Source organism: Pseudarthrobacter sp. NPDC092424, from assembly GCF_044754925.1.
Taxonomy (GTDB): domain Bacteria; phylum Actinomycetota; class Actinomycetes; order Actinomycetales; family Micrococcaceae; genus Arthrobacter.
Window position 1 is genome coordinate 1 of record NZ_JBIVQC010000010.1, and the last position, 94,581, is coordinate 94,581.

99 protein-coding genes are annotated in these 94,581 nt (G+C 67.0%); 38 read left to right on the forward strand and 61 right to left on the reverse strand.

Going from position 1 to position 94,581, the window contains the following annotated elements; all coding sequences use genetic code 11:
- The first annotated feature begins 103 nt into the window (after positions 1 to 103).
- Positions 104 to 295, forward strand: coding sequence for a VanZ family protein (locus tag ACIQCN_RS13275; protein WP_400611377.1), 192 nt, complete (start codon positions 104 to 106; stop codon positions 293 to 295).
- Positions 296 to 313: 18 nt separating this feature from the next.
- Here ACIQCN_RS13275 and galU read toward each other — a convergent pair whose 3' ends face one another.
- The 32 genes from galU to ACIQCN_RS13435 form a co-directional block, all read right to left on the reverse strand.
- Positions 314 to 1,207, reverse strand: a complete 894-nt coding sequence (gene galU / locus ACIQCN_RS13280) for a UTP--glucose-1-phosphate uridylyltransferase GalU (protein ID WP_400611313.1) — start codon at positions 1,205 to 1,207, stop codon at positions 314 to 316.
- A 9-nt stretch (positions 1,208 to 1,216) separates the two neighbouring features.
- Entirely contained in the window at positions 1,217 to 1,624 is a 408-nt protein-coding gene (locus ACIQCN_RS13285; protein WP_400611314.1) for an Hpt domain-containing protein, read from the reverse strand.
- A 64-nt stretch (positions 1,625 to 1,688) separates the two neighbouring features.
- Positions 1,689 to 1,928, reverse strand: coding sequence for a carbon storage regulator CsrA (gene csrA / locus ACIQCN_RS13290; RefSeq protein ID WP_400604706.1), 240 nt, complete (start codon positions 1,926 to 1,928; stop codon positions 1,689 to 1,691).
- A gap of 58 nt (positions 1,929 to 1,986) precedes the next feature.
- Positions 1,987 to 2,964 (reverse strand): hypothetical protein, encoded by a 978-nt coding sequence (locus ACIQCN_RS13295; protein WP_400611315.1) that lies wholly within the window; start codon positions 2,962 to 2,964, stop codon positions 1,987 to 1,989.
- Positions 2,965 to 2,972: 8 nt separating this feature from the next.
- A complete protein-coding gene (locus ACIQCN_RS13300; RefSeq protein ID WP_400611316.1) occupies positions 2,973 to 3,797 on the reverse strand; it encodes a sigma-70 family RNA polymerase sigma factor in 825 nt (274 codons plus the stop codon).
- Positions 3,798 to 3,986: 189 nt separating this feature from the next.
- Positions 3,987 to 6,038 (reverse strand): flagellar biosynthesis protein FlhA, encoded by a 2,052-nt coding sequence (locus tag ACIQCN_RS13305; protein WP_400611317.1) that lies wholly within the window; start codon positions 6,036 to 6,038, stop codon positions 3,987 to 3,989.
- Entirely contained in the window at positions 6,035 to 7,159 is a 1,125-nt protein-coding gene (locus tag ACIQCN_RS13310) for a flagellar biosynthesis protein FlhB (protein WP_400611318.1), read from the reverse strand. The genes ACIQCN_RS13305 and ACIQCN_RS13310 overlap by 4 nt, the downstream gene beginning before the upstream one ends.
- Positions 7,160 to 7,918 (reverse strand): flagellar biosynthetic protein FliR, encoded by a 759-nt coding sequence (locus ACIQCN_RS13315; RefSeq protein WP_400611319.1) that lies wholly within the window; start codon positions 7,916 to 7,918, stop codon positions 7,160 to 7,162.
- Positions 7,919 to 7,920: 2 nt separating this feature from the next.
- Positions 7,921 to 8,196, reverse strand: a complete 276-nt coding sequence (gene fliQ / locus ACIQCN_RS13320; protein WP_400604716.1) for a flagellar biosynthesis protein FliQ — start codon at positions 8,194 to 8,196, stop codon at positions 7,921 to 7,923.
- Entirely contained in the window at positions 8,193 to 9,050 is an 858-nt protein-coding gene (gene fliP, locus ACIQCN_RS13325; RefSeq protein WP_400604718.1) for a flagellar type III secretion system pore protein FliP, read from the reverse strand. Before fliP ends, fliQ begins: the two co-directional genes overlap by 4 nt.
- Positions 9,034 to 9,564, reverse strand: coding sequence for a FliO/MopB family protein (locus ACIQCN_RS13330; protein ID WP_400604720.1), 531 nt, complete (start codon positions 9,562 to 9,564; stop codon positions 9,034 to 9,036). Before ACIQCN_RS13330 ends, fliP begins: the two co-directional genes overlap by 17 nt.
- Positions 9,564 to 10,280: a flagellar motor switch protein FliN gene (gene fliN, locus ACIQCN_RS13335; protein ID WP_400611320.1), complete on the reverse strand. Its 717-nt coding sequence runs from the start codon at positions 10,278 to 10,280 to the stop codon at positions 9,564 to 9,566. The genes ACIQCN_RS13330 and fliN overlap by 1 nt, the downstream gene beginning before the upstream one ends.
- Positions 10,277 to 11,185 carry a flagellar motor switch protein FliM gene (locus tag ACIQCN_RS13340; protein WP_400611321.1) on the reverse strand — a complete coding sequence of 303 codons (909 nt, stop codon included), beginning with the start codon at positions 11,183 to 11,185 and terminating at the stop codon, positions 10,277 to 10,279. Before ACIQCN_RS13340 ends, fliN begins: the two co-directional genes overlap by 4 nt.
- Positions 11,186 to 11,225: 40 nt before the next feature.
- Positions 11,226 to 12,020: a flagellar motor protein MotB gene (locus ACIQCN_RS13345; protein ID WP_400604726.1), complete on the reverse strand. Its 795-nt coding sequence runs from the start codon at positions 12,018 to 12,020 to the stop codon at positions 11,226 to 11,228.
- Positions 12,020 to 12,838, reverse strand: a complete 819-nt coding sequence (locus ACIQCN_RS13350; protein WP_400604728.1) for a motility protein A — start codon at positions 12,836 to 12,838, stop codon at positions 12,020 to 12,022. Before ACIQCN_RS13350 ends, ACIQCN_RS13345 begins: the two co-directional genes overlap by 1 nt.
- Before the next feature lie 8 nt (positions 12,839 to 12,846).
- The gene (locus tag ACIQCN_RS13355) at positions 12,847 to 13,125 is read right to left on the reverse strand and encodes a flagellar FlbD family protein (RefSeq protein ID WP_400611322.1); all 279 of its coding nucleotides are present in this window, start codon (positions 13,123 to 13,125) and stop codon (positions 12,847 to 12,849) included.
- Positions 13,126 to 13,271: 146 nt separating this feature from the next.
- The gene (locus ACIQCN_RS13360) at positions 13,272 to 14,444 is read right to left on the reverse strand and encodes a flagellar hook protein FlgE (RefSeq protein ID WP_400604731.1); all 1,173 of its coding nucleotides are present in this window, start codon (positions 14,442 to 14,444) and stop codon (positions 13,272 to 13,274) included.
- A 30-nt stretch (positions 14,445 to 14,474) separates the two neighbouring features.
- Positions 14,475 to 14,897 (reverse strand): flagellar hook assembly protein FlgD, encoded by a 423-nt coding sequence (locus ACIQCN_RS13365; protein WP_400611323.1) that lies wholly within the window; start codon positions 14,895 to 14,897, stop codon positions 14,475 to 14,477.
- Between the two features lie 17 nt (positions 14,898 to 14,914).
- Positions 14,915 to 15,520, reverse strand: a complete 606-nt coding sequence (locus tag ACIQCN_RS13370) for a flagellar hook-length control protein FliK (protein WP_400611324.1) — start codon at positions 15,518 to 15,520, stop codon at positions 14,915 to 14,917.
- Between the two features lie 791 nt (positions 15,521 to 16,311).
- Positions 16,312 to 16,950 (reverse strand): C40 family peptidase, encoded by a 639-nt coding sequence (locus ACIQCN_RS13375; protein ID WP_400604737.1) that lies wholly within the window; start codon positions 16,948 to 16,950, stop codon positions 16,312 to 16,314.
- Positions 16,950 to 17,375, reverse strand: coding sequence for a flagellar FliJ family protein (locus ACIQCN_RS13380; protein ID WP_400604738.1), 426 nt, complete (start codon positions 17,373 to 17,375; stop codon positions 16,950 to 16,952). The genes ACIQCN_RS13375 and ACIQCN_RS13380 overlap by 1 nt, the downstream gene beginning before the upstream one ends.
- Positions 17,375 to 18,703 carry a FliI/YscN family ATPase gene (locus ACIQCN_RS13385; RefSeq protein WP_400611325.1) on the reverse strand — a complete coding sequence of 443 codons (1,329 nt, stop codon included), beginning with the start codon at positions 18,701 to 18,703 and terminating at the stop codon, positions 17,375 to 17,377. Before ACIQCN_RS13385 ends, ACIQCN_RS13380 begins: the two co-directional genes overlap by 1 nt.
- Entirely contained in the window at positions 18,700 to 19,338 is a 639-nt protein-coding gene (locus ACIQCN_RS13390; protein WP_400611326.1) for a FliH/SctL family protein, read from the reverse strand. The genes ACIQCN_RS13385 and ACIQCN_RS13390 overlap by 4 nt, the downstream gene beginning before the upstream one ends.
- Entirely contained in the window at positions 19,322 to 20,338 is a 1,017-nt protein-coding gene (fliG, locus tag ACIQCN_RS13395; RefSeq protein WP_400604744.1) for a flagellar motor switch protein FliG, read from the reverse strand. Before fliG ends, ACIQCN_RS13390 begins: the two co-directional genes overlap by 17 nt.
- Positions 20,335 to 21,930 (reverse strand): flagellar basal-body MS-ring/collar protein FliF, encoded by a 1,596-nt coding sequence (gene fliF, locus ACIQCN_RS13400; RefSeq protein ID WP_400611327.1) that lies wholly within the window; start codon positions 21,928 to 21,930, stop codon positions 20,335 to 20,337. Before fliF ends, fliG begins: the two co-directional genes overlap by 4 nt.
- Positions 21,930 to 22,235, reverse strand: a complete 306-nt coding sequence (gene fliE / locus ACIQCN_RS13405; protein ID WP_400611328.1) for a flagellar hook-basal body complex protein FliE — start codon at positions 22,233 to 22,235, stop codon at positions 21,930 to 21,932. The genes fliF and fliE overlap by 1 nt, the downstream gene beginning before the upstream one ends.
- On the reverse strand, positions 22,235 to 22,627 hold the full coding sequence (locus tag ACIQCN_RS13410; protein WP_400611329.1) for a flagellar basal body rod protein FlgC: 393 nt from the start codon (positions 22,625 to 22,627) through the stop codon (positions 22,235 to 22,237). The genes fliE and ACIQCN_RS13410 overlap by 1 nt, the downstream gene beginning before the upstream one ends.
- A complete protein-coding gene (flgB, locus tag ACIQCN_RS13415) occupies positions 22,627 to 22,968 on the reverse strand; it encodes a flagellar basal body rod protein FlgB (RefSeq protein WP_400611330.1) in 342 nt (113 codons plus the stop codon). Before flgB ends, ACIQCN_RS13410 begins: the two co-directional genes overlap by 1 nt.
- Before the next feature lie 138 nt (positions 22,969 to 23,106).
- Positions 23,107 to 23,436, reverse strand: a complete 330-nt coding sequence (locus ACIQCN_RS13420; RefSeq protein WP_400611331.1) for a hypothetical protein — start codon at positions 23,434 to 23,436, stop codon at positions 23,107 to 23,109.
- Positions 23,429 to 23,860 carry a flagellar export chaperone FliS gene (fliS, locus tag ACIQCN_RS13425; RefSeq protein ID WP_400611332.1) on the reverse strand — a complete coding sequence of 144 codons (432 nt, stop codon included), beginning with the start codon at positions 23,858 to 23,860 and terminating at the stop codon, positions 23,429 to 23,431. The genes ACIQCN_RS13420 and fliS overlap by 8 nt, the downstream gene beginning before the upstream one ends.
- Positions 23,857 to 25,224: a flagellar filament capping protein FliD gene (gene fliD, locus ACIQCN_RS13430; RefSeq protein ID WP_400611333.1), complete on the reverse strand. Its 1,368-nt coding sequence runs from the start codon at positions 25,222 to 25,224 to the stop codon at positions 23,857 to 23,859. Before fliD ends, fliS begins: the two co-directional genes overlap by 4 nt.
- Before the next feature lie 128 nt (positions 25,225 to 25,352).
- Complete coding sequence (locus tag ACIQCN_RS13435; protein WP_400611378.1) at positions 25,353 to 26,252, reverse strand: flagellin; 900 nt, start codon at positions 26,250 to 26,252, stop codon at positions 25,353 to 25,355.
- Between the two features lie 232 nt (positions 26,253 to 26,484).
- Here ACIQCN_RS13435 and ACIQCN_RS13440 point away from each other — a divergent pair, with 232 nt between their 5' ends.
- The 4 genes from ACIQCN_RS13440 to ACIQCN_RS13455 are packed head-to-tail and all read left to right on the forward strand — an operon-like array spanning position 26,485 to position 29,666.
- Positions 26,485 to 26,973, forward strand: a complete 489-nt coding sequence (locus ACIQCN_RS13440; protein WP_400611334.1) for a flagellar protein FlgN — start codon at positions 26,485 to 26,487, stop codon at positions 26,971 to 26,973.
- A gap of 9 nt (positions 26,974 to 26,982) precedes the next feature.
- Entirely contained in the window at positions 26,983 to 28,404 is a 1,422-nt protein-coding gene (gene flgK / locus ACIQCN_RS13445; protein WP_400611335.1) for a flagellar hook-associated protein FlgK, read from the forward strand.
- 3 nt (positions 28,405 to 28,407) lie between these two features.
- Positions 28,408 to 29,295 carry a flagellar hook-associated protein FlgL gene (flgL, locus tag ACIQCN_RS13450; protein WP_400604759.1) on the forward strand — a complete coding sequence of 296 codons (888 nt, stop codon included), beginning with the start codon at positions 28,408 to 28,410 and terminating at the stop codon, positions 29,293 to 29,295.
- Positions 29,292 to 29,666: a flagellar assembly protein FliW gene (locus ACIQCN_RS13455; RefSeq protein ID WP_400604761.1), complete on the forward strand. Its 375-nt coding sequence runs from the start codon at positions 29,292 to 29,294 to the stop codon at positions 29,664 to 29,666. The genes flgL and ACIQCN_RS13455 overlap by 4 nt, the downstream gene beginning before the upstream one ends.
- 52 nt (positions 29,667 to 29,718) lie before the next feature.
- Here ACIQCN_RS13455 and ACIQCN_RS13460 read toward each other — a convergent pair whose 3' ends face one another.
- A complete protein-coding gene (locus tag ACIQCN_RS13460; RefSeq protein ID WP_400604763.1) occupies positions 29,719 to 30,312 on the reverse strand; it encodes a D-alanyl-D-alanine carboxypeptidase family protein in 594 nt (197 codons plus the stop codon).
- Between the two features lie 492 nt (positions 30,313 to 30,804).
- Between ACIQCN_RS13460 and ACIQCN_RS13465 the strand changes: the two genes are divergently transcribed.
- Positions 30,805 to 32,169: an EAL domain-containing protein gene (locus ACIQCN_RS13465; protein ID WP_400611336.1), complete on the forward strand. Its 1,365-nt coding sequence runs from the start codon at positions 30,805 to 30,807 to the stop codon at positions 32,167 to 32,169.
- On the opposite strand, the gene ACIQCN_RS13470 is transcribed toward ACIQCN_RS13465, so the two are convergent.
- From ACIQCN_RS13470 to paaA, 6 genes are read right to left on the reverse strand one after another with little or no spacing between them, the layout of a single operon-like run.
- Positions 32,166 to 32,945, reverse strand: a complete 780-nt coding sequence (locus ACIQCN_RS13470) for an enoyl-CoA hydratase/isomerase family protein (RefSeq protein WP_400611337.1) — start codon at positions 32,943 to 32,945, stop codon at positions 32,166 to 32,168. The two genes, ACIQCN_RS13465 and ACIQCN_RS13470, sit on opposite strands and share 4 nt — an antisense overlap.
- A gap of 27 nt (positions 32,946 to 32,972) precedes the next feature.
- Entirely contained in the window at positions 32,973 to 34,211 is a 1,239-nt protein-coding gene (gene paaE / locus ACIQCN_RS13475) for a 1,2-phenylacetyl-CoA epoxidase subunit PaaE (protein ID WP_400611338.1), read from the reverse strand.
- Positions 34,212 to 34,222: 11 nt separating this feature from the next.
- A complete protein-coding gene (paaD, locus tag ACIQCN_RS13480) occupies positions 34,223 to 34,750 on the reverse strand; it encodes a 1,2-phenylacetyl-CoA epoxidase subunit PaaD (RefSeq protein ID WP_400604770.1) in 528 nt (175 codons plus the stop codon).
- A 5-nt stretch (positions 34,751 to 34,755) separates the two neighbouring features.
- On the reverse strand, positions 34,756 to 35,679 hold the full coding sequence (paaC, locus tag ACIQCN_RS13485; RefSeq protein WP_400611339.1) for a 1,2-phenylacetyl-CoA epoxidase subunit PaaC: 924 nt from the start codon (positions 35,677 to 35,679) through the stop codon (positions 34,756 to 34,758).
- A complete protein-coding gene (gene paaB, locus ACIQCN_RS13490) occupies positions 35,676 to 36,059 on the reverse strand; it encodes a 1,2-phenylacetyl-CoA epoxidase subunit PaaB (protein ID WP_400611340.1) in 384 nt (127 codons plus the stop codon). Before paaB ends, paaC begins: the two co-directional genes overlap by 4 nt.
- Positions 36,056 to 37,066, reverse strand: coding sequence for a 1,2-phenylacetyl-CoA epoxidase subunit PaaA (gene paaA, locus ACIQCN_RS13495; RefSeq protein WP_400611341.1), 1,011 nt, complete (start codon positions 37,064 to 37,066; stop codon positions 36,056 to 36,058). Before paaA ends, paaB begins: the two co-directional genes overlap by 4 nt.
- Before the next feature lie 366 nt (positions 37,067 to 37,432).
- Here paaA and ACIQCN_RS13500 point away from each other — a divergent pair, with 366 nt between their 5' ends.
- Positions 37,433 to 38,407: a type IV toxin-antitoxin system AbiEi family antitoxin domain-containing protein gene (locus tag ACIQCN_RS13500; RefSeq protein WP_400611342.1), complete on the forward strand. Its 975-nt coding sequence runs from the start codon at positions 37,433 to 37,435 to the stop codon at positions 38,405 to 38,407.
- 92 nt (positions 38,408 to 38,499) lie between these two features.
- Here ACIQCN_RS13500 and ACIQCN_RS13505 read toward each other — a convergent pair whose 3' ends face one another.
- Both ACIQCN_RS13505 and ACIQCN_RS13510 read right to left on the reverse strand, forming a co-directional pair.
- A complete protein-coding gene (locus ACIQCN_RS13505; RefSeq protein ID WP_400611343.1) occupies positions 38,500 to 41,343 on the reverse strand; it encodes an FAD-binding and (Fe-S)-binding domain-containing protein in 2,844 nt (947 codons plus the stop codon).
- Positions 41,343 to 43,076 (reverse strand): L-lactate permease, encoded by a 1,734-nt coding sequence (locus ACIQCN_RS13510; RefSeq protein WP_400611344.1) that lies wholly within the window; start codon positions 43,074 to 43,076, stop codon positions 41,343 to 41,345. The genes ACIQCN_RS13505 and ACIQCN_RS13510 overlap by 1 nt, the downstream gene beginning before the upstream one ends.
- A 139-nt stretch (positions 43,077 to 43,215) precedes the next feature.
- On the opposite strand from ACIQCN_RS13510, the gene ACIQCN_RS13515 reads away from it, so the two are divergent.
- From ACIQCN_RS13515 to ACIQCN_RS13525, 3 genes are all read left to right on the forward strand, one after another.
- Positions 43,216 to 43,905, forward strand: coding sequence for a GntR family transcriptional regulator (locus tag ACIQCN_RS13515; RefSeq protein ID WP_400604782.1), 690 nt, complete (start codon positions 43,216 to 43,218; stop codon positions 43,903 to 43,905).
- 329 nt (positions 43,906 to 44,234) lie between these two features.
- Positions 44,235 to 45,584: a TrkH family potassium uptake protein gene (locus ACIQCN_RS13520; protein WP_400611345.1), complete on the forward strand. Its 1,350-nt coding sequence runs from the start codon at positions 44,235 to 44,237 to the stop codon at positions 45,582 to 45,584.
- A complete protein-coding gene (locus tag ACIQCN_RS13525; protein WP_400604790.1) occupies positions 45,577 to 46,269 on the forward strand; it encodes a potassium channel family protein in 693 nt (230 codons plus the stop codon). The genes ACIQCN_RS13520 and ACIQCN_RS13525 overlap by 8 nt, the downstream gene beginning before the upstream one ends.
- Before the next feature lies 1 nt (position 46,270).
- Here ACIQCN_RS13525 and ACIQCN_RS13530 read toward each other — a convergent pair whose 3' ends face one another.
- A complete protein-coding gene (locus tag ACIQCN_RS13530; RefSeq protein WP_400611346.1) occupies positions 46,271 to 46,669 on the reverse strand; it encodes a response regulator transcription factor in 399 nt (132 codons plus the stop codon).
- Between the two features lie 334 nt (positions 46,670 to 47,003).
- Complete coding sequence (locus tag ACIQCN_RS13535; RefSeq protein ID WP_400604793.1) at positions 47,004 to 47,360, reverse strand: SPW repeat protein; 357 nt, start codon at positions 47,358 to 47,360, stop codon at positions 47,004 to 47,006.
- A 221-nt stretch (positions 47,361 to 47,581) separates the two neighbouring features.
- Between ACIQCN_RS13535 and ACIQCN_RS13540 the strand changes: the two genes are divergently transcribed.
- A complete protein-coding gene (locus ACIQCN_RS13540) occupies positions 47,582 to 47,866 on the forward strand; it encodes a DUF1540 domain-containing protein (protein ID WP_400604794.1) in 285 nt (94 codons plus the stop codon).
- A 157-nt stretch (positions 47,867 to 48,023) separates the two neighbouring features.
- Positions 48,024 to 48,284: a GlsB/YeaQ/YmgE family stress response membrane protein gene (locus ACIQCN_RS13545; RefSeq protein WP_400604796.1), complete on the forward strand. Its 261-nt coding sequence runs from the start codon at positions 48,024 to 48,026 to the stop codon at positions 48,282 to 48,284.
- Positions 48,285 to 48,376: 92 nt separating this feature from the next.
- Here ACIQCN_RS13545 and nhaA read toward each other — a convergent pair whose 3' ends face one another.
- Positions 48,377 to 49,714, reverse strand: a complete 1,338-nt coding sequence (gene nhaA / locus ACIQCN_RS13550; protein ID WP_400604797.1) for a Na+/H+ antiporter NhaA — start codon at positions 49,712 to 49,714, stop codon at positions 48,377 to 48,379.
- A 314-nt stretch (positions 49,715 to 50,028) separates the two neighbouring features.
- Between nhaA and ACIQCN_RS13555 the strand changes: the two genes are divergently transcribed.
- The 3 genes from ACIQCN_RS13555 to ACIQCN_RS13565 are packed head-to-tail and all read left to right on the forward strand — an operon-like array spanning position 50,029 to position 52,211.
- Entirely contained in the window at positions 50,029 to 50,799 is a 771-nt protein-coding gene (locus ACIQCN_RS13555; protein ID WP_400604799.1) for a hypothetical protein, read from the forward strand.
- Between the two features lie 27 nt (positions 50,800 to 50,826).
- Positions 50,827 to 51,534, forward strand: a complete 708-nt coding sequence (locus ACIQCN_RS13560) for a sortase domain-bontaining protein (RefSeq protein ID WP_400611347.1) — start codon at positions 50,827 to 50,829, stop codon at positions 51,532 to 51,534.
- 20 nt (positions 51,535 to 51,554) lie between these two features.
- Positions 51,555 to 52,211: a hypothetical protein gene (locus ACIQCN_RS13565; RefSeq protein WP_400611348.1), complete on the forward strand. Its 657-nt coding sequence runs from the start codon at positions 51,555 to 51,557 to the stop codon at positions 52,209 to 52,211.
- 32 nt (positions 52,212 to 52,243) lie between these two features.
- Here ACIQCN_RS13565 and ACIQCN_RS13570 read toward each other — a convergent pair whose 3' ends face one another.
- The 5 genes from ACIQCN_RS13570 to ACIQCN_RS13590 all read right to left on the reverse strand — a co-directional run bounded on the left by ACIQCN_RS13570 (position 52,244) and on the right by ACIQCN_RS13590 (position 59,504).
- The gene (locus tag ACIQCN_RS13570; RefSeq protein WP_400604804.1) at positions 52,244 to 52,660 is read right to left on the reverse strand and encodes a four-helix bundle copper-binding protein; all 417 of its coding nucleotides are present in this window, start codon (positions 52,658 to 52,660) and stop codon (positions 52,244 to 52,246) included.
- Between the two features lie 72 nt (positions 52,661 to 52,732).
- Entirely contained in the window at positions 52,733 to 54,079 is a 1,347-nt protein-coding gene (locus tag ACIQCN_RS13575; RefSeq protein ID WP_400611349.1) for a TrkH family potassium uptake protein, read from the reverse strand.
- Positions 54,076 to 56,034 (reverse strand): amino acid transporter, encoded by a 1,959-nt coding sequence (locus ACIQCN_RS13580; protein ID WP_400611379.1) that lies wholly within the window; start codon positions 56,032 to 56,034, stop codon positions 54,076 to 54,078. The genes ACIQCN_RS13575 and ACIQCN_RS13580 overlap by 4 nt, the downstream gene beginning before the upstream one ends.
- A 186-nt stretch (positions 56,035 to 56,220) precedes the next feature.
- Positions 56,221 to 56,898, reverse strand: coding sequence for a response regulator (locus tag ACIQCN_RS13585; RefSeq protein ID WP_400604807.1), 678 nt, complete (start codon positions 56,896 to 56,898; stop codon positions 56,221 to 56,223).
- Positions 56,895 to 59,504: an ATP-binding protein gene (locus tag ACIQCN_RS13590; protein WP_400611350.1), complete on the reverse strand. Its 2,610-nt coding sequence runs from the start codon at positions 59,502 to 59,504 to the stop codon at positions 56,895 to 56,897. Before ACIQCN_RS13590 ends, ACIQCN_RS13585 begins: the two co-directional genes overlap by 4 nt.
- Before the next feature lie 167 nt (positions 59,505 to 59,671).
- Between ACIQCN_RS13590 and ACIQCN_RS13595 the strand changes: the two genes are divergently transcribed.
- From ACIQCN_RS13595 to ACIQCN_RS13630, 8 genes are all read left to right on the forward strand, one after another.
- Positions 59,672 to 60,016, forward strand: a complete 345-nt coding sequence (locus ACIQCN_RS13595; RefSeq protein WP_400611351.1) for a heavy-metal-associated domain-containing protein — start codon at positions 59,672 to 59,674, stop codon at positions 60,014 to 60,016.
- A gap of 52 nt (positions 60,017 to 60,068) precedes the next feature.
- Positions 60,069 to 62,237 (forward strand): heavy metal translocating P-type ATPase, encoded by a 2,169-nt coding sequence (locus ACIQCN_RS13600; protein ID WP_400611352.1) that lies wholly within the window; start codon positions 60,069 to 60,071, stop codon positions 62,235 to 62,237.
- A 94-nt stretch (positions 62,238 to 62,331) separates the two neighbouring features.
- Positions 62,332 to 62,799 (forward strand): hypothetical protein, encoded by a 468-nt coding sequence (locus ACIQCN_RS13605; protein WP_400611353.1) that lies wholly within the window; start codon positions 62,332 to 62,334, stop codon positions 62,797 to 62,799.
- Positions 62,800 to 62,853: 54 nt separating this feature from the next.
- Positions 62,854 to 63,480, forward strand: coding sequence for a DUF305 domain-containing protein (locus ACIQCN_RS13610; protein ID WP_400611354.1), 627 nt, complete (start codon positions 62,854 to 62,856; stop codon positions 63,478 to 63,480).
- Between the two features lie 189 nt (positions 63,481 to 63,669).
- Positions 63,670 to 64,353: a low molecular weight phosphatase family protein gene (locus ACIQCN_RS13615; RefSeq protein ID WP_400611355.1), complete on the forward strand. Its 684-nt coding sequence runs from the start codon at positions 63,670 to 63,672 to the stop codon at positions 64,351 to 64,353.
- Positions 64,354 to 64,480: 127 nt separating this feature from the next.
- On the forward strand, positions 64,481 to 65,635 hold the full coding sequence (locus ACIQCN_RS13620; RefSeq protein WP_400611356.1) for an LCP family protein: 1,155 nt from the start codon (positions 64,481 to 64,483) through the stop codon (positions 65,633 to 65,635).
- 31 nt (positions 65,636 to 65,666) lie between these two features.
- Positions 65,667 to 66,749, forward strand: coding sequence for an LCP family protein (locus ACIQCN_RS13625; RefSeq protein ID WP_400611357.1), 1,083 nt, complete (start codon positions 65,667 to 65,669; stop codon positions 66,747 to 66,749).
- Between the two features lie 185 nt (positions 66,750 to 66,934).
- A complete protein-coding gene (locus ACIQCN_RS13630) occupies positions 66,935 to 68,623 on the forward strand; it encodes an alkaline phosphatase D family protein (protein ID WP_400611358.1) in 1,689 nt (562 codons plus the stop codon).
- Between the two features lie 63 nt (positions 68,624 to 68,686).
- Here ACIQCN_RS13630 and ACIQCN_RS13635 read toward each other — a convergent pair whose 3' ends face one another.
- Both ACIQCN_RS13635 and ACIQCN_RS13640 read right to left on the reverse strand, forming a co-directional pair.
- Positions 68,687 to 69,088, reverse strand: a complete 402-nt coding sequence (locus ACIQCN_RS13635) for an HAAS signaling domain-containing protein (RefSeq protein ID WP_400611359.1) — start codon at positions 69,086 to 69,088, stop codon at positions 68,687 to 68,689.
- 4 nt (positions 69,089 to 69,092) lie between these two features.
- On the reverse strand, positions 69,093 to 69,437 hold the full coding sequence (locus ACIQCN_RS13640; RefSeq protein ID WP_400611360.1) for a PadR family transcriptional regulator: 345 nt from the start codon (positions 69,435 to 69,437) through the stop codon (positions 69,093 to 69,095).
- Between the two features lie 134 nt (positions 69,438 to 69,571).
- On the opposite strand from ACIQCN_RS13640, the gene ACIQCN_RS13645 reads away from it, so the two are divergent.
- Positions 69,572 to 70,357, forward strand: coding sequence for a histidine phosphatase family protein (locus tag ACIQCN_RS13645; protein ID WP_400604828.1), 786 nt, complete (start codon positions 69,572 to 69,574; stop codon positions 70,355 to 70,357).
- Complete coding sequence (locus tag ACIQCN_RS13650) at positions 70,341 to 71,333, forward strand: NAD(P)H-hydrate dehydratase (RefSeq protein ID WP_400611361.1); 993 nt, start codon at positions 70,341 to 70,343, stop codon at positions 71,331 to 71,333. The genes ACIQCN_RS13645 and ACIQCN_RS13650 overlap by 17 nt, the downstream gene beginning before the upstream one ends.
- A gap of 209 nt (positions 71,334 to 71,542) precedes the next feature.
- Here the strand turns inward: ACIQCN_RS13650 and ACIQCN_RS13655 are convergent, their stop codons facing one another.
- Positions 71,543 to 71,965, reverse strand: a complete 423-nt coding sequence (locus ACIQCN_RS13655; RefSeq protein ID WP_400604830.1) for an Hsp20/alpha crystallin family protein — start codon at positions 71,963 to 71,965, stop codon at positions 71,543 to 71,545.
- 640 nt (positions 71,966 to 72,605) lie between these two features.
- Here ACIQCN_RS13655 and ACIQCN_RS13660 point away from each other — a divergent pair.
- Together ACIQCN_RS13660 and ACIQCN_RS13665 are read left to right on the forward strand one after the other, a co-directional pair.
- The gene (locus ACIQCN_RS13660; protein WP_400611362.1) at positions 72,606 to 74,831 is read left to right on the forward strand and encodes a S9 family peptidase; all 2,226 of its coding nucleotides are present in this window, start codon (positions 72,606 to 72,608) and stop codon (positions 74,829 to 74,831) included.
- Positions 74,832 to 74,997: 166 nt separating this feature from the next.
- Positions 74,998 to 76,191, forward strand: a complete 1,194-nt coding sequence (locus ACIQCN_RS13665) for an NAD(P)/FAD-dependent oxidoreductase (protein ID WP_400611363.1) — start codon at positions 74,998 to 75,000, stop codon at positions 76,189 to 76,191.
- 54 nt (positions 76,192 to 76,245) lie between these two features.
- Here the strand turns inward: ACIQCN_RS13665 and ACIQCN_RS13670 are convergent, their stop codons facing one another.
- Positions 76,246 to 77,412, reverse strand: a complete 1,167-nt coding sequence (locus tag ACIQCN_RS13670; RefSeq protein ID WP_400611364.1) for an acetate kinase — start codon at positions 77,410 to 77,412, stop codon at positions 76,246 to 76,248.
- Between the two features lie 232 nt (positions 77,413 to 77,644).
- Here ACIQCN_RS13670 and ACIQCN_RS13675 point away from each other — a divergent pair, with 232 nt between their 5' ends.
- Positions 77,645 to 77,971, forward strand: coding sequence for a hypothetical protein (locus ACIQCN_RS13675; protein WP_400604836.1), 327 nt, complete (start codon positions 77,645 to 77,647; stop codon positions 77,969 to 77,971).
- A 36-nt stretch (positions 77,972 to 78,007) separates the two neighbouring features.
- Here ACIQCN_RS13675 and pta read toward each other — a convergent pair whose 3' ends face one another.
- Positions 78,008 to 80,071 (reverse strand): phosphate acetyltransferase, encoded by a 2,064-nt coding sequence (gene pta, locus ACIQCN_RS13680; RefSeq protein ID WP_400604837.1) that lies wholly within the window; start codon positions 80,069 to 80,071, stop codon positions 78,008 to 78,010.
- Positions 80,072 to 80,303: 232 nt separating this feature from the next.
- Between pta and ACIQCN_RS13685 the strand changes: the two genes are divergently transcribed.
- The 5 genes from ACIQCN_RS13685 (at position 80,304) to ACIQCN_RS13705 (ending at position 84,331) form a co-directional block, all read left to right on the forward strand.
- On the forward strand, positions 80,304 to 80,786 hold the full coding sequence (locus ACIQCN_RS13685; protein WP_400611365.1) for a hotdog fold thioesterase: 483 nt from the start codon (positions 80,304 to 80,306) through the stop codon (positions 80,784 to 80,786).
- Positions 80,787 to 80,793: 7 nt separating this feature from the next.
- Positions 80,794 to 82,173, forward strand: a complete 1,380-nt coding sequence (locus ACIQCN_RS13690; RefSeq protein WP_400611366.1) for an AMP-binding protein — start codon at positions 80,794 to 80,796, stop codon at positions 82,171 to 82,173.
- A gap of 27 nt (positions 82,174 to 82,200) precedes the next feature.
- Positions 82,201 to 82,830, forward strand: coding sequence for a TetR/AcrR family transcriptional regulator (locus ACIQCN_RS13695; RefSeq protein ID WP_400611367.1), 630 nt, complete (start codon positions 82,201 to 82,203; stop codon positions 82,828 to 82,830).
- A 157-nt stretch (positions 82,831 to 82,987) separates the two neighbouring features.
- Positions 82,988 to 84,013, forward strand: a complete 1,026-nt coding sequence (locus ACIQCN_RS13700) for a S1C family serine protease (protein WP_400605443.1) — start codon at positions 82,988 to 82,990, stop codon at positions 84,011 to 84,013.
- A 12-nt stretch (positions 84,014 to 84,025) separates the two neighbouring features.
- Positions 84,026 to 84,331: a hypothetical protein gene (locus ACIQCN_RS13705; RefSeq protein ID WP_400604844.1), complete on the forward strand. Its 306-nt coding sequence runs from the start codon at positions 84,026 to 84,028 to the stop codon at positions 84,329 to 84,331.
- A 147-nt stretch (positions 84,332 to 84,478) separates the two neighbouring features.
- Here the strand turns inward: ACIQCN_RS13705 and paaZ are convergent, their stop codons facing one another.
- Positions 84,479 to 86,590, reverse strand: a complete 2,112-nt coding sequence (paaZ, locus tag ACIQCN_RS13710; RefSeq protein ID WP_400611368.1) for a phenylacetic acid degradation bifunctional protein PaaZ — start codon at positions 86,588 to 86,590, stop codon at positions 84,479 to 84,481.
- 149 nt (positions 86,591 to 86,739) lie between these two features.
- Between paaZ and ACIQCN_RS13715 the strand changes: the two genes are divergently transcribed.
- The 3 genes from ACIQCN_RS13715 to ACIQCN_RS13725 all read left to right on the forward strand — a co-directional run bounded on the left by ACIQCN_RS13715 (position 86,740) and on the right by ACIQCN_RS13725 (position 88,461).
- A complete protein-coding gene (locus ACIQCN_RS13715; RefSeq protein WP_400604847.1) occupies positions 86,740 to 87,171 on the forward strand; it encodes a PaaI family thioesterase in 432 nt (143 codons plus the stop codon).
- A gap of 101 nt (positions 87,172 to 87,272) precedes the next feature.
- Complete coding sequence (locus tag ACIQCN_RS13720) at positions 87,273 to 88,154, forward strand: SGNH/GDSL hydrolase family protein (protein ID WP_400611369.1); 882 nt, start codon at positions 87,273 to 87,275, stop codon at positions 88,152 to 88,154.
- A gap of 73 nt (positions 88,155 to 88,227) precedes the next feature.
- Positions 88,228 to 88,461, forward strand: a complete 234-nt coding sequence (locus ACIQCN_RS13725) for a DUF6480 family protein (RefSeq protein ID WP_400604851.1) — start codon at positions 88,228 to 88,230, stop codon at positions 88,459 to 88,461.
- Here ACIQCN_RS13725 and ACIQCN_RS13730 read toward each other — a convergent pair.
- The 4 genes from ACIQCN_RS13730 to ACIQCN_RS13745 all read right to left on the reverse strand — a co-directional run bounded on the left by ACIQCN_RS13730 (position 88,458) and on the right by ACIQCN_RS13745 (position 91,930).
- Positions 88,458 to 89,339: a 3-hydroxyacyl-CoA dehydrogenase family protein gene (locus ACIQCN_RS13730; RefSeq protein WP_400611370.1), complete on the reverse strand. Its 882-nt coding sequence runs from the start codon at positions 89,337 to 89,339 to the stop codon at positions 88,458 to 88,460. The two genes, ACIQCN_RS13725 and ACIQCN_RS13730, sit on opposite strands and share 4 nt — an antisense overlap.
- Complete coding sequence (locus ACIQCN_RS13735) at positions 89,336 to 90,118, reverse strand: enoyl-CoA hydratase/isomerase family protein (RefSeq protein WP_400611371.1); 783 nt, start codon at positions 90,116 to 90,118, stop codon at positions 89,336 to 89,338. Before ACIQCN_RS13735 ends, ACIQCN_RS13730 begins: the two co-directional genes overlap by 4 nt.
- On the reverse strand, positions 90,118 to 91,344 hold the full coding sequence (locus tag ACIQCN_RS13740) for a thiolase family protein (protein WP_400611372.1): 1,227 nt from the start codon (positions 91,342 to 91,344) through the stop codon (positions 90,118 to 90,120). Before ACIQCN_RS13740 ends, ACIQCN_RS13735 begins: the two co-directional genes overlap by 1 nt.
- A gap of 127 nt (positions 91,345 to 91,471) precedes the next feature.
- The gene (locus tag ACIQCN_RS13745) at positions 91,472 to 91,930 is read right to left on the reverse strand and encodes an SRPBCC family protein (protein ID WP_400611373.1); all 459 of its coding nucleotides are present in this window, start codon (positions 91,928 to 91,930) and stop codon (positions 91,472 to 91,474) included.
- Positions 91,931 to 92,040: 110 nt separating this feature from the next.
- On the opposite strand from ACIQCN_RS13745, the gene ACIQCN_RS13750 reads away from it, so the two are divergent.
- On the forward strand, positions 92,041 to 92,217 hold the full coding sequence (locus tag ACIQCN_RS13750) for a CsbD family protein (RefSeq protein WP_400604860.1): 177 nt from the start codon (positions 92,041 to 92,043) through the stop codon (positions 92,215 to 92,217).
- 443 nt (positions 92,218 to 92,660) lie between these two features.
- Here ACIQCN_RS13750 and ACIQCN_RS13755 read toward each other — a convergent pair whose 3' ends face one another.
- On the reverse strand, positions 92,661 to 92,972 hold the full coding sequence (locus tag ACIQCN_RS13755; RefSeq protein ID WP_400611374.1) for a hypothetical protein: 312 nt from the start codon (positions 92,970 to 92,972) through the stop codon (positions 92,661 to 92,663).
- Positions 92,969 to 93,307, reverse strand: coding sequence for a hypothetical protein (locus ACIQCN_RS13760; protein ID WP_400611375.1), 339 nt, complete (start codon positions 93,305 to 93,307; stop codon positions 92,969 to 92,971). Before ACIQCN_RS13760 ends, ACIQCN_RS13755 begins: the two co-directional genes overlap by 4 nt.
- Before the next feature lie 400 nt (positions 93,308 to 93,707).
- On the opposite strand from ACIQCN_RS13760, the gene ACIQCN_RS13765 reads away from it, so the two are divergent.
- On the forward strand, positions 93,708 to 94,556 hold the full coding sequence (locus ACIQCN_RS13765; protein WP_400611376.1) for a hypothetical protein: 849 nt from the start codon (positions 93,708 to 93,710) through the stop codon (positions 94,554 to 94,556).
- Positions 94,557 to 94,581 lie beyond the last annotated feature (25 nt).

Here is a 94,581-nt window from a genome sequence, read left to right on the forward strand (position 1 = left end):
ATGGGCAGTGTGAGAACTTCCATCCTGGAAGACCTCGACGTCTATCCACGAACCAGCCGCCGACCCTCGACTACACCCTCAACTGCGAAGAGCCCATCTCGGAATTCTCGGATTCGCTATTTCCGGCTGCATGGAACTGGGCCAGCTCATATTTCTTCACAACCGGTTTGCAACGCCCGTAGACCTGCTGACAAACACGTCTGGTGCGGTCATCGGGGCCCTCCTTGCCGGCGCCTCCGCACGGGCACTGGCCAAAAAAGCACAGGCCCGCCACCTTCCGGCAGCGGGCCTGTGAGCGTTTCAGCAGTACGCCTTAGTGGTTGAGGAACCCCTTCATCCAGGTCTTCAGCTCTTCACCGAACTCCACGCGCTCCGAAGCCAGCGTGATCACGGCCTTCAGGTAGCTGAGCTTGTCGCCCGTATCGAAACGGCGGCCCTTGAACACCACGCCATACACCCCGGAGCCCTCGCCCTCGGCAGCGGCCAGGGTCTGCAGCGCGTCCGTCAGCTGGATCTCCCCGCCTCGGCCCGGTTCCGTCTTCTCCAGGACGCCAAACACTGACGGGTGCAGCACGTACCGGCCGATCACTGCCAGGTTGGACGGGGCCTCCCCGACGGCCGGCTTCTCCACCAGGCTGTTCACGCGGACATAGTCCTCGCCCTCCACTGCGGTGATGTCCGCGCAGCCGTAGGCGCTGATCTGGGACGGGTCCACCTCGATCAGGGCGATCACCGATCCCCCGGTCTTCTGCTGCACTTCCATCATCGTGGTCAGCAGGTCCTCGGCCTCGTCAATGAGGTCATCGCCCAGCAGCACCGCGAACGGCTCGTTGCCCACGTGCTGGCTGGCGCACAGCACCGCGTGGCCCAGGCCCTTGGCTTCGCCCTGGCGGACGTAGTGGATGGGGCCAAGCTCAGAGGCGTGCTCAACAGCGGCCAGGCGGTCCGTGTCGCCCTTGCGTTCGAGGGTCCGCTCCAGGCCCGGCTCACGGTCAAAGTGGTCCTCCAGGGAGCGCTTGTTGCGGCCGGTGATCATCAGCAGGTCGGTGAGGCCGGCGTCAACAGCTTCCTCAACCACGTACTGGATGGCCGGACGGTCCACCACCGGCAGCATTTCCTTCGGCATCGCCTTGGTCGCGGGCAGGAAGCGGGTCCCCAATCCGGCGGCAGGAATGACGGCTTTGGTGATTTTTTTCCCGGTTGTCATAGGTGAACCCTACAAATGGCGGCTGCACAACGCCAATTCGGGGTTGTACGGCTTCGCCAGTTCCTCTACGGTCTGTATGCCGCAAGCACATACCGCAGCCATGAGCTCCCGCCCGGCCGCAAAGTCCGCGCTATTGACGGCGTCCTCGACCTGCTGCGCCAGCCAGGTCAGCCGCCCGGCACCAACCATGACCGACGCCACCCTCAGGCTGATTACGGCGTCCACGGCACCAGGGAAGTCATTGCGTTCCAGCGCAGCCGCCAGCCGGGCCCGGCGCACCTCCCACAGATCCACGTAATCCGCGGCAAAGCGGGACGCGATGTCCGGGCTCTGCAGTTTGTCCGCAAGATCCTTCAGGACCGCCGGATCCACGAGTGGTATCTGCCCATCCAGGCCCTCGCCACTTCCACTATTCATGTTTCCCCCAAACACGGTGCTGCACCTTTCGTGCGGCAGGCATCTTCCGCCTGCTGCTTTTGCTTCAGTCGTTCTTCCGGTGTCCCAAGACCGCTTTAAGCCGCTCTTCGGCGTCATCATCCATATGCGCCGCCGCGAGGTTCGCCTCGCTGATCGCCCGCACCACTTCCTCACGCTGGATGCTGATACCGCGGGGCGCTTCGATCCCGATGCGCACCACGTCTCCCCGGGACTCAAGGACGGTAATGACAATGTCATCACCTATGAGGATTTTTTCATCGACTTTGCGTGTTAGTACCAGCACAGCGCCACTCTATCCCAACGCATAATTGCGGTCTTTGCCCTCCATAAAAGAGTGACGGTCATAGCTTCGGAGCGTGCGAGGGCCTGCCGTCCACCCAGCCCACCGGTACTTCCAGCAGGTTCACCGTTTCCGGAGTGGCCGTGCCATCATTGTGCTCCACTGCAAGGCCATTAACGTGCACAGCCGCTTTGACAGCGGCCACCCACGAGGCCGTATCTGCCTCTTTCATACGCGCGTCCACTGCCAGCCACACCTGGTCTGGCGCCAGCGACGCCAAGCCGGTGAACCCCTTGTCTTCCCCGTGCGTGTAACCAATCCCCCAGGCAATAAATACCGGGTAGCCGCCCTCCACGCCCGCGGCCCGGGCCGCCACGGCAGCGGCCCTGTTGCCGAGCGGCAGATAGCCCTTGGCCCCCTGGCTGCCACCCGTGTACACACCCCGGGCACCGTGCCCGGCCGTTCCCTTACCGGATTCCACCGCAGCATCCTGCGCCATCTCCCGGCACACCTTGAGCGCGTCCGCTTGGAGTCCCACCACAACAGTGAGGTCTCCCGGGTGCCTGGCAGGGCGCGGCACCCGGTGCGCCCTGCGTCCCCGGACACCGGTTGGGGCGGCGGCCCGGGCTTCGTTGCCGGTCCGGGCTTCGTTGCCGGTCCGGGCCCCGTTGTCAGTCCGGGCGATGCTCCCGGTGGAGCGCGTGAGGTCCCGGACGAGCTCGTCGAACCCGCCGGATGCCGTGGAAACCGCCGGCGCCGAGGCCTTCCCTGCCGCGCCGCCAGGACCCGCGCCGGACTCAGCCTGGTCCGCTTCCGCAAGCAAGGCAGCAATCCCGGCGCGCGGCCGCATCCGTCCGCCGCGCTCCTGCCCTGGAGCGGGCACCCGGACCGTTACTTCGTAGTGGCGCCTGGCCAGGTACCCCTTGATGCCGCCAACAGTGACCGCCTCGGCACTGACAATCCGCGCCTCCGTCCCATACCTGGTGCGCACGCGTTCGCGCAGTTCCTCCATGGACCTGCCACTGAGCTGGACTTCCATCCCGGCGCTTACAGGGAAGGCGTGAGCGCGGGCATGCGGCGCCCGGCGTAGGCAATCCCGCCGATCGCCTGGGTGCGGAGGGACTCCAGATACGCAGCCCGCCGGCTGGCCGGCAGGCGTGACTGCGCCTGCCGCGCGCCGTCGGCTGCGGGCTCGTCGGCATAGTGGGTGGCCATGCCGTCCTGCAGGAGCCGAATCGCCTCGGCGCGCTGCTGCGACACCGCAGAGTGGGTCAGGCCCAGTTCCTCCGCCACTTCCTTCACCGTGCGGTCCCCGAAGTACACCTGCTCCACGATGTAGCGCATCTTCTCCGGCAGTGCCTGCACCGCTGTGCGCAGGAAACCCTGCCGCTCCGCAAGGAGGACTTCGGTCTCCGGGGAGGCGCCGCCGTCGGCCACCAGGAACTCCGCGATGGTTCCGTCGATGGTGGACACCGTGCGGGCTGAATCGGCGAGCGCGGCCTCCGCGGTGGCCTGGTCCACTCCGAGCGCGGCAGCGATCTCAGCGGACGACGGCGCCCTGCCGAGCTCAGCGGTCAGGGTTTCCTGGACTGCCAGGGTCTCGCGGATCCGGCGTCGGGCAGACCTGGGCGCCCAGTCACTGGACCGCATGTCATCCGCGAAGGAGCCAACAATCCGGCGGCGCGCGTAGGCGCCAAAAGGCACGCCGCGGGAAGGATCGTAGGAATCGGCCGCCGTTATGAGGGCGATGGTGCCCACTGACGCCGCGTCCTCACGCGAGATATGTGTGGCTTTGGCGCAAAGATCCGAGACGAGATACCCCACCAGCGGAAGGTTGTCGAGCACCAGCCTGTCGCGTTCGTTCCGATCCATTTTTCCCCATTTTGACAAGAGATTTGTCGGGCCAATCTGCGTGTCAAACTGTGTGACCCGCGGCACCGGCAATAAAACTATCAGCCGATTTTGCCGCTGATTCCTGCATAACCGCAGGTTATCCCTTGTTTTTGCGCAGGATCCGCACAGGTGCGTAACCCTCCGCCGCCGGTCCGCCGAAAACGGGCCTCACGCGGTGATCGGTTCGGCCATCCGGACCACCCCGACAGTCTCGATTCCGGTCTTCGCAGCAGTGGCTTCCTGGTAGGAAAGCACCACCAGTCCACCGGGCTGGGCGGACACCAGCCGGTGGACCGCCGGCCGCAGCGCCGGGGCGCACACCAGCACCGGTGCCTGCCCGGCCGCGTCCGCCCGCGCCAGGGCCTCACGCACAGCCGCCAGCAGCCCCTCCAGCCGGCCCGGGGACATCATGATCTGCGTGCCGTGCTCCGAGGGCCGCATTCCCTCCAGGAGACTCTGTTCCAGGAGCGGTTCGATGGTCAGCACGGCAAGGGAGCCGTTGCTGATGTGCTTGGCGGCAACCACCGGGCCCAGGCCCTGCCGGGCAGCCTCGATCAGCCCTTCGGGGTCGGTGGAGATCTTGGCCCGCAGGGTCAGTGCCTCGTAGATCCGGGGCAGGTCGTTGATGGGCACCTGCTCGGCCAGCAGCCCCTGCAGGACCCGCTGCACCTCTGCCAGGCTCAGCAGCCCCGGAACGAGCTCCTCCACGGCGGAGGGGCTCTGCTCCTTGACGCCCTCGTTGAGCACCCGCACGTCCTCGCGGCTGAGCAGGCGCGGCGCGTTCTCGGTGATGATCGCGGACAGGTGGGTCACCAGCACCGACACCCGGTCGATGACCGTGGCCCCGGCCATCTCCGCCGCATGCCGCATTTCCGACGGGACCCACTTGCCGGACAACCCGAAGACCGGCTCCGCCGTAGTGGTGCCCGGGAGGGCCTCCAGCTCCTCCCCCAGCGCCAGCACCCGGCCCGACGGCGCCTGGCCCCGCCCGGCCTCGACGCCGGCAATCCGGATCACGTAGGTAGACGCCGGAAGCTCCACGCTGTCGCGGGTCCTTACCGGCGGGATGACGATCCCCAGTTCCATGGCGATCTTGTGCCGCAGCGAACGGACCCGTGCGAGGAGGTCGTCCGAGGCTCCGGAAACGATGTCCACCAGGTCCGGTGCCAGCTGGATTTCCAGGGCGTGCACGCGCATCTGCTCCATGATCTCCGCGGTGGGGTCCGGCTTCGAGGCGGCCTGATTGTCTGGGGCTGATGCGAGGTCGGCCGCTGCCTTGCTGTCTGCCGCGGCCTTGACCCGCTGGGAGGCGAAGAGCAGGAATGCGCCCACCAGGATGAACGGCAGCTTGGGCATGCCCGGAATCAGTGCCATGACGATCGCCGCCAGGCCCGCGATCATGAGGGCATTGCGGGACTGCGCCAGCTGCGAGGAGGCCGTGGAGCCCATGTCCGATTCCGCATTGGAACGGGTAACGATCATGCCTGTGGCTACGGCCATTAACAACGCGGGAATCTGGCTGACCAGCCCGTCGCCAATGGTCAGCAGGCTGTAGGTATCCAGCGCGTCCATGATGTCCATGCCGCGCTGGACCATGCCGATGGCCACCCCGCCCAGCAGGTTGACGACGATGATGATGATGCCCACGATCGCATCGCCCTTGACGAACTTGGAGGCTCCGTCCATGGCACCGTAGAAATCCGCCTCCGCCGAAACCTCCGAGCGGCGTTCCCGCGCCTGGTCATCCGTGATCAGGCCGGCGTTCAGATCGGCGTCAATGGCCATCTGTTTGCCGGGCATGGCATCCAGGGTGAACCTGGCCCCTACTTCCGCCACGCGCTCGGCTCCCTTTGTGACCACCACGAACTGGATGACCACCAGGATCAGGAACACGACGATGCCGATGATCATGTTCCCGCCCACGGTCACCTGGCCGAAAGCATCGATCACCTGCCCGGCGTGCGCCTCACCCAGGACCAGCCTGGTGGAGGCGACATTGAGTCCCAGCCGGAACAGCGTGGCCACCAGCAGCAGGGACGGGAACACGGAGAAGTCCATGGGCTTCTTGACGAACATCGTGTTCAGCAGGACCACCAAGGCAAACAGGATGTTTGCCACGATCAGGAAGTCCAGGAGCTGGGCGGGGACAGGCACCACCAGGAGCAGGATGATGCCTACGACGCCGACCGGCACCGCCAAACGGCCAAGGTTGCGGTTCATCGTGCGTGCCTTCCGGTTGCAGGGGTTTGGGGTGCCGGGACCTGATGGGAATTGATGGTGTGGGTGCCTGCCGCGGAGCCGCGCGCCTTGAGCTGCATGGTGAACGCCAGAACAGCTGCGACCGCGCTGTACAGTTCCACCGGGATCTCCTGGCCTATCTCGCAGGACGCATGCAGCGCGCGTGCCAGGGGCACGTCGCGGACCAGGGGCACGCCCCTGGCCTCCGCCTCTTCACGGATCCGCAGTGCGATGTGGCCGGCCCCCTTGGCGGTGACGCGCGGGGCCGACTTTCCGGCCTCATAGCGAAGCGCGACGGCGATGTGCGTGGGGTTGACCAGTACGACGTCGGATTCGCCCACCGCGGCGATCATCCGGTTCCGGCTCATCGAGAGCTGCCGGGAGCGGCGCTGGGACTTGACCAGCGGATCGCCGTCGGAATTCTTGTGCTCGTCCTTGACTTCCTTCTTGGTCATCCTGGTGCGCTTGCGGTTCCGGCGCATGACCACCCAGACGTCCGCGAGGGCCAGGACAATGCCCGCTGCGACGGCGTACTGGATGAGCGCACCGATGCCGCCGCCGGCCGAGGCCAGCAGAGAAGCCACCGACAGGCCGCCGGCTGTCATGAGCACCGGCACCAGCCCTTGGATCACCAGGTACAGCACCAGCCCCACGACGGCCGTTTTCAGCAAGGCTTTGACGCCCTGCCAGAGCGCCTGGGTCCCGAAGGTCTGTTTCATGCCCGCCGCCAGGTTGAACTGTTCGAATTTGCCGCGGAACTTGCGGAAATTGATGCCGCCCTGGCCGGCGGCGCCGAGGAACACGGCCAGGAGAACCACGCCGAGCATCGGCAACAGGCTGGCCCCCATGGACGCGAGCCCATCCGCCAGCATTCGCAGGGCCTCGTCCGGATCCGGGTTGCGGACCGCCGCGGGGATGTTGAAGAGCTGGTCATTGGCCGCCTGTGCTGCCCTGTCCAGGGTTGATGGCATCATCAGCGCGGCGGCACCGATGCCCAGCCACGCCGTGAGGTCCTGGGACTTGGATAACTGGCCCTTGGAACGGACCTCCTTCATCCGTTTCTCGGTGGCTTGCTCGGTGCGTTCACCGGAGTCCTGGGACATCTACCTCACCCCCGTCAGCGTGTTGACGGCGTCGCCGCTGATCGCGGCCACAACCCCGGGCAGCGCCACGAAAATCACGGCCGAAAAGATCAGTGTCAGCAGGATCTTCAGTGGGAAGCCCAGGGCGAACGCATTCAACGCCGGCGCCACGCGGGTCAGCAGGCCAAGCCCCACATCGGCCAGGAACAGTACCACCAGCAGCGGCCCGGCAATCTGCACCGCCGCCAGGAACATGCCCGTGGTGCCCGTGACCATGAGTTCACCGGCGCGGGAGAGGTCCACCGAGCCGGCGATCGGCAGCGCCGTGAAGCTCCGGGCAAGCCCGCCCAGGATCAGCTGGTAGCCGTCGCTCACGAACAGCAGGGCCAAAGCTGTCATCTGGAACAGCCTGGTGAACTGGGCACCGTTGACCATGGACTGCGGGTCGAAGGCCTGCGCGAGCTGGAAGCCACCGAACAGGTCGATCAGGTTCCCGGCGGACTGCAGCGCTGAGAACACCAGCATGACCAGGAAACCCAGCACGCCTCCGGTAAGGATTTCCATGGTCAGGGCACCCACGAAGCCGGCCGTGTCCAACGGTTCATAGCCGGGCGCCGCCTGCGGCGAGACGGCCAGGGCCAGTCCGATACCCAGCATGGCCTTGATCCGCAACGGAAAGGCGTTGTAGGAGAACGGCGGGGCGATGGCCAGGAAGGTCACCATCCGCACGGATGCGAGCATGACGGCTTCCAGCCATGCCTGGTTGAGCGGGATTTCCACGGCTAACCGTTTCCCAGCAGTGAGGGAATCTTCTCGAACAGCATCTGGGTGAACGTCACGGCTTCGGCGATCATCCAGTGCCCGGATACCATCAGGACCACCGCAACGGCGATTGCCTTGGGGACGAAGGACAGCGTGACTTCCTGGATCTGCGTGATGGACTGCAGCAGCGAGATGCCGAATCCCACGGCGAGCGCCGTGATCAGCACGGGCGCGGACAGCTTGGCGGCCAGCCAAAGGGCCTGCAGGCCGATGTCCATGACTGCGCTGGTGTTCATCCCGTTCCCGCATAACTGCCCACCAGGGCTTTGATGACCAGGCCCCAGCCGTCCACCAGGATGAACAGCAGGATCTTGAACGGCAGCGAGATCATTACCGGCGGAAGCATCATCATGCCCATGGACATCAGGGCGGAGGCGACCACGAGGTCGATGACCAGGAACGGCACAAAGATGACGAAGCCGATGATGAATGCGGCCCGAAGCTCGGAGACCATGAAGGAAGGGATCAGTGTCAGCAGCGGCACCGCTTCCGGACTGGCCGGGTTTTCCATCTCCGCCGCCCGCGTCATGAGCGCGATGTCCTCTTCCCTGGTATGGGCGAGCATGAACGCCTGCAGCGGTTTGACGCCTGTCTCATAGGCGGTGTCGAATGTCATTTCACCGTTGAGGTAAGGCTGGAGCGCAGTCTCGTTGATCAGGGTCAGGACCGGTCCCATGATGAACAGGGACAGGAAAAGCGCGAGCCCGGCCAGCACCTGGTTGGGCGGGATGGAGGGCAGGCCCAGGGCGTTGCGGGCCATGGCCAGGACCACGAAAATCTTGGTGAACGAGGACATCATCAGCAGCAGCGACGGCGCCACCGCCAGAAGCGTAATGCCGAGCAGCGTGACGATGGCGCCCGCCGGTGCACCATCGGGTCCGTTGATTTCCACGGAGAAGCCGCCGTTGGTGTCCTCCGGGGCGTTTGGATCCGCCGGAGGGGTGGGATCCACCGGGGGCAGCGGCGCGGCATGGCCGGCCGCCGATGCCCAGAGAATCAGGGCCGCGGCCACGAAAATGGCCGCAAGAAGGTGCAGCACCCCGGTGCGGGGGCGCAGGGATGAAACGGGCAAGTTAGTTCCTGGAACCATTCGTCAGGGCATCCGTGCCAGGTGTGTCGACGGCGTCCGTGCCGTTTTTCGGCGCATCTGCGCCGTTTCTCAGCGCCGCGGCGCTGTCCTGCCAGGTCTTGAGCGAAAGGATGGAACCCTCCAGCCCGGTGCGTGATTCGCGCGCGCGGCGACGTTCACGGCGCTTCCGGCTGATCGCCGTCGTGCTTCCACCCGTCTCCGCCGCCAGCGCGGCGCCGAAAGAAACAACCGGGGCTGCCTGCCCGGCCTCGGGTTTGGCCGTGCGGGCCTCGGTGCTGCCAATGACCGTCACGGACTGTTCGGTGACGCCCAGCAGCAGCCGCTGCCCGTCCGCCTCAACGATGACCACCGAGGCCTTCTGGCCGATTCCCTGCCGGGCAATGAGCTGAAGGGGGCGGGTACTTCCGACGGCGGCCCCGGCGTTCCTGCCGAAGCGCCGCTGGATGAGCCACAGCAGCGCCAGCACGGCTCCCAGCGAGAGGATCACCCTCAGCCAGAGAATCAGCTCGTCCATCAGTGGACGCCGTCGGCGATGTCGAGGATACGGGTGATCCGCACGGCGTAGTCCTGGTCAACCACCACTACTTCGCCGTGTGCGATGACCCGGCCGTTGAGCAGGACATCCGCAGGAGCGCCGGCGGAACGGTCCAGCTCAACAACGCCGCCCGGCTCCAGGTTCAGGACGTCACGGACCGACATCCGGGTCCGCCCGATTTCGACAGTCAGCGCCATCTCCACGTTGTTGATCCTGCCGAGCTTTCCGGCCATGCTGCCGTGCTGTTGCGGGTCTGCCGCCGGGACCGCGGAGCCGCCGAGCACTCCATTTTCCCGGACACGGATGCCGAACCACCCGGCCGTGTTTTGCATGTCCCGAAGTTCGAACACCACCGTCCCGGGATCCGTGAACAGTGCCGTGGCGTCCTCGTTCCGGCAGTCTCCCAGGACCCCCGTACCCAGCGCGGCGCTGGCGTTCTCCAGCGCCGGGCGGAGCACGCTGGCGGCGGTGACCAGACCTGCCCCTCCTCCCGCGGGCAGGACGGAGTCGGCGTCCACCAGCGCAATGGCGATGTCCGCGGATACAGAGCCGACGAAGTTGGCGCTGACTGCGGAGCCGGCGGCGCCGGGGGGAAGGGCGGCCGTGACAGGCACGGCCGTGAGCGGAACAGGGGTGGGCAGCAGCTCAACCAGGGCGGCTGCGGCTGAGGTTTGCAGGGTGCGGTTTGCGCTCATCGGCGGGTCTCCTGGGTATTGACGATAACTGCGGCCAGCCGTGCACCGTTTGCTCCTGGCGCAGCCTGCGCCAGCGCCCGTCCTTCCACGGTGATGTCCAGCGGCCGGTGGGTGGGATGAGGCAAGGGCACCAAGTCCCCCACTGCCAGGTTCAGGACTGTGCTGGGGCGGACGCTGGCCGGGGTCAGGCTCAGCGAAACATCCACAGGCACGTAGCCCAGCTGCTCCAGCAGCATTTCCTTCGAGTTTTCCGCCGAAACGGTGGGGTTTGCGGCGCCGAGGCCTGACAGCAGCACCTCGGCGGGCATGGCAATGGTTGCATCTGCTGCGTCTTCGCCCACCCGGATGCTGAAGGCGGCCACAATCATCAGGTCCGTGGTGGCGGCCGCCTGGGCGAACTGGGAGTTGTGCTGGATGCTTTCGAGGCTGATGGCCGGTTCCATCAGGGTGCCCAGAGAGTAGCGGAGGTCCTCGAGGGCGTCCTCCATGAGGCGCCGCACCAGCGAATGCTCGATCTGCGTGAATTTGCGTTCCGGCGCCGTCCGGCTCCCGTTGCCGCCCAGCATTCGGCCCACCCAGGCCAGGCCTGCGGCGGTGGGGAATTGGATAACGGCTTTGGAGTCCAGGCCCTCGAGCCGGCAAAGGACCATGGCCGTGGTGGACGGCAGCGATGCAGCATAGGCGTCGTAGGTCTGCATCAGGACGTTGCCGAAGGTCACCTGGGACTTCACCCGGACCTTGGCGGTCAGCTGGGTGCCCCACTGGCGGGCAAAAGTCTCAAAGGCCAGTTCCAGGATCCGGCTGTGCTCGCGGGCAAGGGTGGTGGGACGCCGGAAGTCATAGACTTCCACCGTCCGCGGCGCCCTTCCCCGCGGGTTCATGTGCTGCATTTCCTCTGGACTCACGGCTGCTACTATCGGCCGCGGCAGTCTTGGCGTAAGGCGGTCAGGTGGCGCGCGATTTGAGGATTCCGGGAATCAGCGCACGGACCGTTTCGCTTTCATCCGAAAGGACCACGACGTCGGTGCGCCGGTTGAGCCTCAGTTCGTCCGCCGTTTTGCCGGGCGTTAGCGGACGCGCGGAGCCGAACCCCACGGCGCGGATGCGTTCCGGCCTCACACCACCCGGCCCGATCAGGTTTCGCACCACGTTGGTGGCGCGTTCGGAGGACAGTTCCCAATAGCGGGGATTCGGCGCGTCCACCCTGGCCGTGTGACCTTCGACCGCCACCTCGCGCCCGGTCGGCGACACAACAGGACGGATGGTATCCAGCACCTGAACGGTCTGGTCCGTCAGTTCCGCGGAATCCGGGCGGAAGAACGCCTCGGCACCGACCAGGCGGATGCTCAGTCCGCGCTCATCGATGGCAAACCTGACCGCATCCAACAGGCCCTCCCGGGCAAGGTCCTTGCTGATACGGGCCTTGATGGCCAGCAGTTCGTCCGTTTCGGCCATGGCCAGCTCGAGGTCTGTCATGCCCTCGAGTTCGGCGTTGACTTTCTCGGGGGTCACCACCACGCCCTCTGCGGTGTCCACCTTGCCCTCATTGACCACCCCGAAACCGCTGGCCAGGGAATTCTTCAACTTCTCGAATTTTTGGGCGTCCACCGAGGACATGGCGAACAGCACGATGAACAGGCACATCAGGACGGTGACCATGTCCGTATAGGAGGCCATCCAGCGTTCGTCAGGATGCTCTTCCGGTGGGACGTAGGCCTGCCGTCCACGCCGGCGGGACATCAGGCGGCATCCTCAAGTGGCGGCGCGCCGTCCTTTGCCAAGGACTTCTTACCGGTTCCTTCCTTGGGCAGGGCGTGGGCCGGAACCATGGCCCGCAGCCGTTCCTGCAGCAGAAGCGGCTGGCTGCCGGCCTGGATCGCCAGGACCCCCTCCATCAGCAGCTGCATCCGGGCCAGTTCCAGCTCGTTGACCTTGGCCAGACGGCTGCCGAGCGGAAGCCAGATGAAGTTGGCCGACAGCAGGCCCCAAAGCGTAGCCACGAAGGCGGCTGCGATCATGTGGCCCAGTTCGTCCGGGTTGGAGAGGTTCTCCAGGACGTGCGTCAGGGATACCACGGTCCCAATGATGCCGATGGTTGGCGCGTAGCCGCCCATGCCCATGAAGAACTTGGAGCAGGCGTGGTCAGACTTCGCCTTGGTGGCGATTTCGTCCTCGAGCATGATGCGCAGGTCTTCGCCATCCGTGCCGTCCGCAACGTTCTGCAGGGCGCCGCGCAGGAACGGGTCCTCCTGCTTGCCGGCTTCCTCCTCGAGTGCCAGCAACCCCTCGCTGCGCGCTTTCTCCGCGAGGACCACAATCTGGTCGATGCTGTCCTGGGGTTTGGTGGTGCGCCCCATGAACGCCTTGGGCAGGGAGTTGAAGGCCCGGAGCGCCTCACGCATGGTGGTTCCCGCCAGGCCCACCGCCAAGGTACCGCCGATGACCATGATCATGGGTGCAGGGAGCAGGATCGAGGTCACGCTGGAGCCTTCGAGCGTGATCATGGCGTAGAGCGAGCCGAACGCCAGCAGCAGGCCGATTATTGTTGCGGGATCCATAACTACTCTCAGTGTGTGGGTGGCTGCTCAGCCGCGGGGGCCGGCGGGACGATGCTCAGTGGCCGCGCCCCTGGCTCCGGGGCGCGCACCGGAAGGTCACGGGCTGCCGCCAGGACCCGCGCACGCCAGCCGGCGATCAGGTCGATGACGGCGTCCAGCGGCTCCGTGACGATGTACTTGGCCCCGTCCACCATCACCAGCGTGGTGTCCGGACTGGCATACATGCGTTCGATCAGGTCCGGGTTGACGGCAAACTGTGCACCGTTCAGACGGGTTACAACTATCACGGGGCCCACTCCTGCATTCCGAGCCCGGCGGGCTGTCCCACTAAACTCTCGGCAGCCAAGGACCAACCGTTAGCATCGGGGTCTTGTCCACTTCGGGGCCTTGCGCGGCCGCCTTAAGGCTTCTACGTGGACACGAACCCCAAGCGTTACCGCTTCAGGTTGGTCAGTTCCTGGAGCACCTCGTCGGAGGTGGTGATGATGCGCGAGTTCGCCTGGAAGCCGCGCTGGGCCACGATGAGGTTGGTGAATTCCTGCGACAGGTCCACGTTGGACATCTCCAGGTATCCACCGGCGAGGGTCCCCACGCCGGGGTCCCCGGCGCTGCCGATGACGGCGCCGCCGGAGTTCGGTGTGGAGCGGTAACCGGAGTCACCGGCCTTTTCCAGCCCGCCCGGGTTGGTGAAGGTGGCCAGCGCCACCTTTCCGACCGCTTCCCGGGCGCCGTTGCTGAACGAGCCTACGATGGTGCCGTCCGGCGACAGGGTGAAGGACTGCAGCGTGCCGGCGGCGCGCCCGTTCTGGCCGGTGCTGACCAGGGTGTTCAGGCCCGCGTAGCCGGTGACGGCCGTCAGGTCCACCGTGATGCCGCCGACCGTCATGGTTCCCCCGCCGGTCTGCTTGCCGTTGGCAAACGCAAGGTTCGTTGCCCCGGTGGCGCCCGCTCCGTCGTCTCCCGTTACTGCCCAGCCGCCGGCCGTGCGGCTGAAGGTGAGCGCCATGGTGCGGACCCTGCCCGTACCGTCAAAAACGTCAATGTCCCGCACCAGCTGTGTGCCGACGGCGCTTTCGGAAGGCAGGTTTCCGCCCATACCCGCCGCTGTGGTTGCCGTGGCAGGCGCCGTCTCCCGCGGGTCAGCGGTCAAATTGCCGAGGGCGCCGCCGGTGGGAACCTTGCCGTTGACGGCTTTCCAGCCCTGCAGCAGGGCGCCGTCCGGGGTGACGAAGCGGCCCTGCGCGTCGAGGTCCAAGGCACCGGCGCGGGTGTAGAACTGCTCGCCGCCCTTGCGGGTCACGAAGAAGCCGTCCCCGGAAATCATCATGTCCGTGGAGCGGCCGGTGGACTGGGCAGAACCCTGGGAGAAGTTGGTGGAGATGCCCGCCACCTGGACGCCCAGTCCCACCTGCGCCGGATTGGTTCCGCCCACCGTGGGGCTGCCGGAACCTGCACCCTGCGTCATCTGGGACAGGGTGTCCTGGAACTGTGTGGCCGAGGCCTTGAAGCCGGTGGTGTTCACGTTGGCGATGTTGTTACCGGTGACGTCGAGCATGGTCTGGTGCGAGCGGAGTCCGGAAATGCCGGAATACAGGGAGCGGAGCATGGTGTGCCTTTCGAAAGGGGATTCGTGAAGTTAGGAAGCGCCGGCGGCGATGCCGGTCACAGCGTCGAGGGCGACGGCCTGGCCGTCAACGGTGACCGTGGGTACCTTGCCTGCGTAGGAGACGGAGGTTGCCACGCCGGTGGCGGGCCGGCCGTCGGCACCGGTGTAGCTGACTTGTTGCCCGATCAGGGCCGCCGCTGCGGAGCGCATCTGCAGGGAGAAGTTCTCTTTGGCGTTGTTTGAGAGCTCGTTCAGCTTTTCCATCATTGCCAGCTGGGTGGTCTGCGCGATCATTTCGTTGGTGTCCATGGGTGAACCGGGGTCCTGGTTCTGCAGCTGCGTGACCAGCAGCTGCATGAAGACCTCTCCGTCCATGGCCTGCTTGGGGGCCCTTGCCGGGGCCCCTGTGTAGAGGCCCGCGTCCCGGGGGGCCGTGACAGCTTCGATTGGCATGCTTGGTTCTCCTTACTTCAGGCCAGTACGTCGAGGCCGCTTGTTCCGGCATACCGGAGGTGGGGATGGGGGTCCTGGTCTGGGCGGGCGGCGGCAGTAACGGCTTGGAATCGCCCCGTACTGTTGCCCGCCCGTTCGCCGGGCCGGTCGCGTGGCCCGCTCTGCCCGCCGTCGTCCGGGCCGCTCCGGGCCGAGAGGTCCAGGGTGGTGCCCAGGCCTGCCGCGGCGAGGTCCCGCTTCAGGTCCTGCAAGATGGACCTGAGGGCTTCGCGGCCGGCGTCGTTCGGGGCGAACAGTTCCACCCGAACGAGTTCCGCGCCAATGTGCGCCCGGACGGTCACCGGGCCCAGGTTCTCCGGCGTGACGCTCAGCGTCATGGTGTACTGACCGGGCTTCCCCGCGGCCAAAGAAAACACCGGGCCGGCCAGTTGTCCCGCCAGCGTCGGGTGGGCCGCCTGCACCGGCCCTGCGCCTGCCGTAGGGGCCGGAGCGGGCGCCGGCGGGAGCGCCGGACCGGGTACAGGTCCGGGTACCTGCGCAGGTGCCCCGGAATCGGGTACGACGGCGGGTTGGGCCGGGCGAGCCTGCAGCTCGCCTCCGGGGGCCGTTGGGTTTGCCGCCACGGCGCCTCCCAGGACAGGCCCGGAAGCAGGTGCGCCGCTGGGAGTGGTTCCAGGCACGGCAGGACCGGCTGCACCCGCCCCACCGCCCGGTGAGGCGGCAGTTTGTGGCGTAACAGGAGGGTTCGAAAGCCCCGGCGGAACTGTGTCCAGGGCCGTTGCGGCCTCGGCCGGCGCTTCGGCGGCCCGCCTCGTGCCGGCGGGAAAAGCGGGACCCGTCGGGCCGACTGGAACGACAGACCCAGCCGGGACATCGGACGCCCTTCCAACGCCGAACGACAGTGCTGCTGCCGCTGTGCCGGCGGCGGCGCCGGCGCCGTTCGCCGCTGGTTGCCTGGCCGCCGTCGTGCCCGATGCCTCCACGGCGTTCGGCACTTCCTGAGCGTGAAGCGCGCCGGCGCAGCCCGCCGGAGGCCCGGGCGCCGACGGTTCCGGGGCTGTGGCCGCCCAAAGCCCGGCAGCTGGTGGATCCGGGAGGTGCGTAACCGCTGCCGGGCCTGCACTGGAGACCGTGCCGGCCTGCGCTGTTGTGGCAGCAGCCTCGGCCGGCACGGCCTCACCTGATTCGGACGCCTGCACGGAGGGTGCGGATGCGCCGGGCTCAAGTCCGGCGCCCTCCATCCCGCGGTTCCGTACGGTGTCCGGGGAGCGGTCCCCGCTCCCCTGGTGCTCAGAAGGCCCTGCTGCTAGAGCCTTCTGCATTTGGACGCCGAAACCGGCGTCCCCCGTGCCCGCTGGTTTGTCCTTGCGGGGCATCGGTCCTGGTGTCCCCGGGCGGGACAGGTCAATGGTCATCATCGGAGTGCACCGGCCATGAGGGGTGACCGGGCTCCGGCGTCACCGGCCGGCAGGATGCGGCGGATGGCCGTGACATTGGCGTCGTTTTCCCAGGCGTCGCGGACCTGGATGGTCTTCCCCGGCTGCGGGGCATCGATGGCTTTGCCGTTCCCCAGGTAAAGGGCAACATGGCCGCCGTTGAAGCTGAAGAGCAGGTCGCCGGGCTTTGCCTGGGCCATGGAAGGAACGGCGGTGCCTTCCTTCATCTGGTCCCAGGTGACACGCGGCAGCTCGTAACCAAGGTCGCGGTAAACGTTCTGCACGAAGGATGAGCAGTCCAGGCCGACGGCGGGGTCGTTGCCTCCCCAGATGTAGGGCAGGCCGGCGTATTTGGCGGCCGTCTCGCCGATTTTGCCCGCTCCGGGTGCCGGGGCCGCCGGCGCTGGGCCCAGGCCGGGCGCGCCCGGTGCCACAATGCCCGGCATGGACGCGGTCAGGGCTTCGAGCGCCTGCCCGAACTTAGCGGGGTCGGCGGGTCGGCCAGGGGCGGTTCCGGCGCTGGCCGGAAGCTGCTGCACCGGAGGAGTCAGCTCCGACATCCGCGTCAGCGCCGTACGGATTTCCTGCATTCGTCCCAGGGCTTCGACCATTGGCATCAGTGCTGCCCGCCGATCTTCCGCCCGCGGAGCGCGAGCTCATCCAGGCCTATTTGTTCAGCGCGCAACGCTTCGCCGCGGGCGGCAGCCTGGTGCCGGGCCTCCAGCTTTTCAATGCCGGCCGCTTCCAGACGCGCCTGCAGGTAATTTTCCTGGGCTTCGGCGGCGGCAGCCTGGTGTTCGACGGCGAGCGCGTCCAGGGTGGCGAGCATGCTGCGGGCCGAGGCCCGGGCCGCCGCAACAGCCAGCAGGGCAGGCGTGCCACTGGCTTCGCTGCTGGTCGAGTCCAGTTCGTGGCGGGCGGCCCGCTGCCGGTCCGCGTGCAGCCCGGCAGCCTGGTTCGCTGCCGCCAGCGTGCCGGCGGCTGCATCTTCCTGGAGCCGGCGCAGCCGCATCAGGCCCGCAAGGGGGAAGGATCGTGCCATCAGGAATCTCCGAGGGTGGTGGTGAGGTTGATCAGCTGCGCCCAGGCTTGGTCTGCCGGGGTGCTTTCGTTCATGGGTTGCTGGAGGAACGCCGCGATGGCTTCCTCATGGTCCAGGGCAGCGTCAACCAGCGGGTTGCTGCCGCGGGCGTAGGCGCCGACGTCGATCAGGTCCTGCGCCGCGGTCCGCGCCGCCATGACCTTCCGCAGTTTCGCCGCAGCGGCCGAATAGTCACGCGGGTTGACCTTGGCCGCCAGCCGCGAGATTGAAGCCAGCGCGTCCACGGACGGGAAGTGCCCTGCTACTGCCAGGCGGCGGTCCAGGACCACGTGCCCGTCCAGGATGGAGCGGGCCGCGTCCGCGATCGGTTCGTTGTGGTCATCGCCGTCCACCAGCACCGTGTAGACGCCGGTGATGGAGCCCTCCCGGTCTGTTCCGGCGCGTTCCAGCAGTTTTGCCAGCACCGAAAAGGTCGACGGCGGGTACCCGCGGGTGGCCGGCGGCTCGCCGACGGACAGGCCGATCTCACGCTGGGCCATCGCCACGCGGGTCAGGGAGTCCATCATCAGGACGACGTCGGAGCCCCCTTCCCGGAACGCCTCGGCGATGCGGGTGGCTGTGAAGGCTGCCCGCAGGCGCATCTGGGCGGGTTCGTCGGAGGTGGAGACCACGACGATGGACCGGGCCAGGCCTTCGGCTCCGAGATCGTCCTCGAGGAATTCGCGCACCTCACGGCCGCGCTCCCCCACCAGGGCGATCACCGACACCTCGGCGTCCGTGCCGCGGGCAATCATGGACAGCAGCGAGGACTTGCCAACGCCGGAGCCGGCGAAGAGGCCAAGCCGCTGGCCCCGGCCCAGGGTGGTGAGCGTGTCGAGGACCCGGACGCCGGTCTGCAGCGGGGTGCTGATCCGGGCGCGGTGCATCGCGGATGGCGTGGGGTGGTCCAGCGGAACAAGCGCGTCGGCGCGCAGCGGGCCCTTGCCGTCAATAGGCCGGCCGAGGCCGTCGATCACCCGGCCCAACAGCCCCCGGCCGGTGGGTACCAGCAGCGCCACGCCCTTGGTCCGGACAGGATCCCCGGCGCTGATGCCGGAGATGTTCCCGAGCGGCATGCACCGCAGGCCAGCTGCCGATACGGCGACCACTTCGGCGTCGACGCCTTCGCCGTCACCCACGGTCACCAGGTCACCGATTGCGGCGTCAAGGCCGGCTGCTTCGAGCCCGAGCCCGAGGACCGAGGAAACGATGCCAACCCGTTGGGGCCGGGCCGCGCCGAGCGCAGCAGTAAAGCTGGCGCCCCGGGGCCGCCAGTCAAGGGCTGTCACGGCGCACCCACCGCCAGCGAAGTCTTGGCCCGGGCCAGGGCGGTGCCGATCTTGGCGTCCAGGAAACCGTGGGGAAGTTCCGCTATGGCATCGCCGGGGCTGAGTGCGGGGTCGGGGATGAGTACGACGGCGGTCCGGCCCGGTTCGTTGCCCAGGTCCACGCCGGTGGCCGCCGCACGCTCCAGGACCGCGAGGTCCTGCGGGTTCATCCGGATGCTGACCGGATCAAGCCCCTTGCTGCCGGAGAGTGCACGGTCCAGCGCTGCCCGGGCCGCCTTGGAGCGGTCGGCCAGCTCATAGCCCAGGACGGCTTCGGCGAGTTCGACAGCGGCAGCCACCAGGGTTTCCTCCGCAGCCGAGACCGTGGGAAGGATACGTGCATCAAGCGCCGCGGCCGCGGACTGCAGGAGCCCGGCCAGCTGCCGGGCCTCCCGCTGCTGCTGGTCGCGTCGGACAGCGAAGTCGGCTTCCAGTTCCTCCAGCCGGCGCAGGCGCTCGGTTTCGGCGGCACGGAGTCCGGCGGCGTAGCCGGCGGCGTGCCCGTGGACATACCCGTCGTCGCGGCTTTCCGGCTCCGGCCGGCGCAGCTGCGGAAAGGCCATCTGGGTGAATCCGTCCTCAGTAGACAAAGGCATCTTCGTCGCCCCTGCGCACGGTGATGGAACCTTCGGCTTCGAGCTCGCGGATGGACCGGACGATCTCGGAGCGGGCTTCCTCGACCTGGGATGCCCGGACCGGGCCCATGGAACTGATCTCGGATTCCAGGATTTCCAGGTTGCGTTCGGATACGTTCGTGTGGATGGCCTCGAGGACGGCCGGGCTGGCGCCCTTCATGGCCAGCGCCAGCACGGAGACATTGACGCCCCGCAGGATGCGCTGGATGTCGCGGCGCTCCAGTTTGACGATGTCGGCGAAGGTCAGCATGCGGGAACGGATCTCCTCGGCAAGCTCCGGATCAAGGTCCTGCAGGCCGTCCAGGACAGACCTTTCGGTGAGGACGTCGGCGCGGTTGATGATTTCCACCAGCGGCTGGATGCCGCCCACGGCGTCGACGTGTTCCGGTGCGACGACGGCCCGGGCGCGTGCCTTGAGTGTCTCAGCTACCGCCGCCACGGCTTCCGGAGTGGCGGTGCCCATGGTGGCGATGCAATGCGCCACTTCAGTCCGGACACCGTCCGCCAGCCCGGACATGACGGCGGACGCGGCGTGGGGCGGGAGGTGGGCGAGGACCAGCGCGATGGTCTGCGGCAGCTCGCCATCGAGCATTGCAATGACCTGGCCCGGCTCCGCGTTGTCCAGGAACTCGAACGACTTGCCCGCCATTGAGGACGTCAATCGGTCCATCACGCCGGCGGCGCGCTCCGCACCGAAGGAGGCTTCCAGGAGGCCGACGGCGAATCCCTTGCCTCCGTGGGCGTGCCGGCGGCCGCTGACGGTCAGTTCATGGAATTCGGTGATGACGCTTTCGGCGATGCCGGCGTCGACCCGCCGCAGCTTGACGATCTCCGCGGCGATCTCCTGCGCCTCGCTCTCAGAGAACTGCTGCATGACCAGCACGGCTTTGTCCTGGTTCATCTGCATCAGCACGACCGCGACCTTTTGGATCCCGGTCAGCTCTTTTTGGGCAGTACTCATACCGGTTGCCTGTCATCGATCAGGCTGCGAAGGTATTCCGCGGTCCGTTCCGGGTCGCTGCCGGCCAGAGCGTCGATCTGGGCGCGTTTGAGTTCAATGTCGGCTGTTTCGGCCGGGGGCACCGGCAGTGCCTGGATATCGATGGCCGCAGTGGGCGGATCGAGGGCAATTGGGGCGGGGACTGTCACGAGTTCCGGCTGGGCGTCGTAGCGTTCGCCCAGGTCCACCGGTTCCCTGAGCTGGTGCCGGGAGCGCCGGGCATAGAGGATGGCGGCCAGGAGCATGAAGAGGAGGACGCCGGCCACGATGATGGCGGTGCGGATGAGTCCGGCAATCCTTTCTGCGTCGGCTGCTGCGTCGGCTGCTGCCAATGCCTCCGCTGCGGCATCTGCCCCCGCGGTATTGAAGGGAACGACCTGCACCGTGACCTCGTCGCCGCGGTCCGCGTTGATGCCGGCGGCCGCCCGGACCAGGTCGGTGATGCGGCCGACATCGATTCCGGCGGCCGCGGCGTCATTGACCGCCACGGAGACGGTTTGGCGGTTCAAGGTACCGGCGGGGATTTTCCGTGATTCGGTGACCTTGTTGACGGCGTTGTTGCGGGTGCTCTCTTCTGAGTTGAATGTCCCGCCGTCACCGTTACCGCCAGGGACGGCAATGTTGTCCGGGCCCAGGACCCCGGCCGCGGGGCCGCCGGTGCCCTCGTAGGTTTCGGTCCTGGTGGACTCGTTCAGGGCCAGGTCTTCCTGCGGCGAGGTGAAGGCCTCTTCAACCCGTTCAGCGGATTCGCGGCTGATGTCAGCGGCCACGGCGACGGTGGCATTGCCGGGGCCCACCACGCGGTCCAGCATGGACTGCACCGAATTCCGGACATTTTCCTCGTAATTGGCCGCCTGCTTATCCGCTGAGCCTGTGGCCCCGGCACCCACGGCCGAAAGGACGGTGCCCTTCGAATCGATCACGGCCACGCTCTCAGGCTTCATGCCCTCGATCGAGGCAGAGGTGAGGTGCACGATCGCCTCGATCTGGTCCGTACTCAGCGTGACTCCGTTGCGGGTTTCCACGAAGACGGACGCGGTGGGGTCGGCCTTTTTGGAGACGAAAACAGTCTCTTCCGGGATGGCGAGCCGCACGGATGCCTTCTTCACGCCGTCCAGGGCAGTCACAGTGGCGGCCAGTTCGCCCTCGAGGGCGCGCTTGTAGGTGACGGACTGCTGGAACTCGGAGGACGTGACGCCCATGTCGTCAAGCAACGCATAGCCGGTGGCTGCCGCGGAGGGCAGGCCGGCGGAGGCGGCCTTGAGGCGCTGGTCGTACACTTTTTCCTCGGGGACCAGGATGGTGCTGCCGCCTGCGCTGAGTTCGTACGGGACGCCGTCGGCCCTCAGCTGCTCGACGATGGTGCTGGCATCGGATGCCTGAAGGCCGGAAAAAAGCGGCGTGTATGAAGGCTTGGTCAGCATCGCGGCCAGGGCAAATCCGCCAAGGGCAAGGAGGGCGACGCCAAGAATCACAAGGGTCCGCTGGGCCACGCTGAAGCCTTGGACTACGCCGCCTGCCCGCTGGAGCAGGCCGTTAATCTTTGGTGGCATCAGGCCTGCATCCTCATGATCTCGTTGAAGGCGTCAACGCCCTTGTTCCGCACGGCGGCGACAAGCTCCAGCGTCACCTGCGCACGGGTGGAAGCGAGGGTGGCGGAGTGGATGTCGTCAAGGTCTCCGGTCACGGCCTTGATGGCGAGGTCTTTGGACGTGGACTGCAGTTGCTGAAGGTTGTCGATGGCGCCCGTCAGCGAGGAAGCGAACCCTTCGTCCCCTCCGGAACCGACCGGGGCGGCAGGCGTGAGATAACCGGTGGGCGCGACAGGCTCGACGGCGCCAGTAGGGCTGATGGGCATCAGGATTTTCCGATCTGGAGTGCGGCCTGGTAGGTCTCTTTGGCCCGGTCAACTACTGCCGCGTTCGCCTGGTAACCGCGCTGGGCCATGATGAGCGAGCCCATCTGTTCGGCCATGTCGATGTCCGGGTAACGAACGTAGCCGTCCTTATCGGCGAGCGGGTGGTCCGGCTGGTGCACCATGCGGCCCTCGGCGTCGCCCCATTCGGCGCCGGTGACATAGACACCGGCATTGCCCTTCCCGGCCTGGGCAAGGACGTACCTGGCCTGGAAGGCTGCTCCGTCGGTGGAAGAAGCGTTGTTGATGTTGGCGAGGTTGTCCGAGACGGCGTCGAGCCATTTGCGGTGAACGGTCATGCCGGTGCCGGCGATGCCGATGGCGTCGAAGGTCATCAGTTGGTCCTCATCGCTGAGCGCAGTGCGGAAAAGGTTCCTTCGGCGGCCTGGGCGGCGAACTGGTAGCGCAGGACGGTGTCGATGTTGGAGAGCGTTTCTGTCTCCAGGTTGACGTTGTTCCCGTCCAGCCGGGTGGGTTCCAGGGAACCCTCAACGCTGGCCTGGACGTGACCGTCACCGGCTTTGACGGAACCTGCCAAGGCTGCCTCGAACGCAACACGCTTGGCCTTGAAGTTCGGTGTGTTGACGTTGGCGATGTTGTTCGCAATGGTGCGCTGGCGTAACGCCAGCCCGTCCAGCGCGCTTTCCAGCGCCACGGCCGATACCGAATTAAACACAGAAGCCCTACTTGTGCAGAAGTTACAGGCGGCCGATCCATGGCCCGGGAGGTGAGGCATCCTTGCTCACCTAGTTCTATCGGCACAGCGTCCGGGCACGTAAGCCGCATCCACTGATTTGTTACCCGTCGGCTGGGTCTAGCCTTCGACGTCCAGGTAGACCGACTGCAGCGGCGCACGGACGGAGGGTATGGCGTCCAGTGCGGCCAGGTGTTTTGCGGCGTCTTCTTTAGCGTGTTCCAACGCCCTGAGGGCGTGCCGCTGGGCGCTGAGGATCCGGGCTGCCCGCTCTGCCAGGCGCGCAGGTAGCGGGCCCAGGTCCTGCGGCGCTGTCCACGGCTCCGTGGCTTCCGCAGCCTCGCCGGCAGCACCCGCATTTTGCGCGGCCTGCACGTCCGCTTCGAAGTCTGCCAGCACGGAATCCCAGCCGGCACCCATCCCGGTCTTTGGGGCTGGCGCTTCAGGCAATGCCCAGGCTCCCGCCGGACGCCATCATTGGAGTGCCGGCGGGCAGCTGGGCTGCGGCTTCGCGCCAGGCCTGCTGCAGCGGCTGCAACAGCCGGATGGCCTCGCGGGTGCGGTCCGCGTTCCGGTGGAGGTTGGCGGAGACCAGGGCTGAGGATACGTAGTTGTAGATGCCCAGCAGGTTGTCGGCGCCGTCCCACGCAGTGGTGTTCAGGGACGCGCTGAGTTCGGCGATGATGGCCTGCGCGTGCAACAGATTCTCGGATGCAACGGCCCAGTTGGCGCCTTCCTGCGCGGTTTCCGCCCGGCCAAGGTCCAGCAGCAGCCGGTCATAGAGCATGGTGACAAGCTGCGCCGGCGTTGCCGAGAGGATGGCGTCACGGCGGAGCTGCTCACGCTGCCGGTTGAACATTGCGGCCGTTGTCATGATCCTTGGTCTCCTTGGGGAAGGGTGGCAATCTGTGAGGCGAGCCAGGTCGACTGCGAGTTCATGCGGCTGATCTGCACTTCCAGTCCCGAGTAGATGCGCTTGAGCGTCTCCTCGCGGGCAGCGAGCCGGTCGTCCCATTTCAGGATCTGGTCCTGCAGGTTCTTTACGACAGACTGGCGCCCATTGATGCTGGCTGTGATCAGCCCCTTGTATCTGTCTGAAGTGACAGTGGCAGCGGTTTCCACCCGACCGGCGATGGTTTGGAGCGTGGACTCCACGAGCGCGGGATCCGCTGCGAGCGCCGCGGAGAACTTTGCCGCGTCGAAGGTGAAGTTTCCGTCCTTGGTGATCGCGATGCCGATCTCCGCGGGCGATCTTCCGCCAACCGGCTGGGAGGCGGCAGCCAGCAGCCGCTGGTTGGCGTCACGGACGGTGCTGTCGCCGGTGAAGTTCCCTGCCTTGGTGCCGGCCGATCCGGTCGCCGGGGTGACGGCGCTGTTGGACTTGATGTACGCGAAGATTCCGTTGAGGGCGCTGACCAGGTCCTCGGCCTTCTTTGTAATCTGCTCGTTGTCTCCGGCTACGGTGACGGTTACAGGCGCGGTTGGCACGGAGGTGAGCGTAACGTCCACCCCCGGCAGCAAACCCGTGAAGGTGTTGGACGACGACGTGATGGCCTGCGCCGCGCCGGTTCCGGCCCACAGGGTGACCTGGGCGTCCTGGCCCGTCGTGATGACGGCCGCGCCGGGCTCGGCGAAGAGATCGGTGGCGGTGCCGGCGTCGAGGTCGGCGGTGTTGCCGCGGTAGGCGGTAAAGGACCCCGCCGCCCCGGAAGTTTTGGAGGTCAGCTGCAGCCGGTATTCCCCGTTGCCGGTGGAGACCTTCATGGCGGTCACACCCGCCGTCGCTGAGGCGTTCACGGCGGAGACAACGTCGTCGAGACTGGTGGATGCTGCGGCGACCTCGGTGCGGGTGCCGTCGGCCCCAACGAACGTCAGCACCGGCGGATCGTTTGGCCAGACAGTCATGCTGGCGGTGACACCCGCATGGGCCTGGGCCAGGCGGTCTACCGTGAAGTCCACAGAGCCCGCGGTGGCGCCGGCGCCGGCTTTGGCGGTCACGCCCTCGCTGCTGGATGTTGCAACGAAGAGGTCCAGCGCTCCGGTCTTCGCGGTGGCCTTGCTCAACTCGGCCAAGGACGCAATCTTCGCATTTAGCGTCTGCAGGGACGTCACCATGCTCTGTGAAGCGGAGACCTTATTTTTGAGCAGCGTCTGCGGAATCGCCTCGATCCGCATTAACGAGCTGATCAGGCCGGTGGTGTCCATGCCCGTGGCGAGGCCGGGTAGTGCGATGCCCATAAGAAGTCCCTTGAAGTACTAGGTAGCGGCGCTGGTACTGAAACCGGCGCCGCCTGCAGTGGCCAGGAGGATCCACAGCTCGCCCCTGGCCACCGTTGGCGGCGTCCGGTTATACCGGGCTAGCGGTATTAGCCCAGCAGCTGCAGGACGCCCTGGTTGGACTGGTTTGCCTGCGCGAGCATGGCGGTTCCGGCCTGGGACAGGATGTTCGAGCGGGTGTAGTTCACCATCTCGGCAGCCATGTCCGTGTCGCGGATACGGGACTCGGCAGCGGTCAGGTTTTCCTTGGACACGGCGAGGCTGTTGATGGCCGACTCAAACCGGTTCTGGTTGGCACCCAGGTCGGCGCGCTGCGACGAAACCGCGGTAATCGCTGCATCCAGGATTTCAACGGAGTTCTGCGCTGCCTCTGTGTCATTAACCAAGAGGGCAGATCCGGTCACAAGCGCATCAGGGTCCGCACCGAATGTAAGAACAGCCCCCGTGGCCGCTACGCCCGCGTTGTCAGTATAAGTCAGTCCTGACAGTGCGGCGGTGAGGTCCGCGTTCTTTACCGTCACCAACGAAGCCGCGTTGCCATCGGCTCCGACCTGGAAGTTCAATGACTCGCCCTTGAGCAGGTCAGTACCGTTGAAGTTGGTTGACTGCTGGATGCGTGAAAGCTCTGAACCCAAGGAGTCCAGTTCCCCCTTAATTGCCTTGCGGGATTCCGGGTTGTTCGAGTCGTTGGCTCCCTGGACAGCGAGGTCGCGCATGCGCTGCAGGATGCTATGTACTTCGGTCAGTGCGCCTTCGGCCGTCTGAATGACGGAGATGCCGTCCTGTGCATTGCGGGATGCAACTGTCAGGCCGTTGACCTGAGCACGCAGGCCCTCGGAGATAGCCAGGCCCGCGGCGTCGTCCGCGGCGCGGTTGATACGCAGGCCGCTGGAAAGCTTCTCCAGCGACTTGGACAGGTCGTTCTGCGTGCTGGACAGGTTGCGGTACGAGTTAAGTGCCGCGATGTTGGTGTTGATCTGCATACCCATGGTGAATTCCTCCGTGATGTGGGTGAACTTGAGCCGCTCCGTCCATGGGGCGGCGCTGTGGACTATCGCCCGCACGCACCGTTCCGTTAGTTGGCGTGCCACATTTTCTTTAACCGGTTTGCTCAAGTGTTCCCGGTGGCCGGGTTCCTAACGGCTGGTGAATACAGGACGATGGTGAAAGGCGTAGGAAGTGCGGCAGGCATCACTGCACTGGCATTCAAGGGAGTTGAATATGCGTGTGGCGGCCAATGAACTGTCGGCACTGCTCTGGCGCGAACGGGAGCTCCTGGGACTCCTTACCTTCAAGCTGGAAGAAGAACAGCTGCTCTTAACCACGGGCAACACCAAATGGCTTCACCACGCCACCCGCGAGGTGGAACAGGTGGTGGAACACCTGCGCTCCGAGGCGCTCTCGCGCGAGGTGGCCGTGGCGGCACTGGCGGCCGAGTGGAACCTCGGCGAACAGCCCACCCTGCGGGACATTGTGTCGAACGCCCCGTCCGGCCCGTGGGCGGAGATCTTTGAAGGCCATTTGAAGGAACTGCTCGCCCTGACCGCACGGATCAAGGAACTCCGTGACGCCAACGAGGTGTTCCTGCGCGCGGCCATGAGGTCCACGCAGGAAACGCTTGCTGGTCTCCGCGCCGACGCCGGGACTTACGACTCCCTGGGCGCCCCTTCCCCCACCTCTGGAACGTCCACTCTGGACCGGCAACTCTAAAGGAAAAGCGTGAGTACATTCAGCGGCCTTAACACCGCGTACACGGGCCTGTCGGCCGCCCGGCAGGCACTCAATGTCGCGAGCCAAAACGTAGCCAATGCGGGCACTGAGGGATACACCCGGCAGCGGTTGGAGACTTCCGCCGCCGGTCCGGCGGGCCGCACGGGCCTTTTCGCGGACGCACCCTCCGCCGGACAGGGAGTATCGGTTGACGGCATCGCCCGCCTCGGTAATGCCTACCTCGACGCACGCGCCCGGGCGGACACCGCAAGCGCCGGCTATACCGCGGTCCGCGCCGAAGTCCACATCTCCCTCGAGGATGTACTGAATGAGCCCGGGGAGAACGGCCTCAGCGCCCAGCTCCAGCGTTTTTGGGGAGCTTGGCAGGACCTGGCCAACCAGGCCGGCGAAGCCGCTCCCACCAACGCCGTCCTCCAGGAGGCCGGCGCCCTGGCCGCGCAGCTCGGCCGTGGATACGGGGACATCGATGCACTCTGGAGCCGCACACGCTCCGGCGTATCCGGTATGGCGGACCAACTCAACGCTGCGGCAGCGCAGGTGGCAGACCTGAATATCCGCATCCGCACCACACTCTCCGCCGGGGGCTCGGTTAATGAACTCATCGACCAGCGAAGCCTCATCACCGCAGACATCGCCTCCATGGCCGGTGGCACGGTCCGGGACAACGCGGATGGAACCGTGGACGTCTTCATAGGCGGTAACACCCTTGTGTCGGCAGATCGGTACCGCACCGTCCAGGTTGCAGGATCCAACCGGATGGAGGGGGCTTCCACCGCCCGGGTCCAGCTGGAATGGACGCACCGCCCGGGCCCCGCCGTCGGACTGGAAAGCGGTGAAATGGCCGGATCTCTCTCGCTGCTGGCCCCGGCCAGCGGCGGCTCCGGGGGCGCGATCGCAGAAGCGGCGGCCTCTTACAACGCCTTCGCGGAAAAGTTGTCCAGCACTGTGAACACCCTGCACCGCGGTGGCAGCAGCGTGAATGGCAGCACCGGCCTGGACTTTTTCAAGTTTTCCCCCGGACTGGCTCCAGCGGCCGGCTTGGGCGTGGTGCCTACGGATGCCTCCGGCCTCGCCACGGGCAGGGCGGGAGCTGGACCGTTCGACGGCGGCAACGCCGACGCAATCTCGCAAATCAATGCAGGCGCCGATTCTCCGGACGATGCCTGGAATACCTTCGTGATCCAGCTGGGCTCCGCCGCCCGCGCTGAACTTCAGCGCGGCGTGCTGGCGGAGGCAGCGGCAAACACCGCCAAAGACATGCAGCTGTCCCAGGCGGCAGTGAGCCTGGACGAGGAAAACGTCAGTCTCCTGAGTAACCAGCACGCGTACCAGGCCGCCGCGCGGGTGATGACAGCCATCGATGAAATGCTGGATGTCCTCATCAATCGAACCGGGCTGGTGGGAAGGTAACCCATGATCACGCGCTCAACGAACCAAACCCTGAGCATCGCCGCGCAGCGCACCCTGCAGTCCAACATGACCCGGATGGCGGCCTTGCAGGAAAAGGTCGCCTCGCAGCAAAAGATTACCCGCCCCTCCGACGATCCGTCCGGCACTGCTGCCTCCCTGAAGGTGCGCGCGGAGCAGGCCGCGGCCGACCAGTACGGCCGTAACATCGCCAACGGCAACGGCTGGCTGACCACTCTTGATACCGCCATGAGCACTGCGACGGGCATCCTGAACCGCGTTCGGGACCTGACCATCCAGGGCGCCAACGACTCGGTACCGCCGGCGGCCCGCCAGGCGATCGCCGTCGAGCTTGAAGGCCTGCGGGCCGACCTGCTCAGTCAGGCCAACACCCAGTACCTAGGGCGCAGCGTGTTCGCCGGTACATCGGATGCCGCGGGCGCCTTCACCGTTGACAATCCCCCTGTCTTTACCGGCGTGCCCGGTGCTGCGGTGGAACGGCGGATAGCTCCCGGCACCACCGTCCGTGTCTGCACCGACGGCGCGGCAGTCTTCGGCACCGGCACTGACTCAGTTTTTAGCCTGGTGGACAGCATCGTGGCCGATCTGCGCTCCGGTGTGAATGTCAGCCGACACCTTGCCGCCATTGATGCCCGGCATGAGGTGTTTATTGGACAATATGCTGACATCGGCACCCGCCATGCGCAGCTCCTGCGTGCGGAAGAGATAAACATGGACCTTTCCGGCCTGTTGGAGGCCCAGCGTTCCGGCGTCGAAGACGTGGACACCGCTCAGGCGATCCTGGACATGAACCTCCAGGAGGTCAACTACCGGACGGCCCTGGCCGTGACTGCCAAGGTCCTGCAGCCTACCCTTATGGACTTCCTGCGATGAGCGCGGTGACGTTCACCTCGCCTTTGCCCGGGCTGGCGCCCTTTGTTGACTTCAGCCTCGATGCGGTGGACGGCGCCGAGGGGCTTTATTCGCTGCGGTCGGCAGACGAATCAGCACTTCGACTCTTCCTGGTGGACCCTGCGGTCTACGCTCCGGGTTACCAGCCCCACATGTCCCCAGCGCAGCTGGAACAGTTGGCGCCCGGAGAAACCGGTGTAAGGATCCTGCTGGTGGCTAACCCGGCCGAAGACGGAACCACTGTGAACCTGATGGCACCCATCGTGGTCAACCCGGTCAGCGGGATGTGTGCACAGGTGGTCCTTGAAGGCAGCAGCTGGCCAGTGCGGGCCCAACTCCCTTTGGCAGGGTAAGCGGCAGGCCCAGGCCGGGCGCCCTGCCGGCAGACCCCCAATGACAGCCGCTTCAGCCCGCCGTCGGATGTTCCTGGTCCGCGACGTAGGCCTCGAGCGTATCCGCCGGGCCGCGGTGCATGGCAGCCGCCGTCGCGATGCCGACATGCCGCAGGTGCCATGGTTCGTACGTGTAGCCGGTGACTGCCTGCGCGCCTGCCGGATACCGGACGATGAACCCGTAACGCCAGGCGTTCGCTGCAGCCCAGGCACCGGCGGGAGTCTGCGCGAAGCATGGCATCAAGGCGCATTCGCCGGAGGGATCGGCGATGTCCACGGCGAGGCCGGTCTGGTGTTCGCTGTGACCCGGTTGCGCGGACAGGTCCGCAGCCCGCCCGGCGCCTAACGTAGCCACGAATCCTGCGTGCAGGGCCTCTTGTTCCTGGTAGGAGCGGTACCCGCTGGCGACGAGGACGGGCGAGCCGTCGCCCGCGGCGGCCTCCAACATGGCTTCGAGGTCCCGGGCCGCAGCCTCAACGAGCCTCGTGCCTGCGATGGATACGAGGTCATCCGGAACGTAGGTGAGCGGCTGAAGAGGGCGTTCCTTGGTCACCAGGAGCGGAAGTCGCCACGGGTCTGTAGCCGCGGCTGAGGGTCCTGGAGTCATGGCAGGGCCCTCGTAGGTTGGGACCCCGTCCGGCTTTGCTGCCTGGCCCGCTGTCCCATGTCCCGCAGACGGCTGCGAACCCACTATGCCCTGGGCAGCGAGCAAAACCAGCAGGGATCCTGCTCCCGTCAGGGCCAACAGAACCGACACAGGCTGTTTGGGAACCTCGGGGCCCGTGTTCGTGAGGTGCCCGCGACGCTGCGGAGCATGCTGCTGCCGGGCTCCTGCCGCCCTGCTCTCCCTCAAAGGCACGGCTTAACTATCGGCAGCGTGCCGCAGACGGTAACCACCGGCCGCGCCATTGTTGGGAACTGGCCGGAAAGAAAGACAGCTCTGACGCGTTCAGGTAGCATAAATTCACTGGGGAAAAGGGGGCCAACAGTGGGGCTTTCTGCCGATCCACGCCCGCCAGCCTCCCAAAGCACTGAAGCCGCCTCGGGCGTTGACCATGCCGGCCCGGGCCGGGCCGGCGGGGCACGAGGCAGCCGGGACATGCTGTCATCCGCGGCCGGGCGCCTGTTCCTTGCCGTTGTCGGGCTGCAAAGCGCAATCGCCCTCGCCATCCTCCTGGGGTTGTTGTCCCGCGAGCACTGGCTGTCCGCTCCCGGAGCAGTGGAGTTCCTGGCCACGGCAGCGGTCGTCCTGGTGCCGGTAAGCGTGACAGCCACCTGCCTCTTGGTACGGGAGCAACGGCATGAGAGCCGAAAGGCATCCCGAACGGCCGAACTTATGAGTACCGTCCTGTCCACGAGCCGCGAATGGCTCTGGGAAGTGGACGCCGACTGGCGGTTCACCTTTTCCAGTCCTGCCTCCGCCACGATATTGGGCTATGCACCCGGCGAACTCATCGGCCGGCATTGCGGACTTGTGGTGGGCGAATCGGACCTCGCCGCGGCACAGAAAATAATTGCCGATCCGGCCCGCAAGGGCTCCTTCACCGGTCTGATCGTGCCCTGCCGGCACCGTAACGGAAGCACCGTCTGGGTGGAGGCGTCCGGACGCGCCCGCTATGACGGCTCCGGCGTCATGAACGGCTTCGAGGGCACCAGCAGACCTTTGGGGTCCGAGACTGCGCAGACCATCTCCGCCAAACAGATGCGGGGCCGGATCGAGGCAGTCCTGGAAGGGCTGTCCTTCAGCATCGCCTTCCAGCCGATCTACGACCTGTCCAGCGGCCGCGTCACCGGCGCAGAGGCCCTCGCCAGGTTTCGGGATGCTGGGGATGTAACCCCCGATATCTGGTTCAGCCAGGCCACCTCCGTTGGCCTCGGCGCAGAACTCGAACTGGCTTCCATGCAGGCTGCGCTTGCCGCCGCCACAGGCCTGCCTGCTGACATCTACGTCTCGGTGAACCTTTCCCCTGAAACCTGCCTCAATCCCCGTCTGGCTGAAGTGATCCGCCGGTCACAGCCCGCGGCGCGCCCCATAGTCCTGGAACTGACCGAGAGGACAGCCGTCGCCGACTACCGGACTCTGAGGGAAGCACTCGCCGTTCTTCGCCGCGATGGGATCCTGCTGGCCGTGGACGATGCCGGGGCCGGCTTCGCCTCCATGCGCCACATCCTGCAACTGGCCCCGGACATCATCAAAATCGACCGCGAAATCATCGCCGGGATAGACAAGAGCAAAGGTCAGTACGCCCTGGGCGCCGCCATGACCGAATTCGCTGCGCACGTTGGGGCCGTCGTCGTGGCCGAAGGGATCGAAACGGAGAGGGAACTCGCCGCTGTCACCAGCATTGGCATGGCCGGAGGGCAGGGATACCTGTTGGGGCGCCCGTCCACCCGGCCCGGCGATTGGGCACAATGGAAACCGGTGCCGACGGCGGAGAACAGGTCCCCGGAATCGTCAGGCTAACCCTTGAACTGCGGCTCCCGCTTCTCCTGGAACGCCCGGAAACCCTCGGCATAGTCTTCCGTGGTGCACAGCCGGGCCTGCTCCGCGTTCTCTTCCTGCATTGAGGCCCACAGTCCCAGCCGCTGGTCCCGAATGTGCGCCACCAGCTCCTTGGACGCAACAAAAGCGCCCGTCGGCCCGGCAGCCACCCGGCCCACGATCCCCCGCGTCGTCTCCAGCAGCGAGCCGGCCGGCATCGCCCGGCTGAACAACCCTTGCGCCACCGCCTCTGCGCCGGAGATCAGGTCCGCCGTATAGATCAGGTCCAGCGTCCGGTGCATGCCAAGCCGCTCCGTGAAGTACCAGTGCCCGCCCGAATCCAGCGTGGCGCCCAGCTTGGCGAACGGCGAGCCGAACTTGGCGTTCTCCGCCACGTACACCACGTCCGTAGCCAGCAGCAGCCCCAGCCCCACGCCCAGGCACGCCCCCTGGGCGGCTGCGAACGTCGGAGCGGGGAACGCTGCCATCTTCTTAAGCAGTGGCTCCACCAGCCCGCCCAGGTACGCGGCGGCGTCGTCGCTCTCCGGGGTGACTCCGGCGATGTCCCGGCCCGCGCAGAAGGCGCGGCCCTCTCCGCGCAGAAGCAGCGCCCGCACCTCACCGCGGGAGGCGGCGGCAGCGGCGTCGTCGTACGCCTGGGTTAAATCCTTCAGTGCCTGCCCGTCGAGCGAATTGAGCTTGTGCGGCGCGTCAAGCACCACCTCGGCAACACCGTTGTTGATGGACAGCGAAATCATGGAGCTCCTCAAGTGGTCGGATACAGGCTAGACGTCGAAGTCGACCGTGACTTCCTTGCTGGTGGGGTGGCTTTGGCACGTGAGCACGTAGCCCTTGTCCAGCTCATCCTGCTCCAGCGCATAGTTTTCGTCCATGGTGACGCTGCCGGTGACCACCTTTGCCCGGCACGTGCCGCACACCCCGCCGGCGCACGCGAACGGCACGTCCGGCCGGACCCGGAGCGCGGCGTTCAGGATCGACTCGCGGGCGTGGGTGGGGCTGGCCACCTCGCCCTGCAGGCCGTCCAGCTTGAACGTGATCTTGTACGTCTCCTTGGACTCGTCCACCAGCACGGGACGGCCGGCATGCCCCTCCGGGCGGTCCGGCTTGCCGGAGGTGAACAACTCAAACCGGACATGCTCCGGCTTCACGCCGCGTTCGGCCAGGGTGTCGCGGCACAGCTGCACCAGTTCAAACGGCCCGCAAAGGAACCACTCGTCCACGTCGTCCGCGTGGATGGCGGTGCCGAGGAGCTGCTGCAGCTTCTCCGCGTCGATCCGGCCGCTCAGCAGCGGCGCGATCCGCTGCTCGCGGGACAGCACGTGGTGGATGGCCAGCCGCTGCGGGTACCTGTCCTTCAGGTCCGCCAGCTCCTCCAGGAACATCACGTCCATGGCGGCCTTGTTGGCGTAGATCAGGTCGAAGCGGGTATCCGGGTTGGCGGCCAGCAGCGTGCGGGCGATCGCGATCACCGGGGTGATGCCGGACCCCGCTGCGATGGCCACGAACGTGCCGCCTCTAAGTCCGGCGTCCCCCGCCAGCTCCTCCGGGTGGTTCATGGAGTTCATGACGTTCTGCTCCACAGCCTGCCCGTCCCGCCCGTGCTTGGACACGAACGCGCCCATCGGGCTCATCACGTCCAGCGTGTCCCCGGCCTTGAGCTCGGCGTTGGCCCACGTGGAGAACAGCCCGCCCAGGTCCTTCTTGATGGCGACGCGGATCTCGCTGGTGCCGTCCGCGAAGCTCCGCGGCTCGGCGCAGATCGAGTAGCTGCGGCGGATTTCCTTCGGCTCGCCCGCCTCGTCCGGCAGCGTGGTGCGCAGGGCCACGTACTGGCCGGGCAGGTAGTCGAACTGGCCGGCGAGCTCCGCGGGTACGTGGAAGGAGACCTCGATGGCGTCATCGGTGAGCCGGCGGACCTCCTTCACGGCGAGCGTATGGAAGGACGGACGACGGCGGCCGGTCACCTGCGCTTCTTCGGCGGCGGTCTGGCGGACAACAGGCATGGGTGCTTCCTTTACAGGACTTTGAAGTAGTCGAACGGTTCCTTGCAGTCCTGGCAGACGTACAGCGCCTTGCAGGAGGTGGAACCGAAACGGGTGAGTTCCTTGGTGTTGAGGCTGGCGCACTGCGGGCACTTCACGGCCAGGCTCAAGCGGACGGGACCGGAGTGGCCGCCGGCCTTGGAGTTGCCGGTGGGCGGGGCGATGCCGTACTCCTGCAGCTTTGCCTTGCCTTCGTCCGTCATCCAGTCCGTGGTCCACGCCGGGGCGAGGACCAGTTCCACCTGCACGTCCTGGTAGCCCTCCTTCGCGAAGGCAGTCTTCAGGTCATCCCGGATGGCGTCCATGGCCGGGCAGCCCGAGTACGTTGGCGTGATGGTGACGCGGACGGTCCGGGGCGTGCCGCCGTCGTCCGTTTCCTCCGTCACCTGGACGTTGCGGAGGATGCCCAGGTCAGCAATGGTAAGCACCGGAATTTCCGGATCGCACACCGTGGCGGCGATGTCCCAGGCCTTCTGGCGCCGGTCAACCTCCGTGGCCATGACGGTCACCAGCCTGCCCCGGGGTGCTCGCGGGCCAGCACCTGCATCTCCGCGAGGATGTAGCCGAGGTACTCGGAGTGCCTGCCCTGGCGGCCGCCGCCGGGGGCCGGCGGGACGTCCGGGACGTCCAGTTCCGCCTCGGCGAGGATTTCGCCGGTGAGCCGGTCGAAGTCCTCCCGCAGAGTGGAAGGCACGACGGCGGCACCCGCCTCAGCCAGCCGCAGCGTCAGGTCGTCGTCCTGGAACAGTTCGTTCACGTACGGCCACATGGTGCGCAGGCCGTGGATCATGCGGGTCCGGGATTCCTCGGTGCCGCCGGCCAGGCGGAGGATCCACTGGGCGCTGTGGTCCCGGTGGTAATCCACTTCCTTCACGGCCTTGGCGGCGATGGCTGAGAGGGTTGCATCCGTGGATCCTGTGAGGCGGCGGTAAAGCTCGAACTGGTAGTAGCTCACCACGAACTGGCGGGCGATGGTGGCCGCGAAGTCCCCGTTGGGCTGCTCGAACAGCTGGACGCTGCGGAACTCGTGTTCGCGGCGGAAGTAGGCCAGGTCGTCCTCGGTCCGGGGCGTGCCGTCCTCGCTGGGCAGGCCGGCGCCGGCATAGGTGAGGAAGCTGCGGGCGTGGCCCAGCTGGTCCAGGGCGATGTTGCCCAGGGCGATGTCCTCCTCCAGTTCGGGGGCCCTGGAGATCCAGTGGCCCAGGCGCTGCGCCAGGATCAGGGCATCGTCGCCAAGGCGGAGGGCATATTCTGCAATGTCCCGGCTGGGCCGGGCTGCGCCGGTGCTGATCTCGAGGGCGATATCTTCCGGACGGAGCGCGTTACCGGGGGTGATTCTTGTTGCGGAGGCGTTGGAGTCACCACTGCCGCTGGGCGCAGCCACGCCGGTGGAGATGTCGCCGTGGCCTTCGGTATGGGTGGAGCTCACAGGTGCTTCACCCCTTCGCTCTTGGTGTAGTAGGTGGCGTGCCGGTAATCCTTGCCCTGGGGCGACTCGAAGAAGGCGCCCTTGGAGTCGGGGTCGCTGGCGGCGATGGCGTCCGCGGGGACCACCCAGATGGAGACGCCTTCGTTCCTTCTCGTGTAGAGGTCGCGGGCGTTGCGCAGTGCCATGGCGGCGTCCGGGGCGTGCAGGGAGCCGGCGTGGACATGGCTCAGGCCGCGGCTGGACCGGACGAAGACCTCCCAAAGGCCCCAGGCGGAGCGGTCATCCGTGTGCTCGTTGGGCGCAGGGCTGGCCTTGGGGGCGTCGCGGTTGATCCGGGCGGCGGCGCTTGCGGGGGCTTCCGGGTTGCCGTGGGGTGTCATGCTGCGTATTCCTTTGCCTTGGCTGACTGTTTTGCTGCGTAAGCCGCCGCTGCCTCGCGGACCCAGGCGCCGGCGTCGTGCGCTTCCCTGCGGCGCTCCAGGCGCTGGGCGTTGCACGGGCCGCGGCCGGCGAGCACCTCGTGGAACTCCTCCCAGTCCAGGGGGCCGTGCTCCCACTTCCTGGTGTCCTCGTTGAAGCGGATCTGGTCATCGGGGAGGGTGAGGCCCAGGACCCTGACCTGTTCGACCATCATGCCGACGAAGCGGCTGCGGAGTTCGTCGTTGCTGAAGCGCTTGATGTTCCAGGCCATGGACTGCTTGGAGTTGGGCGAATCGTCATCCGGCGGGCCGAACATCATCAGGGCCGGGGCATACCAGCGGTTCACGGCGTCCTGGGCCATCTGCTTCTGGGCTTCTGTACCGTTGGCGAGTTCCAGCAGGATCTCAAAACCCTGGCGCTGGTGGAAGGATTCTTCCTTGCAGATGCGGACCATGGCTCGTCCGTAGGGCCCGTAGGAGGCGCGGCACAGCGGGACCTGGTTACAGATCGCGGCGCCGTCCACGAGCCAGCCGATGGCGCCCATGTCCGCCCAGGTCAGGGCAGGGTAGTTGAAGATGCTGGAGTAACGGGCCTTGCCGGCGATGAGGTCATCCATCATCTTGTCCCTGGACTGGCCAAGGGTTTCGGCGGCGGAGTAGAGGTAGAGGCCGTGGCCGGCCTCGTCCTGGACCTTGGCCATGAGGATGGCCTTGCGTTTGAGGCTGGGGGCCCTTGAGATCCAGTTGGCTTCAGGCTGCATGCCGATGATTTCCGAGTGGGCGTGCTGGCTCACCTGGCGGAGGAGGGTTTTGCGGTACGCGGCCGGCATCCAGTCCTTCGGCTCGACCCTCGAATCCTCGGCGATGATGCGGTCGAAGTTGGCCTGGCCTTCGGCGTCCAGCTGCGCCTGGTGCTGCTCTGACGCGGGTTGCTCGGCGGGCACTGATTGCAGGGTATGCGCTGCCATGGTTGCTCCTATGCAATGACCTTCGGGGACGTGCGGAATTATTTACCGACCGTTCGTTCAGGATATGCGGAAGGGGCGTGGGGCGTCAAGCGTGTTGGGCGGGCGGCTGGTGGTGTCCCTTCGACGCGCATCTTTGCAATCGACGCCCATGTTCCCGGACGCGGCCCATATATGACGTGCGCCAGGGCAGGACAGGGTCGAGGACAAATATGCGCGTCGAAAACATGCCCACGGCTGCGGTCCCGGACCCCGCTTTCTTTCACGCCGGCACCCCTGACACGGCATGGCGGTCCCCGACAGCCCCGGTTATCCACATAGCAGGACTTCCCCCTCCCGCTGCTGGCCTGGCGGTGCCACCGTGAATCCATGCAAGACCTTCCCCCACTCCTGCTGGCCCGCGAACGGATCGAACACGGGCTGACGGCCAACGACCTCGGAAAGCGAGTGCGGGCCGGCGAGCTGGTCCGGGTCCGGCACGGGGTCTACGTGGACGGGCAGACGTGGCAGGAACTTAAACCATGGGAGCAGTACCGGGTGCGGGTCCAGGCAGCCGCGGAAACGCTCGAAAATCCCACGGTGTTTGCCCGGCGCTCTTCGGCCAGCGTGTGGGGCATCCCCATAATTGGCCAGCACCATCCCGTCGAGGCCCTCACCCACAAGAACGACGGCGGGCGGTCGCGCGCCGGGGTCCGCCGCCACTTCGCCGCACTGGGATGTGTGGATCCAGTCCAGCGGGAAGGACTGCTGGTCACCGGCCGCCGTCGCACCGTCCTGGATCTCGGCGCCTTTCTTCCGTTTACCGAAGCCATCGCGCCGCTCGATCATGTACTGAAGCCGGACATTGCCCGGGCATTGCCGGCCCTCACCAAAGCCGAGCTGGAAGCGGGTATTGAATCGAACTATTCCGCAGCTGCGGCGCGGAGGATCCGGGCGGCAATCAAGTTCGCGGACCCGCGCTCGGGGTCGCCGGGAGAATCGTTGAGCCGGGCGCTGATCCATGTTGCGGGGTTCGAGGCACCGGTCCTGCAATTCAACGTGCGGACAACGGAAGGCTCATTGGGCTACACGGACTTTTACTGGAAAGAGGCCTGGGTGGTGGGCGAGTTCGACGGCGTGGAGAAGTATGTGAAGGCCGAGTACCTCAAGGGCCGCACCACTTCCCAAGCGGTGGTGGCGGAGAAGAACCGCGAGAACCGGATCCGCGCCACCGGGCTGAACGTGGTGCGGTGGGACTGGGCGGTCCTGATGGAGCCCGGGCGGCTGGAAGCCGAGCTGGCCGCAGCAGGCGTGCCCCGCCGTCGTACGCGTTCTGCCGTTATCGACGCAGGAGCCCGGCCATGACGCGCAAATTACCTGTCGCCCCGCATGTGGCGCGGCGCCAGGTAATGCGCGTGTCGGCCGGCCCCTACGCCCGGACTGGAGCTGGGAGGCGGTCAGCGGGTCACTTCCTCCAGCAACTCCAGCACGTGCCGGTAGTCCGCGCCGGTTGCCCGGGTCATTCCCAGCTCACAGGTGCGGTTGCAGGAGGCGTGCGCCTGCGCGCCGAGCTCCCCCACTTCCGCGGCCTGTTTGCCGGTGGCGGAAGCCGTAAGCTCGGGGTGGAGCATGCCGCGGTCCCCGGCGAAGGCGCAGCAGCCCCAGTTCACGGGGACGTCCACCTTCTCCGCAACGGCGCCAGCCACGGCATCCAGGGAACCGTTGATCCCCATCCGTGTGGAGGAGCAGGTGGGGTGCAGCGCCAGCGATTCGAGCTTCGCGTACTCGGGCAGTCCGGGCAGGATGCGTTCGGCGGCGAAATCCACGGCGTCCACGATCCGCAGCGGCCGCTGACCCACCAGCGGGACGTCCGCCTCGACCGCCTGGCGCAGCCCCTCCGTGCAGGAGGATGCATCGCAGATGATGGCCAGTTCCCCGTCCCGGGTTGCCTCCCGGAGCGCGGCGATGGTCTTCTCCTGCATGGTGGCCTGCCCGGCCGCCATGCCCTTGGACGACCACGGGGTGCCGCAGCACAGCGAATCGATCCCTTCAGGGACCAGCAGCGTGATGCCTGCCCGTTCGCACAGCTGTTCAAAGCTGTACTGCACCCCGCGGCCGGCACCGGCGGCCCCGGATGCCCCCGATCCGCCCGCCGAGGCAGGCCCAAACATCGTCCCCACGCACGCGGGGAAGTAGACGGCGTCAGGTGCGTTGTCCGGCGTCGGGCGCTTCCGCACGGACCCGCCGGCGGGCAGCTCCGGCGAGTACAGCGGCACCGTATCCCTGCCCAGCACCGCTCGGGCGGCCTTGTTGGGGGCCACCACCGCGGGCGACGGCAGCTTGTCCACCACGGTCAGTGCGAGCGAGGCCCCGCGCGTGACGCCTTCCCAGTGCTTGGCGGCGGCGTTCCAGGCGCCGTTGGCCACCGGCCCGGCATCCGCGCGCCGGAACCGTTTGACCAGCAGTCCGGTGTTAATTCCCACCGGACAGGCTGTCTGGCACATGCCGTCCACGGCGCACGTCTGCACGGACTCGTAGTCGTAATCCTTCTCCAGTTGCTTGACCAGAGCCGCGTCCCCGGCCAGCCTGGCGGCCTCGATGGCGCGGAGCGTGACGATGCGCTGCCGCGGCGTCAGGGTGAGGTCCTTGCTGGGGCACACCGGTTCGCAGTATCCGCAGGAAACGCACCGGTCGACTTCCTCGGCCACCGGCGGCGCGGTCTTGATGTGGCGGAGGTGGGCCTCGGGGTCGTCGTCCATGAGTACGCCGGGGTTCAGCATTCCGGCCGGATCGAACAGTTCCTTGATCCGCCGCATCACCCCGTACAGTTCGTCGCCGTACTGCCGGCGCACGTAGGGGGCCATGACCCGCCCGGTCCCGTGTTCGGCCTTCAGGGAGCCGCCTTCACCGAGCACCAGGTCCACCATGTCCTCTGTGAAGGCGGTGTACCTGTCCAGTTCCTCCGTGCTGGCGAATCCGTCGGTGAGCATGAAGTGGACGTTGCCGTCCTTGGCGTGGCCGAAGATCACGCTGTTCTCGTACCGGTACTTCCCGAACAGCCCGATCAGTTCCCGGCAGGTGCGGGCCAGTGCCGGCACCGGCACCACGATGTCCTCCAGCAGCGCCGTGGTGCCCTGCGGCCGTGCCCCGGCCACCGACGCATAGAGGCCCTTGCGCAGGTGCCACAGCTGCGCCCGGGCGGAGGCGTCGCCGGTGAACTGGGCCGGTGCTGCCAGGTTGAGGCCCGCCAGGGTGCGCTCCCCCACCTGCTGCAGCGCGCCCAGGTCGTCCTTCTGCCCGGCCGAGTACTCCACCAGCAGCGCCGCGTGCTCGTGGACTGCCAGGTCCTGCACGACGGCGGGAGTCCCCTTCAGCGTCTGGCCCACCTTGAGCGAGAGCGCATCCAGGAGCTCCACGGTGGCGGCGCCGGTATCCACCAGAGCCGGCAGCGCCTCGTTGGCGGCCTGCAGGTCCGGGAAGACCAGCAGCCCGGTGGCAGCGTGCGGCAGCCGCGGAATGGTGCGGAACACGGCCTCGGCCACGAAACCCAGGGTGCCCTCACTGCCCACGATGAGATGGGCCATGATGTCCACCGGCCGGTCGTAGTCCAGCAGGGAGTTCAGGCCGTAGCCCATGGTGTTCTTCATGCTGAACTGCTGCTGGATCCGCTGCACCGAGCCACTGTTGCCGCGGACCCGGGCGGCAAGCTGCACCAGGCCCTCATGCAGCTCCGGTTCCAGGGCGCGCAGCCTGGCATCCGCGTCCGCGGCGCCGGTGTCGATAACGGTCCCGGAGGGCAGGACCACCGTGAGCGACTCGAGCGTGCGGTAGGCATTGTTTACGGTGCCGCAGTTCATTCCCGACGAGTTGTTTGCCACCACGCCGCCGATGGTGCAGGCGGATTCACTGGCGGGATCGGGGCCGAACTTCCGCCCATAGGGGGCCAGCCGGGCATTGAGTGCCCGAACGGTCACGCCGGGCTGCACCCGGACCCGGGCGCCGCCGTCGAGCACCTCAACGTCCCTGAAGTTGCGGCGCACGTCCACCAGCACGCCGTCGGTCACGGCCTGGCCGCTGAGGCTGGTCCCGCCGGAACGAAGCGTCAAGGGGACGCCCTGCGCCGCGCTGGCACGGAGCAGGCTGCCCACTTCCGACGCGTTCGCCGGAACCGCCACGGCCTGCGGGATGAGCAGGAAGTGGGAGGCGTCGTGGGCGTTGGCGTGAAGGTCGATGGCGCGGGTCTTGACCTGCCCCGGGTCGGCCACTGCCTGCCGGAAGGCCGCAAGCTCGAGTCCGGGCATCAGGGAACCATCCAGCCCAGCACCGGGGTGGACTGCAGGAAGATCAGCACCGTGATGAGGGCCAGGAGGGCCAGACTCCAGCCGATCAGCTTGCGGAACAGGGTTCCTTCCGCGCCGTCCAGGCCCACGGCCGCGGACGCCACGGCGAGGTTTTGCAGGGACAGCATCTTGCCCATCACGCCGGCGGAAGAGTTGGAGGCGGCCATCAGCACAGGCGAAAGACCGGTCTGTTCGGCGGCGGTGGCCTGCATCTGGCCAAAGAGCGAGTTGGACGAAGTGTCCGATCCGGTGAGGGCGACGCCGATCCAGCCGATCAGCGGCGAGAGCAGCGCGAAGAAGCCGCCGGCCGAGGCCAGGGCGAAGCCCAGCGTGGTGGTTTGGCCAGAGAGGTTCATGACGAAAGACAGGCCCAGCACCGCAGTCACGGTGACGATGGTCCAGCGGAGCTGCACCAGGGTCTCCCGGTAGATGCGCAGACCCTGCGACGCGCTGATCTTGTACAGCACCATGGTGAGCACGCCGGACAGCAGCAGCAGGGTTCCGGTGGACTTGAAGTGGTCCAGCTTGAACTTGGTCGCTGCCACGGCCTTGCCGGCCGAGTCCTCGATGTGCAGGCCGGGCCATGCGAAGGTTACGCTGCCAACCTGGCCCAGCCAGGCCTTAATGGCCGGGATCTGCGCGATGGAGAACACCGCGATGATGATGAGGTAGGGGGCTATGGCGAACCATATCTGCCGTGGCTCGGGCCGGGTGTTGTCCGTGGGGATGCCGGCTGCGTCAGTGCCCGCCGCCGATCGGCGGGGGCCGCCGGCCGCCGTCGTGCTTTCCGCTGCCGCTCCCGCCCCGGAAAGGGTACCGCCGGGCGGCACCATGGCCGGAACGTCAGCGGTCTGAGCGGAACCGCCCACGCCCACGGTCTCGGCGGGCTGCCACACCTTGAGCATCAGCAGCACCGCGGCGACCGTGACCACGGCGGCAACCACGTCGGTGAGCTCCACGGCGAGGTAGTTGGAGGTGACAAACTGTGAGGCGCCAAAGGCTGCGCCCGCTACGAGGGCAACGGGCCAGGTCTGCTTCACGCCCCGCTTGCCGTCCACAATGAAGACCAGCAGCAACGGAACGATAAGGGCGATGAACGGCGTCTGGCGGCCTGCCATCGAGGACAGGTCCTGCAGGGGCAGCCCGGTGACGCCGTTCAGGGCGATGATCGGGGCGGCCATGGCGCCGAACGCCACCGGAGCGGTGTTGGCCAGCAGGGAAACGATCGCGGACTTGAGCGGCTTCATGCCGGCGGCCATCAGCATGGCAGCGGAGATTGCCACAGGGGCGCCGAATCCGGCAAGGGACTCAAGGAGCGCGCCGAAGCAGAAGGCAATGAGGATGGCGAGGATTCGCAGGTCGTTGGAGATGGAGCGGATGGTCCGGCCCAGGACTTCGAACCAGGGCGTGGCCACCGTGAGCTTATAGATCCACAGCGCGTTGACCAGGATCCAGAGAATGGGAAACAGGCCGTAGAAGATGCCTGCGGCGGTGGCGCTCAGCGCCTGGTCCAGCGGCATCTGCCAGCCGATGACGGCCAGGGCCAGGGAGAGGACCAGGCTGGCAATTGCGGCTTTGGGCGCCTTGACCCGGAAAACACCCAGCAGGATAAAAAGCAGGGCCAGCGGAAGTGCAGCACAGAGGGCCGAGAGCAGGAGCGAGCCTGCTATTGGATCGAGGATTTGCTGAAACATAAGACTCCAGTTGTGTGGGCCATCACATCGACGTGATGATGGATCGATTGTCTAACAAGTACACATGTAGGTCAATAGTTGTGCGCGCTTGTCTGGCAAGATTGGCAACAGGACATACACAAGCAAGGAACGGAGAACCGTGGCAGGCCGGGTATCAGCCGTCTCGATCGTTGAAGCAGTGGCTTCGGACCTGCGGCTGCGGATCTTCTCCGGCGATCTCGAATCCTCGCACGCGCTTACTGAAACGGACGTAGCGGCCTCCTACGAGGTTGCCCGGCCCACCGCAAAGGCGGCCATCGAAAAACTCGTCTCGGAGGGACTGCTGGCCCGCGGGGCGCATAAGACTGCCCGCGTGGTTGACCTTGGGCCTGAGTCGGTGCGCGACATCTACCTGGCGCGGGCCTACCTTGAGAGCGAAGTGCTCCGCAGGCTGGCAGCCGGGCGGACCGTTCCCGCCGGCGCGGTGCAAGCCAACCAGGACATAGCCGCACTAACCACGGGAGCGCCGCTGGACGTGGTGGAGCCGGACATGCGCTTCCACACCAGCCTGATCGACGCCGTCGGCAACGAACGGGTCAGCAAGATGTATTCGTCCCTGGTGGCGGAGGTCCGCCTCTGCATGTCCCGGGTGCAGTCACTGCACCTTCTGGACACTGCCCTCATCCAGGCCGAACACCAAAGGCTCCTTGAACTGATCGAGGCCGGGCGCGGGGAAGACGCCGCACGCCTGTTGGACGAGCACCTGGGCCGCGCCAGGGAGCGGCTGGTGGCCGCCATGGGCGGCGAAGCCGGTCCGGAAGCGGATCTGCCATCCAGCCTTGCCACCTAACCGGACACTGTTCATCCGCCGTCTTGAACAGGTGCGGCTCATGCTCACGCGGTTCCGCCACCCTAACTTTGCATTGGAACCGCAGGCGCGTTGAGACCTTCATCGACGGGGACCACCGACTACGTGCGCACTTGATCCCGGCGCACGGCGTTCCATGGCCGTTATGCCCAAATATCGCGGCAGGCCGGGCCGGTGATACCGTGACGCCTATGCATCTCAAGGCCTACCAGCGAGGCCCCACCCCGCAGCGCCCGAAGAAGAGGAAACCGCGAAAGGTTCTGACCGACGTCGGGCGTTCCTCCGCATCTTTCGCGGGCAGGCTAGTGGCGATGCTTCGCAGAGCGGGCGAGCTGCTGGTGCCGAGGCATCCCGCCCAGGTAATCGTTACCGGATTCCTGCTGGCCATTCTGGTGGGCACGGGGCTGCTGATGCTGCCGGTGGCCACGCCGGGCGCGGGTGGCGCGTCATTCCTCGAAGCACTCTTCACCGCCACATCCGCTGTGTGCGTAACCGGGCTGGTCACCGTTGATACGCCCGTATTCTGGAGCGGATTCGGGCAGGCTGTGATCCTCGCGCTGATTCAGGTGGGAGGGTTCGGCGTGATGTCCTTCAGTACTTTGCTGGGGGTGCTGATGGCCCGGAAACTCGGGCTGCGGTCCCGGATGCTGGCGGCTGCAGAAACCAAAAGCACGGGGTTCGGGGATGTCCGGTCTGTGCTGTTCGGGGTCCTGAAGATCACCGTGACCGTCGAGGTCATCCTTGCGGCCGTGCTGGCCGTGCATTTCGCGATGGCGTACGACTACCCGGCCGGCGAGGCGATCTGGTTTGGCGCGTTCCACTCGATTTCCGCGTTCAACAACGCCGGTTTTGCCCTGTACTCAGATAGCCTGGTGGGGTTCGCCTCCGATCCGTTGGTACTGCTGCCCATCGCGGCCGCGGTGATCATCGGCGGCCTGGGCTTCCCTGTGCTGTTCGAACTTCGCCGCCGGTACCGCCGCCCTATCCACTGGAGCATGAACACCAAGCTCGTCCTTGCCGGCAGTGCCACGCTCCTGGCCGGCGGTACCCTGTTCCTCACCGCCGCGGAGTGGACCAACACGGCCACGATGGCTGCCCTGTCCCCCGGCGACCGGGTGCTGAACGGGTTCTTCCAGTCCGTTATCACGCGAACCGCGGGCTTTAACAGCATCGACATTTCGCAGATGCACCCCGTCTCCTGGATGGGCATGGACATCCTCATGTTCATCGGCGGCGGCCCCGCCGGAACCGCCGGCGGCCTGAAGGTCACCACGTTCGCGGTCCTGTTCTTCATCCTGTCCACGGAACTGCGCGGAGGCACGGCCGTGAACATCTTCGGCAAGCGTCTCTCGAGGGCCGTGCACCGCCAGGCGATCACCGTGGTGCTGCTGGCCATCGCCTTGGTGGTGGCATCAACCATGTTCCTGATGCTGATCACGGATTTCGGGCAGGAGCGCATCCTGTTCGAGGTGGTTTCCGCGTTCGCCACCGTGGGCCTGTCCACCGGCATCACGGCCGGGCTGCCGCCAGCGGGACAAGTGGTCCTGATCCTGCTGATGTTCATCGGCCGCCTTGGCCCCGTGACGCTGGGAACCGCACTGGCCCTCCGCAGCCGTCCCATACTGTTCGAATACCCGAAGGAAAGGCCGCTCATTGGCTAAGGACATCTTCTCCCGCAAAGCCGAGCGCGTGGCGCAGACGGACTCGGTGGCCGTGATCGGCCTGGGCCGTTTCGGCGGGTCGCTTGCCCTGGAGCTCGAGGCACAGGGCACCGAAGTGCTGGGCATCGACACCAATGAGGAAATCGTGCAGTCCTACAACGGCCGGCTCACCCACGTGGTCCGTGCCGACTCCACCCGCGAAGAGGTGCTGCGCCAGCTCTCGGTGCACGAGTTCGACCGGGCGGTGGTGGGCATCGGCTCGGACCTCGAAGCCAGCATCCTCACCACCTCGCGGCTGCTCACATTCAAGCACCCGGAGATCTGGGCCAAGGCCATCAGCGAACCCCACGCCGAAATCCTGGGCCAGCTGGGCGTGCAGCATGTCATCCGGCCCGAGCATGACATGGGCAAGCGCGTGGCGCACCTGGTCCGCGGCGCGATCCTGGACTACGTGGAGTTCGAGGACGACTTCGTGATGATCCGCACGCAGCCGCCGTCCGAAGCCCGCGACCGTCCGCTCGGCGTTCTGGGACTGCGGGACCAGTACGGAATCACCATCGTCGCCGTGAAGCGTCCCGGCGGCACCTGGCAGCACACCACTGCGCAGACCGTCCTCTACGAAGAGGACCAGATCATTGTGCAGGGGACCAAGAACCTGGCTGAGGGGTTCAGCACGCGGGCTTAGCTCATTCCGACGCGCGCTGCCCGCCCGCGTTGGGGTTCGAAGGCTGCAGCAGGGCGGCGATCCGGGCACGCACGTCGCGGGGGCGGAACGGTTTGATGATGTAGTCCGCCGCACCGGCTTCGAAGGCGGCCTCCTGGTCCGCCGGGTGGGTCCGGCCGGTCAGCATCACCACACGGGCGCAACTGAACCCGCGGATTTGCCGCAGGACCTCCAGTCCGTCCAGATCGGGCAGGCCGGCGTCGACCGTGACCACGTCCGGCTGTGCGGTGCGGGTAAGTTCAAGTCCCGAGCGGCCGTCCACCGCGGTGAAGACCTCATAGCCGGATTGGTGCAGTACCGCCTCAAGCAGGTTCCGCATATCCAAATCATCTTCAATGACAACCACGCGTATACCGCCCATGGTGCCTCCCGGAAGTCCCCAGCCCTTGCCCAGCGCAAAAGCTACAATTCCCCCGATAAACGGCAGTCTACGCTTAATAAGGAGTCGCAGTCCTAGTCAGGGCGAAAGTGATAGCCGAAAATCAAAAACAGTTCACCCTGAAAAGGCGAATTGATGAATGACTCCTCCTGAACACACGAGGAATAATGGGAAAATAGGATTCCGGCATCAAATGGAATAATCCCGCGGGATAATAAATTCGCCTGGTTCGTTCCGCTGAGGACGCTGACCCGGCCATGCTTCCCGGGTGCGGGCCGGGCGTTTGTAGCCTGGCGGGCATCCGGGAAACGGTCTCCTAGTGGGACATGCGGTATTGGTGGTGGAGCTCCGTGCTCGGTTTGATGGCGGCCGCTGTCACAACCAGGGCCACACCACCTGCGATCCACGAAGTCCAGGCAGCCCCCACGGTGCTTGAGTAGCTACCGAGCCAAGGGGAAAGAATCAGGCCGGCGGCGAGGACCGCCTGCACCCACTCCATGGCCGGCGTGCCGGGCATGGCCAGGTTGATGATTCCGCTGACTACCAGAAGCCCGCCGAACGCGAGCATCAGGGTGGTGGACATGCCTTCCTGCCGCATCCACAGGACTGACGCCGCTGCCACAAGTCCGGCAGCCACGCTGACCCAATCCTGCCAACGATGCCACTTTTCCATTGGGTCCTTCCTTCCTGTTTGACGCGGGGAACGCCACGGGCGTTCCGGGCGTGCGGGCGGATAACCGCCCACACTCCTATTGAACTCCTATGAGGAGGCGTTTTACAGGGCAGTGACCAGCAATTACGCAACACAAGTGGGTCTTTTTGATGGGACGTTACAGGTTTACGGTAGTCCCACAGAGAGCCGCCCGCCCGGGGCAGCCTGGAGGAGGACTTTCCATGACAACGCACGTCGCTGACTGCAGCGTAACGAACTGTTCCTTTAACGACCACACCAACTGCAACGCAGCCGCCATCACCGTCGGTGGCGCTGAGAACCATGCCCACTGCGCCACCTTCATTGACACCGGATCCCACGGCGGCCTGCCCAAGGTCCTCGCCGACGTGGGAGCCTGCCAGCGCAGTGAATGCATCCACAACGACCACCTCATGTGCAAGGCACCCGAGGTCCACGTTGGCCCCGGCGCCGACAACGCCGACTGCCTCACCTACTCGCACCAGTAGAAACCCCCGATCCCCGGAGCACCCGGCGCGGCCAGGCCCCGGGTGCTCCGGCGCTGCCCGGCATCCACGCAGCGCCCAGCATTCATAGACTGGAAGCGCCGCTGCACCGTGCCGCGGACGCACCCGTGGGTGCGGCGAAGACCCGAAGGAGTAGTCCATGATTGGATTCATCGTTGCAGGCCTGGTGATCGGCGCCCTGGCCCGCCTGATCAAGCCCGGCAAACAGAACCTGGGCCTGCTGGCCACCCTGCTGCTGGGCCTGGCCGGCTCCGTAATCGGCGGAGTGGTGGCGTCGCTGCTGGGAACCGGCGACATTTTCGAACTGAACTTCCTGGGCTTCATCGTGGCCGTCATTGCCGCCGTGCTCCTGGTGGGCACCGCCGAGGCGATCGCCGGCCGCCGCAAGGGCGTCCACTAGCCACCCGTAACCCCAACGCGGGTCACCTTCGGCCCAATAGACCCGGATTATTGGGCGGAAAGTGACCCTCCCCGCCCGGCCCTAGAAAAGGGCTACTTCTGGTAGACGTCCGGGATGCCGTCCTGGTCCGCGTCCACCTTTTCCCGCTCCTCTTCGGCCCGGTACTGCCGGTTGCGGGTCCGGAGCACCGTCGTGGCCAGCAGCGCGGCGAGCAGGGACGCGCCGAGGATGCCCACCTTGGCGTGGTCGTCATGCGGGCTCCCGAGGCCGAAGCTCAGTTCAGCCACCAGGAGCGAGACAGTGAACCCAATGCCGGCCAGCAGTGCGACACCGAAGATGTCGATCCACTTGAAGGAGTCATCCAGCCGGGCCTTGGTGGCCTTGGTCAGGATCCAGGTGGTGCCCAGGATACCGATCGGCTTGCCCAGGACCAGCGCCACGATAATGCCCAGCGCCACAGGATCCGACAGTGCCGAGAGCAGCCCGTCCCAGCCGCCCACGGCCACGCCGGCGGAGAAGAACGCGAAGATCGGCACGGCCACGCCGGCGGAGATCGGCCGGAAGCGGTGTTCAAAAATCTCGGCCAGCCCGGGGCCGCCTTCCGGCCCGAGCGCCCGGGATTTGATCACGGGGACCGCGAAGCCGAGCAGCACGCCGGCCACTGTGGCGTGGATGCCGGAAGCGTGGACCAAGGCCCAAACCACGACGCCCAAAGGCAACAGGATCAGCCAGGCAGCGAAGACCTTCCGGCCGAAGAAGTGCCGGTACTTCTGCGCCAGGAACGTGTAGATGCCCAGCGGGATGAGCGCCAGCAGCAGCGGTTCGAAGTGCAGGTCGCTGGTGTAGAAGAACGCGATGATGGTGATGGCGATCAGGTCATCCACCACGGCGAGCGTGAGCAGGAAGATCCGCAGCGCACTGGGCAAGTGGGAACCGATGATGGCCAGCACGGCGACGGCGAACGCGATGTCCGTGGCCGTCGGAATGGCCCAGCCGCGCAGGGTACCGGGGCTGCCGAGGTTGATGGCCACGTAGATCAGCGCCGGAACAACCACACCGCCGGCCGCCGCGGCGACCGGCACGATCGACTTGTTGATCTGCCGCAGGTCCCCGGCCACGAATTCACGTTTGAGCTCCAGGCCCACCAGGAAGAAGAAGATGGCCAGCAGCCCGTCAGCAGCCCACGCGCCCAGGCTGAGTTCCAGGTGCCAGGGTTCGTAGCCCACCTTGAAGTCGCGGAGCGCAAAGTATGAGTCCGATGCCGGCGAATTGGCCCAGACGAGCGCGATCACCGCAGCGATAACAAGCAGAGCGCCGCCGACGGTTTCTTTCCGGAGGATCTCGCCGATACGCAGGGCTTCGGCGTAACTGCCGCGTCCGAGGATGGTCGACCCGGCCTTTGGCGGAGTGGGGGGCGGCGCTGAATTCATGGAGGGTCCTCCTGGTTTCGGGTTCGACAAAACTGTTGCCGACCAGACTTCCCGGCGCACCTCCAACCTATTGTATGGGGCGCGGGTCACACTGCCGCAACCGGAGCGGCCCCTGCGGGGCGGGTCTCGAACCTGCGGACGCCCGCGCTTGCGTCCCACCCGGCAGCACCCAAAGTGGCCCGTTTCACAATTTTCCCATCCGTCACCGCAGCCGCTCCGAACTGCCAGTGTCCCCTCTTCCGGGGATACCGTCCTTTCCCGGGACAGGTCCCCATTCGGGACATCACCGTTACTTGTATGAGGAGAGCATTCCGATGAACAAGGCACTTCGCTTCCTGGCCGTTCCCACCCTGGCACTCGGCGCCCTGGCACTGTCCGGTTCGCCGGCCATGGCCCATGACGGGTCCGATCACTACCAGTCCACGCTGGGCCAGATCAACGGCAGTTCCGCTTCCGGCACCATCACCGTCGATGTCACCGGCAACCAGGCCCACGCGGTCCTGACGGTCTCCGGCCTGGCCCCCACCTTCAACGACGCTCCCTACCCGCACGTCCAGCACATCCACGGGGGAGCCAAGGGCATCTGCCCCGCCCCGGGTGCCGACGCCAACGGCGACGGCGTCATCTCCACCACGGAAGGCAACCCGAGCTACGGCGAAATCGTGACCACGCTTTCCACCAGCGGCGACACGAGCCCCGCCGCCGGGCTCGACCTCAAGGTCGCAGGCCAGGGCGCCGGCTACACGGTGGACCGCACCTTCGAACTGAACGCAGAGACCAAGGCGGCGCTTGAGGCCGGCACGGCAGTAGTGGTGGTCCACGGCCTGGATCCGGCCACCCTCAGCAAGGAGGCACAGGCCGCCAAGTCAGACCTCGTCCCGAGCCTGCCCCTCGCAGCCACTTCCCCTGCACTGTGCGGAACCCTCCAGGCGGGCCAGATGACCATGCCGGTTGGCGGGGCTGACACGGGCGTCACCGAGGGAACCAACGACGCCGGCGCCCTCGCACTGGGCGGCGGCCTGGTGCTCGCCGCAGCTGCAGCCGGCACCTACGTGGTCCGCCGCCGCAACGGTGCAGCAGCCTAGGTCAGCCGGATACAACAGGTGAAACCAATGGAATCCGGCCGCTGCGGGGGCTTCCGCGCTTCCGCGGCGGCCGGGCTTCTCCTGCTCCTCGCGTTGACCGGGTGCGGCGCCCCCGGCAACGGAACGTACGACGCCGGCGCCCCGCCTGCCGCCTCGGCCGCACCCTCCAGCACCACACCGGAGGCCACGCCCACCCGGACGGCCACTGCACCGGCCCCGCCCAAGACCAAGGCACCGGGGGCAGCAAAGGCTCCGGCCGCCGTCGTACGCCCTGTCCTCCCCAGGTCCAAACCGAAGGCGCTGGAGATCCCGTCGGTGGGCCTGCGGACGGAGCTGATCCATCTGGGGCTGCGCCCGAACCGGTCGCTCGAGGTCCCGGAGGACACCGGCAACGGCGCCCCCGCCAGCTGGTATGACGGCTCCCCCACCCCCGGCGAGCGCGGACCGTCCGTCATCCTGGGCCATGTGAATGCACTCGGCGGCAACAAGGGCGTGTTCGCGGACCTGCGCAGCCTCAACCCCGGCGCGGACATCAAAGTGACCCGCGCCGACGGCAGCACCGCGGTGTTCACCGTGGAACGCGGCGCCCTCTACGGGAAGGACAGCTTCCCCACGCTGGAGGTCTACGGCAACACGGCCGGCGCCGAACTGCGCCTCATTACGTGTGACGGCTATGACCCCGCCACCGGACTTTTCGACGACAACTACGTCATCTACGCCAAACTCAAGGCCTGACCCGCCGGAACGGATCCGCCATGAACAACCGCCCGCCCCTGATGGCATCGGTCCTCCTGTCCGCAGTCCTGCTCACCGGCTGCTCGGCCGCCGCGGCCGGCCCGGGAACCGCCGGCCAGCCGGGCCAGAGCCACGGTGCGGAGAGCCACGGCGCGGAGAGCCACGGCGCGCACGACGGCGGCCACCACCAAAGCGTGAAAGCCCCCGCCCGCGCCGCCGCGGGCGGTCCCAGCGAAGCCGCGAAAATGGTGTGCGGTGACCAGCCTATGGACCGCCTGATTGCCGTCCTGGATCTGGACAAGGCGCCGCACACCGTGAACAACTGGGCGGACAGCACGTTCACCTGCACGTACCACCTGGACCAGGCGTCACCGGCGGTGCCGGGCTCCCTGGACATCTCGGTACAGGAAGCCCGGGACGAGGCCACGGCGCTGGAATACTTCGACGCCATGCAGGCGCTCGCCCCGGACGCCACACCCATCGGCGGCCTGGCCAACCTTGGGTTCCCAGCCTACGAAACCGCCGACGGCAAGGCCGTGTTCCAGAAGGACAGCTTCGTGCTGACCGTGGACGCGTCCGGCCTGCCCGCCGCCGTGGGCCCGGATGCCGTGACCCGCAACGCGCTGGCGTACCAGCTGGCCACCACCATCCTGGCCTGCTGGGTGGAGCACGGCTAAGCTGTCAGCCCGTATCCCTGCCTGAGTGCCCGCTAGCCGAGCGTTTCGAGGAGTTCGGAGCACGCGGTTTCGCACCGGCGGCAGGCTTCGGCGCAGATCCGGCAGTGCTCATGCATGCCGGCGTGCTGCTCACATTCGGCGGCACAGACCGCGCACGCGGTGCGACAGGCTTCCAGCAACGACCGGACCAGTTCCACATTGGTGCCGGTCTGGCGGCTAAGCACGGTCCCGGTGGCGGCGCAGACGTCGGCGCAGTCCAGGTCCGTGCGGATGCAGGAGGCGAGTTCGGCCACCATGTCCTCGGCCAGGCAGGCGTCCGCGCAGGACGAGCAGGCCTGGGCGCACTGGAAGCATGCGGCGATGCAGGCGGCGAGTTTTTCCTTGTCCACGGCGGGGGTTCCTGCGGCTCCGGGGTGTGAGCCGAGCATTGCGCTGATGTGGTGTGTCATGTCCTTCTCCTGTTCGGTCGAGGTGCACTAACACGTCCCACGCTAAGCCCAAGCGTTGGACAGCCAAAAGGCCTAGCCGATAATCGGCCGCTCCTCCGGAAGCCTGAACAGCCGGGGCCGCGCGGAGAGCGCCAGCGCGGAGGCGACGGTCACGGTTCCGATGCGGCCGGTGAACATGAGCGCCATCAGCACCCACTGCGCCGAGGGCGGCAGGCCGTACGTGATTCCCGTACTCAGCCCAACCGTGCCGAACGCGGAAATGGCTTCGAACAGAACCCTTTCCAGGCCGTGGTCAGTGAAGAGCAGCAGCAGCATGGTGCCGCTGATCACCGCGGCGATACCCAGCAGCGCCACCGAAAGCGCCTGGCGCTGCGAGGAAGAGCTGATGGAGCGGTGGGCGATGGTCACCTGGTCGCGGCCCCGGACCTCATTCCAGATGGCGAAGCCGAGCACCAGGAAGGTAGTGACTTTGATGCCGCCGGCGGTACCGGCACTGCCGCCGCCGATGAACATCAGGATGTTGGAGACCATCAGGGTCTCCGGCGCGGCCACCCCGTAATCGATGGCATTGAAGCCTGCCGTGCGGGGGAAGACCGTGCCGGCGAAGGCACCCAGGAGCTTCCCCTGTACAGACAGCGGACCCAGGGTTTCAGCCCGGTTCCACTCGAAGGCGGCGAAGAAGGCCCCGCCGGCGGCCAGGAGCAGAAGCGTCCCGTAGACAGTGAGCCGCAGGTGGACAGTCCAGTCACGTGGCGGTGTTCCGCCGCGGGAGAGCTGGATGATGACAGGGAAGCCCAAGCCGCCGGCAATGACCGCCAGGCAGATGGGCACCAGGATCCACGGGTCCTCGGCGAACCCCATGAGGTTGTCGCTATAGAGGGAGAACCCGGCGTTGTTAAAGGCCGAAACCGCATGGAAGACCCCGTGCCACAGTGCCGTCAGCGGATTGTCATCGTAACCGCCCAGCCAGAAGCGGAGCGTGAGCACCAGGGCCGTGGCACCTTCGAGGGCCAGCATGATCCGGGCGACGCTGAGCAGGACGGAGCGGACGTCGCCCAGGTTCAGGGTGTGCGTCTCCGACTGGGCCACCAGCTGGCCGCGGAGGCCGATGCTCTTGCGCACCAGGAGCGCCAGGAGGGTTGCCAGGGTCATGATCCCGAAGCCGCCCACCTGGATCAGGCCCAGGATGATGCCCTGTCCCAGCGGGGTCCAGTGAATGGCCGTGTCCACCGTGATCAGACCGGTCACGCAGACAGCGGATACTGAGGTGAACAGCGGCGCCAGTCCGTCTTCAGGGCCGGCGCCGGTCTGCGCCGCGGGCAGTGCCAGCAGTCCGGCGCCGGCCAGGATGACCAGCAGGAAGGCCGCCGGAACCGCCCGGACCGGGTGTGCCAGCAGTTCCGCCGTACCGGCCCTCATCCGACGTGGATTCCCGGCCGGCGGTCCGGATCGGGTTCGTTCTCGCGGATGATTTCCCGGACCACCGGAGCGGTATCTCCCGTCCCCAGCAGCAGGTAGCGCATAAGGTGCGCCAGCGGATTGCCCTCGGACCATTCAAAATAGACATGCGGCTTGACCCCCGTGGCGTCGCGCAACGCCAGCAGGATGGCAGCGATGGCGTTCGGTGCCGCAGGGCTCTCGGCCCGCAGCACGCGGTGCCCGTCCACTTCCACACCGCGGACGCACAGCACGTCGCTGAAGCCGGAAGGGTCGCTGACATCGATTTCCAGGAAGATCACGTCCGCCGTGCCGGGTACGGGGTTGTTGGCCCGCTGCGCCAGTTCCTTCCCGGCGTATTCGGCGGCATCCCGTGCCTGCGGCCGGTTGGCGATGATGTTCAGCCGTCCGTCGAACGCCAGGGAATCGCTGACGAAGCGCCGCGCCTCGGCATCGAACTCGATTCCGTGCACCCGCAGTTCGGTAGTGCGGCTGACACGGGACACCAAGGAAACCGCGATGATCCCCAGGATGAAGAATGCGGAAATCGTGATGCCGTCCGGCTTTTCGATGACGTTGGCGCCCAGGGCGTACAGCATCACGAGGGTCAGAACGGTGAAGCCCACGGCCTGCCCGCGCCGCTTGTTCCGGATGGCGGAGATGGCCACGGCAACGGCAGCAGAGACCATCATGGCCAGGACCCCGGTCGCATAGGCGCCTGCCTGTGCGTTGACGTCCGCGCGGAAGCCGACGGTGATCAGGATGCTGACGGTGGTGTACACCAGCACCAGGGGCCGGACTGCGCGCGACCAGTCCGGTGCCATGCCGTACGAAGGCAGGTACCGCGGCACGATGTTGATGAGGCCCGCCATCGCGGAGGCCCCGGCAAACCAGAGGATCAGGATGCTGCTGATGTCATAGACCGAGCCGAATCCGTTGCCCAGGTGTTCGTGAGCGAGGTAGGCCAGGGCACGGCCGTTGGCCTCCCCGCCATCCTGGAATTCCTCTGCCGGGATCAGCACCGTGGTCACGAAGCTGCTGCCGACCAGGTACATGCTCATGATTACCGCTGCGGCAGTGAGGAACTTGCGCGTGTTGCGGATGCGGTTCTCCAGCTTCTCCTCGGGAGTGTTCCCCCTGGCTGCCACGAGCGGCATCATGCTCACGCCCGTTTCGAAGCCGGACAGGCCCAGGACCAGCAGGGGGAACGCGACCAAAGCAGGGCCCACCACGCCGCCCGGCCCGCCGCCGTCGGCCTCCAATGCCGACAGCCAGTAAGAAAACGCCTCAGGCTTGGCGAAAACCTCCACCAGCCCGGTGCCGATGATGATGGCGTTCATGCCCAGGAAGACGGCCACCAATGGGATGGCCACCGCCACCGCCTCCGAAAAGCCCAGCAGGAACACCCCGCCCAGGATCAGCAGCAGCACCACGGTGATGGGCACAGCCTGGCCTTCCAGCGCGGGCGGCAGGTACGGGTTCTCCAGCAGGTGCACGGTGGCGTCGGCGGCGGAAAGCGTGATGGTGATGATCCACGAGGTGGCCACGAAGCCCAGCAGGACCAGCACAAAGATCTTGCCCCGCCAGAATGGCAGCAGCCGCTCCAGCATGGCGACGGACCCCTGTCCGTGGGGGCTCTCGGCGGCAACCCGGCGGTACATCGGCAACATGCCCAGCAGGGTCAGCGCAACGATCAGCAACGTCGCCAGCGGCGAGAGGGCGCCGGCAGCCAGGGCCGCAATGCCCGGCAGGTAGGAAAGAGTAGAGAAGTAGTCCACGCCGGTAAGGCACATCACTTTCCACCAGGCGTGCTGGGTGGCGTGGCCCTCGTCGGTTTCGGGGCCGACCGGCTGGTTGACGCGGTGTTCCAGCAGCCACCTGACCAGCGGGGTGCCTGGCTCCGATTCCTTTTCCGGGTTGGGAACTGTGGCGGGCATGGAGAAGTGGGCGGAAGCCGACAATTACGTGTCTTTCTGTGCTGCGCCGCCCCGGCGGACCGGTCCGGCACAAGGGCTGGTAACTTCCGGAGCCTAGCACCGGCCTGGAAGCCCTTCCGGTGCCCGTTCGGGGATCTTAATGCTTTCTTAACGGCCCCCTTCCGCTGGGCTGCCCCGGTCCAGCGCCTACTTCTTCAAGCGGTACCCCAGTCCGGTCTCGGTCAGCAGGTGCCGCGGGTTGGCCGGGTCCATTTCGAGCTTCCTGCGCAGCTGGGCGAGGTAGACGCGCAGGTAAGCTGTTTCCTCCGCATAACCCGGCCCCCACACGTGCGCCAGGATCTGCTGGTGCGTGACGAGCGCCCCGCTGTTCCGCGCCAGGAGTTCCAGGATCTTCCACTCCGTCGGCGTCAGCCGCACCGTGACGCCGCGCCGTGTGACCTGCTTTGCTGCCAGGTCCACGGTGAAACCCGCGGTCTCCACCACAGGGACCGCGTCGGCGGCCGAGCCGCGGCGTTGCGCTGCCCGCAGCCGGGCCAGGAGCTCGTCCATGCCGAACGGCTTGGTCACATAGTCGTCCGCGCCGGCGTCCAGGGCCTGGATTTTGTCTTCGGAACCGTGCCGGGCAGAAAGCACGACGACCGGCACACCGTTCCAGCGGCGAAGGCGCCTGATGACTTCCACGCCGTCGATATCGGGGAGCCCCAGGTCCAGGATCACCGCGTCCAGCCGGTGGCGGGCTGCCTCTTCGAGCGCCTGGGAACCGTTCAGCGCGGTCACGGTGGTGTAACCGCGGGCATTCAGGTTGATCTGCAGCGCGCGGAGGATCTGGATTTCGTCGTCGACGATGAGGACGGCGGGCGTCATGTTCGCTCTTTCCAGTGGTTCGGAGGCTCGGCAGCCGCCCGGGTGGACAGGGGCAGGCGGACCACCATGGTCAGGCCGCCGCCGGGGGTGGGTTCGGCCAGCAGCACGCCTCCCATGGCCTCGACGAAGCCCTTGGCCACTGCCAACCCCAGCCCGATGCCGGTGCCGGCCGCTGTATCGTCCGCGCGCTGGAAGGGCCGGAACATGGTCAGAACCTGCTCGGCGGGGATTCCGGCCCCATGGTCCACGATGGTCAGCTCGCTGGCCGGGACGCCACGGATCACGGCGTTGCCGGCGCCGCCCACCGCTCCGGCAATGACCACGTCGGAGCCCGGCGCGTATTTCAGGGCGTTCTCCACCAGGTTCGCGATGACGCGCTCCAGCATCCCGGGGTCCGCATCCACCGGCGGCATGTTGTCCGGCAGGAGCACCCGCACACGCGCCGGCGCGGTTCCGCGGACCGCCTCGGCCACTACGTCCGCCCAGTACACGGGCCGGATCAACGGGGAAACCGCATCAGCAGTGATGCGGGACATGTCCAGCAGGTTGCTGACCAGGCGGTCCAGCCGGTCGGCCCCGGCCTCGATGGTGGCCAGGAGCTCTTGTTCCTCAGCCTTGGAAAACGCGATGGTCCCGTCCCGCAGGCTGCTGGAGGCAAGCTTGATGCCGGCCAGCGGCGTCCGCAGATCGTGCGAGACGGCACGGAGGATGGAAGTGCGCATGGTGTTCCCCTCCGCCAAACGCAGGTTTTCACGCTGGCTGGCCGACAGTTGCTCACGCTGCAGCATGGCCAGCAGGTGCGCCCCGAACGCGGCCAGGAGCCGGCGCTCGTCCTGGGACAGTTCCCGCCCGGTCAAAGTGAGCGCCCGTTTTCCGTCCAGGTCTTCCCGCGTGGACGCGGCAGAAATTTCGCCGGGGACGGCACCGCCGGCATGTTCGCTGATCCGCCAGGCGGCCGGGCCGCCGTCGTCCGTTCTGGTCCACAGGGCGGCGCCGTCCACCTGAAAGTAATCGCGCACCTGCTCAAGGAACCCGGGGATGGTGTTGCCCTCAGCGACTGCACGCCGGCTCAGTTCGCCGAGGACCGCCGCCTCCGCACGGGCCACTTTGGCCTCCTGGCGAAGGCTGACGGACCGGTCCATCAGGAGGGAAACTGCCACCGCAAGCACCAGGAACACCAGGATCGCCAGGACGTTTTCAGGGTCCAGGATGAACAGCGAACCCACCGGCCGGACGCTGAAGTAATTCACTATCATCCCCGCCACCAAAGCGGCCAGCACGGCCGCCCACACGCCGCCCAGCAGGGAAACGGCCACCACGCCGGACAGGTGCACCAGCATGTCGGTGGAAAGCTGGCGGTGCGGCAGCTGTCCCAGGAAGAACTGGAGGAGGGCCGGGAGCAGCACGGCCAGGGCAAACCCGGCGCCCTGGCGGACCCTGCCCCTGCCGGGCCGGCCCATCCCGGCCCGCGGACGGGCGGCAAGGCGGCGCGCTGGTCCTCCCGTCCCCTCCGCACCGTACCCGTCAGCCGCTTTCGTGGCAACGAGATGGATGTCCACGTTGCCGGCATTTTTCCTGACCCGCTCCGCGACTCCGCCACCCCGCACCCAGTCCGCGATGCCCCGGCGGCGGCACGGGCCCGCCGGCGTTCCCAGGACAATCTGGCTGGCGTTGATGCTGCGGGCAAAATCCAGGATCCCGGCGGCCGTATCCTGCCCGCCGACTGAATGGAACACCCCGCCAACCTCCCGGGTGAGCCTGCGAAGCAGCTCCAGGTCCTTGCCGGTCCGGGCGTCGCTGCCGGCAGCTGCGGTCCTGATGTGCACGGCATGGAGCTCCCCGCCGGCCGCCGCGGCCAGCATCCGGGCCGCCCGCCGGAGGAGTGCCTGGTCGCGGGGACGGCCGCTGAGGCCCACCACAAGCTTTTCGCGCGCGGGCCAGCTGTCCCTGATGTTCCTCGCCACGCGGTAGTCCGCCAGCCCGGCGTCCACGCGTTCGGCCAGCCAGATCAACGCAAGTTCCCGCAGGGCGGCGAGGGTCCCCGGGCGGAAGTCACCGGCCAGGGCCGAGTCGGCCTCCTCCCGGCTGCTGAAGATCCTGCCTTCCCCGAGTCGCTGGCGCAGCAGTTCAGGCGAGGCGTCCACCAGTTCGATCTGGTCCGCACCCAGTACCGCCGCGTCGGGCACCGTGGCAGTGGCGCGGGCACCAGTGATGTCCTCCACGACGTCCCGCAACGATTCGACGTTTCTGATATCCAGGGTGGACAGCACGTCGATGCCGGCGTCCAGGAGCACCGGCACCTGCTCCCACCGGGCCGCACCGGGCGCGGGAAAGGCGGCATAGTCGTCCACCAGGACCACCTGCGGTGCGCGGTCCAGCAGGGCCGGGAGGTCGAGCCCGGAGTCGAGGTCCGGGCGCGCCGTTGCCGGGCAGAACTCCAGTCCCGCCAGCAGCGCCTCCGTTTCTGACCGGCCGCGGCTCAGTGCAACGCCCACCACAACGTCCTTGCCCTCCTGGCGGAGCCGGCACCCTTCCTCCAGCATGGCGAATGTCTTGCCGGCACCGGGTGCGGCTCCCAGGAATATGCGCAACGCCCCTCGACCCATGGCTCCATTGTTCACGCTCCGGGCGCCGCAGTCTTGACACATATACCCCCCAGGGGTATGTTCAAGGTGTTGTCAGTGAAGTGGTATGTCCCGGCAGGCGCCCCGCGCCTCCTCTCACAGCCGTTCAACCCCAGCGCCCATGAATCCTCGACGGAATGGAAACTGACATGTGTGCACCTCAAACCCGGACAACCCTCCCCCTCGCTTCCGCGGCAGGCTGCAGCTGCTGCGGACCCTCCGCCCGCGCCACGGAAGCTACCGGCAGCGCCCCGGCGCGTGCCGCCGTCGTCCCTCCCCGTACAGCCGGCGCGCCGCGCGAGTTCGCCGTGGAAGGCCTCACCTGCGGGCACTGCGTGCAGACCGTGGAGAAGGCCGTGGGTGCGCTGGCAGGCGTGGACGCGGCCAAGGTGGACCTGGTGTCCGGCGGGCGGTCGCGCCTGACCGTGACCGGTTCAGCGGCCGACGCGGACGTGCGCCAGGCGGTGGCCTCGGCCGGCTACGCAGCCCCGTAATTCCGGCCCGGGGCCGCGTGCCCCGGGCAACATCCTTACCTAAGGCGGCACCATGCAGGACCACAACCACCATCACGACGACGGCGCCCCGCCTTCCACGCCAGCCGTCATCGACCACGCGGGGCACGCAGGCCACGGGATGACTGCAGCGCGCCCATCATCTTCGGGGCATCCGGGCCACGGCGGCCACGCGGGGCCAATGCCCGATGACGACCACGCCGTCCACACCCACGGCCAGCACGCCGGTCACAGTACCGCGATGTTCAGGAACCGGTTCTGGCTCACGCTGGCCCTGTCCATTCCGGTGGTGTATTTCAGCCCCATGGTCGGCCACATCTTCGGCTACATGGCCCCGATGTTCCCCGGCTCAACTCTCATTCCGCCCGTCCTGGGCACCGTGATTTTCCTCTATGGCGGCCAGCCGTTCCTCAAGGGCGCCGTGCAGGAGGTGCGCGACCGCCGGCCCGGCATGATGCTGCTGATCGGCATGGCCATCACCGTGGCGTTCGTGGCCTCGTGGGTCACCAGCCTGGGGCTTGGCGGGTTCGACCTGGACTTCTGGTGGGAACTGTCCCTGCTGGTGGCCATCATGCTGCTGGGCCACTGGATCGAGATGCGCGCCCTCGGCTCCGCCCAGGGCGCTCTGGACGCGCTGGCCGCCCTCCTTCCGGACGAGGCGGACCGCATTTCGGACGACGGCGGCACGGAGACAGTGCCGGTGGCGGACCTGCGTGAGGGGGACGTGGTGCTGGTCCGGTCCGGCGCACGGATGCCGGCCGACGGTACCGTGGTGGACGGCCGGGCCGAGTTCGACGAGTCCATGATTACCGGCGAATCCAAGACCGTTCCGCGCAGGCCGGGCGACGCCGTCGTGGCCGGAACCGTAGCCACAGACAACACCGTCCGTGTGCAGGTCACCGCGGTGGGAGACCAGACCGCGCTGGCCGGCATCCAGCGGCTGGTGGCCGAAGCCCAGGCGTCCTCGTCCCGGGCCCAGGCCCTCGCGGACCGGGCGGCGGCGTTCCTCTTCTACTTCGCTGCCGGCGCCGGCGTGCTGACGTTCATCGCCTGGACCCTGCTGGGCAGCGTGGCCGACGCCGTGACCCGCACCGTGACCGTGCTGGTCATCGCCTGCCCGCACGCCCTGGGCCTGGCAATTCCGCTGGTCATCGCCATTTCCACCGAACAGGCAGCCCGTGCGGGTGTGCTGATCAAGAACCGGATGGCGCTGGAGCGGATGCGCACCATCGACGTAGTGCTGTTCGACAAGACCGGAACCCTGACCACCGGCGAGCCTGATCTTATGGACATCGCGGCCGTCGAAGGCGCGGAGCCGGACCAGATCCTGGCGCTCGCCGCCGCGGTGGAGTCCGACAGCGAACACCCCGTGGCCCGCGCGATCGTCCGGGCGGCGCGTGAGCGCGGCCTTGCCCTGCCCGCGGTCTCAGGCTTCACCTCAATGACCGGCCGCGGCGTGCGTGCCACCGTGGACGGCCGCACCGTCCATGTGGGCGGGCCGGCGCTGCTGCGCGAGCTGGCCGCCGTCGAACCTCCTGCCCTGGCCGAATCCACCCGGGCCTGGATGGGGCGCGGCGCCGCAGTGCTGCATGTGGTGGACGAAGGCCGCGTGCTGGGCGCCGTCAGCCTCGAGGACGCGGTGCGCGCCGAATCCCGGCAGGCCGTGGCCGCACTGCAGAACCGCGGCGTGAAGGTAGGCATGATCACCGGCGATGCCCGCCAGGTGGCCCAGGCCGTGGCCGAGGACCTGAACATCGACGAGGTCTTTGCCGAGGTCCTGCCTGCGGACAAGGACAAGAAGGTGGCAGAGCTGCAGGCCCGGGGCCTCAAGGTGGCCATGGTGGGCGACGGCGTCAACGACTCCCCCGCCCTGGCCCGCGCCGAGGTGGGCATCGCGATCGGGGCCGGCACGGACGTGGCGATGGAATCCGCCGGCGTGGTGCTGGCAGGGAACGATCCCCGCGCCGTGCTGTCCATGGTGGACCTCTCCCGCGCCAGCTACCGCAAGATGTGGCAGAACCTGGTCTGGGCCACGGGCTACAACATCCTGTCCGTGCCCCTGGCCGCCGGTGTTCTGGCGTTCGCCGGGGTGGTGCTCTCGCCCGCGGCCGGTGCCGTACTGATGTCCGCCTCCACGATCGTGGTGGCCCTCAACGCCCAGCTGCTGCGCCGCGTGAAACTCAATCCGTCCGCGGTACGTTAGAAACACCATGCCCCGACGCTCTCTCACTTCCTGCGCGTTCCCCTCCGACGCTCTCTCACTTAGTGCGCGTTTCGGGCCAACGCTCTCTCATTCAATGCGGGTTTTGGGGCAGCCCTCGCTCACATCACAGGCGCTGCTGCGCTGTGCGGTGTTCGCAGGGATCCTGTCGGTCATTGCCGGGATCCTCGGAATGCACGTGATGACGGGGAGCCACGCGTCCCATTCTGTTGTTGCGCACTCGGCGGTTTCACACGCTGCGGCCGCTGCGGCCACGTACGCTGCGTCCGCGGACGACGGCGGGAGGCAGCCGGGCGGGCCGGCGCACCCGGGCGGGGACGCCGTCGTCGTGCTCTCGGCCGGCGCTGTCTGCGGGGAGGCCTGCCCGGGCGCGGGAGAAGCCGGGGCGGCGTGTGTCCCGTTGGCGAACGCGGGATCGTTCCCCGCGATTCCGCCGCCGGCGCCCGCCATGAAACAGGAGTCGCGCACTGCCGCAGCCGCCGCCGCATATTCCTACATTCCGTCCAGCCCCACGCCCTGCGAACTGTCCATCAGCCGGACGTAAACCGAACCGCGCTTTCCGCCCGAAAACCGGTTCAACCTTAAGGACGAATTCCGCATGAACACCACACTGAAGACCCTCACCGTCACCGCTGCCCTCGCCGCAACCCTGGGCCTGGCCGGCTGCGCCGCCGACTCCGGCTCGGCGCCCACCGGGGGCGGCAGCATGTCCGGCATGGACCACGGCTCCAGCCCGATGACCAGCATGATGCCCGACGCCAATGCCGGGCACAACGCGGCGGACACCATGTTCGCGCAGATGATGATCCCGCACCACGCCCAGGCGGTGGAGATGAGCGACATCGTGCTGGGCAAGCAGGATGTGCCCGCCGAGGTGACGGCGCTGGCCACCAGGATCAAGGAAGCCCAGGGCCCCGAAATCGAGAAGATGACGGGCTGGCTGGAAAGCTGGGGACAGCCCACCATGATGCCCACCGACTCCGGGCACGGCATGTCCGGCATGGTGGACGCGGACGGCATGGAGAAGCTCAAGGCCGCCCCTGGCCCCGAAGCCGCGAAGTTGTTTCTCGAGCAGATGATCATGCACCACGAGGGCGCCGTAGAGATGGCCCAGCAGGAGATCGGCGCGGGCAAGAACGCCGAGGCGGTGCAGCTGGGCCGCGACATCGTCACCGCGCAGCAGGCCGAGATCGCGGAAATGAAGCAGCTGCTGGGAAAGCTCTAGCTCCTGCCGCCCCGCGGCGTAACGCTCCTGCGCTTCCCTTTTGGGGGTGCAGGAGCGCCGCCGCAAAACCCGCTTTAAGTGAGAGAGCGTCGGCCCAAAACCCGCCTTAAGTGAGAGAGCGTCGCGGGGGTGGCATGTTAAGTTGAGGTGCGCGGACTGCACGGTCCCGCCGGTTGGAAAGAGAGCTCCTTGGACACGTCCGCACCCGTAAGAATCCTGACCGTCTGCACGGGCAACATCTGCAGGTCGCCCGTGGCCGAGAGGCTGCTGCAGGCCGGGCTGGACCAGGCGGTGCCGGGCGGCTTCGAGGTTGCCAGCGCCGGCACGCGGGCCATGGTGGGTGAGCCGATGCAGCCGATCTCCGCCGACATCGTGCGTACCTTCGGCGGCAGCCCGGACCACTTTGCCGCCCGCCAGCTGACGCCGAATATCCTCCGCGGCGTGGACCTGGTGCTCACCATGACCTCCGGGCACCGCGGCGAGGTGCTCCAGCTGGATGCCTCCTTGCTGAAGCGGACCTTCACGATCCGCGAATTCGCACGGATGCTGGACGTCCTCGACCAGCGCGCTGCCGACGGCGTCGCGGAAGCAGGAGCCGCCGTCGTGCCTTCCACGGCGGACGCGCACGACGGCGCCTCCCCCTTGGCTGCCAACGCCGCCTATTGGCGCGGGTTGCCCGCCCGCGCGGCGGGTGTCCGGCACCTGTCCCTGCCGGCGGATTCCAGTGAGAACGACATCGTGGACCCGTACCGGCGAGACCCCGGGGTGTACCGGCAGATGGAGGACCAGCTCGCCCCGGCCATCGTGTCGATTCTGCGCCACGCCCGCCTGAACGCCCCGTCCGCCGAGGCTGCCGCCGGCCCCGGTTCCTGACCTCCCGGGGCCGCTGCCCCAAACCGACGTCCATCGGCCCCCGCCCACCACGGACTGCGGATTTTCGTGCGGGCTTCCTGCGGATTCCCCTGATGAAACAGCGCCCGGGCCGCAGTAGTTTTCGGCGATGGGCACCCAGCAGACGTATCCAGGCGGCGCGGCCCCCGGCCTCCCCAAGAAGCATCCCCGGCACCGGCTGCGGGGGCTCCTCCTGGTGCTGCTGACCGTCGCGGTGCTGATGGCGGCCTCTGCCGGAGCGTTCCTGTACACCCTTGGCCAGACCTTCGACTCGCGGAGCACCACGATCGAAAACGCGTTCCCCGACGAGTCCCTGCGGCCCCGCCCCAACGCCCAGCCAACCGGGCCGTCGGCCGGCGCCGCGGAGGAGGCCCCGGGCGCGGCGGCCGGTTCAGGTCCGGCTGCCGCCGTGGCCCCCGGAGAAAAGGCGCCCGCGCCGGGCGGGGCCTTGAACATCCTGGTGATGGGCACCGACAGCCGCGGCGCCACGCCCGGCGAAGCGCTGTCCGGCAGCAACTCCAACCAGCGTGCGGACACCCTGATGCTGGTCCATGTTCCCGCCGACCGGTCCCGGATCTTCGCCGTCTCCCTGATGCGTGACCTTTGGGTGGGGATCCCGGGGCAGGGGGAAGCCAAGATCAATGCGGCACTCGCATTTGGCGGTGTCCCCCTCATGGTGCAGACCGTGGAGTCGCTCTTCAACCAGCGCATCAACCACGTGGCAATGATCGACTTCGAGGGCTTCAAGGGCATGACCGATGCCCTTGACGGGGTAGAAGTGAACGTCACCCAACCCTTTGTGTCCCTGCACGGCAACTTCACCTTCACCCAAGGCCCTGCGCTGCTGGACGGCGAGCGCGCCCTGGCGTTCGTCCGCGAACGGTACGCGTTCACCGACGGCGACTACCAGCGCGTGCGGAACCAGCAGGCATTCGTCAAGGCCCTCCTGGCCAAGAACCTCAGCGCCGGCACGCTGCTCAACCCGTTCAAGGTCAGCGAGGCACTTTCGGCCATCTCGCCGTTCATCAGTGCTGACAGCGGGCTGAATGCTGCGGCCCTGGCCCGGCTGGCTCTGGAGTTGCGCGGCGTGGGCCCCGGCGACCTGGTCTTTTTCACGTTGCCGACGGCGGGAACCGGCACTTCATCGGACGGCCAGTCGATCGTCCTGCCGGACTGGGACGCCGTCGCCGCCATGGGCCAGGCCCTGGCAGGTGACAGTTTGGACAAGTTTGTAGCCAACAGGGGGCTGGCGGGCGGACACTGATCCCACCAAACACGATGAGGTGGAGGCACAAATGAGCGCTCCCGCTGGCCCCGGCCCGGAGTCCCACCCGGCGGGCGACGCCTGGCACCAAATGTTCCACGGGCGGAGGCGCTGGATCGCGGCACTGCTGGCCGTGGCACTCGTGGCCACCGCCGTCGTCGTAATTTTCAACCTGAACCCCGCCGGCACCGAAGCCGGGCCCGCCGCCAGCCCGACTCCGACGGCGACGCCCAGCGGCACGCCGTCGGCAACTCCAACCAGGACCAAGCCGCCCGCCCCGGCGCCCATTCCGGAACTCCGCGCCGTGCCCATGAACGTGCTGGTGATCGGGAGCGACAGCCGGGCGAACGCACGCAAGCAGGCGGCGCACACGGCGGCCACCGGGGAGGCGTCGGACCAGCGTGCGGACACGCTGATGGTGGTCCATGTCCCGGCGGACCGGCGCTCGTTGACCCTGATTTCGATCAACCGGGACACCTGGGTGGAAGTGCCTGGGGTCGGCGGCGCGAAGATCAACGCGAGCCTGGAACGCGGCGGCATCGACCTGGCGCAGCGGACGGTGGAGCAGTTGCTGGGAATCAGGATCGCGCACACGCTGATGCTGGACTTCCACGGTTTCAGGGTGCTCACGGACCGGCTGGGCGGAATCGACGTCAACGTCACCACACCGTTCCGGTCCACCCACGAGACCCGCCACGTTTTCAAGGCCGGGGTCAACCATCTCAATGGGCAGGCGGCGCTGGAGTTCGCCCGGGAGCGCTACGCCTTTGCCGACGGCGACTTCCAACGGGTCCGCAACCAGCAGACCCTGCTCCGCGCCATCCTGGCCCGGCTGACCGCCCGCGGCGCGCTCAACAACGTCACGGCCGTGCGCGCCCTGGTGGACATGGCCAGCTGCTGCCTCACCGTGAACAAGGGTTTCGACCCGGCGCAGGCGGCGATCCTGGCGTACAGCCTGCGCAACCTCAACGTGAAGGCGATCCGCAGCATGACGCTGCCCAATGCGGGGATGGGCTACGTGGGAGAGCAGTCCGTGATCTTCCCTGACCAGGCCGGCATCGCGGCCGTCGGCGCCGCGCTGCGCTCCGGGCGGATCGCGCAGCTCGCGCGGTAGCCCGGAGCAACGCGCGCAGACACTGCGGCGCTGGGCAGATAACGCCCACCTCCGGGCCCTTAGCGCGCCGGATCTGAACCCCGCGCTGCTTTCGGAGGGCGGCCGGTGCGACTGTTCAGCGGGGCCTTACCTGCGGTTCACCGCCCGGACAATGCGCGTGCGCCCGCGGCCGGAATTCTGGGGGCATGACTGATACTTCACGCCCTGAACTTTCCCGCCGCACGGTGGTCCGCGGCTCAGTCCTCGCCGCCGCGCTTGCCTCCGTCCCCACCGCGGCCAACGCCAACGCCGCATTCTCCCCTGCCGGCGCTGCGCTGGTCCGGAACCGGCTCACCCTCCCCAGCGGCATTGCCACCGGAGACGTCACGGCCGACTCGGCCGTGCTCTGGTCCCGCGCGTCGGGTGCCGGGCGCATGACGGCGGTCCTGCGCGCAGTGGACGACGGCGGCGAAATCCTGCGCGGACGGGGTGCCTTCGAGCGCGTCCTCCGCGGCCCCCGCGCCACGCAGGCCTCCGACTTCACGGCCAAGATCCACGCAGGGAATCTGCCGTCCAACACGCGGTTCGCGCTGGAGATCAGCTTCGAGGACGACGGCGGCGCAGCCGGCGAGAGCGTCCGCGGCACCTTCCGCACGGCGCCCGACGCGGGGACGTACTACGGCGCGGGACGCACCGGCGGGACGAGCAACGGCGGTGAGGTCCCGGCGTCGTCCGCCCAAAGCTTCGTCTGGACCGGCGACACCGCCGGGCAGGGCTGGGGCATCAACGAGGAGATCGGCGGGATGCGCGGCTACCGGGCCATGCACCAGACCCGGCCGGACTTCTTTATCCACGCAGGCGACACCGTGTACGCCGACGGTCCCATCGCCGAGTCCGTGGTGGAGAAGGACGGACAGGTGTGGCGGAACCTGGTGACCGAGGAAGTGTCCAAGGTGGCCGAGACGCTCACCGAGTTCCGGGGCCGGCACCGCTACAACCAGATGGACGCCAACATGCGCGCCATGTTCTCCGACGTGCCCGTCATCGCCCAGTGGGACGACCACGAGACCACCAACAACTGGTACCCCGGGGAGATACTGCAGGACCCCCGCTACACGGTGCGCGACGTCAACACGCTTGCAGCCCGGGGCCGGCAGGCGTGGCAGGAGAACATGCCCATCGCGGACAGTGCCGCGCTGTGGCGGCCGGGAACATTCGACGACGCCGGGCAGTACCAGCCCGCGCGCATCTACCGGAAGATTTCCCGCGGCCCGCAGCTGGACATCTTCTGCCTGGATATGCGGACTTTCAAGTCCCCGAACACCGACGGCAAGGAAAGCTACGCCACCAACATCCTGGGCCGGGAGCAGGTGGACTGGCTCATCCGCGAAGTCAGCAAGTCCAAGGCGACGTGGAAGGTGATCGCCGCGGACATGCCCCTGGGCGTCATCGTGCCCGACGGACCCGTGAACCAGGAAAGCGTTGCCAACCGCGACGCCGGCGCTCCGCTGGGCCGCGAACTGGAGATCGCCGGGGTCCTCAGCGCGTTCAAGCGCAACCGGGTCAAGAACGTGGTGTGGCTGACCGCGGACGTGCACTACTGCGCCGCGCACCACTACTCCCCCGAGCGGGCGGCGTTCACCGACTTCGACCCCTTCTGGGAGTTCGTGGCCGGGCCGATCGCGGCCGGGTCCTTTGGACCGAACACGATGGACGGCACGTTCGGACCGGAGGTGGTGTTCTCCAAGGCCGGCCGCTTCCCCGGCGAGTCACCCCGCGACGGCGAGAACCAGTTCTTCGGGCACGTCCAGCTGGATACCGACGCCTTCACGGTGAGCCTGCGGAACGCGAACGGCGCCACGGTGTTCTCCAAGGTGCTGACGCCGGAGCGGTAGTTTTCGGACGTTCGCTATGGATTCGGACAAGCGCTGCCGGGACCCGGGTAGCGGTTGTCCGAATCAGTAGCGGTTGGCCTCCCGAAGGTCCGGAAGACGTCTGTCCAAGTGCTGCCCGGTCACGATCAGGGCAGCCGTGACCGCCACCACCACGCCAAAATAGGCGAGCGTTCCGGAGATGCCGAAGCTGATGCCGAAGGCCCCCCGGAGGACCAGGTAGGCAGCGAGTGTCACGATGACGACAAGTCCGGCCAGTGTTCCCACCCGCGCACCTCTGGACGTGGTTGTTCCTTCAGGGAACGAGGCCGCGTAGTCACGCGGCTGCCCGAAGGCCGCCTCAGCGCTCTCGCCGCTCTCGGCTATATAGCTGCGGACTTCCTGAAGCGTGCTGTGGACCATCTCCTCGCTCTGTTTCCGCTGCCGCAGTTCGTAGGCAAGGGTCTTCAGGTATTCGTCTACAGGCACTTGTTCAGCCTTTCTTCGCTTGGAGAAAGTGGTCGATGAGTGCGGCGAAGTCCCTCCAGTCCGCACCTGCTTCGGTGAGCCTCTGGCGGCCTGCCGATGTCAGGTAGTAGAACTTCTTGCCCGGACCCGAGCTGCCTTCGCGCCACTCGGAAGTTATGGAGCCATCCGTTTCGAGCCGGTTCAGGGCCGGGTAGACGGTTCCGCCGCTAAGACCGTCAAAACCGGCGGCCTTCAGCGCGTGGATAATCTGGTAACCATAGGCTTCGCTGTTGTCGGCGATGACCTGGAGGATGCAGATGGGCAGCACCGCCCGCACCCAGTCGCTCGGCCATCGCTTCTCCGCAGTCATGACTAGATAGTGTCACGAACTAGATAGTGATGCAACGTATCCCGCGTGATGCACCGCCGTCGGACGTTATTTTTGCCACACCGTGGGTAAGGCCGCTGATAGTGTTCCTGCATTCGGCACCGAACGCGGACGGGGTGATTTTCTTGAACGACGACGGATTGACGGAGGCCGTACAGGAGGCCGGGGCGGTGGAGCTGCTCCTGGTCCGGCACGGCGAGAGCGAGGGCAACGTTGCCGCCACGGAGGCGCGGCTGGCGGGGGCCGAGGTCATCGACGTACCTGCCCGGGACGCGGACGTGAATCTGTCCGGGACCGGGCAGGAACAGGCCAAGGCGCTGGGGACGGCGCTGGCCCGGATCGCGGAGGAGTTCCGCGCCGATGCCGTGGTGTCCTCCCCTTACGCGCGCGCCCGTCAGACGGCGGAAATCGCCGTGGAGACGGCAGGCTGGCCGGTGAAAGTAGTCACCGACGAACGGCTCCGGGACCGGGAGCTCGGCATCCTGGACCGGCTCACCCGGCTAGGCGTGGAGAACCGCTTCCCGGAAGAGGCCGAGCGTCGGCTCTGGCTGGGGAAACTGTACTACCGGCCGCCCGGCGGGGAATCGTGGGCCGATGTGGCGCTGCGGCTTCGGTCGGTCCTGGCCGAGCTGAACAACCTGGGCACCGGCCACCGCGTCATGCTGGTGTGCCATGACGCCGTGATCATGCTGTTCCGCTACGTCATGGAGGGGCTCTCGGAGCAGGAACTGCTTGACCTTGCCGCAAGCACGTCCGTCCTCAATGCCTCCATCACCCGTTACGTCCGCCCGTCCGGCGCGGGTCCGTGGACGCTGGAGAGCTTCAACGTGGCGGACCATCTGACGGAGCAGGGCGTCGAGGTCACCGAGCACGCCGGGGACGCAAGTGTCCACCCCCGGTAATTACGACGGCGGCGCCGCGGGTCCAGGAGCGCAGCCCGCCTTGGTCACCCCCTCCTTCCTCCGCGACTGGCCGTTGCCTGCCGCCGGCGAAGACAAGTATTCCCGCGGCTCGGTGCTGGTGGTGGGAGGGGCGCGGGCCACTCCCGGCGCGGCGTTGCTGGCCGGGACTGCGGCCCTCCGGGCAGGGGCCGGAAAACTTACGCTCGCCGTAGCCGAGTCCGCCGCCGTCCAGGTTGGGGTGGCACTGCCGGAGTGCGGCTCGATCGGGCTGCCCGAAAACTCCGGCGGGTCCGTACTTGCCAGCGGGCTGGAGCGGATCGCCACCTACCTGGACCGGGCCGACGCCATCCTGGTGGGCCCCGGGCTGGACGATTTGGACCTCGCCGAGGAGCTGCTGGGCGCGCTGCTGGCTCGGGAAGCGGCAGCGCGGGCGGACGCTGCCCGGGAGGACGCGGACGGTGACGCCGGCCGGGAAGGCGGTCCCGCCGTCGTTCTCGATGCCTACGCTTTGGGCGCCCTGGTGCGGCTGGAAACCAAGCTGGACCCGTGGCGCGGGCGGTTGATCCTCACTCCTAATCCCAACGAGGCCGCGCTCCTGCTGGGCCGCGATGCGGGCGATCTTCACGCGGACGGCCTTGAGGCAGCCGTGTCCGAGGTGGCTGCCCGGTATGACGCCGTGGTCAGCTGCCAGGGGGTGATCGCGCAGCCGCCGGCACACGGCCCTGGTGAACCGGACCTGTGGAAGATCACCACCGGATACGGGGGACTGGGGACGTCCGGCAGCGGTGACGTGCTGGCCGGGGCGGTCGCGGGGCTGCGGGCACGCGGGACCACCGGTCCGCAGGCAGCCTGCTGGGGTACTCACATGCACGCCGCGGCGGCCGACCGGCTGGCCAGCAGGATGGGACCGCTCGGCTTCCTTGCCCGCGAACTTGCCGACGAGCTCCCGGCGCTGATGCTGGAACTCGGCTCCTGACCCAACGCGGGGTCCCGGGTCCCGGGCGCAAAAGCCACCAGGCATGGGATGGCCCCCGGCCGGAACCGGGGGCCACCTTGCGGGAAGGCCGTGCATACGCTGCCGGTGCGCTGTCTGGCGCTGTGGCGTGCACAGAATGGCGAATCGCCCCAAAAGGCAGCCAACAGAAGGAGCGCGGCCTCCCGGTCCTATGAAATTGTCCTGCGGGACTATGCGGCGATCTCTTGCTTCGACCCCCTGGTTTCGATCTCGATCTTGCGCGGCTGCGCCTTTTCGGCGACGGGGATCCGCAAGGTGAGGACGCCGCCGTCGTAACTGGCCCTGATGTTTTCCGTGTCGAGGGTGTCTCCGAGAATCAGTTGGCGGCTGAACACGCCGCGCGGCCGCTCGGAGGCGATCAACTCGGTGTCCTTGCCGGCCGGTTCAGGGCGTTCAGCCCGCACCGTCAGGACGTTCCGTTCCACATCCAGGTCCACGGAATCCACCGCTACGCCAGGCAGGTCAAAGGCAACGACGAATTCCTTGTCCTCCCGCCACGCGTCCATGGGCATCGCAGCCGGACGCGCTGCCGTACCGAGGACCTGCTGGGCCAGCCTGTCCAGCTCGCGGAACGGATCGGTTCGCATCAACATGGCTTCCCTCCTCGAAAGAGACGGTTCCATATCAGCCGATCTGTGTTGACTGATATAGATTTTTTAGCACCGGCGCGGGAGGTCTTCAAGCGGTTCGGAACAGATTTTTTGAAAGTTTTTCGAGCGTTCGAACCGCGCAGACAGGGCCCCTTCCCGTGGGGAAGGGACCCTGCCAGGTGGTCTTCGGTTAGCTTCTGGTCGGGTCCGGGCGGAGCGGCGCCGGGCCCGGATCCGGTACCGGCAGCGGCCCGGGCGGTTCGGGGGTGGGGAAGGGACCGGGCGCCGGCGGTCCGGGAGGATGGGGCTGGGTGGGGTCAGGTGATGTCGGTTCCGGACCCGGCTCCGGCGGGAACGGCTCGGGTTCGTGCACTGGCGGGATGGTCATGGAACTTCCCCTCTCACGCTGGGCGGATGTGCCTCAAATGACCAGAATACGCCCGCGACCTGGGCGCCGATAGGGCGGCGTCCCGATGCTCGATCAAGTGAGAGAGCGTCAGCGGGAAAACCGCATTAAGTGAGAGAGCGTCGGTGAAGGGGGCCGGCGAGGGGAGCGGGGAAGGTGGCCGGCAGCGGGCCAGGCGGGTTTGCCCGGTAGCGAACGGGCCGCAGGATTGTCCGAGGGGGTCTATATATTGAAGGCATGACCTCCACTCCCCTGCAGGATCCCGCCAGCACTGCCCCCGCCACGGCCGCCTCACCGCCCGTCGCCAAGCGGATTCCCATGGAGCGGACGCATCACGGAGACACTTTCGTGGACAACTACGAGTGGCTGCGGGACAAGGAATCCGCCGAGGTCGTAGCGCACCTGAAGGCCGAGAACGCCTACCAGGAGGCGGTCACGGCACACCAGGAACCGCTGCGCGAGGCGATCTTCCAGGAGATCAAGGGCCGGACGCAGGAAACCGACCTGTCTGTCCCGCACCGGAAGGACGGCTGGTGGTATTTCAGCCGCTCGGTGGAAGGCAAGGAGTACGGCATCCAGTGCCGCGTCCGCGCCAGCGATACCGAGGACAAGATTGCCGACTGGACCCCGCCTGCGGTTGAGCCGGGAATCGGGATTCCCGGCGAGGAAGTCCTGCTGGACGGCAACGTGGAGGCGGAAGGCAAGCCCTTCTTCTCCGTGGGCGGCTCGGCCGTGACTGTCGACGGCAACCTTTACGCCTACGCCGTGGACAACTCCGGCGACGAGCGGTTCACCCTCCGCATCAAGGACCTCCGCACCGGCGAACTTCTGCCGGACGTCATCGAGAACATCTTCTACGGGGTGGCATTCTCCCCCGACGGCACGCGCATTTTCTACACCGTGGTGGACGATTCCTGGCGCCCCTACCAGGTGAAGGCGCACATCCTGGGCACGCCCGTCGCCGACGACGTAGTCATCTACCAGGAGGACGACGCCGCCATGTGGCTGGGCTTCGAGCTCTCCGCAGACCGGCGTTACCTGGTGCTGGGGATCGGCTGCTCCGAGTACAGCGAGACACGCCTGCTCCGGTTCGATGACCCCTCCGGGACAGTCCGGGCCGTCATCCCGCGCAGCGAGCGAGTCCTCTACGAGGCCGAGCCCTTCCTGCTGGATGGTGCAGAGCGCATCCTTCTGACGCATAACCGCGGCGCCGTGAACTCCATGGTCTCGCTGGTTGACCCGGCCGAGCTCGAAAAGCCGCTGGCGGAGCAGAGGTGGCAGACCGTCGTCGGACATTCCGAGGAGGTCCGCGTCAACGGCGCCGGCGTCACCGCCACCCACCTGATCGTGTCCATCCGCAAGGACACCATTGAGCGCGTCCAGGTGATGGGGCTGGCCGGGCTGGGGACGCCGGCGCAGGAAGCGCCCGTGGAACCGGCGTTCGATGAGGAGCTCTACACTGCCGGAGTGGGCGGGTCAGACTATGACGCCCCGGTGATCCGGCTGGGCTACACGTCCTATTTCACCCCGTCGCGCGTCTACGATTTCGTGCTGCCCACCGCGGAACGGCCCGCCGGTGAGCTGCTGCTGCGCAAGGAAAGCCCGGTGCTGGGCGGATATGACGCCGCCGACTACGTGGCCACCCGGGAATGGGCGACGGCGGCGGACGGCACGCGCATCCCGCTTTCCGTTCTGCGGCACAAGAGTGTGCGGCAGGATTCGACGGCGGCGGGCCTGGTCTACGGCTACGGCTCATACGAGATGAGTATGGACCCGGGGTTCGGCATTGCACGGCTGTCGTTGCTGGACCGGGGCGTGGTGTTTGTCATTGCGCATGTGCGCGGCGGCGGTGAGCTGGGCCGGAAGTGGTACGACAACGGCAAGAAGCTGGCCAAGAAGAACACCTTCACCGACTTCATCGACGCCACAGGCTGGCTGGCCGCGTCCGGCTGGGTGGACCCGGCCCGGATCGCGGCGCTGGGCGGATCGGCCGGCGGCCTGCTGATGGGCGCGGTGGCCAACCTTGCCCCGGAGAAGTACGCGGCCATCGTGGCGCAGGTGCCGTTCGTGGACCCGCTGACCAGCATCCTGGACCCGGACCTGCCGCTGTCCGCGCTGGAGTGGGAGGAATGGGGCAACCCCATCACAGACCCGGACGTGTACGGCTACATGAAGTCCTACTCGCCCTATGAGAATGTCCGGGCGGCCGCTTACCCCAAAATCGCTGCCGTCACGTCGTTCAATGACACCCGCGTGCTGTACGTGGAGCCGGCCAAGTGGGTGCAGGAACTGCGGAGCAAGACCACCGGGACCGAGCCGGTCGTCATGAAGATCGAGATGGACGGCGGGCATGGCGGCGCGTCAGGACGGTACGTGCAATGGCGGGAGCGGGCCTGGGACTACGCATTCATCGCCGATGCCCTGGGCGCGACCGAACTGCTGCCGGGCGCCGGGCTGAAGTAAGCCCCTCCCAGTCGAGCGTACGACGGCGGCCGCCGCCCGCCGTCGTACACTCAACTCCCGAGGGGGTGCCGCAGCGGTTCCGCCACATGCTCACCCTGCTTACCATGTAGGGGTGTCCGCGATCCGTTCCGGGCCGGACCGCACGAACCCTGGGCGAAGGAGTGGCATGAAAAGCTTCGAAGTGGTGGTCATCGGCGGCGGCAACGCGGGCGTGTCGCTGGCGGCCCGGTTGGAGCGGTACGGCGTCAAGGACGTGGCCCTCATCGAGCCGAAGAACCACCACCTCTATCAGCCGCTGTTTTCGCATATCGCCGGCGGGCGGGCGTCTGCCAAGGAAGCGGTCCGGACACAGGAGTCGGTGACGCCCAGGGGTGTCACCTGGATCCGGGACAGCGCCGTGGATGTGGACGCCAACGCCAACACTGTCACGCTGGAGTCCGGGTCAACAGTGGCCTACGGGCAGCTGGTGGTGTGCCCCGGCCTGCAGTACGACTGGGACGCCGTTCCCGGCCTCGCCGAGGCCGTGCACTCGCCCCATGGCGCGTCGCACTACGAATTCGAGCTCGCTCCCAAGGCCTGGACCCTCCTCAGCGGGCTGACCTCCGGCACCGCCGTGTTCACCATGCCGGCGGGGCCCATCAAGTGCGGCGGCGCCAGCCAGAAGCCCATGTACCTCGCCTGCGACTACTGGCGCGAACAGGGCGTCCTGGACCAGATCCGCGTGGTGATGGTCCAGCCCTACCCCACCGTGTTCGGCGTGCCGGAGGTGGACCGGGAACTGGACCGGAAGATCGCGGAGTACGGCATCGAGCTGCGCACGAACGGCGAACTCGTGGCCGTGGACCCCTCTGCTCAGACGGCCACCATCCGCAATGTCGAGACCGGGGATGAGGAACAGCTCCACTACGACGTCCTCAATGGCGTACCGCCGCAGTCGGCGCCGGACTGGCTGAAGGCCACGGATCTGCCGGCTGCCGGGGACAAGGGCGGCTTCGTGGAGGTGGACCGGCAGACGCTGCGGCATCTCCGGTACCCAAACGTCTGGTCCCTGGGCGACGCCGCGGGCACCACCAACTCCAAGTCCGGCGGCGCCCTGCGCAAGCAGACCAAGGTGCTGGCAAGGAACCTGGTGGCCGCACGGCAGGGCAAGCGCCTCCCCGCCAAGTACAACGGCTACTCCGTGTGCCCGTTTACCGTCTCGCGCGACACCGTGGTCTTCGCCGAATTCGACGACCGCTACCGCCCCATGCCCACCATCCCCCGCGTGCCCACATGGAACGAGAGCCGGCTCTCATGGGTGGTGGACCGGGACATCTTCCCGAAGATCTACTGGAACCTCATCCTCAAGGGCCGCGCCTAGGCCTATCCCGGTCGGCTGCTCCGATAATGCCGTTTTGCGCCGCCGGAACGGCATCTACGGAGCAGTCGATGAAGAGACGACGGCGGCCGTCGCCTCCGCGATGGCGCGTTCCTCATCCGTGGGCACCACCAGGACGGGCAGGCCGGACTGCGGCGTGGAAATGACGCGTGGTTCCTTGGACCGCTGAAGGTTCAGGCCGCCGTCGAGCTCTACACCCAGGGCACCCAGCCGGTCCGCAACGAGCGCGCGGAACTGGTGCGAGTTCTCGCCAATGCCGGCGGTGAACACCAGCGCCTTCGCCCCTCCCACTGCCACGTGGTATCCGCCGATGTACTTGGCCAGGCGGTAGGACGTGACGGCGAGGGCCATCGCGGCGCGGCCGTCACCTGACTCCGCGGCCTCCACCACGGAGCGCATGTCGTTGTTGCCGGCCAGGCCCTTGAGCCCGGACCCGCGGTTGAGCATGGTGTCCAGGTCCTCGGGCGTCCATCCGGCCCGGCCCAGGAACACGAGGATCGAGGGGTCCAGGTCGCCGGAGCGCGTGCCCATCACCAGGCCTTCCAGGGGCGTGAAGCCCATCGACGTATCCACCGACCGGCCGCCCTGGATCGCCGTGACCGAGGCGCCGTTCCCCAAGTGGGCGATAACGCCGTCGAACTCCTCCGCCGGGATGTCCAGCAGCGCGGCCGCCTGCCGGGTGACGTACTCGTGCGAGGTGCCGTGGAAGCCATAGCGCCGGATGCCGTGGTTCGTGTACAGCTCGTCCGGGATGGCGTAGCGCCAGGCGTGCTCGGGGATGCTGCGGTGAAAGGCGGTATCGAAGACGGCCACCTGCGGCATGTCCGGCCACTTCCTGCTGATGGCGCGGATGCCCAGGACGTTGGCCGGGTTGTGCAGCGGCGCCAGCGGGTTAAGCCGTTCGATGGCGCGGGTGATCTCGTTGTCGATCAGCACGGGTTCGGCGAACCGCTCGCCGCCGTGCACCACCCGGTGGCCCACCGCGCCAAGCTCCAGGTCGCCCAGCTCGCTGTGGATGGCGGCGTCCACCTGCTCCAGGGCCTCGGCGTGGTCACGCGGACCCTCGATCTCGCCGTCCCCGCCGCCGCCGTTGCCCATCCCGATCTTCTCGATCAGCCCCTCGGTCAGGACGGATCCTGCGGCGACATCGCGCACCTGGTACTTGAGCGAGGACGAGCCGGAGTTGATGACGAGCACGAGCATGAAGGGCCTCCTGAGCCTGAGCTTCCGCGGTTCAGTTCCACACTATCTGTTGCCCCCTCCGCGAGATGGCAGTTAACGGCAATACTCGAGCCCGGGACTGCCGTTAACTGCCATCTCGCGAGGTTTGGGACGGGGCGGGCGGGGTTTGAGTGGGGCGGGCGGGTCCTTGCGGATCCCCCGGCGCTGTGCCTACAGTCAGCGGACAGGCCGGACCACGCCGAGAGGACATCGCATGACCAACGAGCCCACGCCCGCCGAGGACAACGACCCCACCAATACCGGATCCAGCAGCACCGCGCCGCTGCCCGAGGGCGCAAGCGGAACGCACGACGGCGGCGCTGGCGCCGGCCCTGGCGGCTCCGGCACCAAGGATCCCACCGGCGTCGAGGGTGCGAACCCGGCGCTCGACGACACCGGAGCGCTCAAGGCCAACGAAACCGGCGAGGCCCCCCAGGCCCCGGAAAACACTGAGGGCCTGGACCTCAGCCCCCAGGGCCTGTCCGATGAGCCCGCCAAAGAGGAAGACCCGGAGAGCCTGGCCAAACCGGACAACAGCTAACGAACGCAACGCGGGATCAGGAGGCCGGCGCCGGGGCTAAGCCTGGGCCTGGATGGCCGTGATGGCTACCGTGTTTACGATGTCCTCCACGGTGCAGCCCCGGGACAGGTCGTTCACGGGCTTCCGGAGCCCCTGCAGGACCGGCCCGACGGCGACCGCACCGGAGCTTTGCTGGACGGCCTTGTACGTGTTGTTGCCGGTGTTCAGGTCGGGAAAAATGAACACGGTCGCCTGCCCTGCCACGGACGAGCCCGGCATCTTGGACTCCGCGATGGACGCGTCCACGGCGGCGTCGTACTGGATGGGGCCTTCGACGGCGAGGTCGGGGCGCCGCTGCCGGACCAGGTCCGTGGCCTGCCGCACCTGGTCCACAGCCTCACCGGAACCGGAGCCCCCGGTGGAATAGGACAGCATGGCCACGCGCGGCTCCACGCCGAACTGTGCCGCTGTCTCGGCCGAGGCCAGCGCGATGTCCGCGAGCTGCTCCACGTTCGGGTCCGGGTTCACGGCACAGTCGCCATACACCAGCACCCGGTCCGGCATGAGCATCAGGAACACCGAGGAAACGATCTTTACGCCCTCGCGCGTCTTCACGAACTCCAGCGCCGGGCGGATGGTGTGCGCGGTGGTGTGCGCGGCGCCGGAGACCATCCCGTCCACGACGCCCAGCTGGACCATCATGGTGCCGAAGTAGCTGACGTCCTGCATGATTTCCAACGCCTTGGGCAGGTCCACGCCCTTGTGCGCCCTCAGCTCCGCGTACTTCTCAGCGAACTTCTGGCGCAGCTCCGAGGTGGCCGGGTCCACGACGCTGATCCCGGTCAGGTCGATGCCGCTGGAGGAGGCCAGTTCGCGCACCTCGGGTTCCGGGCCCAGGACTGTAAGGTCACATACGTCGCGGCGGTGCAGGATTTCGGCGGCGCGCAGGATCCGGACGTCCGTCCCTTCGGGCAGGACTACGTGGCGGCGCTGCGCCCGGGCCCGCTCGATCAGGTCGTGCAGGAACCGAAGGGGTGTCATGCGTTCGGCCCGCGGCAGGTGCAGCCGCTCCACCAGCTCGGCCTCGTCTACGCTCCGCGACCACAAACCCAGCGCGGAGGCCACCTTGCGGCGGTGCCCGGACCAGATTTCGCTGCGGACCTCAGAGATGCGCTTTGCTGTGCCATAGGTGTCCTCGGCGGAGGCAAAAACGGGGAATGGCGCCTGTGCAAGCAGTGGGTAGATGTTGGCATCCGGGGCCAGGCCGCCGGTCAGGACGAGCCCGGACGGCACCGGAAATTCGGGCGAGAACGACGAGGCCAGGCAGGCGACCATTACGTCCGCCCGGTCCCCGGGAACGATCACCAGCGCGCCTTCGTCCAGCACGTTGAGGAAGTTGCCCACATTCATGGCCGCCACCTTGACGTCCTTCACGTCCCGCTCCATGTCTGCCCGGCCGGCGATCTGCCGCACGCCAAGCGCCGCGGCCACCTCACCCGTGGTGGGCCGGGCGATGTCCTCCAGTTCGGGGAAAACGTAGACGGGACGTCCGGAGGCGCCGGGCTTCACGGCGGCGGCGATAGCACCGACGTCGTCCGGGTTCGCGCGGTTGACCATGATGGCCAGCAGCGAGCATTTCTCCGCGGAGAGCTCCTTGCGGGCCACCTCGACGGCGGCGGTGGCCTCCTCGACGGTCCTCCCCTTCGCTCCGACAACGGCCACCACGGAGGCGGCAAGGTTGTTGGCGAGCCTGGCGTTCAGGTCGAATTCGACGGCGGCATCCTGGCCGGTCAGGTCCGTGCCCTCCACGATTACCACGTCGCAGTGGCGGGAGATTTCGGCGAAGATTTCCACGCAGCGGGCGTCGATCTCGGCCCGGTTGCCTTCGGCCAGCAGCTCGCGGACCTGCTGGAACGTCAGGCCGCCGCGGCAGCGCTGGTCATCGAGTTCGAAGCGGCTCTTCATCAGCGCCACCATCGGATCGTCCCCTGGCCCCTGGACCACTGGCTTGAAGAATCCAATCCGGTCCGCATGCCGGTGGAGGGTGTCCGCCAGGCCCAAAGCCACAAGTGACTTGCCCGATCCGGGTGTGGTTGCACTGACGTAGATCCCCTTGGCCATGGTCCGCCCTTAGGTAGTGGTGATGCAGGTCCACCCCAGTCTTTCACCTCCCCTCCGCGAGTTGGCACTTCGCAGCGGTGTTGACACCCCGGACTGCCGTTAAGTGCCATCTCGCGGAGGGGCTGCAGGCAAGGGAAACGAAGGGCCCCGGCGCCGGACAACCCTTGACACCGACCCCCTGCATGGGATTACCTAATGAACATTCGGTAAATAAAGCTGGAGGCAATGACGCATGGCTGGAACAACCCTCTCGGGCCCACCCCACCAAATCCTGGAGAACGACTACGCCTCCGAGTGGATGGGCATCGACGTCATCGCGCTCAGCGACGGGCACGCCACCATCCGGATGACCCTCCGGCAGGAAATGCTCAACGGCTTCGGCATTGCCCACGGCGGAATGATCTTCGCCTTCGGCGACACGGCCTTCGCACTCGCGTGCAACCCCGCCGCCCCGGCACCCGGAGAAGAAAACAGCATCACCGTGGCATCCGGCGTCGACATCAACTTCCTCAAGCCCGCCTTCCGCGGCCAGGTGCTCACGGCAGTGGCGGACCGCCGCTCCAGCGCCGGCCGCAGCGGGCTCTACGACATCCAGATATTCGCCGCCGACGCCGGTACGCCGGCTTCCGGCTCCCCCGCAGACTCCTCCCTGCCCCAGTACGGCCAACTCATCGCCGAGTTCCGCGGGCGCAGCCGCACCATCTCCAAGAAGTAGGAAAACCATGTCCCTCCATGCCCCTGAAACCCCCGCCGCCACCGCCGCTTCAGCCGATATCACAGGCTCGGACGCCGTCCTGGACCGCGAGGAGACCATCTCCCGCGACGAGCTCGAAGCGCTCCAGCTGAGCCGGCTGCAGCATACCGTTCAGTACGCCTACGACCGCGTCCCCCTGTACAAGCGCAAGTTCGACGACGCCGGCATCCACCCGCGCGACCTCCGGGAACTCAGCGACCTGGGCAACTTTCCCTTCACCACCAAGGAGGACCTGCGGGAGGAATACCCGTTCGGCATGTTCGCCGTCCCGCAGGCTGAAGTAGCCCGCGTCCAGGCAAGCTCCGGCACCACGGGCAGGCCCACCGTCGTCGGCTACACGAAAAAGGACCTGGCTGACTGGGCCAAGCTCGTGGCCCGCTCACTCCGCGCCTCCGGTGTGCGGCCCGGCATGAAGGTCCACAACGCCTACGGCTACGGCCTGTTCACCGGCGGCCTGGGCGCGCACGCCGGCGCCGAGGCGCTGGGCTGCACCGTCATCCCGATGTCCGGCGGCCAGACCGAACGCCAGATCCAGCTCATCCAGGACTTCCGGCCGGATGCCATCCTGGCCACCCCCACCTACCTGCTGACCATCGCCGACGCCATGGCGCACATGGGCATCGATCCCCGGTCCACGTCCCTGAAATTCGCGGTCCTGGGCGCCGAGCCGTGGACCGAGGAGATGCGGCATGAACTCGAGGTCACCATGGACATCAAGGCCTGCGACATCTACGGCCTGTCCGAAGTCATGGGCCCGGGCGTCGCCGGCGAAGCGGTGGAAACCCAGGATGGAAGCCACATCTGGGAGGACCATTTCCGCCCCGAGATTATTGACGCTTACAACCCCGCGGTGGGCAAGGAAAACGTCCTGCGCGACGGCGAACACGGCGAACTCGTCTTCACCTCGCTCACCAAGGAAGCGCTACCCATCATCCGCTACCGCACCAAGGACCTCACCCGCCTGCTCCCCGGCACCGCCCGCCCCGCGCACCGCCGCATGGGCCGCATCACCGGCCGCAGCGATGACATGATCATTCTCCGCGGCGTGAACCTCTTCCCGTCCCAGATCGAGGAGATCGCCCTGCGCATCCCCGACCTGAGCCCCCACTTCCAGCTCGAACTCACCCGCCCCGAAGGCCAGCGGATGGACCAGCTGACCGTGCGGATCGAGCGGCGGGACGCCGTCACCCCCGAGCAATGCGCGACGGCGGCGCGTGCCTTGAAGGAGCAGATCAAGATCCACGTGGGTTCTTCGTGCGCCGTGGATGTGGTGGACCCGGGATCGCTTGAGCGCTCAAACGGCAAGCTGCGCCGCATCTACGACCTGCGCCCCAAGGGACAAGGCTGACCGACCGTTCGTGAGAAACTAGCCTCTATGCCCAGCACAGCAAGCACCACAGCAGCCGCCACCCCTTCGGGAACCAAGCGCGGCCGGCCGGGCTACGACCAGCAGTCGGTGCTGCGCATTGCGGTGGACGTCTTCAACCGGCATGGTTACGACGCAACCTCCATGGGCATCCTGGCGGAAAACCTGGGCATCTCCAAGTCAGCGATCTACCATCACGTGCCGTCCAAGGGCGACCTCCTCAAGCTTGCCCTGGACCACGCGCTGGGCGGGCTGGAGGCCATCCTGGAGCAGCCGCAGGCCACATCCGGCGCGGCGGATGCCCGGCTGGAATTCGTGCTGCGGCAGACGGTGGCGGTGCTGGTGGACCGGCTGCCGTTCGTCACGCTGCTGCTGCGCCTGCGAGGCAACACGGAGATCGAGCGGGACGCGCTGGCCCGCCGCCGCCTGTTCGACCACAAGGTGGCCGCGCTCATTTCCGCTGCCCGGGACGAGGGCTCACTGCGCCAGGACATCGATCCGCGCACGGTCACCCGGCTTCTGTTCGGCATGATCAACTCCATCGTGGAGTGGTACAGGCCGGGCGGGTCGCTCTCGCCGGAGAAACTGGCGGACGACGTCATCACCATGGCCTTTGACGGGCTGCACGGCCACCAGTAGAACGGCGCGTACGTCGGTTCAACCAAGGATACTAAGCGTACTTGGTATCGACGCGCCCGACGGTTACGGTGGTAGCAAGACCAGCATCCGCAGGGAGGTTTGCCCCGTGAAGCCAGCCGCAGCTCAGCCCCTCCGGCGCCCGGCTGCCGCCGCCGCCATGGCAAGCGCCGCCGTCGTACTTTCCGCCTGCACCGGTTCCCTGCCTCCCACGCCAGAGGGACCAGCGAGTACGACGGCGGTTGCCCCGCCGAGTGCCGCGCCGGAGCCGGCCGCGGCGGGCAGCCTTCCGGAATTGGTGGAGAACCTGTCGCCGTCCGTGGTCACGATTTTTACCCGGGGCGGCCTGGGCAGCGGGGTGGTGTACTCCGAAGACGGCCTGATCCTCACCAACGAGCATGTGGTGCGCGGCGCCGCCGAGGTTGAAGTGGGGTTCGCGGACGGACAGCGGGTGAGCGGCACGGTCAAGGCGACGGATGCGGTCACCGACCTCGCGCTGATCCAGGCCGACCGTACCGGCCTGCCCAAGCCCGTGTACCAGACCACGCTCCCCAAGGTGGGCGAGGACGCCCTGGTGCTGGGTTCCCCGCTGGGCTTCGAAAACACTGCCACGGCCGGGATCATCTCCGGGCTGCACCGCTCGATTCCCGGATCGGCATCCAACAGCCTGTCCCTGGTGGACCTGATCCAGACAGATGCACCCATCAGCCCCGGCAACTCGGGCGGCGCCGTGATCAACATGCGGGGCGAAATCATCGGCATCAGCGAGGCCTACATCCCGCCGTCAGCCGGCGCCGTGGCCCTGGGCTTCGCCATACCCGCCGCCACCGCGGTTGAGGTTGCCGAGGAGTTGCTGGAGGATGGCACAGCCGAGCACGCCTACCTGGGCCTGACCCCAGGTGAGCTCACGCCGCAGATCGCCAGCCAGTTGGGCATCCGGGCGGGCTCCGGCGTGCTGGTCCTGGCGGTCGACGGCGACGGGCCGGCCGGGCGCGCCGGGATCCGGCCGGGGGATGCGCTGGAGTCCATGGAAGGCGTCCAGCTGACGGCGCCGGAGAAGCTCTTGGCTGAACTTCGCGGCCGGAATCCCGGCGATACCGTAGGCTTCAAGATCAAACGCGGGGACCAAAGCCTGGATATCAAGGCGGACCTCGTGGAGCGGCCCACCAGTAGAACCACCCGATAGGAAGGTCAGAAAATGAGCCACCCCAAAGAAGAAGCGGACGCCGGTTTCATCGTCCCGGACCCGTCCAAGGTGCGGGACGACGTCCCGGGCGACGCCGGCGATGAGGCGAACGCGATCCGGTTCAGTGAAGAGCAGGCCCTGATCGAGGAACAGTCCCACGGCATCCGCCCGGACACCTACAGTGTTCCGTCCGGCGGCCCCACCATGGAGGAAGCCCGCGGCAACATGGACCTCTCGGACCAGAGCAGCACCGGTCACGGCACCGGCCCCGAGGACGACAGCAGCGACGACGGCCTGCACGCCGGCGCCGAGTCCTGATCCTCCCCGCCGGACGCTCTCTCACTTAATGCTGCAAAACGCCCAACGCTCTCTCACCAAGTGAGAGAGCGTTGGGCGTTAAGGCGCATTAAGTGAGAGAGCGTCGGGGGTTAGGGGCCCGCTTTCCGCGCCGCGATTTTTCGGCCGTTACTTTTCGACCAGCGTGAGGACGTCGTAGGTGGCCACAATCTCGTCATTCTGGTTGGTCAGGACGGCGTCCCAGGCGACCTCGCCGTACTCATCCGTTTCGCGCGGGGTGATCTTCTTGGCCGTGAGCGTCACCCGGATGGAATCCCCTGCCGCCACGGGGGTGATGAACCGCAGGTTTTCCAGCCCGTAGTTCGCCAGGACAGGGCCCGGAGCGGGCTCCACGAACAGCCCGGCGGCCCAGCTGAGGAGCAGGTAACCGTGGGCCACGATGCCCGGGAAGAAGGGGTTCGCTTCCGCCGCTTCCTGGTTGGTGTGGGCGTAGAACGTGTCGCCGGTCGAGTTGGCGAACGCGGTGATGTCCTCCAGGGTGACCTGGCGCAGCCCGGACCGGACGGCGTCGCCGATGCGGAGGGAGGAGAGCGGCTTCCGGAACGGGTGCGTCCCCTCGGTCTCCACGGTGAAGTTCCGGTCCGCCCCTGCGTGCCAGATGCCCGTGACTGCGGTGAGCATGTTGGGCGAACCCTGGATGGCGGTGCGCTGCATGTGGTGCATGACGGACCGGATACCGCCAAGCTCCTCGCCGCCCCCGGCGCGTCCCGGGCCGCCGTGGACCAGGTGCGGCACGGGCGAGCCGTGCCCGGTGGAGCTGCGGGCGTCCTCCCGGTTCAGCATCAGCACGCGGCCGTGGTGGGCAGCGATGCCGGTGACCAGTTCACGCGCGACTCCGCGATCATTGGTGCACACGGACGCCACCAGCGAGCCGCCGCCGCGGGCGGCAAGGCGGACGGCGTCGGAAATGTCCTTATAACCGATCACGGACGAGACCGGACCGAAGGCTTCCAGCGAGTGGATCGCCTCCGCCTCGGGATTCTGCCAGTTCAGCACCACCGGAGACATGAAGGCGCCCTCCTCCACTACCCCGGCGGTTCCGTCGGCAGAGGTGACCGACGGCGAATCGAGCGTTCCGTAGGCAAGCTCACCGCCGGCGTCGAGCATTGACTGGACGGCGGCGCGGACGTCCTGGAGCTGCTCCACGGAGGCGAGGGCACCCATGGTGACGCCTTCCGCGCGCGGGTCGCCGAGGATCACGCGCTCCTGGACGCGCTTGCCAATGGCGGCGGAGACGGCCGGAACCATCGCCTGGGGCACGATGGCGCGGCGGATGGCTGTGCACTTCTGCCCGGCCTTGACGGTCATTTCGGTGACCACGGACTTGACGAACGCGTCGAACTCGGGGGTGCCCTCCACGGCGTCCGGGCCGAGGATCGCGGCATTGAGGGAGTCGGTTTCAGAGGTGAACCGGACTCCGCCCTCCACCACGTTGCGGTGCGATTTCAGCGACTGCGCGGTGGACGCAGACCCCGTGAAGGCCACGAGGTCGCGGTAGTCCAGCACGTCCAGCAGCCCGCGGACGGAGCCGGAGACCAGCTGCAACGATCCCTTGGGCAGGATGTTGGATTCAATAATGGCCTTCACCACGGCGGCGGCAACGTAGCCGGTGGGGGTGGCCGGCTTGACGATGGTGGGGACGCCGGCGATGAAGGCGGGCGCCAGCTTTTCCAGCATGCCCCAGACGGGGAAGTTGAACGCGTTGATCTGCACGGCTACGCCGGGGATGCGCGTGTAGATGTGCTCACCGGCGAACGAGCCGTCCTTGGACAGGATCTCCATCGGGCCATCCACCACCACTTGGGCGTTGGGGAGCTCGCGGCGGCCCTTGGAGCCAAAGGTGAAGAGGACGCCGATGCCGCCGTCGATGTCGATCATGGAGTCGATTTTGGTGGCGCCGGTCTGCGCGGAGAAGGCATAGAAGTGCTCGCGGCGGGCATTGAGGTACTGCGCCAGTTCCTTGAGCTTGAGGGCGCGCTGGTGGAAGGTCAGCTTGCCGAGTTCGGCCTGGCCCACGGTGCGGCCGTACTCCACGACGGCGGCGAGGTCCAGGCCTTCCGTGCTCACCCTGGCCAGGAGCTCACCCGTGCTGGCATCCCGGACGGGGACAGCGGAAGCTGCAGAGCCGGCGTCGGGCGTCCACCAGCGGTCCTGGACGAAACTGGGGACGGTCTCGACGGTGTCGACCGTGGCCTGGGGAGCTGTGGCAGTGGTGGTCATCGTTGACTGGTCCTTCCAACATGGGGGCAGACGAAGACGGTCGATCATTACTGACCGGCCGTTCGGTAATATAACTACAGTACATGAATGCGCCGTGGTGCACACTAGGAATTTGCACGCCGGACGTTCCGCCACTGCCGAGGAGAACCATGACCGCCACGCCTGCCGACCGCTCCCCCACAGACACCGGGCTGTGGAAAATCACGCTCGGCGAGCTCGACGAGAAGATGGGCGTGAAGATCGTCGAGGAATCCGTCCAGCGCGTGGTGGCCACCATGCCCGTTGAGGGGAACCGGCAGTCATTCGGACTGCTGCACGGCGGGGCGTCCCTGGCCGTGGGCGAGGCGGTGGGCTCCTGGGCAGCAGTGATCCACGCCAGCACCATGGGCAAGACGGCGGTGGGTGTGGACGTTTCCGCCACGCACCACCGGTCCGCACGCGAGGGCCAGATCACCATCACCGCCACGCCTATCCACCTGGGCGGCACCCTCACCACCCACGAGGTACTCATCACCAACGACGCCGGCCAGCGCCTGTGCACCCTTCGCATCACCAACCTGCTCATGGAGCGGCGGAAGTAGGGGAAAATCGGGTACCTCGTACTCGTGACGGCCGGCCCGGGCAGGCGTAGCGTTCATCGGACACCCCCTTTTTTTGCTCTCACGCGTCAAAGGAGAACCTGATGGAAAATGCACGACGGCGGCACCCGGCTTTAGCGGCCTTCCTCGCCGCCCTGGCCCTGGCACTTGGTTTCACGGCCGTTCCGGCCGAGGCGGCGCCGCCGCCGAAGGATGTGGACTACGTGGCCGTCGGGGACTCCTATACAGCGGGGACCGGCGCCGCCGCCTTCGTCCCGACGCCGCCGTGCACGCAGACGGCCGGCGGGTACGTCGACCATGTCGACGCCGTGGTCCCGGTCTCCCTCGCCGGCACCGCGGCCTGCCACGGTGCCCTGCTCGTGGATTCGTCGATCGGCGTTACCAGCGTCCAGGCCCAGATCGGCGGCCTGATGGCGAGCGGCCGCCTCTCCAGGGACACCGAACTGGTCAGCATCACCGCCGGGGCCAACGATATCGGGGTCAGCGCCATCCTCTACACGTGCGCCACGTCCACCATCGAGGCGTGCACCGCTGCCAGTTCCGCCGCGGCAGCCGCCCTGCCGGCCGTTCACGCCAACCTGGTCCAGACCTTCGCCGCCATCCAGAGCTACGCACCGCGGGCAAGGATTGCTGTCCTGGGTTATCCGATGCTCTTTGACACGTCCGCTGTCCCGATCATCCCAACACCGGCCCAGGCCCTGGTCAACGGCGGAACGGCCGGGCTGAACCTGACCATCGCGTCTGCGGCGGCAACCGCCAAGAACCTGTTCGGAACGCAGGTCCAGTACGTCGATGTGACCGGCACGTTTGCCGGCCACGCGGTCAACTCAACCGATCCGTGGATCTTCCTCGACAGCGGAAACCTGTTCGATCCCCGGAATTTCCATCCGAACGCTGACGGGCACGACGCATACGCAGACGCTCTGCTGGCCTCAGTCAGCCTGAAGCAGCTGGCCCGGGCGTAGCCGGTCCTAGGAGGGAAGGCCATCCCCGGCTACGCTGGGCACAGCACCAGCAGCGCAAGCCAAGGGAGTTGAAATGTCAGGTACCAACCCGGATCCGGATGACGACAGGGTCACAGGCCTCGAACCCGGCGGCGGAGTGCCGCCGGGCGAAACTCCGCCGGGGGAAGGGTCAGTGACCGGCACGCAGGAGCCGCGCCAGCCCGGATCCGGGAAGGGCCAGCAAGTGTTCTGGCTCGCGGCCATCGGCGCGGGCGTGCTGTTGTTCCTGCTCTTCTTTATTGGCTACATCGTGGGGCTGTTTGGCTAGTTGCCCGCTGCCGGCCAGTCGAAGAATCCCTTGCCGGTCTTGCGCCCCAGCTCGCCGCGGGCCACCTTGTCGCGGAGGATCTGCGGCGGCGCGAACCGGTCGCCCAGGGTGGAGTGCAGGTATTCGGCGATGCCGAGCCGGACATCCAGCCCTACGATGTCGGTGGTCTTCAGCGGCCCGGTAGGGTGCTTATAGCCGAGCACCATGGCGTTATCGATGTCCTCGGCGGACGCCACGCCTTCCTCCACCATGCGCATGGCCTCCAGGGCGATGGCCACGCCAAGCCGGGAGGACGCAAAGCCGGGGGCATCATTGACGACGACGGCGGTCTTGCCGAGTGCCTCGACCCACCTCTTTGCCGCGGCAGCGAGTTCGGGAGACGTCCTCTCGCCCAGCACCACCTCGATGAGGGTGGACGCGGGGACGGGGTTGAAGAAGTGCAGGCCCAGGAAGTTCTGCGGCCGGGCCAGTTCGGCGGCCAGGCCGTTGACGGACAGCGACGAGGTGTTGGAGGCGAGGAACGCATCCGCGGCAAGGCGTTCCTCGATGCCGCGCAGCGATGCGACCTTCAGGTCCCAGTCCTCGGGAACGGCCTCGACCACCAGCTGCCGGTCCTTGAAGGCCTCATAGTCCACGCCGACCGTCAGCCGGGAGGCCATCTCGTCCAGGTTGGCGTCCGTGGCGCCCCGCTCAATGGACTTCGCCGCAGCGGACTCCACCCTCTCCCGCGCGGCTTCGGCCGACTGCTCGTCACGTTCCACCACCAGCACGTCCGCGCCCTTGATGAGGAACGCGTGGGCGATGCCGGCTCCCATCCGTCCGCCGCCCAGGACGCCGACGGCGCGGGGCAGCTCTGCGGGCAACTCGGAGTTGGTCACTGCTGGTCCTTCTTCTGTGATTTCCTGTCCAGGAACGCCTGCATGCGGTCGAACTTTGCCTGGGATTCAAAAAGGATCCCCTGGGCCAGCTGGTCGATCAGGGGGTGCGCCTCGGCCGGCGCGTGGAACACGGATTTGGTGATCCGCACGGCCAGCGGGTCCTGCCGGCCGATCCGGTCCGCCAAACTGTGTGCGGCGGCCATGAGCCCGTCAGCCTCGTGGATCTCCGTGATGAGGTTGACTGCCAGGGCTTCCTCCGCGCCGAGGATCCTGCCGGCCAGCAGGATCTGCTTGGCCACCGGCTCCCCCACGAGTTCCTTGAGCCGCCAGCTGGCGCCGGCGGCGGCCAGAATGCCCAGGCCGGTTTCGGGGTTGCCGATTTTGACCGAGGGCGTGCCGATCCGGAAGTCCGCGGCGTATGCCAGCTCGGCGCCGCCGCCCAGGCAGTAACCGTCCAGGGCAGCGATCACGGGCATGGGCAGCTTCGCTATCCGCACGAAGATGGTGGAGTTGATCCCCTGCAGGGCATCGTCACGCCGCCGCTCTCGCAGCTGGGCGATGTCCGCACCCGAGGCGAAGACACCTTCAACACCGGCGATGACCAGGACCTTCGGGTCCTGTTCCAGCGCTGCGCAGACGGTGTGGAGTTCATCGACCATCTGCTGGTCGATCGCGTTGCGCACCTGCGGCCGGTTAAGCAGCACCACCACCCGGTCCGGGCGCTCTTCGACCAGCAGCGCCTCAAATTTTTCAGCAGCGAGGTCCACGGCGCCGGCCATCAGACCTTCTCCAGCAGCATGGCCGTGCCCTGGCCAACACCGATGCACATGGTGGCAAGGCCGATCCGGGCGTCCTCGCGCTCCATCCGGCCCAGCAGCGTGATCGCGATCCTGGCCCCGCTGGAACCCAGCGGGTGCCCCAGGGCGATCGCGCCGCCGTCGTTATTCACGATCTCCGGATCCAGCCCCAGGCGCCGCATGCTCGCCAGCGACTGGGTGGCAAAAGCTTCATTAAGTTCGACGGCGGCAAGGTCACCCACGCCGTAGCCGCTCCGCTTGAGCACCTTCTGCGTCGCCGGGACCGGGCCGATGCCCATGATCTCGGGCTCGCAACCGGCCGAGGCACCGTCGATAATGCGCGCGCGCGGCACCAGGCCCAGGCGCTCGATGGCTGCTTCGGAGGCGACGATGATCGCTGAGGCGCCGTCGTTGAGGGTGGAGGAGTTGCCCGCGGTGACTACGGAGCCGCCCGGAATCACGGGGCGCAGCCCGGCGAGGACGTCCATCGTGGTGCCCTGGCGGGGACCTTCGTCGCTGTCCACCACGGTCTCGGACTTTCGGGTCTTAACCGTGACGGGGACGATTTCGTCCTTGAACCGGCCGGCTTCAATGGCGGCCAGCGCCCGCTCGTGGGAGCGGACGGCGAACGCGTCGGCGTCCTCGCGGGAGATGTTGTCCACACGGGCCACCTCCTCGGCGGTTTCCGGCATGGAGTATGTCATCTTGCCGTGGCGCGCGAGTTCGCCCTTCTGGAATTTCGGGTTGACGAAGCGCCACCCAATGGAGGTGTCAAAGATCTGGCCGGGCTTGGCAAACGCGGTGGCGGGCTTTTCCTGGACCCACGGCGCGCGGCTCATGGATTCGACGCCGCCTGCTATGACGATGTCCGCGGCTCCTGCCTTGATCATCTGGCTGGCCTGGATGATGGCGCTCAGGCCGGAGGCGCACAGCCGGTTCACGGTGATGCCGGGGATATGGAGGGGAAGTCCGGCCAGGAGGGTGGCCATGCGGGCGACATTGCGGTTTTCCTCGCCGGCACCGTTGGCGTTGCCCAAGATCACCTCCTCGATGCTGTCCGGATCCACGCCGGCCCGGGTTACGGCCTCGCGGACCACCAGGGCGGCGAGGTCATCGGGGCGGACGGACGAGAGCGCCCCGCCGTACCGGCCCACCGGCGTACGTACCCCGCCAACAAGGAAAGCCTGCGGCCCTGCGGTTGCAGCCATGGAAACACCCTTCACGCGATCAACAGCACTGTCTCGGCGGACGGTACCGCGGGCATGACCCACTTACCGACCGTTCGTTCTGTAAATAGTACACGGCCGCCCGCCCCAAGACACCCCTGTTGCGTTGTTAGCGGGACTCTGCCTTGGCCGCGATGTCCGCCATGTCCCTGGCCAGCGCCTTACGGGTCAGGGACATGCCCAACCCGCCGAAGAGTGCCATCAGGATCCGGCTGGCGGCCGTGGGCTTCATGACCTTCGCCGCGAACGTAAGCGTCAGGTCCGTCCCGCCGTCGCGCGGGGACAGATTGAAGCGGGTGGTGTAGTCGGCTCCGCCCTGCACGGCCTTGACCACCGTGCTTCGGCTGGGGTCTGCCGCGGCCACCCACATCTCCACCGTCTCGGAGCGGCCCATCATCTTTCGCGTTTCACGCCATCGCGTGCCCTCTCCGTAGGGGCCGTCGGTGAGCAGCTGCACCGACTCCACGCCACTGAGCGTGGCCGCCGAGCCTGGAATATCGGTGATCACCGCCCACACGCTCTCCGGCGTCGCCTGAATGTGCTGGGTGAGGGTGGTGGAATGTTCCATGGGCTTGAGCCTAGTCCGATTCCGCCCGCGGGGCTTGAAATAGTAAGCAAGCTTCGTGTTATGGTGAAACCGCATTGTTTGATCACCGGAAACGAAAGGAGGCCACCACAATGGGCCTCGGAGACAAGATCGGTAACGCAGCAGAAGACATGGGCGGCAAGGCCAAGGAAGCTGCAGGCAACGCAACAGACAATGACCGCCTGAGGGCAGAGGGCCAGGCCGACCAGGTCAAGGCCGACGCCAAGAAGGTCGGCGAAGACATCAAGGACGAGTTCAAGCGCGACTAGCCTCCCGCACGCGAACGGCGGCGGACCCCTTTTCGGGGTCCGCCGCCGTTCTTTTTCGCGCCGGACGCACTGCGGGCCCATTAGTTTCGTTCCTTCGAGCATCCGGACGCGGGCCGACCATGCTGCTCAGGCCTGCCAGGAAGGCCATCCGTTCATGTATATGTTTGCGGGGTCCTGGCAGGGGTGCCCCGGGAGCGTCGCAGAAGTTCAGCGGGCGCGCTCCTCGCCCGCTGCGTACACCTCTCTAAGCTTCGGCCGTCTCGACATGCGCCGAGACGACCCACAGGACCCTCGTGTCCCACCCGCGACGGATCGGGGCGCGTCCTGACCGCTTCGGGGCTCGGTGCTACGCACCGTGCCCTCCGCGGACCAGGACGACGCCCGTACCGTCTCGAAGCCCGCCGTGCGGGCCGGAGCGAACCCCGACCCGCACGGCACGGGGCCTAGAAGATGGGCGTCACGCGGGTCTGCGCGTCGTGCAGGGTCTTCTCCATGACGTCGAGGACGACGCTCAAGTGGGCGAGCGCCTCCCGCATCGCTTTGCACTCTCTTTCGAGGATCTCATAGGCCATCTTTGTCGGCAGCGGGCGGGCCAGCGGGCTCGGAGGCTCCCACTTGACGTCGCCCTCGACGGGCTCGGCCGGCGCTTCGATGAAGCCCTCGGTCACACCCGTGGTGAGCTTGACGTCGGACTCAGCGTGCATGCGGGCCCACGACTTCTCGGCCCACTTCGGGAGGCCCTTGGGCGGCCTCACGCGGCGGCCGCCAGGGAGATGGCGTCAGCGGCGAACCACAGGCCCGAAGCACCGCCGCCGATGGTCAGCCCGCTGAGGCGGACCGGGGTTTCAGCCTCGATCACGGGCTGCTGGGCCGAGGCCACGGTGACCTCGAATTCGCCGTAGGACAGGGAGACGACCCCGAGCCTCCACAGCAGGACGCCCTCGCGGTTGGCCTGCTGCTCGCGGTTGGAGGGGTCGAAGTTGTCCTTCTGGAACTTCCACTTCGGGGCCACGTAGCCCGTAGCGAAGAGGGACTTGAAAACGGACTCGCTGGAACCAGCGATCCGGAGGGCCTTGGCACGTGCTGCCATGATGACCTGCTTTCGGTTGATGTGATTGCTACGTGGAGATTCGGTGACGGGCATCCTGAGACTCCTCGAGCCAACCAAGACCACCCGCATCACCGGGCCTCCACTAGTTCTATGCGGGGACTTCGCTGACGGGCGTCAAGGGACTCCTTGAGCCAACCAAGACCACCGGGCGTCTGTCAGCAATCACAGTTCCACGGCAAATATCAACCTGAGCAGCACCGCCAGGGCATGAGCCTTTGTGACTCTCTCTGCCCATACGAGAAACGTTGCCTATTTCAAGTGAAGGGGGTCGGCTGCGCCGCGCCCCCAATCGCTCCAGGCCACTCGCAAGGGTTAACCAAAGTGCCGCGAGCCTGCGCGCCCTATTCCAGTAGCTGGATGAAACCGCGAACATTGATCCATGACCGAATCGACAAGCGTCAACAAAGCAGCCAGAAGACTCCGCGCAGCCCGAAACGTGTATCTCACTTCGCAGATTGCCACCCTTGATCTCGTTGAGCTTTCCGAAAGAGAAGCAACGCGCTTGGATCATGCAGCATACAGGGCCCGGCGATTAGCAGAACACTTGGGCGTGCCGACCCTGGCTGCAGACCAAGCGCACGATCTGTACGAGTCAATTAGGGCGATGAGCGAGGCGCTCGATTCGACCCGTGCCCGTAAAGCGGCGAGCGAATCAACCAGTGAGCCAGGCGAAAAATCAACTAGTGAAACTAATCCCCCGTGGACTGCGGAGACACAGCCAGATGACTACGCGGAAATGGCGAAATTTGCGGAGGTCGCGGCCGTAGCCGAGAGGTTGACGCTAGAAGCAGGACTGCCGGAATGGGCAGTATTTGTCGCATTTAGACGTGTAATTCGATTGGAGCGGGAGCGCTCAAGATCAGAATTCATGCTTGAATCTCTCTTCGTCTCCTCCGTCTCACAATTCGAAGCGTTCATATTACGAGTGATTTCAGCCAGCTTGTTATTCAATCCCCACCCTTTGAATGATTCCGATAGGAAATTTGAGTTCAAGGAAATCACCGCGTTACCAGACATAGAAAGTTTCGTGAAAAGCGCCGTAGATGCCTATGCGGATTCACTAATGAGAGAGTCAATGCAGAAATGGATGGCATTTCTGGCGCGAGCCACTCGCTCAGATACGACATGGATGTCGGAACTCCTCGAGGAGCCTATGATGGCTCTTCGGAATCAAGGGTGTAGCGAGGGTCTGAAACCTCCGGCCTCGAGCAGGCTCCTGGCTGTGTAGTTCGCGAGGTTGCGGAAGCCGAGCG

Coding starts and splice junctions, on each gene's coding strand:
- galU (WP_400611313.1), bottom strand. CDS start 1,207: ATGACAACCGGGAAAAAAATCACCAAAGCCGTCATTCCTGCCGCCGGA.
- ACIQCN_RS13285 (WP_400611314.1), bottom strand. CDS start 1,624: ATGAATAGTGGAAGTGGCGAGGGCCTGGATGGGCAGATACCACTCGTG.
- ACIQCN_RS13295 (WP_400611315.1), bottom strand. CDS start 2,964: ATGGAAGTCCAGCTCAGTGGCAGGTCCATGGAGGAACTGCGCGAACGC.
- ACIQCN_RS13300 (WP_400611316.1), bottom strand. CDS start 3,797: ATGGATCGGAACGAACGCGACAGGCTGGTGCTCGACAACCTTCCGCTG.
- ACIQCN_RS13305 (WP_400611317.1), bottom strand. CDS start 6,038: ATGAACCGCAACCTTGGCCGTTTGGCGGTGCCGGTCGGCGTCGTAGGC.
- ACIQCN_RS13310 (WP_400611318.1), bottom strand. CDS start 7,159: ATGTCCCAGGACTCCGGTGAACGCACCGAGCAAGCCACCGAGAAACGG.
- fliQ (WP_400604716.1), bottom strand. CDS start 8,196: ATGAACACCAGCGCAGTCATGGACATCGGCCTGCAGGCCCTTTGGCTG.
- fliP (WP_400604718.1), bottom strand. CDS start 9,050: ATGGTTCCAGGAACTAACTTGCCCGTTTCATCCCTGCGCCCCCGCACC.
- ACIQCN_RS13330 (WP_400604720.1), bottom strand. CDS start 9,564: ATGGACGAGCTGATTCTCTGGCTGAGGGTGATCCTCTCGCTGGGAGCC.
- fliN (WP_400611320.1), bottom strand. CDS start 10,280: ATGAGCGCAAACCGCACCCTGCAAACCTCAGCCGCAGCCGCCCTGGTT.
- ACIQCN_RS13345 (WP_400604726.1), bottom strand. CDS start 12,020: ATGTCCCGCCGGCGTGGACGGCAGGCCTACGTCCCACCGGAAGAGCAT.
- ACIQCN_RS13350 (WP_400604728.1), bottom strand. CDS start 12,838: ATGGATCCCGCAACAATAATCGGCCTGCTGCTGGCGTTCGGCTCGCTC.
- ACIQCN_RS13360 (WP_400604731.1), bottom strand. CDS start 14,444: ATGCTCCGCTCCCTGTATTCCGGCATTTCCGGACTCCGCTCGCACCAG.
- ACIQCN_RS13365 (WP_400611323.1), bottom strand. CDS start 14,897: ATGCCAATCGAAGCTGTCACGGCCCCCCGGGACGCGGGCCTCTACACA.
- ACIQCN_RS13375 (WP_400604737.1), bottom strand. CDS start 16,950: ATGCCAATGGTCGAAGCCCTGGGACGAATGCAGGAAATCCGTACGGCG.
- ACIQCN_RS13380 (WP_400604738.1), bottom strand. CDS start 17,375: ATGGCACGATCCTTCCCCCTTGCGGGCCTGATGCGGCTGCGCCGGCTC.
- ACIQCN_RS13390 (WP_400611326.1), bottom strand. CDS start 19,338: ATGCCTTTGTCTACTGAGGACGGATTCACCCAGATGGCCTTTCCGCAG.
- fliG (WP_400604744.1), bottom strand. CDS start 20,338: ATGAGTACTGCCCAAAAAGAGCTGACCGGGATCCAAAAGGTCGCGGTC.
- fliF (WP_400611327.1), bottom strand. CDS start 21,930: ATGCCACCAAAGATTAACGGCCTGCTCCAGCGGGCAGGCGGCGTAGTC.
- fliE (WP_400611328.1), bottom strand. CDS start 22,235: ATGCCCATCAGCCCTACTGGCGCCGTCGAGCCTGTCGCGCCCACCGGT.
- ACIQCN_RS13410 (WP_400611329.1), bottom strand. CDS start 22,627: ATGACCTTCGACGCCATCGGCATCGCCGGCACCGGCATGACCGTTCAC.
- fliS (WP_400611332.1), bottom strand. CDS start 23,860: ATGACAACGGCCGCAATGTTCAACCGGCAGCGTGAGCAGCTCCGCCGT.
- fliD (WP_400611333.1), bottom strand. CDS start 25,224: ATGGGCATCGCACTACCCGGCCTCGCCACGGGCATGGACACCACCGGC.
- ACIQCN_RS13435 (WP_400611378.1), bottom strand. CDS start 26,252: ATGGGTATGCAGATCAACACCAACATCGCGGCACTTAACTCGTACCGC.
- ACIQCN_RS13440 (WP_400611334.1), top strand. CDS start 26,485: ATGCGTGTGGCGGCCAATGAACTGTCGGCACTGCTCTGGCGCGAACGG.
- flgL (WP_400604759.1), top strand. CDS start 28,408: ATGATCACGCGCTCAACGAACCAAACCCTGAGCATCGCCGCGCAGCGC.
- ACIQCN_RS13455 (WP_400604761.1), top strand. CDS start 29,292: ATGAGCGCGGTGACGTTCACCTCGCCTTTGCCCGGGCTGGCGCCCTTT.
- ACIQCN_RS13460 (WP_400604763.1), bottom strand. CDS start 30,312: ATGACTCCAGGACCCTCAGCCGCGGCTACAGACCCGTGGCGACTTCCG.
- ACIQCN_RS13465 (WP_400611336.1), top strand. CDS start 30,805: ATGCTGTCATCCGCGGCCGGGCGCCTGTTCCTTGCCGTTGTCGGGCTG.
- ACIQCN_RS13470 (WP_400611337.1), bottom strand. CDS start 32,945: ATGATTTCGCTGTCCATCAACAACGGTGTTGCCGAGGTGGTGCTTGAC.
- paaE (WP_400611338.1), bottom strand. CDS start 34,211: ATGCCTGTTGTCCGCCAGACCGCCGCCGAAGAAGCGCAGGTGACCGGC.
- paaD (WP_400604770.1), bottom strand. CDS start 34,750: ATGGCCACGGAGGTTGACCGGCGCCAGAAGGCCTGGGACATCGCCGCC.
- paaB (WP_400611340.1), bottom strand. CDS start 36,059: ATGACACCCCACGGCAACCCGGAAGCCCCCGCAAGCGCCGCCGCCCGG.
- paaA (WP_400611341.1), bottom strand. CDS start 37,066: ATGGCAGCGCATACCCTGCAATCAGTGCCCGCCGAGCAACCCGCGTCA.
- ACIQCN_RS13500 (WP_400611342.1), top strand. CDS start 37,433: ATGCAAGACCTTCCCCCACTCCTGCTGGCCCGCGAACGGATCGAACAC.
- ACIQCN_RS13505 (WP_400611343.1), bottom strand. CDS start 41,343: ATGCCCGGACTCGAGCTTGCGGCCTTCCGGCAGGCAGTGGCCGACCCG.
- ACIQCN_RS13510 (WP_400611344.1), bottom strand. CDS start 43,076: ATGTTTCAGCAAATCCTCGATCCAATAGCAGGCTCGCTCCTGCTCTCG.
- ACIQCN_RS13520 (WP_400611345.1), top strand. CDS start 44,235: ATGCTTCGCAGAGCGGGCGAGCTGCTGGTGCCGAGGCATCCCGCCCAG.
- ACIQCN_RS13530 (WP_400611346.1), bottom strand. CDS start 46,669: ATGGGCGGTATACGCGTGGTTGTCATTGAAGATGATTTGGATATGCGG.
- ACIQCN_RS13535 (WP_400604793.1), bottom strand. CDS start 47,360: ATGGAAAAGTGGCATCGTTGGCAGGATTGGGTCAGCGTGGCTGCCGGA.
- ACIQCN_RS13540 (WP_400604794.1), top strand. CDS start 47,582: ATGACAACGCACGTCGCTGACTGCAGCGTAACGAACTGTTCCTTTAAC.
- ACIQCN_RS13545 (WP_400604796.1), top strand. CDS start 48,024: ATGATTGGATTCATCGTTGCAGGCCTGGTGATCGGCGCCCTGGCCCGC.
- nhaA (WP_400604797.1), bottom strand. CDS start 49,714: ATGAATTCAGCGCCGCCCCCCACTCCGCCAAAGGCCGGGTCGACCATC.
- ACIQCN_RS13555 (WP_400604799.1), top strand. CDS start 50,029: ATGAACAAGGCACTTCGCTTCCTGGCCGTTCCCACCCTGGCACTCGGC.
- ACIQCN_RS13560 (WP_400611347.1), top strand. CDS start 50,827: ATGGAATCCGGCCGCTGCGGGGGCTTCCGCGCTTCCGCGGCGGCCGGG.
- ACIQCN_RS13565 (WP_400611348.1), top strand. CDS start 51,555: ATGAACAACCGCCCGCCCCTGATGGCATCGGTCCTCCTGTCCGCAGTC.
- ACIQCN_RS13570 (WP_400604804.1), bottom strand. CDS start 52,660: ATGACACACCACATCAGCGCAATGCTCGGCTCACACCCCGGAGCCGCA.
- ACIQCN_RS13575 (WP_400611349.1), bottom strand. CDS start 54,079: ATGAGGGCCGGTACGGCGGAACTGCTGGCACACCCGGTCCGGGCGGTT.
- ACIQCN_RS13580 (WP_400611379.1), bottom strand. CDS start 56,034: ATGCCCGCCACAGTTCCCAACCCGGAAAAGGAATCGGAGCCAGGCACC.
- ACIQCN_RS13585 (WP_400604807.1), bottom strand. CDS start 56,898: ATGACGCCCGCCGTCCTCATCGTCGACGACGAAATCCAGATCCTCCGC.
- ACIQCN_RS13590 (WP_400611350.1), bottom strand. CDS start 59,504: ATGGGTCGAGGGGCGTTGCGCATATTCCTGGGAGCCGCACCCGGTGCC.
- ACIQCN_RS13595 (WP_400611351.1), top strand. CDS start 59,672: ATGTGTGCACCTCAAACCCGGACAACCCTCCCCCTCGCTTCCGCGGCA.
- ACIQCN_RS13600 (WP_400611352.1), top strand. CDS start 60,069: ATGCAGGACCACAACCACCATCACGACGACGGCGCCCCGCCTTCCACG.
- ACIQCN_RS13605 (WP_400611353.1), top strand. CDS start 62,332: ATGCGGGTTTTGGGGCAGCCCTCGCTCACATCACAGGCGCTGCTGCGC.
- ACIQCN_RS13610 (WP_400611354.1), top strand. CDS start 62,854: ATGAACACCACACTGAAGACCCTCACCGTCACCGCTGCCCTCGCCGCA.
- ACIQCN_RS13620 (WP_400611356.1), top strand. CDS start 64,481: ATGGGCACCCAGCAGACGTATCCAGGCGGCGCGGCCCCCGGCCTCCCC.
- ACIQCN_RS13625 (WP_400611357.1), top strand. CDS start 65,667: ATGAGCGCTCCCGCTGGCCCCGGCCCGGAGTCCCACCCGGCGGGCGAC.
- ACIQCN_RS13630 (WP_400611358.1), top strand. CDS start 66,935: ATGACTGATACTTCACGCCCTGAACTTTCCCGCCGCACGGTGGTCCGC.
- ACIQCN_RS13640 (WP_400611360.1), bottom strand. CDS start 69,437: ATGACTGCGGAGAAGCGATGGCCGAGCGACTGGGTGCGGGCGGTGCTG.
- ACIQCN_RS13655 (WP_400604830.1), bottom strand. CDS start 71,965: ATGTTGATGCGAACCGATCCGTTCCGCGAGCTGGACAGGCTGGCCCAG.
- ACIQCN_RS13660 (WP_400611362.1), top strand. CDS start 72,606: ATGACCTCCACTCCCCTGCAGGATCCCGCCAGCACTGCCCCCGCCACG.
- ACIQCN_RS13665 (WP_400611363.1), top strand. CDS start 74,998: ATGAAAAGCTTCGAAGTGGTGGTCATCGGCGGCGGCAACGCGGGCGTG.
- ACIQCN_RS13670 (WP_400611364.1), bottom strand. CDS start 77,412: ATGCTCGTGCTCGTCATCAACTCCGGCTCGTCCTCGCTCAAGTACCAG.
- ACIQCN_RS13675 (WP_400604836.1), top strand. CDS start 77,645: ATGACCAACGAGCCCACGCCCGCCGAGGACAACGACCCCACCAATACC.
- pta (WP_400604837.1), bottom strand. CDS start 80,071: ATGGCCAAGGGGATCTACGTCAGTGCAACCACACCCGGATCGGGCAAG.
- ACIQCN_RS13685 (WP_400611365.1), top strand. CDS start 80,304: ATGGCTGGAACAACCCTCTCGGGCCCACCCCACCAAATCCTGGAGAAC.
- ACIQCN_RS13690 (WP_400611366.1), top strand. CDS start 80,794: ATGTCCCTCCATGCCCCTGAAACCCCCGCCGCCACCGCCGCTTCAGCC.
- ACIQCN_RS13695 (WP_400611367.1), top strand. CDS start 82,201: ATGCCCAGCACAGCAAGCACCACAGCAGCCGCCACCCCTTCGGGAACC.
- ACIQCN_RS13700 (WP_400605443.1), top strand. CDS start 82,988: ATGGCAAGCGCCGCCGTCGTACTTTCCGCCTGCACCGGTTCCCTGCCT.
- ACIQCN_RS13705 (WP_400604844.1), top strand. CDS start 84,026: ATGAGCCACCCCAAAGAAGAAGCGGACGCCGGTTTCATCGTCCCGGAC.
- paaZ (WP_400611368.1), bottom strand. CDS start 86,590: ATGACCACCACTGCCACAGCTCCCCAGGCCACGGTCGACACCGTCGAG.
- ACIQCN_RS13715 (WP_400604847.1), top strand. CDS start 86,740: ATGACCGCCACGCCTGCCGACCGCTCCCCCACAGACACCGGGCTGTGG.
- ACIQCN_RS13720 (WP_400611369.1), top strand. CDS start 87,273: ATGGAAAATGCACGACGGCGGCACCCGGCTTTAGCGGCCTTCCTCGCC.
- ACIQCN_RS13725 (WP_400604851.1), top strand. CDS start 88,228: ATGTCAGGTACCAACCCGGATCCGGATGACGACAGGGTCACAGGCCTC.
- ACIQCN_RS13735 (WP_400611371.1), bottom strand. CDS start 90,118: ATGGCCGGCGCCGTGGACCTCGCTGCTGAAAAATTTGAGGCGCTGCTG.
- ACIQCN_RS13740 (WP_400611372.1), bottom strand. CDS start 91,344: ATGGCTGCAACCGCAGGGCCGCAGGCTTTCCTTGTTGGCGGGGTACGT.
- ACIQCN_RS13745 (WP_400611373.1), bottom strand. CDS start 91,930: ATGGAACATTCCACCACCCTCACCCAGCACATTCAGGCGACGCCGGAG.
- ACIQCN_RS13750 (WP_400604860.1), top strand. CDS start 92,041: ATGGGCCTCGGAGACAAGATCGGTAACGCAGCAGAAGACATGGGCGGC.
- ACIQCN_RS13760 (WP_400611375.1), bottom strand. CDS start 93,307: ATGGCAGCACGTGCCAAGGCCCTCCGGATCGCTGGTTCCAGCGAGTCC.
- ACIQCN_RS13765 (WP_400611376.1), top strand. CDS start 93,708: ATGACCGAATCGACAAGCGTCAACAAAGCAGCCAGAAGACTCCGCGCA.